Here is a 114569-nt window from a genome sequence, read left to right as displayed (position 1 = left end):
CGCAGGCGGCGACCGAAGCCATCGACAAGCTCTACGGCAACGGCACCTTCACCGAGCCCGCGTCCACCGGCCCCAAGGCGCAATCCGGCTACAAGGTCGCGCTGGTGAGCTCTGGTCTTCAGTCGCCGACCGGAACTGCCATGGCCAACGGCGCCAAGGCCGCCGCAAAAGTCCTCGGCTGGGACTTCACCGTATACGACGGCAAGTACGAGCCCTCCGAGTATCAAGAGGGCATCCGGCAGGCCATCTCCCAGAACGCGGACGCCATCTGGCTTTACTCAATCGATTGCCCGCTCGTCAAGACCGCCCTCGAAGAGGCCAAGAAGGCGGGCATCCCGGTCTTCGCCGAGGAGGCCGCCGACTGCAGCGACGTCGACCCCAGCCAGCCCTCCTACTACGAGCGGACCCTGGAGTTTGTCGAAGGTGACTTCATTACGTGGGGCGAGGGACTCGGCGCTGCGGAGGCCACGTGGCTCCTTTCCAAGCTCGGATCCGAGGCGAACATCATTGAGGTCAGCAACACCGAGCTCGTCATCACCAAGGCTGTGCACGATGGCTTCCAGAAGGCGATGAAGGAGCAGTGCCCCGAGTGCAAGGTCACGACACTCAACATCCGGCTTGCCGATTTCGGGCCCGCCCTCGAGGAAAAGATCTCGACTGCGCTTCTTCGCAACCCGGAAGCCAACGGCATGGCCCTGTCCTATGACGACCTCGTTACGTCCGGGGGAGCGGCGGCGGTGATGGCGTCTGGACGCAACGACTCGATCGAGGTGGTCTCCGGCAGCGGATATGCCGCGAACATCGAACTCGTCCGCCAGAACAAGGGTCAGGACGCGGGATGGACCTACGACGGAAGCTATGAGGCGTGGTCGGCCGCGGACATGATCAACCGGTACTTTGCCGGCGAGGAGAGCGTCCCGTCGGGCGTGGGCATCTCGATGTTCGACCACGACCACGACCTCCCGCCCGAGGGCGAGGCCTGGTCGACCAGCATTGACTACGAACCGATCTTCAAGAAGGTGTGGGGCGTCTCCTGATCCACCAACCGGAAGGGGGAGGGCGAGGGCTCGCGCCAGCGTCCTCCCCCGCCCCGACCGGCGAGGGTCGAGGATCAGAACGCCGCTCAGAGGTGTGCGCCGGCGCCCTACAATCCACGTATGTCGATCGAGCACGACCTGCGGGCGGTCGCGGATGAACTCATTCTGAAGATTCCCGCGATCAGCGAAGAAGTCAGGGAGCGCTGCCGCTCCGGTGCTCCCAATTACTACCGCCGCAACGACCCCATGTTGCTCGAAACCGAACTCCCCAGCATCACGGGGGCGCTCACGAGCATCATCCACGGGCTCCGCAACGCCCGGCAGCTCCCTGAGGGTGCCTCCGAGGGGGCCTTGGAGGAGGCCAGGGTTGCGGCACAGGCCGGCGTCGAACTGACCGACCTGCTCCTTACTCGCCGGATCGGTCAAGTGGTCCTGTGGAACTGGATTCTTGAAACGGTTGTACGCATCGTCCCTGCAGGCCCGCGCCAGATCGCCGTCCTGAAGCAGGCCGCAGAGTTTCACTTCGCTTGGAACGACCGCATCACGCACGACGTAGTAGCGACCTACGAGCAGGAGAAGTCGGCCTACTTCTTCCACAGCAGGGACCGGCAGCGTCGCGCGGTCGTCACGGACCTGCTGAACGGAGTTCCGACAGACACCGAGCAACTGGGTTACAACCTGAAGGTTGATCACCTGGCCGCAGTGGTGTGGGGAAGTGCGCCAAGGGCTGCCCTGAAGTCTCTCGCGGCACTGTTCGAGGCGTCCCTCCTCGTGGTCGAAGGCACGGGCGGGACGTCGCTGGCTTGGTTGGGCAGTAGCCGACTCTGCGAGTCCTTCGAGCAGCGTTACGAGACGTTCCAACCACCGGCGGCAACTTTCGTTGCAGTCGGCGGCCCGCTGAATGGAGTCGAAGGCTTCCGCCGCGCACATAGGCAGGCGTGGCAGGCATGCCGAGTCGGGCGCCTCCGCTCCCAACCTGTCACGCGCTACCGCGATGTCGCTCTGGAGAGTGTCGTACTTCGTGACGCGCCGGCCGCTCGCGATTTCATGATGAGTGAGTTGGGGCCAATCGGCGACGACGACGCGCGTACCCAGCTCCTGCGTGAGACGTTGAAGGCCTACTTCGACACCGGTCAGAACGCGGCCGCTACCGCGGGCCGCATCCGTGTGCACGAGAGGACGGTCGCGTACCGCCTCAAGTCGATCGAGGAACGGCTCGGATTCCCGATCAACGACCGCCGCGACGAGCTCGCGGTCGCCCTTCGCCTGGCTGATGTGTTGCACGACGCCAGCGATCGTCAGCTCTCCATTCTCGGAGAGAACAGCCAAGGCGAGACAGGGATCTGAGTGACGACCAGGAGTCCCTCGACGGACTTCCGGGCTGACGTGGACGGCCAGCACGTCAGCAATCCCACAAAGACAACCTCCATCTTGTCGGAGCATGCAGAGGCGATCGGAATGGTCGGCTTCCAGACTGACGCAGCGCAGTTGCGCACTCACGCGTTAGCAAAGGAGTTCCCCATGATCCGCCACGTCTTTTCTTGGCGTGTGGCCGAGGGCCACAGTAACGACGACGTCATCGAGTTGCTGAACACCCTTCGCGAGCCGTACCCCTACATCCAGTACTGGGAGCTCGGCGCGCACGAGGGCGACCCGGGCGACAATGGTCAGCCCTTCAGTGGCGTGCTGATCAACGACTTCGAGTCCTGGGATGATCTGCAGAAGTACTCGGTCGACGAGTTCCACCTCGAGGTCGTGGCCAAGCTCAAGCCCAAGCTGGCTGAGCGCGCCGTCGTGGACTTCGTGCGTGAGGGCGCGTGATGGATCGGGCCGGCATCAAGGTCGCCGCTAGCCCGTGGGGACCCGATGATCAGCTCGGGGCGCTCAATCACCTCAGCCGCGAAGGTTCCGCCGCCATCTTGGCGCGGGTCGACGGAACCCGGAGCTACGACCTCAGCATCGACTACTTCGTCGGTATGCCGAGCTTCCAAGCCGCTGGCGACCCCAGCTATCAGCTGTTCATGAGCCATACGCCGGCTGGAACTGTCGTTGACAACATGAACGGGGCAGGTGAGGCCGGCAACCGGCACGTCTGCTACTCCGGTGATGTCGTCTTCATGTACACCCACACCGGGACACACATCGATTCTCTGAGCCATTTCGGCGTCGACGGGCACATCTACAACGGCTTCTCGGTCGAGGACAATCTCGGTAGTCGCGGATGGACCAAGGGCGGGGCAGAGGTCATCCCGCCCATCATCACCCGCGGTGTGTTGCTCGATGTTGCCAAGAGCCACCAGGTCGATTGTCTGCCGGATTCGTACGCCATCACCGTTGAGGACTGCCAGAAGGTGCTCGGTGATGCGGGCATCACCCTGCAGCCGGGCGACGTCGCGCTGGTCCGGACTGGACGTATGGGGTTTTGGCCCGACGGGTCCAAGGTTCTCGGGAATCCTCCGGGACTCAGCCTCGAGGCCGCCAAGTGGCTCACCAGTCAAGGAATCTCGGCGATCGCTGCTGACCAGGAGTGTGTCGAGGTCGGTCCGTCCCAGCACGAGGACAACTGGCTCCCCGGGCACTGTCACTTTCTTGCAGAGGCCGGCGTTCCCATGATCGAACTGGTCAACCTCGAGGAACTGTCGCGCGACGGCGTCGACGAGTTCTGTCTGATCGCGGCACCCATCCGCCTCCGCGGCGCAAGCGGAGCACCGCTGCGACCCATCGCGTTGCCGCTGCGTGACAACTGATCGCGAGAGGGACGGACAAGGAGGTACGGGATGAGCATACCGAAGGTCGCCGTTGTCGGCGGCTCGATCGCGGGTCTGACGGCGGCGAATGTGCTCCGCGACGCCGGCTGTGAGGTGGACGTCTTCGAGCGGAGCGACACGCTGCTCTCCGGTTTCGGCACCGGGATCGTGGTCCAACCCGAGCTGGTCCGCTACCTGCTGGAGCGCACCTCGACCACTCTGGACGACATCAGCGTCCCGAGCCACGCGATGCGCTACTTCGACGCTGCCTCTGGGCGCAGCGCGGGACAGGTCGAGGCAAGGTGGCGCTTCACGGCCTACAACGCCATCTACCAGAAGTTGCTCGACGCCTTTGGGACAGAGCGCTACCACCTCGGCAAGGAGCTCGTCGGGCTGACGCCGGGAACGGACAGCTCTTCGGCTGCCTTTGCCGATGGCACTGAGGTCACCGCTGACCTCATCGTCTGCGCGGATGGCGGGGGCTCCGTAGCGCGATCCCAGTTGCTCGCCAGGAAGCCTGACTATGCGGGTTACGTCACCTGGCGGGGGATGGTGGACCAGCGTGACGTCTCGGCGGAGACCTGGGACTTCTTCCAGGACGCCTTCACGTACGGATTGCTGCCCGATGGCCACATCATCGCGTATCCCATCAGTCAGGTCTCCTCCGAAGGTGAAGTTACGGGCGACACACGACTCAACTTCCAGTGGTACTGGAACGTCGAAGCCGGCGCGGCTCTCGACCAGCTCATGACGGCGAACGACGGCAGTCGGCGGCCTGTCTCCGTACACTTCCCGGCACTGCGGGCGTCCAGCCTCGAAGAGTTCCGCGGCCGGGCGACCAGCCAGTTGGCGCCCGTCTTCCGTGACCTCATCACCGGTGCGCCGCAGCCGTTCGTCACGATCGTCGCCGACGCCGATGTCCCCCAGATGGCCTTCGACCGACTCGCCTTGATCGGGGATGCAGCATTCACACCCCGACCGCACGCCGCGGCCGGAGCTGCCAAAGCAGCTGCTGATGCCTGGGCGCTGGCCGAGAGCCTCATCGAGGCTTCCGGTGACGTCCAGGAGGCCTTGGTCGCATGGGAACCCGAGCGGCTCGCCGTGGGGCAGGCGTACCTGGCAAAGGTGCGCGCGATGGCCGCTGCCCTGCAGCACGGGGGGGAGTTCCCCCCTGGGGCGACAGAGTTCCGGTTCGGTCTACCCAAACCCGCGTGATGCGGGCTATGACCTCACCCGAGGTCGTCCCGAGTTGCGACTGACGCATTCTTGGAATACGTCGCCCAGGCGAAGAAGGAGAACCCGATGCAGTTGCTCAATGAGTTCGAAGTAGCGCTCCCGCCCGAGAACACGTGGATCCTGCTCACCGACCTCGAGAAGGTGGCGCCATGTCTTCCCGGCGCATCAATCACGTCGGTTGAAGGCGATGACTTCCATGGCCGCGCCAAGATCAAGGTCGGTCCGATCACAGCCGAGTACAAGGGTGTCGCGCAGTTCACGGAGCTTGACGAGGAGGCGCACACCGCCGTCCTCCTCGCCCGCGGCAAGGACGCACGCGGTCAGGGAGACGCAACCGCCAACGTGCGCGCGACACTCCACCCGAAGGGCGCGGGTACGCGCGTGGTGGTCGAGACGGAACTCGCCCTGACCGGCAAGGTGGCCCAGTTCGGACGGGGCGTGCTTGCGGACGTGAGTGGCGCACTCATGACCATGTTCGCTCAGCGGCTGCAAGAGATGGTCGCAACCGAAGGCGCGCCTGACGCACCCACGTCTGCTGCCGCTGCCACAGACGACCGCGACGCGCAGAACCGGAATGCCGCGGCCCCAGCGCAGCCGGCGGCCCCCGCGTCATCCAGCCGGGCAGGTGGGCGTGTCAGCGACCGCGACGACGACGTGCTCGACGTCCTTGCTCTGGCCGGCGGCATGTCGTGGGCCAAGGCTCTTCCTGCCGGCGGAACGCTCGTCAGCGTCGTAGCCGCCCTGATCAGTGTCTTCGCTGCGGGATACGCCTCCGCCTGGGCGCGCTCGGCCAATCGTTGATGTCATCAATCACCACTGATTGAGGGAGTACACCGTGAAACCACCCAAGTTTCGTTATGTCGCACCCAGGTCGCTCGACGACGCCGTCGAGCTTCTGGCGTCCGATCCGGACGCAAAGGTGTTGTCGGGTGGTCAGAGCCTGATGCCGCTCCTCGCCATGCGGTTGGCAGCTCCCTCGATCTTGGTCGACCTACAGCATGTATCTGGCCTCGATGACATCGAAGACCACGGCACATCTCTGCTGATCGGGGCGCGTGTGACGCACCGAGAGATCGAGCGTTCGACCTTGGTGGCCGAGCGTCTGCCGATCCTGTCTGCAGCGGTCGTCCACATCGCTCATCCGCAGATTCGATCGCGCGGAACCCTCGGCGGTAGCACAGCGCACGCCGACCCGTCTGGTGAGTGGCCGACCATCCTGCTGGCCCTGGGCGCAACGATGCACACGGTGAGCCCCCGCGGGCGTAGGACGATCGAGGCCGACGACTTCTTCGTCGGGCCCTTCACCTCGACCCTTGCCGAAGATGAGATCCTCACCCACGTCTCGGTATCTACCACGCGTACTGCATGGTCCTTCCAGGAAGCTGCCGTCAAGAAGGGTGACTACGGGCTCGCCCTGGTGGCTGCCACCGGCACCCCTCGCGATGGGGTGCTCTTGGACCCGAGAGTCACAGTCGGTGCTGCGGTCGGGTCCGTACGGAGGGTCGTGGAGGTCGAGCGTCTCTTGGCCGGGACGCCACTGACCGCGGCCCTGGCGAACGAGGCAGCCGTCACGGCGGCCGCTTCGATCGACCCGATCTCGGATATTCACGGCAACAGCGAGTACCGCCGGAAGCTGGTGGCCGCACTAGTACGACGTGCCGTCACCGAACTCACGAACGGAGCCTGACGTGTCCACGACCCCCGAAGAGCGTTTGGCCGTCTCGATGACGATCAATGGACGCCGCTATCGCGCTACGGTTGAGGCGCGCAGGACGCTGGCCGACTTCATCCGTGAGGATGCGCAGCTTCCCGGCACCAAGCTTGGCTGCGAACACGGTGTGTGCGGAGCATGCACCGTGCTGCTCGACGATCTGCCGGCGCGTTCATGCCTCACCCTCGCCGTGCAAGCGGAAGGCAGTCAGATCCGAACCGTGGAGAGCCTTGCCGATGGCCAGGAGCTAAACCACCTTCAACGTGCTTTCCGCGAGCAGCACGGCCTCCAGTGTGGATTCTGCACGGCTGGCTTCCTGATGACCGCCACGGCATTGCTCGAGGACAACCCGACGCCGACCCGGGAGGACATCGTGGAGACGGTGTCAGGGTCCCTGTGTCGATGCACGGGATACCAGACCATCATCTCTGCCATCGAACAAGCGGCCGCCGAGCGTCAGAGCGACACGGAGGACGAGGACCAGTGAAGAAGCTCGACAGTCACCAGCACATGAAGACGCCGGTCGTCGCTGCTCGTTCGGTCGGGACCCGAGTGCTGCGGGCTGAAGACCCGCGGTTGCTCACCGGCCGAGGTGAGTTCATCGCCGATATCGACCTCCCTCGCCAGCTCCACGTGGCTTTCGTACGAAGTCCTGTTGCACACGCGCGAATCACCAATCTCGACTTGTCCGCAATCCGGGACGCGGACGGCGTGGCACTGGCGTGGTCCGGCAAGGACGTCGCTCCCTTGTGCGAGGGCCTCGTCGGCGAGATGGCGGTTGAAGGCTGCTTTCCGACCACGATGCCGCTGCTCGCGGGAGATGAAGTCGTGTACGTCGGTGAGCCTGTCGCCGTGGTCGTGGCTGACTCGCGCTACGCAGCCGAGGACGCATGTGAACTGATTGACTGGGACTTCGACGAACTGCCTGCCGTCACCAACGCGGACTCCGCCGCCGGTGGCGGTCCAGTCGCGAACCCGCAGCTGCCCGACAACATCGGACTCAACGGTGGCGCAAGCTTCGGTGACGTTTCACGAGCCTTCGAAGGAGCACACCAGGTCGTCGAAGGCCGGTTCTACACCTGCCGTGTCTCGGCGGCTCCTATGGAGACACGCGGCGTGATCGCCGACTACGAATGGGCGTCGAAGGCCCTACGTCTGTGGTCGAACACCCAGATGCCGCACTATCTGAAGTACATGCTGACGGCGTACCTCGGTTTCCCGGAGCAAAGCGTCGAAGTCATCACTCCCGACACCGGCGGTGGGTTCGGCATGAAGGCGCACGTCTATCCCGAAGAGATGTTGCTGCCACTCCTCGCCAGGGAAGTCGGCCGACCTGTCAAGTGGATCGAGGACCGTCGAGAGAACCTCATCGCCGGCGCCCACGCGCATGAGCAGTACGTCGACATCGCGTACGCGCTTGATGCCGACGGCAAGATCACAGGAGTGCGTACACACGCGCTCGGTGACGGCGGGGCGTATCACTTGCCGCCGTGGTCGATGGCCGTGGAGCCGTGGTGTGCGGCGGTGATGACCCCCACCGGCATCTACGACGTACCGGCTGTGGAGTACACCTACAAGGCCGCGGCCACCAACAAGACGCCCGTCGGCGCCTACCGCGGGGTGGGCTACATGGCCGGGACATTCGCTCGTGAGTGCCTCGCCGACGATGCTGCGCGTGCACTGCGCATGTCGCCCTTCGACTTCCGTCGACTCAACGTGGTTCGCGAGTTCCCGTGGACCAATCCTCAGGGCATTGTTTACCAGGAGGGAAGCTGGCTGCAGACGATCGATGCGCTTGAGGAGATGGTCGACTACCCGGCCTTCCTGCGTCGGCAGGCCGAGTTGCGCGAGCAGGGGCGCTACATCGGTTTGGGCCTGAGTTGCTTCGTCGAGAGCAGCGGCGAGAGTACGGCGACCAGCCTCGAGCACGGGCTCGGGGACGTTTACCACGACACTGCCACAGTCCGGCTGAATCCCAATGGCACCGCCAACGTGACGATCGGTCTGTCGGCGCAGGGCCAAGGACTCGCCACGACGATGGCCCAGATGGCAGCCGATACCTTGGGCATCAAGGTGGAGGACGTCAGCGTTCAGACAGCGAGGTCGACCTCTCACGCCTACGGCTCGGGCACCATCGGTAGTCGCGGCGCAGTCGTTGCAGGTGGAGCCGTGGCACGAGCAGCAGACATTGTCAGGGAGAAGGTGCGGCAGGTAGCCGCCCATATGCTCGAAGCGTCAACAGATGACATCGAGCTGGTAGATGGTCTCGCTTCGGTCAAGGGCATCTCAGACACCTCGTTGTCGATCGCCGATGTTGCCACCGCGATCTACTTCGACCTCGACTCGTGGCCGGAGGACTTCGAGCCGACCCTCGAGGCTACACAGGCCTATGATCCTTCGCAGGCGATGTTCAGCAACGGCGGCCACGCGATCCTGGTGGAACTAGATGCCGAGACCGGCTTCGTGCGCTTCGAGAAGATCTTCTCGGTCGAAGACTGCGGCACGGTGATCAACCCCAACATCGTTGAAGGACAGATCCGCGGCGGCGTCCTGCAAGGCATCGGTGCATCGGTATTCGAGGAGCTGGCCTACGACGAGTCGGGCCAGATTCTCACGACCACATTCCTCGACTACGGATTGCCGACAATGGACGTGGCGCCGCCGTTTGAGATCAACCACCTCGAGACGCCCTCCTCGCACTCCGCCTCGGGCGTGAAGGGGATGGGGGAGTCGGGCCTCATCGCGGCTCCCGCTGCAGTCTTGAACGCCGTCAACGACGCGCTGTCGCCCTTCGGCGTTGTGTTGCGCGACCTGCCTCTGACGCCCGAGAAGGTGCTTGGTGCCATGTCTGGACCGAAGGTGACGACTAGTTCGGCAGCGGGGTCGTGACCAGAGGTGACGGGGCGCGCACAAATCGTCTGCGCGTTGCCCTGCTTCAGGTCTCCTATGGCGACGACGAGAGTCTGTCCGATCGGGTTCAGCGAGTGAGTCATTGGATCCGGGAGATCGGACCAGCAGACCTGGTGGTGCTCCCGGAGCTTTGGGCGCACGGCGGCTTCGCATCGACGTCGTGGCGGGCGACAGCGGAGCTCATGAATGGACCGACTGTCGCGCAGATGGCCTCAGTTGCCCGCGAGGTCGGTGTGTGGCTGCACGCGGGATCCATCATTGAGCGAGCAGAGGACGGCGCCGATCGCGGTGCCGAGGGACGCGGACTGTGGAACACTTCTGTGCTCGTCTCTCCACAAGGCACCGTTCACAAGACGTACCGGAAGATCCATCGTTTCGGCTTCGGCGAGGGTGAACCGCGCCTGCTGGAAGCCGGCACCGACCCCGCTGTCGCCGAGCTGGCGCACGGTACGAGTGCGAGTCGTGTTGGCATGGCGACCTGCTATGACCTTCGGTTTCCGGAGCTCTTCCGTCGACTCGGCGACCTCGGTGCCGACGTGATCGTCCTTCCGGCGGCATGGCCGATGCCCAGAGTGGAGCACTGGCGGCTACTCGGACGGGCCCGAGCCTTGGAGAACCAATCCTGGGTGCTCCAGTGCAACACCGCCGGCACGCACAGCGGCGTGGAGATGGGAGGCCACTCCCAGGTCGTCGCCCCTACCGGCGAAGTCGTCGCCGAGCTCGGGAGCGAGGAAGACGTCCTCCTCACTGACATCGACCTGAGCCTCGTCGCCTCTGTCAGAGCGGATTTTCCCGTCCTGGCCGACCGCAGGATCTAGACGTACATCCGAGTCAACTAAGCGGCCAGTAGCAGTAGCTCGATAGCGTGATGGCGCCGCGGCTGTCGCGAGCCGTACTGGATGGCCGATTGACGATCGTTACCCGCTCCGCTCTCGAGGCCCTCACGCACAGTGTCGCGAGCCGCCTTGCCGCGAGCGGTTTACGCCTCGGTCAAAGAGCAGATCGATTCACCTTCGGCAGCGTTCGAACTCGTGACGCTGGTGGACGCAACAACTCAGGGAAGCCACGAGTTCCGGACGAATAAGACCCGGGTCGTAGCGGTCTAGCGGAGCCAAGGTGGCAGGAGCGGTCGGTGGTACACAGTACGAATGCACCGCCTTCGGAGTGACCTAGTCATGGTGATGGGACGTGGTCCGGGCCTAATTGGGCTCCGCCCCGATCATCTTTGATGATCGGGGCGGAGAACGCGCCTCCTACGGAGACGTCAGTCGGCAAGCACCCAGACCTCGCGGAACTTGGTGTGGAAGGTCCACGTGGAGATGTGGCCGGCAGGCAGGAACGCCTGCATCCCCGCCCTGAGATCGACGCGGGAGCCGTTCTCGAGTTCAATCGTGACCTCGCCCTCCAGGACGTAGATGATCTCGTTGTATTCGAGCGTGTAGGTGGTCTTGGACGGCTCACACTCGAAGACTCCGGTCGCCCGGGCCCCGCTTTCGTAGTTCTCGAAAAGGGTGAAGCCCCGGCCCTTGGGGTCTCCTTCGTGAATGGTGACGCCATCGGGCTGCCAGGTCTCCAGCTCGACGGTCCCAGACTCGACGGCCCTGATCTCATCCATGAAGTTCCTACCGTTCCGCAGCTACTCGGCTGCCTTGAGGGGTGTGGTGTGGCCCGCGCGACGCAGCGGTCGCGAACGCCGCGCGGGGCCGGTTCAGGGGCGAAGTTGGTTCGCCAGCCAGTCCGCCATGCGAAGGCGCGGGGCGGGACCGAGGTTGTGGCAGCAGTGATCGCCCTCGGGCTCGAGATCAATCGTGATGTCCGCGTCGACCGCGTACTCCTGCAACAGATCCAGCTCGGTGATGGGAGTCTCGTCCTTGGCCCCGTGCATTACGTACGTCGGCACCTTCAGTCCGGCTAGCACGGGGCGTACGTCGATGGCTTCCTTGACCCGCTCCTGTGCAGTGGACAGATCGGGCGACTTGGTGACGTACTGCCAGCTGAGCTTGGTCATGGGGTACTCGAAATCCCAGTCGTCCATCTGGACGAAACCACCCCAAGTGACGCATGCACGGAACCGGTCGTCCATAGAGGCGGCACGCAGCGCATAATGTCCTCCCAGGCTGCGGCCCAGCACTCCGATCCGATCCTTGTCGATAGTCACTTCAAGGGTTTCGAGGTAGTCGACCACCCGCGAGGTGTACCGGTGGTAGTCGCCGGCGAGTGCGACGTCCTCGAACATCTCACCCTGGCCGGGACCGTCGAAGGTGAAGGTGGCGACGCCTCGCTCGAGTAGGAGGTTCTCGAACATGTAGCTCTCCTCCTTCGTGCTCTCGAGGCCGCCGAGCAGCACAGCGCACGGGACAGGACCGTCGGCCCCCTTGGGCCGGCGCAGGTAGCCGATGATCACGGTGTCGTCGATGGGGAGGTCTACACGCTCAGCCGGGGGGTCGAGCAGTGGAGCGGCGCGGTGATAGAGCTCGGCCTTGCGGAGCTGGCCCTTCGGGCGGCGTCCGTCGAACCATAGGAACTGCGCGTACTGCGCGGCCATGGATCCGACCCAGAACCAGTAGCCGGCCGTGAGGTCGTTTCCGTCCTTCAGGGCGGTGTCACCCATGGCCTCGTACGTGTCCGCCTTTGCCATCCAGAAGTCGAACCATGACGTATCAGCGTCCCGACGCTGGGCGGCCAGGAGGTCGGCAAACGGCAGACCGTCCATCAACAGGCGGCCCCAGTTCAGCATCTCTTCTTCGGCCGTCGGGACTTGTGGGGTCTCGGTCGTCATGTCTTCTCCATAGGTCGGGAGGCAGCATCTTCCCGACTGCGCGGCCGTTGGCCGTCTACATGTTCCGCGAATCCGAGGCATCTCTTTGCTGCCCACCTAGCAATGGGAAGGCATATGTACATGATCTGCCCATAGGGCGGATGCGCTTCTCCCGCCAGCGAGCAGCGAAGCAACGACGCCGCGACGACACTTCGTGTCTCGGAACATCGCACAGAAGTGAGGACGAGCAGTGAGTAGACCTGGCGCTTCGGGTGGCCTCGGCCCTTCAGCAAAGAGATACGTAGGGCAGCCCGTGCGTCGCCGTGAGGACGCGCGGCTCCTGCGGGGAGACGCGCGTTTCGTGGACGACGTCGATATTCACGGGCAGCTCTACATGAGCGTGGTGCGTTCATCTGAGGCCCATGCGCACATCGTCTCCGTGGATGCCTCTGCGGCACGACGAGCTCCCGGCGTCCGGCTAGTCATCACGGCCGATGACATCGATGCTGAAGTCCCACTGGAACAGATCGGGTACCACGAGGTTTACCCGCAGATCGACGACTATCTGCACCCGATCTTTGCAGGCGACCGTGTCCGATACGTCGGGCAACCCGTCGCCGCGGTTGTCGCTGACACGCCGTACCTGGCTGAAGACGCCGCCGGGCTGGTGGAGGTCACCTACGACCTCCTACCGCCGGTGCTCGATCCTCAGTACGCCTTGACCGATGAGGCTGAGCCACTATTCGAGGGGCAATCCAACGAGGCAGTGCGCATCGTGAAGGCGTACGGCGACGTAGCGGGCGCCTTTGAGGAGGCAGCGCATGTCGTGAAGGGTCGCTACGTGGTCGGTCGTCACTCCGGGGTGCCGATGGAGACAAGAGGGTGCATCGCAGAGCCCGACCGCGGTCGCAAGCAACTCTTCATGTGGGGCCCGGTCCACACCCACGACTGTCAGCGGCTCATCGCGCAGGTACTCGAACTCCCGCTCACGGATCTGCGCATGAAGCACGTCGACATCGGAGGGAACTTCGGTGTGAAGGGCGGGGTGTTTCCGGAATACATCATGGTGGGCTGGGCGGCCATGCGTTTGGGACGTCCTGTCAAATGGACCGAGGATCGCCTCGAGCACATGGTGGCAAACGCTCACGCTCGCGAGCAGGTGCACGAAATGGCCGCGGCCTTCGACGCCGACGGGGTCCTGCTGGCCTTGAAGGACGAGATCTGGCACAACCACGGAGCGTTCATCCGGCAGGCCGAGCCTCTTGTCAGTGACATCACAGTCGGGATGGTGCCAGGGCCCTACCGAGTGCCGGCGTACGACGGGCTCCTGCACGTCGTGGTGTCCAACAAGACCCCGTTGTCGGCCTACCGTGCTCCAGGAAGGTATGAAGGGACTTTCGCTCGCGAGCGACTCCTCGACCTCGCGGCCGAACAGATCGGCATTTCGCAGGTAGACATTCGGCGCCGCAATCTGCTGACCGAAGCCGACCTCCCGTTCGCGCCGGGCATGGACATCTGTTTCGAGCCCTACCACTTCGACTCGGGTGACGTCGTCGACCACTTGGACAAAGCGCTCGAGTCAGCGGGGTTCGACGAGTGGGAGCGGGAGGCGGCAGAGCTCCGAGCACAGGGCCGCTTGGTCGGCAACGGAATCGGCATGCTGATGGACAAAGCCGGTCTTGGGCTCTACGAGACGAGCGCCATCGACGTGGACGCCTCTGGACGGATCAGAGTTCGAACGGGGGCATCTTCCGTCGGACAGGGCATCGAAACAGTCCTGGCGCAGATCGTTGCCGAAGAACTCCAAGTCGATCCCGAGCTCATCGACGTCATTCACGGCGATACCGAGCTCGTGCCAGAGGGTGTCGGCTCCTGGTCGAGTCGCTCGACGGTCCTGGCCGGAGGAGCGGCGCGTCAGGCGGCCCTCGACACGCTAGCCAAGGCCAAGCGGCTCGCCAGCGAGATGCTGGAAGCGAATATGGACGATCTTATTCTCGTCGATGGCCGCATCGTGGTGTCCGGGCTCGAGGAGCAGGGGTTGAGTCTCGCCGAGATCGCTGACCGGTGGGACGGGTGGTCCGCGAGGTTGGCCAACGACGAGCCGGGCCTCGGCGCGCAGGCCGTCTACCTGGATGAGCACATGAACTATCCCTACGGCGTCACCCTCGTGCAGATCGAGATCGATCCCGCCACGGGCGGCCACACCTTGAGGCGTTTCCTTACCAGCACCGAGGCTGGACGAGCGATCAATCCCATGACCACCCGCGGCCAGGTGATCGGTGCGGCAGCGCAGGGCATCGGGGGCTCCCTCTACGAGGAGTTCCTGTACGACGAATCCGGTCAACCGTTGGCCACGTCCTTCATGGACTACCTTCTGCCGACGTCGCTGGACGTGCCAGATGTCGACTTCTTCATGACGGAGGACGCGCCCACGCCCAACAATCCGTTCGGGGCCAAGGGCTTGGGGGAGGTCGGCCTCATCGCTGTGGGAGCGGCCGTCGCCGGCGCCATCGACGATGCCTTCGGCCAAGGTGTGCGCACGATCAAGGTCCCCGTCCCACCCGAGACGCTCTGGCGGAGGTCGCAGTCGATGGCGTTCAGTGATGAACCCGAGCAGATGTGAGTCGCAACACCCGGAAGGCGTCAAAGGGTGGTCTCGCATTGTCCGGAACCGGATAGCCCGACTTGCTTCCCAAGATCCACAGTTGCGTGTCTTCTCGGCCGGAGATCGGGACACGTACCGATGACCGGACCAAGCAGCGGACCGTGTGCAGAGTAGCCACCACCAGGAGCACCGATGAACGAACAGACCACCACGGAGCATCCCCGGGCGGAGCAGGCGAGGAGGGTTGCGCTCGCCATCCAGGACGTCAGCAAGACCTACGGCGCGACCCGCGCTCTCGACCGGGTCTCGTTGGAGGTCACGACTGGCGCCATCCACGGCCTGATGGGCGGCAACGGGTCTGGCAAGTCCACGTTGATCAAGATGCTGGCAGGTGTCGTCACGCCTGACCAGGGCAAGCTGGCGCTGAACGGCGACTGGATCGACGCGCGGTCCCACACGCCTTCGCGGGCGAAGGCATCCGGACTTCACTTCGTCCACCAGCAGAACTCCACCTTCCCAGACCTCACGGTCGCCGAGAACCTGGCGCTCGGTCGCGGCTTCGAGTCGACGGCCGTGAAGTCCATCAACTGGAGTGCGCAGAAGGCACGGGCCAGGCAGGTGCTCGACCGGTTCGAGATCGACGTCGCTGCCGACGCCCATCTGGTCCGCCTGTCGCCTGCGGCGCAGATGATGGTGGCGATCGCCCGGGCTCTGCAGGATCAAGATGACACGGACGAGCGCGGCGTGCTGGTTCTGGACGAGCCGACGGCCAGTCTGCCGAAGCACGAGGTCGACGTGCTCCTGACAGCCTTGCGGAAGTACGCCGCCGACGGTCAAACGATCGTGTATGTCTCCCATCGGCTCGAAGAAGTCACCGCCATCACCAACGAGGTGACGGTGCTTCGCAACGGCAGCGTCGCCTCACGGCTCACCGGTGCAGACATCAGCCACGACACTCTCGTGGCCGGCATCACCGGCTCGGCGTCCGCGCAGCCCGCCGCACGCGCGCGGCGTGGCAACGATGTGGTGGCGAGCCGGGTTCACCTGTCTCAAGTAGCGGGTTCCCGCGAGACGGCACTGACCCTGAGCCGCCGATCTGCGGACGGTCTAGAGGACGAGATGTTGCTGGTGCGGACCGGCGAGATCGTGGGCATCGCAGGCCTACTCGGGTCGGGTCGCTCGCGCATGTTGAAGCAGATCTTCGGGGCCGCGCACCGGGATGACTTCGAAGTCACGGTTCGATCGGGCAGGGTGCCATCGTCCGACATGCGGACCGCAATGAAGCGGGGCTTGGCCTTCGTCCCCGAGAACCGTTTGCGCGAAGCGGCACTGCCGGAACTCAGCATCGCCGAGAATCTGTCAATCACGTCGCTCAGTGAACATGCGCGCGTGGGTTGGATCCGCCCCTCGCGAGAGCGGAACGCGGCCAAGCGACTGATCCAGGAGTTCGGGGTCCACGCGCCGAGCACCACTGCGCCGTTGACAGCCCTCTCAGGCGGCAATCAGCAGAAGGTCATCCTGGCGAGGTGGCTGCAACGTCGTCCAGACGTCTTGCTGTTGGACGAGCCGACGCAGGGCGTCGACATCGGGGCGCGCAACGAGATCCACGAACTGGTGCGCGCCGCAGCGTCGGCCGGTACGGCCGTGCTGGTGGTCTCCTCGGACTTCGGTGAGCTGGCAGCGCTGGCTCATCGCGCCGTGGTCACCAGCGGGGGCGAGATCGTCGACAGCGTCGCCGGACCTCTGACCGAGGACATCCTCAACGACATCGTGTACGCACAGGAGAAGGCATTATGAGTCACACGCAAGACACCACCAACGGGCCCGTCGCGTCCCCGGACGCCGAGACGCTGCCTGCTCCTGCAGACGCCGCCGAGGCGGAACAGAAGCGGAAGGCCGCGCGATCCCGCACAGGCAAGGCACGCTTCGTGAACTTCCTCGAGGCCTATGCGCTCCTGGTTCTCCTGGCCCTGATCGCCCTATTCTTCTGCTTCTGGTCGGAGACGTCGTCCACGTTTCCGACCGTGGCTAACCTACGCATCCTGCTTGCCAGCCAGGCTGTCATTGGCGTGATCTCGCTCGGACTGCTGCTCCCGCTCCTCTGCCAGGAGTTCGACCTCTCCGTTGGCAACATCGCGGGCCTCGCCGCCATCGTGGTGGCGGCATACGTTTCGTCCGAAGGCAATGTGCTGGCCGCGGTAGTCCTCGCGCTGGCCATCGGGCTTGCAGTCGGTGCGGTCAACGCTTTGATCGTCACTCGTCTGCACGTCAACGGAGTCATCGCGACCTTGGGTATGTCCACGATCCTGGGGGGCATCATCCTCCAGCGCACCGGCGGTCTCGCGCCGGCGAGCGACATCCCCCAGTCTCTGACCAACTTCGGAACGGGACTCGTAGCCGGCATTCCGATCATCTTCATCACCCTCCTCGTGATCGCGGGTATCACCTACTTCGTGCTCAACCACACTTCTCTGGGGCGCCAGATCTACGCTGTGGGCTCCAACCTGGAAGCAGCGAAGCTCGTCGGCCTCCGCACTGATGGACTCCGCGCGGTGACCTTCGCCGCCGCGGGACTCCTCTGCGGACTGGGTGGTCTCCTGTACGTCTCCCGCGCAGGTGGTGCCTCGCCCAACGTCGGGGCTACCTTCACGCTGCCGGCCTTCGCGGCGGCATTCTTGAGTGCCGCGTCGGTTCGACCGGGGCGTTTCAATGTTTGGGGCACGATCATCGCTGTCTACTTCCTCGCTGTGCTCAACAACGGGCTGAGCCTGGCCGGCGTCGATCCCTACGTGAACGACTATGTGAACGGTGGCGCTCTGATCGCCGGGGTCTCGTTGGCCACCGTGCTGTATCGGCGACGGACGACCTGATCGTGACGGCCGGGACCGACCACGCAGCCGAGTCTCCTGCAGACCCCTTCCAGGACCCGGCGCTGGTCAACACCACGGATGGCGTCATCACGGTCTGGTCGGATATCGGATGTCCCTGGGCGAGCCTTGCGCTGCACACTTTGCGTTCCCGAGTGCTGCAGCGAGACGTTGACGTTGCCATCGACCACCGTGCCTTTCCGCTTGAGCTCTTCAACAAGCGCGGCACGCCGAAGGGGATCATCGATGTTGAGGTGACTGCCATCGCCGGACTGGTGCCGGCTCTCGGTTGGCAGCCTTGGACCGCTCCCGATTGGCAATACGTGGTTTCCACCATGCCAGCCATGGCTGCCGTTCAGGCCGCGAAGGCGCTCAGCGTCGGTGGCCTGCGGGCCAGTGACGAACTAGACCATGCTCTACGTCAGGCCTTCTACATTCACGGCCGTTCGATCAGTGTGCACTCCGAGATCCTTGCGGCCGCTGCGGGCTGCCCCTCGCTGTACTTGCCCGCTCTCGAATCGGCTCTCGAGCAGGGGCGGGGTTACGCGGAGGTATTCACAAACTGGCGTACTGCGGCGGCGCTGCCGGTGCAAGGCAGTCCTCACATCTTCGTCAAGGACCGCTACGCCGAACACAACCCTGGGGTGCAGTACCACTGGACGGCACGTCCGGGTGAGGGATTTCCTCGCTTCGATCAGTACGACGAATCCTGGGCGGACGTGGTTGTCGACACTGTCGTGGCCCCGTGAGCCCGAGCGTGCCCGGAGGACATTCTCGGCGCGCTGAGACCTCGATGGCGGACGTGCCTAGGATCGATCCATGACGATCGAGTCCGACCTGCAGGTCGTGGCGAACGCAGTCCGCGCGCGGATCCCTGAACTCGTCTCGGCGATCGAAAGGACGTCCGCACAAGAGGTCCCTGAGATCCACGAAAAGGACGACCCGGTATACAACGAAGCCGAACGCTCCAGCGTCCTGTCTGCACTCACGAGTATCGTCGAGGGCTTGGCGGGCGGGCGGCGACCACCGGACCGTCCTTCCGACGCTGCACTCCAGGAAGCCCGCATAGCTGCCCAAGCTGGCATCGATCTTCATTCCTTGTTGCGAACGTATCGGGTGGGTCAGTCGATCTTGTGGGACGCAATCCTGGAGGAGACCTTGGGTATGGTCGACTCGGACGAGCGGCGCATGGCGGTCCTAAAACAGGCCTCGGACTATCAATACGCGTGGAACAACAAGGTGATGGAGTCCGTCATCGCCGCCTATCAAGCCGAACACAACGCCTACTTCTTCAGGAGCCAGGACCGGAAGCGACGTGCGGTGGTCAGCGACATCCTGCGAGGTATGCCGGCCGACGTTCAGCAACTCGGCTACAGCCTCCGTGCGGAGCATCTGGCTGTCGTCGCATGGGGCCGCTCGCCCGAAGCCAACATCCGGGCGCTAGCCGTCAGTTTGGACGCGAGGCACCTGACCGTGAGCGGCACCTCGGGGACGTACCTGGGCTGGCTGGGCTCGTCATCGTTGAAGCGAGTGTTAGTCGAGCGACCTGACGCTGCCCGGGCAATGCGCGAAACCCATCTGGCTCTGGGCGAGGTGGCGCATGGGATCGATGGCTTCCGGTTGAGTCACCGTCAGGCGTGGCAAGCGTACAGGGTAGGCAAGCTACGAGCCGCGGGCATTGTCAACTACGCCGATGTCGCGCTAGAGGCCTTGATGCTCAAAGACCGTCAAGCCGTCCAAGACTTTGTGTCGCGTGAGCTGGGTCCGCTCCATGACGAGGAAGATCCGCGTGGAGAATTGTTGAAGTCCACCTTGCGGGCGTACTTCCGGTCCGGACAGAATGCGGCCTCGACGGCACAGGCCATTCACGTCCATGAGCGTACGGTTGCCTATCGCCTGCGCTCTATCGAGTCCCGACTCGGGGTGACCATCGGCGCCCGTCGGGACGAGTTGGCCGTGGCACTACGACTCGCAGACCTCCTAGGGCAGGTCTCTAGTGCGGACCTACGCGATCTCGAGGTGCACGCGGACGCGGGATTGGGTCCGGACCCCGAGGCCGCCGGTCCTTAAGCCGCCACACGATCTCCCCTTGTCAGTTGTCGAATAAGCAGGCGTTGACCTTGCCTGACTGCGTAATGGGCACGGCGCCTCGCTGTGACCACACTGGTCGGACAGTCGAACCAAGATCAGGCGTCCTGATTGGAACGCACAACTGCGTCGGGACCAGCCGACGTTCCACGAGAGGGATGCCCGTGAAGCCACCGCCCTTTGAGTACGTGGTCGCCACATCAGTCGACCACGCGATTGAACTCGTCAGTTCCGATGAGGACGCGAAGTTCATCGCCGGCGGGCAGAGCCTCATCCCGCTGCTAAGCCTGCGGTTTGCGAGTCCCACACTGTTGGTAGATGTCTCCCGACTCACCGAGCTCCGCGACGTGCGGCGTGTGGGCGAGGTGCTGCATATCGGAGCGCTGACTCGGCACGCAGAAATCCATAAGCTGCCCAAATTCCGACAGGACGCTCCGCTCCTCTCGACGGCTGCAGGTTGGGTCGCCCACTCACAGGTGCGCAATCGAGGGACGTTCGGTGGAGCGATTGCGCACAGCGACAGCGCAGCCGAGTTCCCGGCGGTGCTCCTCGCCACTGGAGCCACCATCGTCGCCCGGTCTAGCAACGGGGAACGACGCATCCCATGCCAAGAGTTCTTCGGCGCCCACTTTCAGACTGCCCTCAACCATGGCGAACTCCTGACAGGTGTGGAGGTCCCCGCACACGATGCTTTCACCAGGTGGGGGTTCTCGGAGTTCGCGCGCCGTAGAGGTGATTACGCCATCGGCGGGGCGGCAGTCAGTGCCCGCGTGGACGAACAGGGACGCTGCACGCGGGTGCGCGCGGGTCTGATTGCGGCGGGCCCTGGACCCACCTCGGCCGAGGGCCTCGAGGAGGCCCTCGTCGACCGGGTAGTCGACGAGTCGGCCGTGTCGGACGCGGTCGCCTGCGCAGAACGGCATCTCACTCCGGAAAGCAACGTCCACGGGACGAAGGAGTATCGGCGCGCCGTCGTCGCGGAGTCACTACGTCGGGCTCTGCGCCAAGCCTTCGATCTGGACCACGCCGGAACCGAGAGGACATCCGCATGAAGACTCGTGTGATCGTTAATGGTGAGGGGTATGAGCGTGACGTCGAGCCCCGGATGCTGCTGTCGGACTTCTTGCGACACGAACTGGGGCTGACCGGCACAAACGTGGGTTGTGAGCACGGCGTGTGCGGCAGCTGCACCGTGCTTCTAGATGGCGAGCCCGTGCGGTCCTGCACCATGCTTGCGGTGCAGTGTGACAGCCGGCGACTGACTACCGTCGAAGGCCTCGCCTGCGACGAAAAGCTGCACGGGCTCCAAGATGCATTCTCCGCTTGCCACGGCCTCCAATGCGGCTTCTGCACACCTGGGATGCTGATGACCCTGCTGCCGATTTACAACGAGGCGCGTCGACTTAGCAACGACGAAATCCGCGAGGCGATCTCCGGCAATCTGTGTCGCTGCACTGGGTATCAGCAGATCGTCGAGGCAGCCCGGAAGGCGCTGGGTGACGCCGCCGACATGGCCGACTCCTGTGTCGAACCTCAAGCATGATCGGTCATCGCGACGATCGCGGACCCGTTGTGCCTGAGCCACGTTCGCGCACCAAGCACCTCAACTTCATTCCGTTTCGCACCCAGGTCGGGGCAACACCAGAGGTTGTCACCTTCGAGGAGCGAGCGCGGAGACGCTCTCAGCGTTGACCGTGGGCATCCCGGCCGCCCGAGCCGCTTGGCACCGTTGTCTCAGCGCCCGACTCGACCGTGACGGCGATGGACGCCCCTGCAGTCGGCGGCAGGTGCATGAGCGACACCCGAGCGGTTGCCAGATAGCGCTAAACCGGCTGTCGGTTTCCGACACGCGGCCCGCAGACGCTGGTCGAGATCCGCCCTACCGTCGGGACGTTAGGCCGTTTGGAAGAGTGACATGGCGCAAGGCGGAGACACATGGTGACGTACCTACTGCTAGGACTCGCAATCGCAGTGGAAGTGATGGCCACCTTGTCGCTGCGAGCATCCGAGGGTTTCAGCCGACTTCTGCCAAGTCTTATCGTCGTGAGCGGATACGGGCTGTCGTTCTTCCTGCTGTCTGTGGTGCTCCAACGCGGTTTGAACGTCGCTGTCGTGTACGCGTTGTGGTCCGCGACCGGCATCGTCGCCATCGCTGTGATCGGCGCGACCTGCTTAGGTGAACGCCTCACGAGTGCCCAGGTTCTGGGCATGGCACTCATAGTGAGCGGCGTGCTAGCCCTTGAGCTGGGTGCGGGCCGCGGTTGACCGGATGGAGTGTAGGACCGGGATCGAGAAGACGGCGGGGTCAAATCATCGGAGAGGAATCGAGAGACACTGTGATCATGAGGGTGGATGAATCGGTCGGCACCGTCGCACGGCTGTACACGACTGTGACAAAGGGATTCGCCCTCCGCGAAGTCGAGCACATCCAGGTGACAGCCTCAGGGATCGTCGGTAACCGCGAGTTCTTTCTGGTCGACGTCGACGAGCGCCTGTATTCGGTGCCCAAAGATCCGATCTTCCTCGATTGCTGGACCACCTACGACCCGATCGCCAAGATTTTCCGAGTCGGTAGGCGGACGGTCGTCGATTGCGAAGCCGAACTGCGCCCTGTGGGTCCCGTTCGCCCGTTCCAGTTCGACGAGCGCATGGTCGAAGGTAGGTGGACCCCGGGACCTTGGGATGCGTGGTTCTCCGACCTGGCCGGGCGCAACCTTCGACTGGTTCGCTGCGCCGAGCCCGGTGGAGGCGGGGACGTGCATCCTGTCACCCTCGTTTCGTCGGCCTCATTGGCATCGCTGGGATGTGAGCTCGACGGTCGACCGGTAGACGGTCGTCGGTTCCGGCTGAACATGACTCTCGACCTGGGCCCGCACCCCTATCGGGAGGACGCCTTGGCTGATCGCGCCATGGTGGTCGGAGACTGCGCGCTGCGGGTTGCCAGAGGAATCCCGCGATGCTTGGCTGTCGAGCATCGTCCGTATGACGGCGACCGGAGATTTCAGGTGCAGCGACGCATCCGGGACGTGCGCGGTTCCACGCCGGATGAGTCGGGCCCTGCCGTCCTCTTCGGTATGTACGCAAGCGTCGTGTCGCCGGGTGGTGTCCGCGTCGGCGATCGGGTAGCTCTGATGAGCTGACGGTTGTCTGGCAGGCGCTTCCTTGCGTGCTACTTGCGCCACTTGCGGAAGGGGATGGACAGTCGCGCGAACGCCGGCCGTGGAACTAACGAAAGACGCCGAGCAGTGCAGGATGTGGGCCATAGCGGACGCGCGCCGTTCGTAGGGGCAGCCCTCTGAGACGCAAGTACCTGGTCGGAGGGTCAGCACGATGCCCGGGTCACGAGAGTGACCGGGTCACTCGCAACAGCTGGCCACTCGTGCGGGACGCCGACGGTCGAGGCGACTGTCGCCGCGATCAGCGCCGCATCCTGGGTCAAGTCGAATCGGATACTGCTGAGCGGTGGGGCGGTCAGGGCGGCCAACGGGGTGTCGTCGACGCCAATAACACCTATTTGGTCGGGTACTGCCAGCCCCAAGATGTGAGCGGCGCTGAGGATGCCGGCTGCCGTCATGTCGTTCCAGGCACAGACCCCGATAGGGGAGCCGTGTGTGTCGCGCATGGAGCGCACGACGTCGACGAACTCGTCGAGCCGCCCGGCCAGGACCACGACGTCGGTGTCGGTGATGCCTTGCGCCGCTACGAGGTCTTTGAATGCGCTCACGCGCGCGTCGATGAACTGCTGATTGCGTGGGTCCTTGATGACCGCATAGATCAGGCTGTGGTAACCCCGCGACACGAGCCGATCGACTTGGAGCTGCACCACCTCTCGCTGGTCGATACGGAGGGTGTGCCCTTCCGGCCCGTCGAGCAGCCAAGCGCGGACTTCTGGGATGGTTGAGGCGGCCATCGCCTCGGCGTCTCGTGCGGACAACGGTGAGAATGTGACGACGGCGGCGGCGGTGACCTTCCCGAGGAGGGCAGCAAGGTGTCCCTGCCACTGCGGTCCCTCGTACCGCAGACACACGAATCCTGCCTCAGAAGTCAGGTTGCCTACGCTCTCCAGGAAATGGCCGAGCTCGCCGGTCGTGTCCCAGTCCGGCAGTAGGAACAACACCACGTCCCCTCGACCGACGCGCAGCGCCCTGGCGGCCGGCGAGGGTTGGTAACCGAGGCGGCGAGCGGCGCTCAGGACCTGTTCACGCGTCGCATCTGTGATGCGCACATCGCTTCGACCATTGAGCACGTAACTCACGGTCGCGCGCGATACGCCGGCCTCGCGCGCCACGTCTGTGCTGGTCGGTGCGTTCTTGGGCACGGGATGGCCTTTCTGGGGTGTACGGCTGTTGGTTCTCCGAGTTGTTGAGGGCGGCAGCCTGCTCATTCTGATCGGGACCGGGGGTGGTGGAGGATGTATCTGACTCGACTTGAGGGCGGCTTATGCGTCATCGTCCTTTGGCAGCCAGGGAGCCTGACCCGGTAGCCCGGACACCTGACCTGTAGCGATGATCGCTGCAGGAAGGAGTTCGAAGATGCCTGCACCACATCCGCCCGAGTTCCGCCGCCGGGCTGTCGATCTGGCCCGCCAGCCGGGCGCGTCGGTCGCTCAGGTCGCCAAGGACTTGGGGATCAGTGAGTCCGGCCTGCGGCGCTGGATGGCCCAGGACGACATCGACTCCGGTCGTAAGGAGGGGTTGTCGACCAGCGAGCGGGAGGAGCTGACCAAGCTGCGCCGCGACAACCGCCGACTGGAGATGGAGGTCGAGATCCTCAAGCGCGCGTCCGCGTACTTCGCGCGGGAGAACGTGCTCCCGCAACAGGGTTCCGGCTGGTCCAGGAGCCTGCCGCGGACGGCTTTTGACGTCGCGGTGGCCTGCCGGGTCTTGAAGGTCTCGAGGTCGGGCTGCACGAGTGGCGCGACCGGCCACCCTCGGCGCGGGACGTCGAGGACGCCTATCTGGCGAACACGATCGTCGACATCCACGCCATGTCCCGGTGCTCCTATGGGGCGCCGCGGTGCACGCCGAACTGCGGCTCGGGATGGGAGTCCGGGTGGGACGCAAACGGGTCGCCCGGCTGCTGCGGATCACCGGCCGGCGCGGGATCAGCCACCGCCACAAGCGGCGCCACAAGCCGGCGCGGGCGGTCCACCAGGACCTCGTGCAACGGAAGTTCGTCGCCGCGGGCCGGACCTGTTGTGGTGCACCGACATCACCGAGCGCCCGACCCGGGGCGGAAGGTCTACTGCGCCGCGGTCCTCGACGTCTTCACCCGACAAGTCGTGGGCTGGTCGATCGCGGACCACATGCGATCCGAGCTGGTCGTCGACGCCCTGCAGATGGCGATCTGGCGACGCCGCCCAGGCCCGGGACCGTGGTACACGCCGACCGAGGCGCCCAGTACACATCCTGGGTCTTCGGCACCGGCTCCGCGACGCCAGCCTGCTCGATCCATGGGCCGCGTGGCCTCATCAGTGGACAACTCGATGATCGAATCGTTCTGGTCGACCATGCAACGCGAGCCTCCTCGATCAGCGGATCTGGGAGACCCCCGAGGGGCCTCGGCGCCGCGATCTTCGAGTGGATCGAGGCCTGGTACAACCCCGGCGCCGACACCTCGATCGGGATGCTCAGCCCCGTCGAATACGAACACCACTGGCAGCAGCAACAAGCTGCCGCTGACCTTCACACCACCGCCAACGGAGCGGCATGATCACCACACCACCCGTGTCCGGAGAACCGGGTCAGGCTCCCTGCACGCCGCCTTGGTATCGGACACCAGCGCAACAGAGACGGATCGCAAGGACAACAGAGACCGCGTCGGCGTGGGCCTCAGCGCCGAGACGCTCGACGACTCGACGCGGGTGCAATCTGAGGGTCAGCCCTTCATGGGGCCGCCCGTCTCCTTGGTCCCGAGGTGGGGGACGGGCCTCATGCTGTCCTCGGATCTGCGCCCGATGCTGGGGCCTTCGAGCTTCGGCCACGACGGCGCAGCGGGTGGCTTGGCCTTCGCCGACCGTGACGCTCGGGTGGGGTTCGCCTTCCTGCCGAACGTGATGGGTCCCATGCCGGACGACCGAGCCAACAAGATTGTCTCCGCACTGCAGCGGGCGCTGGGGTAGGGCGGGAACCGGACGGCGCCGAGTCGTCAGTGGTCCCGATGTGTCGACTGGCACTGATTGGTCGGCCTCCGGTCGCTCGCATCGGTGGCAGGCGGCCGATGCAACTTCGGCGTCTGTGTTCGCACTGTGGCTGATCCGACGCACGCGCCGCCGTGTTGTCGTCCTCTTGGCGGCGATCATCTCAAGTCCGGGGATATGTGCGTAAGTCGGTCCGGTTCGTAGCTGTCGGATCCGCACCTCCTGTCCGCTGGCGGGGACGTCACGACCCGAGGATCTGCTCCATTGCGCGACTCACACGGTCGGTGTCCTCGTGATACTTCACCAACGCGCCGAGAGTTACGGCTGCTGCCTCGAAGTTCAGTTCGACTGTCTGGAGGTAATGGAGCGCTCGCGCCCAATCCAATGTCTCGGCGACGCCGGGTGGCTTGAGTAGTGCGTGTTCCTCGAGTCGAACCTCTTGGACCACTCGCACGACCTGCTCTGCTAGTTCTCTTGAAACCTCAGGGGCCCGGGATCGGACGATCTGCAGTTCGCGCTCCAGTCCGGGGTGCTCGACCCAGTGATGGAGGCAGCGACGCTTCAGCGCATCGTGGAGCTCGCGCGTCCGGTTAGAGGTCAGCACGACCACTGGAGGGACGGATGCCCGGACCGCGCCGATCTCCGGAATGCTCACCTGGTTCGTTGAGAGCACTTCAAGTAGGAATGCTTCGAATTCGTCGTCGGCGCGGTCGACTTCGTCGATGAGTAGCACGGTCGGGGCCTGCCGCAAAGCCTGAAGTACCGGGCGCGGGAGCAGGAACCGCTCGTCGTAGAGCCCCTCTTCGGCTTCTGCTGTCTCCACCGCGCCGGCTGCTTCCAGGACGCGCAAATGCAGAATTTGTCGGGGAAAGTCCCAGTCGTATAGCGCTTGAGTGGAATCGATGCCTTCGTAGCACTGAAGCCGCAGGAGGGGCAATTGGCAGGCGGTGGCCAAGGCCTCTGCGAGAGCAGTCTTGCCTGTGCCGGGTTCGCCCTCGAGTAGTAGTGGCTTGTGCATCTTCAGGGCGAGGAAGACGACCGTAGCGAGTTCGGGTGAGCAGAGGTACCCGGTCTCGCTCAACAAACGCTCCACGTCACCCGGTCGGTCAACCCGATCGGCCGGGATCAAGGCGCGACCCCAACTGCGGTGTGATGAATGGCGCCCGCGGACGCGCTGAGAGGCACCCCGGTTCCACCCCAGCGCACCGACACGATTTCGGCTGCGATGCTGATCGCGGTCTCCTCGGGAGTGCGAGCGCCCAGATCCAGACCGATCGGGCTCGACATGCGGTCCAGCTGCTCCTGCGTGACGCCAGCTTCGCGAAGCCGAGTCACTCGATCGTCGTGAGTGCGACGTGAGCCCATGACGCCGACGTATGCGGCTGGAAGCGTAAGCGCAACGGAGAGGAGGGGAACGTCGAACTTCGGGTCGTGCGTGAGGACGGCGATGACCGTGCGGTCGTCGACCCGTCCTTCGCGGTGCTCCTGCACGAGGTACCTGTGTGGCCAGTCCACAACGACCTCATCCGCCTCAGGGAAGCGAGCCGAGGTGGCAAAGACGGGTCGTGCGTCACACACGGTGACGTTGTATCCGAGGAACGATCCCACGGACGCGACCGCCGCGGCGAAGTCGATCGCGCCGAAGACGAGCATCCGGGGCGGCGGGGCGAATGCCTGAACGAACACCTTCATCCCATCGCCGAGCCGTTGGCCGTCTGGACCGTAGGTCAGCATGGCGTTGTGACCGGCAGCCAGTAATCCCAGCGCGTCGTCCGCCACTGCGTCGTCGGCCCGGCCGCTACCCAGAGTGCCTTTGCGGGAGGAATCCTCTCCTTCCGGGTAGATCACGATTCGGCGACCGCGCCACGTGGCGTCTGGATGGTCGACGACAGTAGCGACGGCGACCGGTCGACCGCTGCGGATGTCGTCGACGACTTCGGCGAAGTGCGGAAAGGTGCCACGGTCGAGCCGTTCTACAAAGACGTCCAGTTCCCCACCGCAAGTGAGCCCAACTGCGAATGCTTCGTTGTCGGAGTACCCGTAGTGCTCGAGCACCGGAACTCCGTCAGTGAGGACCTCACGCGCGATTTCGTAGACCGCGCCTTCGACGCAGCCCCCGGATACCGAGCCGTGCACCGTGCCGTCGGCCGTGACACCCATCGCGGCTCCTGGCCCGCGGGGCGCAGATCTCGAGGTGTCCACCACAGTGGCCAGTCCGATCGACACTCCGTCGTCCCACCATTCGATGAGACGATCAACGATGTCGCGCATGGTGTGTCTCCTTGCGGTCTGTCATCCAAGGAACGATGTGGGGTCGATTCGCGATATGAGGCGGGTGGGGAGGTCGACTCGGACCTCGTCATCCTGTTTGCGGTCCCGGCGGAGCATTGCCGCCTTGACGAGCTGGCCGCCCAGGTACCGGAATGGCTCCGGCGGCAGGCCGTGTCCTGAGGGTGCTCTCGTCAGAAAAGACGTCGTCATGCCGTCCGTCGATCTGGTGGCTAGGCCGGCCAGGACCTGAGCGCCGATCACAGACGGTCCGACGCCGTCACCTGAGTAGCCCGTGCCGAAGTACACGCCCGGGAAGCCGGTGATCTCGCCGAAGAAGGGCAGGGAGGACAGCGAATACTCGACGGGCGCGCGCCACGAGGACAGCAGCTCGGCGCCAGCCAAGCCAGGCACAGTTCTCGCCATCTGCGCCAGGATTTGGTCCGGACGGGGGGCCGCGGTGAATAGCGTGTTCGGACCTCGAACCCCCCAACCGATGCCGAGGCCCGCCTTGCCGAAAAGAACCTCTCCTCCGCTCATCGGGCGCCAGTAGTCCAAGAGGCGTCCGGAGTCCGAGACGTTGGTGAGCGGAGGGTTCTTCAACTCGTGTCGGGGGCGGACCACGACATTGTCCGATGCCGTCGTGACGAGGTGGGAGCGGAGTTGCGGGAACTGGTTGCACCAAGCGTTGATTGCCAAAACCACCGAACCAGCTCGGACCGATCCAGAATCAGTTGTCACCGACGTGGCAGCGTGCTCGCGTAGCAACCCCGTCACCGGGCTATGTTCGTGCACGACGACACCAAGACCCTGTGCGACTCTCATGAGACCACGGGCGAGACGGGCAGGATGGAGACCTACACAGGTCGGGTCGAGGAGCCCACCGCGTGCGGGCGCTCCGGCCAGTCGAGTCGCTTCCGCTGCGTCGACCTCGACGAAGGGGCAGTCGCGGTAGGCGGCCGCGGCCTCAAGGGTGTCAAGCCACGCCCCGTCTTGGCTGCTGTTGTTCGACGCCCACAACCAGCCGTTCGACTCGACCTGCGCGTCGATGCCGTGTTCAACGCAGAAGCGACGAATGTGGTCAATCGCCTCTACTGAGGCCCGAGCTACGTCAGCGCCTTCGTCCTTGCCGCCCGCACGCAGCAGGGAGGGCAGCTTGGGCCATAGGTTCATCAGCATGCCGGCGTTGGTCCCGCTTGCTCCCCAGCCACAGAGACCCGCTTCGAGAAGGATCACGTCGATGCTGGGCTCTCGTGTCTTCAGCTCGATGGCGGTCCACAGGCCGGTGAACCCCCCACCGACGATGCACACGTCGGCCCGGACATTCGAGGCTAGCCGCTCGGCATCGATGCGGTCTGTCTCGTCGGCCAGCGCATCAGCCATCCAGAACGAGCGGACTCCCGCGTCGGCCGTGTTCAGGTCATGGGCGCGCGGGACTCGCCACTGTGCACTCATCCGACCATTCCGTAGGTGCGTGACATCGCGTGTTGCGGGAGCGGATACGGACTAGTGGAGATGCTCGAACAGCCCATCTGGCCAATCTAGGAGCGCTCGGAATCGCACCCCTGCACAGTCGCAGGCAAAGATGCGTCGGTACTTGTATGGAAGCGGTAGGGGCTCGGCAGAGGTAAAGGCCGCTAAGGCGGGTCTGGATGATGCCGAACTCGAGTCTGCCGCTGTGCAGTTGCGACTTTCCGCACAATCGTGCCGGTGGCCTTGTGGCACCTGGCAGTGCTGTGGCGGTTCCCTTTGGGCGAACATGAGCCGTCTAGTACTGAGAGAGGCGCGCTGGATGACCTTCGTTATCACCCAGTCTTGTTGCGTGGACGCCGCCTGCGTCCCGGTTTGTCCGGTCCAGTGCATCCGACCCCGACCCGGTGATCCGGACTTCGAGAGCACGGAACAGCTCTACATCGATCCGTCGAGCTGCATCGATTGCGGCGCTTGCGCCACCGCATGTCCAGTCGACGCCATCTACCCAGGAGATGCACTTCCGCCGACTCTCGCCACGTCCGGCGTGATCAACGCCGAGTACTTCGAGGCGCGTCCGTTGACCCCGGCTGAACCACCGGTGGTCTCCCGCCATCGCCTTCCCCCGGGCCTGTCGACACTGAGGGTCGCGGTGATCGGATCGGGACCCGCTGCCCTATACGCGGCGACCGAGTTGACCGAGATCCCCGGCGTCGAAGTGACCATCATCGAGCGACTCCCGACTCCTTTCGGATTGATACGTGCAGGAGTCGCGCCCGACCACGACAACACCAAGCGCATCGCTGACAGGCTCGGACGCGTCCTGGTCCGGCCCAACGTGCGTTGTCTCTTCGACGTTGAGGTCGGACGCGACATCTCGATCGAGGAAGTGCTGCAACATCACCACGCTGTCATCGTGGCAACAGGAGCAGCGAGTGCGCGACGCTCAGGTATCCCCGGAGAAGCCCTCCCCGGCTCAGTCTCAGCCAAAGAGTTCGTTGCTTGGTACAACGGTCACCCCGACAGCGCACTCCCGGACTTCAGCATCAAGGGGCGGAGGGCGGTTGTCATCGGCAACGGCAACGTGGCTCTGGACGTCGCGCGTCTGCTCGCCCAGCCGACTGCCGCGTACGCGTCCACCTCGGTGTCCGACGCCGCACTCAGGTCGATGACCGCCAGCAGCATCGAGGAAGTTGCCGTCGTCGGACGCAGGTCCCAAGCGTTCGCCGCCTACAGCACAGCTGAGTTGTCGGCACTGACGCACCTGCCAGACGTAGATCTGGTCGCGGAAGCGAGTGAGGTTGCTGTCACGGACGATGACTGGGCCGCTGCTTCCGAGTCGGACCGAGGATGGGCCCTGCCTCGCCGATCCGAGATTGTGGCCGAGGCCGCCGCTCGCTCTTGCACACGGCCTCGACGGATCATCCTTCGTTTCGGTTTGACGCCGGTTGCACTGTTGGGCCAGCACGAGGTGACGGGCCTCGAACTGGCCCGACATGACGGGACCAAGGAGGTCATCGAGACGTCGCTGGTCATCTGGGCGGTGGGATTCACTGGACAACCGATCGAGGGACTGCCTTTCGACGGGGACAGGGGGGTACTCCCGAATCGCGCGGGTCGGGTTATCGACCTCCGCAGCGGACGCCCCGTGCCGGGCGTGTATTGCACCGGATGGGTGAAACGCGGGGCCTCAGGGGTTCTCGGGACGAATCGGGTCGACGCGGCCGAAACAGTTGCGTCACTGCTGGAGGACTTCAAGATCGGACGCCTAGCAGATCCGCCTGGCGGCGCGGAATCGTTCGCAGACCTCGCCCGATTGCGACGGCCCGGCCTGCTTGGGATCGACGGTTGGCGGCGCATCGATGATGCCGAGGTGAGTGCAGGACGCGACCAAGGCCGCACCCGGGTCAAGTTCGTGACGTGGTCCGGCCTCCGCGACGCAGGTCGTAGCGACTGATCGACGTCGGCAGGGCCTGCACTGAACTCGTCCACCGTCTGAACGCAGTGCACGCGCAAACTCCAACAGCTTTTCTTCGGACAGTGAGTAGGACGGCCGGCACTCATGTCGACAACATCGAACCCGTCCGTTCTCTCGCCCTTCCCCTCCAAGAAAGGCTCCACATGTCACCGGTCAAGGTCGCTGTCATCTACTACTCCGCCACGGGGACCATCCATTCGATGGCTGAGCGGCTGGCAACCTTCGCACGAGGCGCAGGTGCGGAGGTCCGACTCCGTCGAGTCGAGGAACTTGCCCCGCCGGAGGTCGTCTCACGCAACAAGGCGTGGGCAGAGCATGCGGGCGCCACTGCACACATCGACATTGCATCCGCCGATGACGTGGTGTGGGCAGACGGCGTCCTGTTCGGGACGCCGACCCGGTTCGGAAACGTTGCCAGTCAGCTGAAGCAGTTTCTAGACACCTTGGGACCGCAGTGGTCCCAGGGCCTGCTTGCAGACAAGGCCTACGCCGGCTTCACGGCCACGCAGACGGCGCACGGGGGTCAGGAGTCGACTCTGCTCGCTCTATACAACAGCATCTACCACTTCGGCGGTGTCCTCGTGCCGCCCGGCTACACCGATCTCCTCAAGTTCGTCGACGGCAATCCGTACGGCGTATCCCATGTGACCGGCCAGTCAAACAGCGAGCCGCTGGGAACGCCGCAGGTCGCTGCACTCGAGCACCTGGCCAACCGCGTGGTGCGGCTGTCGGGGAAGTTGCGGGACGTATCAGCGTCGACCGCCGGCGTCTCGTAGCCGCGCACGCTTCTCGCTCCGCCGAGGCGATCTCACTGCTCAGCCAGCCGGCTGAGCAGGTGGCCTTCTCCTGACCTTGAACGGAAATATGACCTTGGCGAAGCAGCAGAAGGCCGACAGACAGACGACTCGGGCAACCCCAGCGAGGACCGGATGGTCGGCGACACAGTCGAGCTCTCTGAGGTCTTGCGAGGATTGTGGCGAGGAGCTTCAGCAGTGCGCGGGATGCTCTGAGCCTCGGTGCCTGAGGTGCGAGCCTTACCGTTCCGACGACTGCCGCTGGGTCCTGTAGAAGGCAACCCGACACGCGCAAGATGTGGCATCTCCGTCACGGGTGTCGTCGGTCGCCTGTCCGATGGGAAGCCTCGCGCGCGTCGAAACGCCGGCCGCCGGCTCCGAGAGGTCGGTCGTCGCCAGGACTGTGTGGCAAAGGGACCCGGGCTCCAAGTTTCGTCAGTGCGATCTTCGCCTGCGTGCTCGCAAAGTTCTCCGCCGGTGGCTGTGTGGCTGATCGCGGAGCCTCACTCGTATGCGTGAGCGATCCACTCGGCCAATCGATTCCCGACGCTCGCGAGCGTGGTCGCAGCGACCCCGCGCGGGTCCCACGTCGCGGTGAGGTGGACGGCGAGCGCCTCCCCTCCGATGTCGATGGTCAGTGGGATCAAGTCAAATCGCGGATCGTCCGACACAACGGCAACGCCGCGCCCCGAGGCTGCGAGGGCTTGCGCGATTGTGCCGTTGGCCGCTTCCACTAAGGCGGAGAACGACCCGCCGTTACCGACTACGGCGGCGTCTAGTGCCTCGCGGGCGGTGAAGGTCGCCGGCAATGCGACCAGCGGGCGGCTGACCAGCTCGTCAATCGTCAACCGCTTGCGTGCGGCCCACGGATCGTCATTGGGCACGTATGCCCAGACAGGCAGGGTTGCCAGGTGGCGCGCGGCGTACGGGGCTGGTGGGCGCCGGGTCCCAATCGCGAGGTCCGCGCCCGCGTGGAGCATCTCGACGGGGTCGAGACCGTCGGCCCCGAGCACGTCAACTATCGGGTCGTCGGGCGACATGGTGGCGACGAACGGCGAAACGATGTCGGTGAGCGTGACGGTCGGCGCTGCGATGGTGAGGTGCTCGATTCGGCCATTTCGGTGGAACGCGGCGGCCTCATGGAGCGCGTCCGCGGCGGCCAGCACTGCGCGCGCCCCCGGGAGGAGCGCTCGACCGGTCCGGTTGAGGACCAAACGACCAGCGCCGCGTTCGAAGAGCGGCACGCCGAGATCGCGCTCCAATTGCCGCAGCTGGCGCGACACAGACGGTTGGGCGACGTGGACCTTCGCTGCGGCCTTGCTGACGCTGCCCTGCTCTGCGGTGGCGACGAGATAGCGGAGGTGACTGAGTTGCACTAGGCCTCATTGGCATGGAGATGAACGCGAATAGGTATTGGACAGCATAACCCTGCGAGCAACACCCTTGAATCATGACCGCGACGACCACCAAGCCCACCACCCTGACGACCCAGGAGGTGCCGCAGCGGCGATTGCTCGTGACCGAGATCCCCGGTCCGGAGTCCCGGCGTCTGATGGCGCGCAAGTCCACCGCCGTGGCGGCCGGGGTCGCTACGACGATGCCGGTGTTCGCCGCGCGCGCCGGCGGCGGGATCGTGGTCGACGTCGACGGCAACCAGCTCGTCGACCTCGGGTCCGGCATCGCGGTGACGACTGTCGGTGCGAGCGCACCCCGGGTCGTGGCGGCCGTGCAAGAGCAGGTCGCCGCTTTCACGCACACCTGCTTCATGGTGACGCCTTACGAGGGATACGTCGCCGTGGCGGAGGCGCTCAACCGGCTTACCCCCGGCGACCACGCCAAGCGCACCGCGCTCTTCAACTCGGGAGCCGAGGCTGTCGAGAACGCGGTCAAGGTCGCGCGCTCCCACACCGGACGGCAGGCCGTCGCCGTCTTCGATCACGCCTACCACGGGCGCACCAACCTGACGATGGCGATGACGGCGAGGAACATGCCGTACAAGCACGGCTTCGGCCCGTTCGCGAGCGAGGTGTACCGCGCCCCGCTCTCCTACCCCTTCCGCGACGGTGGCACCGACGGCGTCGTGGCCGCACTCCGCGCGATCGACGTGATCGAGAAGCAGGTCGGCGCCACCAACCTCGCCGCGGTCGTGATCGAGCCGATCCAGGGCGAGGGCGGGTTCATCGAGCCGGCCACCGGCTTCCTCCCCACAATCGCCACATGGTGCCGCGACAACGGCGTCGTGTTCATCGCCGACGAGGTGCAGACCGGCTTCGCCCGAACCGGCGACTGGTTCGCCTGCGACCGCGAGGGCGTCGTGCCTGACCTGATCGTCACCGCCAAGGGGATCGCCGGGGGCCTGCCGCTCTCGGCGGTGACCGGTCGCGCCGAGATCATGGACGCCGCCCACGCCGGCGGGCTCGGTGGGACCTACGGCGGCAACCCGCTGGCGTGCGCCGCCGCCCTCGCCGCCATCGAGACGATCGAGGCCGAGGGCCTGGTGCAGCGCGCTCGCGACATCGAGACGCTGATGCTCGACCGCCTGCGGCGGATCGAGGCGCGCGACGCGCGCGTCGGGGACGTGCGCGGTCGCGGCGCGATGATCGCGGTCGAGCTCGTGCAGGCCGGGACCGACGTGCCGAACCCGGAGCTGACGAAGGCCGTCGCCGCCGCCGCCCACCGCCAGGGCGTCATCGTGTTGACCTGCGGCACCTACGGCAACGTCCTGCGGTTCCTGCCGCCGCTGAGCATCTCCGACAAGCTGCTGCACGTCGCGCTCGACGTGCTCGACACGATCTTCGAGGCCCCCCGATGACCACTCTTCACAGCGTGCCCATCGGCTCCCCGGTTGACGCCGCGGGGTCGCGTGGCCCACTTGACGATGCGCAGGAGCAGTTGCGGCACGCGGTCGACGTGCTCGGCTATGACGAGGGGGTGCATCGCCTGCTTGCATCGCCTCGCCGAGAGGTGACCGTCAGCATCCCCCTGCGCCGCGACGACGGCTCAGTCGAGGTACTCACCGGCCATCGTGTCCAGCACAACTTTTCTCGCGGGCCGGCCAAGGGTGGGCTGCGCTATAGCCCCAAGGTGGACCTCGATGAGGTCCGAGCGCTCGCCATGTGGATGACGTGGAAGTGCGCGCTTATGGACCTCCCCTACGGGGGAGCCAAAGGGGGCGTGACCATTGACCCGAGCAAGTACTCGGCGGCGGAGCTGGAACGCGTCACCCGTCGCTACACCTCGGAGATCCTCCCCATGATCGGGCCGACCCGAGACATTCCCGCCCCGGACATCGGAACCGACGAGCACACGATGGCTTGGATGATGGACACGTACTCCGTGGCGTCCGGCCATACTGTCCTCGGCACTGTCACGGGCAAGCCGGTGAGTCTGGGCGGATCGTTGGGACGTGCGTCGGCGACGTCGCGTGGCGTGGTCCTCACCGCGCTCGCCGCACTGCGGCACCTCGGCCTCGAGGCTGGCGGCTCGACTGCCGCGGTGCAGGGATTCGGCAAGGTCGGCCGAGGCGCTGCTCGATTCCTGGCCGAGGCGGGAGTCCTGGTCATCGCTGCCAGCGACGAGCAGGGAGCGATCTGGAACCCGGACGGAATTGATCTGCAGGCCCTCGAGGCCCACGTCGAGCAGACCGGCTCCGTAGTGCACTTCGGCGCTGCAACCGGCATCGACAACGAGCTGCTGCTCACCCTCGAGGTCGATCTTCTGGTGCCGGCTGCGGTGGAGGGCGTGATCCACGCGGGCAACGCTGGATCTGTCCGGGCTCGAGTTGTGGTCGAAGGCGCCAACGGGCCGACGACGACCTCGGCAGACCGAATCCTGGCTGAGATCGGCACGCTAGTCGTTCCCGACATTCTGGCGAACGCAGGTGGGGTCGTCGTCTCCTACTTCGAGTGGGTCCAGGCGAACCAGGCGTACTGGTGGCACGAGGCCGAAGTCGAATCCAAGTTGGCCGAGCGCATGGACACCGCTTGGTGCCAGGTACTCGCGGAGGCGGACCGACTCCGACTCCCCCTCCGGCAGGCTGCCACCTGCCTCGCCGTACGTCGCGTCGCCGAGGCGCATCGACAGAGAGGTCTCTACCCGTGACCAGCAACCGCATCATCGCCGTCGAGAATCCTGCCACGCTTGAGGTGCTCGGCGAAGTTCCCGACCAGGATGTCGGTGCCGCTCGCGAGGCCGTCGACCGCGCGTCGCGCGCGTTTGCGGACTGGTCTCGAACAGCCCCGCGTCACCGTTCCGACATCTTGCGGCGAGCGTTCGAGCACATGCTCCGCGACCGGGACGAACTCGCAGTTCTCATCGCACGCGAGAACGGCAAGTCATTGGTGGACGCAGCAGCCGAGGTGGGCTACGCAGCCGAGTTCCTGCGTTGGTTCTCCGAAGAGGCGGTTCGACCCGGCGGAGAGTATGGAGAGGCACCGTTCGGCGGAACCCGTACTCTGGTGACGCACCGGCCCGTCGGAGTCGCAGCACTCGTCACTCCGTGGAACTTCCCGGCCGCCATGGCAACTCGCAAGATCGCACCGGCTCTGGCGGCCGGCTGCACCGTCGTTCTCAAACCCGCTCCGGAGACTCCGCTCACCGCTCTCGCCCTCGCCCGGCTTCTCTCCGAGGCCGGACTGCCCGACGGAGTGCTCGAGATCGTCACGACCACCGACGCGGGTCCCGTCGTCAGCACATGGCTCGAAGATGAGCGGGTCAGGAAGATTTCCTTCACCGGGTCTACCGGCGTCGGACGCACGCTGCTCCGCCAAGCCGCCGACCGGATTGTCAACGCCTCCATGGAACTCGGAGGCAACGCGCCTGTGGTGATCACAGAGGACGCTGACCTCGACGCCGCGGTGGCAGGCACGATGATCGCAAAGTTCCGCAATGGGGGACAGGCGTGCACGGCTGCGAACCGGATCTTTGTGCACAGCGCCGTGGCGTTTGACTTCCTCGCCAAGTTCGGCGCGGAGGTCGAGAAGCTTTCTGTCGGTCCCGCGGTCGGTGGCGCCGCTATCGGACCGCTCATCAACGCGCGCGCACTGCACCGGGTGACGGAAGCTGTAGACCTCGCTGTCCGTGAAGGTGCCCGTATCTCGCATCAAGCGGGACTGCCGGAGGCCCCTGGATACTTCTACCCTCCGACCGTCCTCGCCGACGTACCGGCTGATGCGACAATTCTTCGCGAGGAAATCTTTGGGCCGGTGGCCCCGATCGTGCTGTGGCGCGACGAGGATGAGCTGCTGCGCCAGGTCAACGACACGAAGTACGGACTCGCGGCGTACGTATTCGCAGGTGATCTCGGCCGTGCGGTTCGCCTGGGCGAACGCATCGAGGCGGGCATGGTCGGCATCAACCGCGGACTGGTCTCTGATCCTTCGGCGCCGTTCGGCGGGGTGAAGCAGAGTGGCTTGGGCCGAGAAGGCGCGCGCGACGGGCTCCGAGAGTTTCAGGAGACTCAGTACCTCAGCGTTGAGTGGTCAACATGACCACTCGGCCGCCGAGTGTCTACGAAGGGCTCGCGGTGCGTAGCGACGGGTGGCGTCGTCCGGACGGAATGCCACCCGTCGTTGAGTGGGGACCGCAGAAGAACCGCGACGGCGAGCCCCTCCGAACGAACGTCAACTCGGCAAGCGCCAACGCGGGAGAGTCGGACGACAACTAGAAGACACCGACGTCGGCAGCGTTTCAGGCGGACCGAGCAAGCGGCCAGGGGAACAGGCCAGCGCGCACCCATGGCCGGGAGTTGCCGTGACCGAAGACGACCAGACGGCACCTCTCGTGTGAAGCGCGGCATGGCGGAGATGCTCAAGGGAGGGGTGATCATGGACGTGGTCACGCCCGACCAGGCGAAGATCGCCGAGGACGCCGGCGCGGTCGCGGTGATGGCGCTCGAGTGCGTCCCCGCCGACATCCGCGCCTGGGCGGGGTGTCCCGGATGAGCGACCCCGACGTGGTCGCCAAGGTCTCCCGCGGGCTCGGCGAGGCGATGGTCGGCATCAACGTCGAGGATGCCGCACCGCCTGGCCGAGCGCGATTGGTAGGCATGGACGAGTGGATCCTCCTGGGCGACGTCTTTGACGCTGCGATGGAGCGGAGGGGGTGGGACGCGCGTGCATTGGCGGCGAGTCTCGGATTGGCCTTGCCAACTGTTGAGGTGCTTCGTGACTTGCGTGTTTCGCGATCGGCCGCTCGAGAGCTGTGCGCAGCTCTGGGCATCGATGTCGCAGAGGTGGCACGTCGTAACGAATGAGCGCCGAAGTAGGCGCAAAGTTCATCTGCGAAGGCAGCGCGATGATCTTGTGTCGACGCTGCCGACTTCGACGATGTTGCGCGCCTTCCGCGATGAGTCCGGCGGTGTGGACGACAGCGGTGCTTTCCATGAATCGTTCGGGGCGCGGTACTGAGTCTGGGTGACGCTCCAGATCCCTAGGATGACGACGAAGTCTCTGTCAGCCCTTGCGCTTGGTGACCTCCTCGGTCAGCGCCGGGAGCACCGTGTGCAGGTCGCCCACCACGCCGAAGTCGACGAGCTCGAAGATCGCGGCCTCCTCGTCCTTGTTGACGGCCACGATCGTCTTCGAGGTCTGCATGCCGGCGCGGTGCTGGATCGCACCGGAGATGCCGGTCGCCACGTAGAGCTGCGGCGACACGGTCTTGCCGGTCTGGCCGATCTGGAAGGTGTGCGGGATCCAGCCGGAGTCGACCGCGGCACGCGAGGCGCCCACGGCCCCTCCGATCGCGTCGGCGAGGTTCTCCACCGGCTCGAAGTTGCCGCCGGTGCCACGGCCGCCGGAGACCACGATCGCGGCCTCGGTGAGCTCGGGGCGACCGGTCGCCTGCCGCGGCTGCGAGGCCACGATCTGGGCGGTCTTCGCGGCGTCGGAGATGGTCGCGGAGAACTCCTCGACCGTGCCGGCGCCCTCGGACTCCTCCGGAGCCGCGGAGTTCGGCTTCACCGTGATGATCGGCGTGCCGTGGGTGACCTTCGCGGTGACCGTGTAGTTGCCCGCGAACACGCTCTGCGTGGTCACCGGGCCCTCCTGCACGTCCACGGCGTCGGTGATCAGGCCCGACTCCAGCTTGATGGACAGCCGGCCGGCGACCTCCTTGCCCTCCGCGGTGGACGGGATCAGGATCGCGGCGACGCCACCGTTCGACTGGGCCTTCTCGGCGAGCTGCTGCAGCGCCTCGGCCTTCGGGGCCACCAGGTAGCCCTTGATCTGGCTGTCGTCGACGACGTAGACCTTCTCAGCGCCGTACTTCTTCACCTTCTCGGCGACGTCGGAGGCCTGGTCGGCCGGTCCGATGAAGACCGCCGACGGCTCACCGAGGCGCTTGGCGATCGTGAGGAGCTCGTACGTCGGCTTGCGGACCGCACCTTCGACGTGGTCGATCAGAACGAGAACTTCAGACATCGGTACTCCTTCGCGCGCAGGCGTCTTGTGTGCCAGCACGGTGCTGGTGGACCGGACACCGTCGCTGGGTGACTGAAGTTGACATCTCGCCCGACGGAGAGGAGCGAGTGCAATTCGCAGCGACGGTGCCCGGCCGCCTTTGCGCCGGCTAGTCGGCGGGGTGGGTTGGCCTAGATGAACTTCTTCGAGGCGAGGAACTCGGCCAGCGCCGAAGCGCCCGAGCCGTCCTCGTCCTTGACGATCTCGCCGGCGGTGCGCGGCGGGCGGGCGGTGGTCTCCTCGACGGCGGTCCACGCCGCGTCCAGGCCGACCTGGCCCGCGTCGACACCGAGGTCGCCGAGCGACCAGGTCTCCAGCGGCTTCTTCTTGGCGGCCATGATGCCCTTGAACGACGGGTAGCGGGCCTCGCCCGACTGGTCGGTGACCGACAGGACCAGCGGCAGCGTGCCGCCGATGACCTCGGTCGCGGTGTCGCCGTCGCGCTTGACGCGCACCTGGTCGCCCTGGGTCTCGACCACCGACGCCAGCGTGACCTGGGGCAGGTTCAGGCGCTCGGCCAGCATCGCCGGGACCACGCTCATCGCGCCGTCCGTGGAGGACATGCCGCACATGACGAGGTCGACCTTGCTGTCCGCGCCGGCCTTCTCGACGGCCTTGGCGAGGACCAGCGAGGTGGCGGCGGCGTCCGAGCCGGCGATCGCGTCGTCGAGCACGTGGACGCCCTCGTCGGCGCCCATCTGCAGTGCCTTGCGCACCGCGTCGACGGCCTTCTCCGGGCCCACGCACAGCGCGGTCACCTTGGTGTCATCGCCGGCCTTCTCCTTCAGCTGGAGGGCCTGCTCGACGGCGTACTCGTCGAGCTCCGACAGCAGCCCGTCGACGCCGACGCGGTCCACGGTGTTGTCCGACTCGAACTGCCGGTCGGCAGTGGCGTCGGGTACGTACTTCACACAGACGACAATGTTCATGCTGCTTCGCTCCGAGTCAAGGTCACACCTCTCACGAGGCTGCTAGCGCGTCGTCGGCGATCTGGAGTCCAGCCGCGCGCTCGGCTAGCTCGACGACGTTCTTCAGGAGCATCGCGCGAGTCATCGGTCCTACTCCGCCGGTGGCTCTGGTCCACTTGCCCGCAACGGTTCCCACATCAGGATGAACGTCCCCCAAGATCCCTTCGACGGTACGCGTGATGCCCACCGACATCACGGTGGCACCCGGCTTGATCCAGTAGGGCTGGACCAGGTGAGCGACCCCAGCGGCCGCGATGACGACATCCGCCACGCGAGTGTGGGCGGCCACGTCCACTGTTGCCTCGTTGACCATCGTCACGGTGGCGTGCTCACTTGGCCGAGTCAGCATCAAACCAAGCGGTCTCCCGACCGTGGTGCCACATCCGATTACGCAGAACTGGGACCCTGTGATGGGCACGTCGTTGCTTCGGAGCAGCTCGAGAATGCCTCGTGGCGTGCATGGCAACGTGCCGGGTTGATTCAGCACGAGTCGGCCGAGGTTGACTGGGTGGAGGCCGTCAGCATCCTTGTCGGGGTCGACTGCGTTCAGCACGGCGTGCATGTCGATGTGCGCAGGCAGCGGCAACTGCACGATGAAGCCGGAGCAACGCGGGTCCTCGTTCAGCCGCTGAACGGCGTCCAGGACGCGATCCTGAGACACGTTGGCCGAGAGGTCGATCCGGATCGAGTCAATCCCGACCTCAGCGCAGTCACGGTGCTTACCCGCGACATACGAGTGCGACCCTGCGTCCTCTCCGACGAGGATCGTGCCGAGTCCAGGCCTGCGGCCGAGTCGTTCGAGCACGGCGATGCGCTCGCGCAACGACTCCTTGACGTCGCGAGCAGCGAGTGTTCCGTTGATGACGTCTGCCGTGCGGTCCGGCTCCACGTATTGCCCTCCTGATCATGTCGGGGACAACCCACTACTGCCCCGTATGTCTCGCAATGCCGATGGTTGAACCGCACAAGCGGTACAGGAAGACCGTCCCTGACTCGGGACACGAGAACCATTGATCGATCGCACAGTCCGACGCGCCACGTTCGATGTGGCGACGCATGGCAAGCGTCCGAGCGCCGAGAGATTGTGGCTGTCTGATTGAAAGGTGGCCTCATGGCGAAACAGCTCCCCACGCGAGCCCAGGTCGTGATCGTCGGTGGCGGAATCATCGGCGCGAGTACGGCGTATCACCTCGCACGGCGAGGGTGGACTGATGTCGTGCTGCTCGAGCGCAACACACTGACCTCGGGAACTACGTGGCATGCTGCCGGCCTCGTCACGCAGGCTCGTGGAACGTGGGGAACGCGAGAGATCGTTCAGCGGAGCATGGAGGTGTTCCAGGACCTGGAGAAGGACACCGGGTTCTCCACGGGCTTCGTCCGCACCGGGACCATGAACCTAGCAACCTCGCCGGATCGCCTCGTCGAGCTCCAACACCTCGCGACTGCCGTAAGCGGCAACGGCATCGAGGCCGAGCTGATTGACGTCGAACGGACCCTGGAACTCCACCCGCTGCTGAACCCTGAGGGTCTATACGGGAGCCTCTACTTCCCGAAGGATGGCCGCGGTAGTGCGACTGACACCACCATCTCGCTCGCTCGCGGTGCTACGCAGCGTGGCGCCCGCGTCGTGGAGGGTGTGACAGTCACCGGAATCACTTCATCGGGTCACCGGGTGACCGGCGTCCGTACGACAGCCGGCGACATCGAGGCCGAGTACGTCGTGAACGCGACCGGCATGTGGGGTAGGGAGTTCGGTGCCTTGGCCGGCGTCAACGTTCCGCTTCAGGCTCTGGCGCATTACTACATCGTGACTGAAGCGATCGAGGGCCTCCCGCGCAATCTCCCGACCGTGAAGAGCGGCGACGAGTACTCGTATGTCAAGGACGAGGCGGGCGCTCTCATGGTGGGATTCTTCGAGCCGGGTAGCTACGCGTGGGCGGGCGATGGAATTCCCGACTCCAAGGGCTACCTGCAGCTGTCTGAGGACTGGGACCACCTCGGTCCGTTCTACGAACGGATGATCGAGCGTGTCCCGATCCTGGCCGATGCCGGCATTCGGCTGCACTTCTGCGGTCCGGAAAGCTTCACGCCTGACGGTCAGTACCACCTCGGAGAGGCGCCGGGGCTGACCAACTACTTCGTCGCTGCTGGCTTCAACTCGGTCGGCTTCCTCTCCGGGCCTGGCGCGGGCTCGGTCCTGGCCGACTGGATTGTCGACGGACGGAGCCCCGTCGATCTTCCTGAGACTGACTTGGGACGCGTGCAGCGTCACGAGACCAATCGACGATTCCTCGCCGAGCGGGTCGTAGAGACGCTAGATCTGTCGTATGAGGTGCACTGGCCCTTCCAGCAGCGCACGAGTGCGCGGCGACTGCGACTCAGCCCGCTGTATGAGCAGACGAAGGTCGCCGGAGCAGTGTTCGGCGAGCTCGCTGGATGGGAGCGCGCGAACTGGTACGCCCCAGAGGGCGTAGAGCGTGAGTACGAATACTCGTTCGGACGGCCCAATTGGTTCGAGCATTCGGCGGCTGAGCACAAGGCGATCCGAGAAGCCGTCGGCATGATCGACACGTCGTCGTTCGGCAAGCTCCTGGTCCAGGGTCGCGACGCCGTTCGTGTCCTGAACCGACTCTCGGTCAATGACGTTGACACCGCCGTTGGTCGAATCACGTATACCCAGTGGCTCGACGTCAATGGCGGAATCGTGGCCGACGTAACAGTCACCCGGCTGGCAGAGGACGAGTTCCTTGTGCTTTCTGGTCCCGCGACCGTGAACAGGGATCTCGCACACCTTCGCCGTCAGATCGGCCTTGACGACTTCTGCACCGTCGCCGACGTCAGTGGCACGATGGCAATGCTGGCCGTCATGGGGCCCAACTCCCGTGACCTGCTGGCTTCGCTGACCGACTCAGACCTGTCCAACGAGGCCTTCCCCTTTGGGACCTCGCAGGAGATCGATCTCGGTCTCACCTTCGTACGTGCCACCCGCGTGACCTACGTCGGTGAACTGGGCTGGGAGCTGCTAATCCCCGCTGAGAGTGCAGCGCACGTCTGGGAGACGATCGTCGCCGCAGGCGAGCCTCACGAACTGCGGCCCGTCGGCTATCACGCCATGAATTCCCTGCGGCTCGAGAAGGGGTACCGCAGTTGGGGCCACGACATCTCGGCCGGAGACAACCCGCTCGAGGCCGGACTTGGCTTCGCCGTCAGGTGGGATAAGCCCGGAGGATTCGTGGGACAGGAAGCTCTGGAGAAGCGTCGTGCGGAAGGCGTCTCTCGCCGCCTAGTCCAGCTGGTCCTGACGGATCCGGAGCCGCTTCTCTTCCACGACGAGCCGGTGTTTCGCGACGGCCTGCAGGTGGGTCGCGTCGTCTCCGCGCAGTTCGGGCACACGCTCGGCGGAGCCGTGGCACTCGCGTGGGTCGAAGCGCCTGAGGTTGTTCCACGCGGTTGGTTCAACGAAGGCCAGTACGAGGTCGAGGTGGCAGGGAACCTTGTCGTGGCACGCGCGTCCCTGAGCCCAATGTACGATCCCAAGTCCGAAAGGCCGAAGCAGTGAATGACGACCTGGTTCTGACGCTCTCATGTGTCGACCGGCCCGGCATCGTGGCCACCGTGGCAGGGTTCCTCGCCGACCGTGGATTCACGATCCGGGACAGCCAGCAGTTCGGTGACGATGACACTGAGTTGTTCTTTCTCCGAATCCACGCCGCACGCGAGGGGTCCATCTCCTTTGAGACGGTTCGCCAGGAGTTCGCCGCCGTCGTCGCCGACCCTCTCGAGGCTGAGTGGGCGATCCAGGATCCGAGCCACCGCCAGCGAGCGCTGGTCATGGTCTCGAGGCAGGGGCACTGTCTCAACGACCTGCTCCATCGGTCGCGCATTGGTTCGCTACCCGCCGAGATTGTCGCGGTCGTGTCTAATCACGAGGACTTTCGCGAGTTGGTGGAGTGGCACGGGATCGAGTTTCACCATGTGCCGGTGACGGCTGAGACCAAGGTGCAGGCCGAGGACGAGCTCCGCAAGCTCATCTCCACTCACGACATCGATCTCGTCGTCCTCGCCCGCTACATGCAGATCTTGTCCGACGACCTGTGTCGTGATCTGGCGGGACGAGCGATCAACATCCATCACAGTCTGTTGCCCAGCTTCAAGGGAGCTCGGCCGTATTACCAGGCCCACGCGCGCGGCGTGAAGGTGATCGGCGCGACCGCGCACTACGTGACCGCCGAACTCGATGAGGGGCCCATCATCGAGCAGGACTTCACGCGAGTCGATCACTCCAGCTCCGCTGCCGACCTGACGGCTACCGGCCGCGATCTGGAGGCACTTGCCTTGGCTCGCGCCGTGACCGCGCACGCCGAGTACAGGGTGCTGCTGAACGGCTCTCGGACGGTCGTCTTCCGATGACCGTCGGTGGTGTCGCCGCCACGACCGTTAGGCAGCGATCAGCTTCAGCCCTCCGTGCTCGTCGAGCGCCCAAAGGCAATCCGGCAGCCGGGAGGCACATCGCTGGGTGAGACCGCGGACCTCACTGCCGCGGCGTTCGTTACCGTGTACGTACCTAGCCCGGATTCAACAGGCGCCAGGTCCTCAGGGCTAGATATAACTCGGCCTGCACCCCGAAGTCGCGAAGGTCTGCTCCGGTCAGCTCCTCGACCTTCTTGAGGCGATAGACGAGGGTCTGCTTGTGGATTCCGAGACGGCGAGCGCCAGCCTGCCATGATCGGTTGACCTCGAAGTACACCTGGAGCGACTCCATCAGATGGGCGTTGTTGGCTCGGTCGTAGTCGAGCACTGGTCCCAGGAGCCGACGAACGGCGAGTTCTCCTTCGGCGACTGTGTTTGGCATGAAGTACGACCCATGAGCACCGTAGACGGCGGTCGCGAGTCCGGCCTGGCGTGCGCTTTCGAGCGCCCAACGCGCCTCGCGGAATGCGTCCGCAAAGCGGGCCATCGCAGAGAATGGCTGGCTGGCCCCCATCGTCACGCCTAGGTCGTCGAGGTCGAGTCCGCTGTCGATTCGCGAATGCTCAAGCACGATCAGGTGCGTGTCTTCTACGAATGTGTGCAGGTGCGGCCAAGGCACGAACGCCAGTGCATCGACCAGCTTCGAGGAAGCTCCGCTTCCGGCGAACCCTTGTGGTGTCACCTCGGCCCAGGCGGTCACGATCCAAGGACCGTCGCCGAGCCCGAGCAGCCGAAGCTGAGTTCGGGCGGCGTCTGGCTCGATGCTGCCGTCGAGCATGCGACGGGCAAGATCTGCGCCGCGAGTACGCGCTCTCGAGGCCCGAGCCGCTCGTCGCTCGACCTCGAGCTCGGCGATCATAGCTGCGTGCTGAGCGAGCACCAGGTCGGGCGCGTCGTCGGGTGTCCGAGCGCGCAGGATGAGGGCGGCCGAATCCCGTGTTCCGACTGGAACGAGAAGGGCGGAGAAGTCGCCGTCTGCCAGACGATTGAATGCGGACAGCTGGCCGCCTTGCTCGGCCGCGCGTTCCAGGGCGCGTCGCCGGAGGGAAGCCGGGAGCTCGCCATGGCCGGGCAGGAGGTCACGTCCATGTGTTAGGTCGAAGACGTGTAGGTCAAGGCGAAGCTCAGCGCCGAGGAGGTCGAGCAACTGGTCGTCGGGTCCTGGCCGCTGGTTGCGTCGCAAGATGTCGTACAGCCGGAGCACTCGTGCCGCGCGCGAGTTGCCTTGGCCACTCGACGACGCCTCGGCGACGACCCGAGAGATCGTGACGAACGGAACACTGCGGGCAGTCTGCAAGATAGGGAAGCCGAGCTCGTCGGCCGCCGCTTTCGCCTCAGCAGTCAGCGGGGGAGCGACGAAGCCCTCGCCGAGAGCCAGTCCAGCAATATTTGCCGACGAGAGCTCGCGTATGAATTCGACCTGGGCAGCTGGCTCCGGAGGGAAGCTGTAGCCGTCCGTCATCAGCAGGTCGCCGCTGCCGAGCCAGTTCCATGGATCTTCGACCTCGCAGGTGTGTGCCCACGCAATCTCCCGACTCAGACCCGAGTCTCCCGCAACCAAACGTGTGCGAACGAGGGGATCCGCGACAAGAGATCCAACAGTGAAACTCACCCGTGCATGATCCCACGTCGGACATCGGCCGGCGGTCCTCGTTCCGGGCTTGGTTGTGGTCGGACTCTCGTCCGGTGTGGGTCATCCTTCTGGGCATTGTTGCGACCGTCATCACCATTTCCCGGACACCTCTGGAGCACGTTGGACTGCCGTCGTGCTCCTCGTTGTTCTCGCCGGCTACGCTATTGGAATCCTGCTCGGCGGCCACCCACACAACGTTGCCTTCGACTCGGCGAGACGTTTGAGAGCGCCCGTTGTTCTTCATGGTGATGTCGGCCGCGTTGGCATGCCAGTTCTCGTCGGCGTTCTTCGTCTCCGACTATTTCTGATACATGCCCCGAGCATCAGCCACCGCGCGATCATTCTCTACACGGCCGCCGGCGCCGGCCTGGGTGTCCTTTCGACACAGGGTCGGCGCCGTCGGCGCCTCCGGTCTGGGGCGCCCAGCGGAGACGACGCCTGTGGCCAGCGATTCAGGACGCACTGGGGCTGCTCGGCCCGCGTCGCACGCCGAAGACGGGCGAGTCCGGGCAGGCTTGTCACTGACCCACGCACAGAGGTGGCAAGCGCGCGGGCGGTTTGAGTACACAATCTCAGGCTGTGGACGGCGCTCGAAGACTGGTCGAATGCGGCAGTTGAAAAGTGAGCGGTTGTCGGGAGTCTAGGACTCGCCTTGGTCGGCGGTGGTGCGGATGCTGGGCAGGCTGTCGATGCCCCGCCCGCGGAGTCGGTAGCTGGCGCCTTTGAGGGTCAGGACGTCGGCGTGGTGGACGATTCGGTCGATCATCGCCGCGGCGACTGCTTGGTCGCCGAACACGCCGCCCCAGCTGCTGAATGGCAGGTTGCTGGTGAGGATCAGCGAGGCGTGCTCGTAGCGGGAGGACACGAGCTGGAAGAACAGGTTCGCCGCGTCTTGCTCAAAGGGCAGGTAGCCGACCTCGTCGACGACGATCAGCCCGTAGCGGCGCAGTCGTGTGAGCTCGTTGGGGAGCCGGCCGGCGCGGTGGGCCTCAGTGAGCCGGGTGACCCACTCGGTCGCGGTCGCGAACAGCACGCGGTGTCCTGTCCGTGCGGCGGCTACGCCCAGGGCGGTGGCCAGGTGGGTCTTCCCGGTGCCCGGTGGGCCGAGGAGGACGACGTTGCGGGCCTCGGCCAAGAACCCACCTGATGCGAGTGCGGCGACCTGCTGACGGACGGCCGGTTGGGCGTCGAAGTCGAAGTCCTCGAGCGTCTTCACGCCGGGGAAGCCAGCGGCACGGATCCGTAACTGGGCACCGGAAGCGTTGCGGGCGGACACCTCGCGTTCCAGGACCGCTGCGAGGTAGTCCTCATGGGTCCAGCCGGCGTCGCGGGCTTGGTCGGCCAACCGGGCGGCGGCCTCGGTGATCCGCGGTGCCTTCAACGCAGTCGCCAGATAGGTGATCTGCTTGACCGCCTCGGTCGGCTTGCCAGTTCCGGTCGCGGTGCTCTTCGTCGCCATCAGCCGATCTCCTGCTCGCCAACGGGATCGGCCAGTCGGTCTTCAAGCCCGAAGGCTCGGTCGTAGTCGGCCAGGTCCCGCACCAGCTCGTCATCGCCAGCAGCGACAGCACGAGGGTGTTGGAACTGGTGTTGGAACTGGTGACGCAACCGCGCTGCTGCCTCGACGTGCGCCGGATCGGTGACGGTGGTGCCTCTGGCCCACACGCGAGCGTGTTCGGCCACGACCCGGCCTTCGACGCGGACCCTGACGCGGTCGAGGTCGGCTGCCACGTCGACCATCCGGCCGATCACGTGCGGGTCCACGGAGTAGTCGTTGGTGTCCAGGCGCACGTAGTAGTCGCGGCCGAGCCGGATCTTGTTGCGCCAGCCCAGGTGCAGCGGGATCGGTGGCAGCGGCAGCATCGCCGCCCTGTCGGCATCGAGCCGGCTGATCGGCGTGGCCTTGATCGTCCGAACCACCCGCGCGTTCGCGCGGGTCAGCCAGTCAGCGAACTGGACGTTGAAGTCGGCAGGCGACTCGAAGTCGCGCCCGGGCATGAAGGAGGTCTCGAACCAGCCGTTGCGTCGCTCCACCACGCCCTTGGACTCCGGATCGTTCGGTGGCAGCAGCACCAACTTGGTCGCCAGGGTCCCCATGAACGCCGCGACTCCCTCGGCGCGCCGCTGACCCCGCCCGATGCCGGGCTCGTTGTCCCAGATCAGCCGCCGCGGGACCCGCCCCAGCTGCTGGATCAGCTCCCACGACCCGAGCAGCAGGTCCTCGGTCTTCCTGGTCGGGATCATCCGGGCGACCATGAAGCGCGAGTGCGCGGCGGTGATCACCAGTACCGGCAACAACTTCGTGGTGCCGTCCTCGAGCGGGATCTTGCGCGGCGGGAACCATAGGTCGCACTGCGCCGCATCACCAGGTGCCCACACGATCCGGTCGGCCGGGTCGACCGGCCGGTGCTCGGGCCGCAGCCGCTTCACGTTCTCGCTGAACCAGCGGATCGACCCGGTCCACCCCACCCGCTCGGCCAGCACCGTCGCCGGCATGTCCGGGACCTCTGCCAGCAGCGCCCGTACGTGGGGCTCGAACTCGGTGAACGACGTCGGCCCCGGCGACCGCACATACCTCGGCGGGGCATCTGAGTTCACCGCCTTGATGACTGTGGTCCGCGAGATCCCCAGCCCCTCCTGATCAGCGCCCAGTCCTCCAAAGTGATCACACTCCAATCGTTGAGTGCTCACTTTTCACCGCCGAAACTGTTCAGTTTTCGAGCGCCGCCGACATCAGCCGAGCTCATGGGGCGTTCGACGAGGGTTCCGTCGCGGGTCGGGCGGACAAGTCACCAAGTCACGCCGTCGGGCCACGACAATTGGAACTCGGCTGAAAACGGAGGTGGTCCGTACCGGTCGATGCCGGCACGGAGGCGTCAGTTCTGCTGCGTTGCGACGCTCAGGCTTGAAGCCCTCCTGCTGTGCGGGCGTCAGGTTAGACGATTGGATGTTGTCCACGAGGCACAACCGAAGGGTTGCTGAGATACGGACCTTGGCTGCCGGTATGACGCTGATCTCTTACCCACCGGTCACGACGACGATCACTCGAACGGGCCCCTAGCGTTCCTCGAGTTGCTGCGGCCTCCACGACCCGGGGGCGTCGTCAGCAAGGCGAGCCGGTCCGCTCCCTCCTCCCTCATGCGGTCGGCAAGCGGGTTCCTGGCCCGCCGGATCGGTGTTCAGAGATGGCGGGTCAGGATTCGCACGCGAGACTCTCGCGACCAGAAACAGACAGCTGCTGTAGCGGCCCCGATGTGTATCTCAAGGTGTACGACGACCGACCTCGGCGCCATTCGCGCACGGGTCTGAGGAAGGACCGACAGTGGATGCGAGACCCGTCCGGGTCGGCGGTCGTCGGGTGAGCATGCAGCATGTGGCCGCCGAGGCCGGCGTGTCCGTGTCGACGGTCTCCAAGGTGATCAACGGCCGGTACGGCGTCTCGCCGGAGACGTTCGAGAACGTCACCGCGGTCATCAACCGGCTGGGGTACGAGCCGAGCCTGGTCGCGCAAAGCTTGCGCAACACGCGTAAGCGGGTGATCGGGGTGCTGGTGGCCGACTTCGAGCCGTTCAGCACCGAGGTGCTCAAGGGTGCGGCGGACGCGATCCGCGGCACCGGCTTCGAGCTGGTGGCCTACTCCGCCGGTGGTCGGGTCGACGAGCACGTCGGGTGGGAGCGCCGCTACCTCTCCCGGGTGATGGGCACGCTCGTCGACGGCGCCGTGCTGGTGACCCCGACGGTCACCGACGTGCAGTACGACGGGCCGGTGGTCGCCGTCGACCCGCACACCGGTCGCTCCAGCCTGCCGACGGTCGCGTCGGACAACCTGCAGGGTGCGCGGCTCGCGGTCGAGCACCTGGTCGGGCTGGGCCACCGCCGGATCGGCATGGTGACCGGCCGTCCCGACCTGATCTCGGCGGAGCTGCGCGAGCAGGGCTACCGGGAGGCGCTCGCGGCCGCGGGGATCGGCGTCGACGAGTCGCTGCTGCGGCTCGGCGCGTTCGACCCCGACGTCGCGCGGGAGGCCGCCCGCGAGCTGCTCACGCTGCCGGAGCCGCCGACCGCGGTCTTCGCGGCGAACGACAGCACCGCGCTGGCGACGCTCGAGGTCGCGGCCGAGCTCGGCATCGACGTACCGGGCCGGCTGTCGGTGGTCGGGTTCGACAACATCCCGGAGTCCGCGCTCGCCGTACCCCCGCTCACGACCGTGCAGCAGCCGATGCGGCAGATGGGCCACGACGCGATCGCGATGCTGGTCGCGCTGATCGCCGGCGACGGGCTCGAGGACACGCACGTCACGCTGGAGACCACGCTGGTGCCGCGCGGCACCAGAGGGTACGTGTCCTGACTGACCCGTTAGCGCCAGCTCAACCCCAACTCGACTCGCCCTCGAGCAGTTGTGCCATAACGACGTACAGGCTCGCGATCTCGTGTTCGATATCGCGGCGGGTTTTTGCGGCCTCCGCGAGTTCCCGGTACGCCGAGGCAGCCCTTCGGCTGTCGGCGGCGGGGATCAGTTCAGCCTCGAGCAACGTCACCTGATCGGTCAGGGCACGCCTCCAACCCAGGTCGCCAACGGCGGTGGCGCACGCAACAAACCTGCGAAGGGCATCAGGGCCGAGCGCATAAAGGTATGAATGTTCGCGAGAGCTGCTCATCGGTCTTCCTCGAACAGCAGCCGAGGGTCGAGGACCCTGACGCCCGATCGCTGCACGTAGTGGCGACGGGTCACTGCGTCGTCCTTGTGGCGCAGGAGGTCGCGTGCGGCCTCGAGATCGAGCTGCGCTTCGGCCTTGGTGGCCAGGGTCTTGCGGAAGGAGTGGGGGTGAGCCCACGCGAGATCGGTGTCGCGGACGAGATCCCGTAGTGCGCGACGGAAGTTGGCCTGGGTGACCGGCTTGCCGGTCCGGGTGGCGAACACGAAGCCGTCAATGGCCCGCGCGTGCGCCTTCCGCGAGGTGAGTACCGCTTCCGCTTCCGCGTGGAGCGCGATCACGTCGACGGTGCTGCTCTTGGTCGGGCCGATGCCGCCGACGGTTCCGCGCTGCTCGAGGAGGGTGTGGCGGGCGGTGATCGTGGGCGGGTCGCCCTGCAGGTCGACGTCCGGCCAGGAGAGGGCCAGCAATTCGCCGATTCGCAGCCCGGTGTAGCGGAGCAGGACCAGGCCGTGCCAGAGCACGTCGCTGGCGCCGTGCCCGGTGCGGTGCCAATGCTCCGCCATCTCGATGAGGCGAGCGCTTTCCTCGTCGGTCAGGGCTCGGACGGCCGGAGTGCTGCGCTCTGGCGTCTCCGTGCCGTCGAGGGGGTTGATGCCGTCCGTGCGGTGGCCGCGGTCGGCTGCGAAACGGAGCACGATCCGCATCACGTTGCGAGGCTGCGCGCCGTGCAAGGGGATCCGCTGTCCGTGCTCGTCGAGCCGGTAGTCGCCGGGGACCCAGGTGCCGTCGTCGGCGCGATGACCCTGGCCGCGTGCAAAGAGGCCGTCGAGCAACACGTCCTGGACCCGGGCACGGGTGATCTCGTTGATCGACTCGCGGCCGAGGACGGGGGAGAGGGTGCCGCGCCACGTGGCCTGGTACTGGGCAACCGTCGACGGCCGGCGACGGGAGCGCAGCATCTCCCCGAAGCAGCGAGCGGCGATGTCGTCGAGCGTCAGGTCTGCGAGTACGGGTTGCCGTAGCGCAGCGCGGGCCTCGGCGATGCGCGTCTCCGCGAGTGCCTCGCACTCGCGCTTGCTCGAGGCCTCGGCGGTCGTGCTGTGGTAGTCGCCTGCGTCGTCGCGCCAGCGGGCCCGGACTCGCCACAACCGGTCCTTGACCTGTCGAGCCTTCACCTCGCCCGTGCCGCCGACGGGGATCGGTGGGCGCCCCATCAGGCGGCCCCGCCTGTCTGCTCGAGCCAGAAGGCGTCGTAGGCCGAGCGCGGGTAGTAGACGCGACCGGCGACGCGGACGAAGGCTGGTCCGGTTCGACGTGAGCGCCAGTTCGCGAGCGTCTTCGTCGTGGTGCCCAACGCATCGGCGACCTGGTCCGGGGTCAGGAGGGACGCCACGTTCGGGAGTTGGTCCGCCGCGATGCGGCTGGAACTGTGGTTCGGCTGGTTCTCATCCATGCCCTCGAACATGCGGCGACGATTTGACACATCTATATCTAAGACTTAGATTTATCAAACGACAGCAAGGAGTAGGGATGATTTCGAAGGCGTCACGTGACGGTGCTCGGGCCGTCGCCTCCACGGTGGTCGACCGCGGAACCCGGCTGGACCACCATGCGGCCTACGTCAGGGCTGCCTATCGGCTGCGCTTCGAACTCGGTCCGACGGTCGCGCCGGAGACGCTGGAGCAGGTTCGTCGCGCCAACGAGGCCGACGCGGCCCGGCTGTTGGCGGAGGGGGTGAGCCCGCGGCTACTCGGACTCGATGAGTGACGACGGGATGTCCGGGAGGAAGACGCGCTTCCCTCGGGGGCCGTCCTCGGCCTCGAGAAGACCGGACTCGATCCAGGTGTAGATCGTCTGGGTCGACTTGCCCAAGCGCTTGGCTGCCTCCCGCACCGAGTAGGTGCCCGGGCGGTCCGGCGCGCGCGGTACTGCGTCGCGAGCCTTCGCCTGGTTGCTCGCAGCGGCCGCGTTCTTGTACTCGGCGAAGGCCGCGATCTCGGACCACGACCAGCCGACGTCGTGTGCGATGCGCAGCGTCCGGTGGAGCTCTTCTGTCAGCTCCTGGCGACGCCGGTCCAGGGCCTTTCGCTCCGCGATGAGGGCACGCAGGCGGTCGCGGACACGCTCGCGGTCCGCAGCGGCTTCAGCGTGGCCCTCGCACACCTACGGATCCTCTCACGCGAGGACCGACGAAGTCTGGAGGGAGCGGTCGAGTGAGTGACGACATGCGTGCGAGCGGGACCGGGATCCTCGTCGGCGTTCATGACGAGCGCGCATGTGCCGCGCGGCCCCGACGCTGCCGGATCCCTGGGCCGCTACGGCGCCAGCCCTTCCTCGATCCCGAGTGGTCGCAGTGAGCGGGGACGTCGGTCCTAGCCAGAACGTCCCCGACGAGCTGGCGGGGCTCGCGGCTCGAGTCCCTCCTGGCTGGCGCGGCTGGTGGTTCGGCTGCGGGCCGGGATGGGTCGCGCTGCTCGTCGAGCTCGGGCACGACCTCGACGAGATCGCGCCGCGCTGGTCGCTGACGCAGGCCAAGAGCAAGTTCGCTGAGCTCAGGTTCTACGCGACCGCGGGTTCGGACGACAAGGACGTACGGCAACGGTTCGACGAGCGCATTCGTCGAGCCGAAGTGGAGTCGTCGCGGACGTGCGAGGACTGCGGCCGGCCGGGGTCGTTGTGGGTGACGCCGTCCGGGTGGCGGGTCACCTCGTGCCAGGAATGCCGGGAGGCCGCCGATGAGGAGCACTGACGAGCAGCGCAAGCTGGCCGACCTCCTCGCGCCGTACTGGTCCGCGCCTCGAACGTTGCAGGAGCTCGGGATCACGGCGGGGGAGATGCGGCAGCGTCTTGCTGATGGGTCCGTGCTCGCGGTCGCGACCTACGGGGGAACGCTGTTCTTCCCGATCTGGCAGTTCGAACGGCATCCGGATGGAGGGGTCGAGGTCAAGCCCGGCTTGATCACCATCATGCAGACGCTCCGCACGGTCATCGAGGACGGATGGATGGTCGGCACCCTGCTCCGCACGCCAGCTCCCGAGCTCGACGACCTCACCCCCGAGCAGTGGGTCGACGCCGATCGGGAGCCGGCGACGCTCGACCGGTACGCCGCAGGGCTCGTCCGCAAGGGGAGTCGGCCGTGATGCCGGATCCGGTCCCCTTCCTCGCCGATCGCATCACCGAGGATCGAGTCGTGGCCGACGCCCTCCGCCAGCTTGCCGAGACGTTGCCGCCTGCTCTGTTTCCGCGCACGCGGGAGGACCCCGATGTCGTGTTCGTCGCTGGCGTCGACATCGGCGCGGGGCAACCGGACCGGTTCCTACGACTCGGCCACCCCGAGGCCGCGCAGTACATGTCCCACTTCCATCTGCTTCGCGCCGAGCGCGAGGAGGCCGCGAAGAAGAACCTCATGGCGATCCACGGCCGGTCGGTACGTGGGGCTTGTTCGCTCTGCGTCGCGATCGCCGACGACCGCCCCGTCCCTCTTCCGTACCCGTGTCCGACTCTCGTGCTGCTGACCTGGGCCTACGCCGACCACCCTGACTTCGACGAGGCCTGGGCGACGCCGGAGGAACGATGGCGGTGACGCTCCGCGTCGCCCTCCTTGCGCGGTCGCGCGGCCCGCTGTCGGCTCCGGCGTGCGGCGGGATCCGACGCCGCGAGGGGTAGAACGCGAGCTGCAGTCCCATATGAGGAGGCCTCGCTTCGCTCGGCGGGTCGTCACGCGTCGGCTCGCTCCGTTTCGTTTCGTTTCCGCATGTCGTGCTCTGCGTGAGCGGTTCGTCTCTGCTCGATGGCCGTTGCGCTGGCTCGTCGTTCTCGATCCGATGCGTGTTGCCTTCTTGCCCTCGCAGGTGACGTCTTGGCCCACGGAGGTGTTCGCTTCGGCGGAGCCGAAGGGAGGCCGACGCCCGATCGCCGGTCGACTGGGGATTCTCGCGCCGATCTGTCCACCGGGGAGGAGTCGATCGGCGCCAGATTCGAAGCCCATTCCGCGCGCGGGGTGCCGAGCCTTCGGTGCCTACGCATGTTCTCGACGTGACCACGAAGCGATGGAACCCTATCCCCGACGAGCACCTCGACCCCGCGTGCCGGTACCACCTGAGCGACCACCTTCCCACGCGGCTGGGCGGCAACCTGCAGGCCGCAAGGTCGCTCGACCCGTTCTACGAGACCTTCGCCGGCGAGGGCCGCGACCAGGGCGCGATCTCGCTCAGCCGGGCTCGCCACATGGCCGACAAGACGCCGCTGCGGCTGCCGGCGACGTATCTTCGCGCCGAGCGGATCAGGCCGAGAGACATCCTCGCGGGCTCGCGTGCTCGGGAGGTACTCGACCTGCTCGGCGCCCTGATCGCCTTCGGCGTCGTGACCAACAACCAGGCCGCCACGATCACCGGGTCGCCGGCGTGGGCCGATCCGCGCAGCAACGTAGTCGCCAGCCTGTTCGCCTCCGACCTGATTTCGATCACCAACCCCTACGTCGGGCACAGTCTCGGCGCCGCCGGCGACGGCTCCGTCGCCTACCAGTTGGGCGACGCCGACCAGGTCCGCCGCCTGCTCAGTCAGCTCTCGTACGCCGAGTGGCTGGCGCTCACCGGCGGGCGCGACATCGGGCGCACGCAGGTGCACCTGCGCCACGACCTTCTCGGACTCGAGCTAGCCCTCCGCGCCGCAACGCACCTCGAGGTCGGCACGGTCCTGGGGCCGCAGTTCTCCACCTTCCGCGACCTGACCACCGGGTGCCGGTTTCCCTCGCGCAGCCACGGGGGAGCCGACCTCACCATCGTGCGCGACGACGGACTGCGCATCGCGATCGAGGTCACCGCATCGATCACCCAGGGGTTCACACAGAAGGTCAACCGCTGGGTCCGGATCCTCACCGAGTCGCCGCTCGAGGACACCGGTCTCGTGGTCGTGTTCCTGCTCGCACCTCCGCTGGCCAAGGCGGGCAACCGAGTACGACGGATGACCCACCACGTCATCGAAGACGCCATCAAGCACAACCCGGATGCGCACCTCGCGCTCACACCCGAACGGATCGGCGTCGCGACCTGGCGCGAGTGGTTCCCACGGCCCTCGATCGCGTCCGACCGGTTCGCCCGGCTCGTCATCGACCGGCCCACCGGCAGGACGTCGCTCTGGGAGGAGTGCTCCCTGTGGGAACCCGACGACCTCTCGCTCACGGCGCGCGAGTCGGACCGGCTCCGCTCGTCCATCGTCAACACCGCACTGCTCGCGCAGACCCCGTGGTGGCTGCGCGAGAAGCACCACCCCGCCCAGCTCGCGGCGGACCTGCTTGCCGCGCGTGTTGGCACCGTGGCTGACGTCGGACCCCAGCGCTCCCGATCTGCCACGCGGCGTACTGGTGCTGGCCAGGGCGCCGCCGGCGACGCCATGATCCCGCGCCGGCTCGCGGGGCCGACCGACACGGCCAAGGGCGCCACGTCCCAGCCCGTCGCCCGGTCAGGAGCCGCCATTGGGCCGTGGCTCCCACGCCCGCCCGAGTTCGGGCACCGCCTGCGTCCGGTGACCGCACGGAGCGTCGCGTGAAGGACATGTCCTCCCAACGGCGCGCCCTCAGCGCGGCCCGCCAGGCTCGCGCCGAGATGTTGCTCGAGATCAGCGCGGGGAGGCTGACGCCCGTCGAGTTCGTCGACATGGCGCGGGACGCGAGCTGGGTCGCGCTCCGCAGGGAGAGTCTGCGCGAGGTCATCGTCTCCGCGCCCACGCTCGGTGCTCGTCGGTGGCGTGAGATCCGAGACCGGATGCTCGGCGTTCTCGGTGTCGAGGCGTCCGACAAGGATCTCACCGTCGGGTGGCTGCTCGACCCTCGCGCCGGCGGCCGCCGCTACCTCGTCTTCATCGACGCGATGCGGACAAGGGAGCCGCCTTGGCCGGGCTTTCCGTGGGAGCCCCGGCCCGGTGCCTGCGGCGTTCAACGGACCGACGCAGCCGGGTCTGGCCCGTCCGGGGGCGTCGGGTGACGCTCTCTGCAACTTGGCCCTGCGGGTGGGTGCCCGGTCCCGCGGCTGCGACAGAGAGCGAGGGGGACCGGGCGTGCGCCGGCCCTTCTTGGGAGGGAGTGGCCGACGCGATGGTCTGCCGGCGGCCCGCGGGTCTCGGGCCCCGCGTGCCGCCGGCAGTGACGGAACGCTATTGACCACCTCAAGGTGACCGGACGGTAAGCGACGCAGGTCACAGTGAGGCATCTTCCTGGCCGGGTCCGCCGGCGGCGCTGGCGGACCCTGTGGATCAAGGGATCATCGGTGGGGGCTGCTTGCGACGAGGATGATGCCGTTCGCCGTCCCTGCGGCAGCAAACCTTTCAGAGCGGTGGCGGTCTGGACCGGAGCCCATTGGCGGGCGCTCGGTGGGTCACGGTCTGCGCGGATTCGCGGCGCGCCTACGTCTCACACCTCCGGGCGCGTGAACCACTCGCGGGTGAGGCCTCGCTTGGACGGCGGGTGATGCACGCCGTCCGTGGTGGGGCCGCCGAAGCCGTGGTCCATACCAGTTGGTGAAGACGAGGTCTCGCACCATCCTTCAGCGACGGCTGCCCTATCTCCAAAGTCTTGGTCCTTCACGTGACTGCTGCGCACGGATTCGCTCCGCCCCACGCGAGGCGCCAAAGGATCGTCGTCCTGCGGACGAGCGATGCCGGTATGACGTGGATCTCTTACTCGTGGGTCACGACGACGCCGGGGGGTGGAGGTCCCTAGCGTTCGTCGAGTTGCCGCCGGCACCACGACCCGGGCGTCGTCGGCGCAAGGAGAGCCGGCCGCCCCCTCCTTCCTCAGCGGTTGGCAAACGAGCTCTGGCCCATCCGATCGGTGTTCCGAGACGGTGGGCCAGGGTTCGGCTCGTGTGCCCGCATCGATCCAGGAGAGGAACCGTGAGCGCGATCTCTGCGGTGACTGCGCCGTTTGACGTCGACGTGGTGCCAACTGCCGCCGGGCAGGGGTGGCGAAGCCGCCCGCTTGTCGCGCTCCCCGATCTGGGGCTCGTGCCAGACCAGCTGCCGGGGAGAGGTACTGGCGCCATCGCGGCGGCGAGCGCTACGGCGTCGGGACCGTGCTGAAGATCGCGGGGCTGTTCGAGGTCTTCGAGCAGCATGGGGAGCACCACTGGGTGCTGCGTGACTGGGACGGCCAGATCATGGCGCGCAACGGTGGCTACATCACCCGCACCGCGGCGCTCCAGGAGATCGAGCGCCTTCGGGTGACGGCGCTGACGGCGAACGTCGTCGAGGCGTGAGTCACCGTGCCGGGCGAGTGACCGACGTGAAGTTGCTCGCTCAGGAGAAGCGCCAGGTCGCGACCCTCGAGGAAGTCGCCCGCCGAGCGATCCGCAACGCGACCCCGACCACGCAAGCCGTGGCCGAGCTTCACCGCATCACTTCCGACCCAGTGTTGCTCGGCGTTGCCGCCGGGCGGGCGAGCGGGCGCTGGACTGCCATCCCGCTGTTCCACTCGATCGGCCAGGAGGTCTCCGACCTCCTGGTTGCGGCGGGCGCCGATACCGACGTGTGCGCGATGACCGCCTCGTCTATCGAACGCCGACTTCGACGCCACCTGCGGCGTGGCTAACGCAGCTACGACTAGCTTGTCAAAGTCGTAATGATCTGCGGATGCTCACGGGTGTCAGAACCGAGGCAAACGCGGTGGATAGACGCACTTCCAAACGCGCGGGTCGCAGATCCGCATCTGTCGGCGTGCAAAGACAGGGACGGCGCCCGGCGGTCGTCGTTCGGAAGGCGGGGTTCCGTCCCGAGTCCTGCGGTCGCGCGGAGCTTGAAGCCAACCCGTCGCAGCAGAACGATGCGCGTCAGGTCGGGGCCGAAGGCTGAGCGCAGCACCACGTTGAGAGCCGACGCCATTGTCGGTGCCCTCTCCTAGGTTGTGTTCATGCAGATGCCGCAGCCGAACCAGCACGACGGGCCTATGGCCGGTCATGTTCACCGGCGCCGGGTCTTCACGCCGCCACTTGCGGCGACGGGAGTCCTTGTCATCGGAGACTGGTTCAAGGACGACCTCCCCGACTTGCTGTGGCCGGCCCTCGTGCTCGCCGAGCAAGGCAACGACGCCATCCGCAACTTCGTCTCATGGCAGAAGGCAGTTCAGGACGCACTGTCCGAACACGATGAAACCGTGTTCGTCGCTGAGTCGCTTGACGGTCGCCTGACCAACCTCGCGCGCCTCGCCATCAAGATTCCGAGCGCAGCAGACGTGGTGTCGCAGCAAGCACATGAACACGGTCTGCTCTCTGCTGGTGTGCGCAGTGCGCTCAGTTCGTACCCGTACATGCCGGTCCCGTGGCTCGTCGCGAACGCCGACGTGCATGTGCCCGAGCAGGCCGACATCGACCTCGTGCGCCGCGCGCTGCTCGAAGCGCTCAGCGACGGCCACCGCGAGGCGCTGATGAAGTGCCTCCGCACCTGGAGCACACTTCAGGCCGGCACGTTCTCATCAGAACGAGAGACCATCGAACTGTTGAGGAGCTACCCCGACGACGAGGAGTCCAGGACCCGAGCGGACTCGGTCGTCCGCTCGCAGTGGGGAGCTTACAAGGGAATGCTGACGGCCGAGGATCCGACCTACTTCGACGAGGCGATCAGATGGGCGCGCGTGTTCTGGGGGGCCAACTCGATGACGTCGCAATGCGTTCGCAAGAGGGAAACCGAGAGCGAAACCGCACCCACGCCAGCAGGTGAAGCCGCGTCATTGAACGGCGCTCATGTGCCAGCGGCCGAGTCCGAAACCGCTCCGGCCAGCACGCCGCCAGCGCGCGCCGAACCGGACACGGATCCCGACATCGAGCTTGACGGGAAGCCTGACCCAAACCCCGATCCGCGAGAGGACCGACCCGCGGTGGGGAATGACCTCGGCGCCGGCCCAACGCCGGTTCCCGCCGATGGTTCCCACTTACGACAGCTCACTATGGACCTGTTGTCCAGCTTCGTCGAAGCCTTGGAGACGGCGCCCGCCCGGCTGCACGACAAGGAGCGTCAGGAGGTCGTCTCAGGCCTGGTGTCGCGAGCTGGGCGGGACCTCATCGCGGTGCTCACAGCCCCCGACCTGTGGTGCATGGAGCACGGCGCCCACATCGTGCGCGTGCTGGTTGAGACGAAGATCTACCTGCAGTGGATGGCCCAGCAGGACCCCGCCATCTACCGCGAGTTCCAGGAGTACGGCGCAGGCAAGGCGAAGCTCTATGCCCGCATCGCAGATGAAGTGCCGGCCGAAGCACGCACGCCCGGATATCAAGAAGCCATGAACGAGTTCCAACGACTCAGCCACAACCACGACGTCATCGATCACCGGGTCGTCGACACCCGCGACACATTCGCACAAGGCAAGTCCATCCGAAGCATGGCCACGGAGGCAGGTCTCATCGACTTCTACAGGCAGGCCTACCAACAGGCCAGCGGCGTCGCGCACTCTGAGTGGTGGTCCATCGAGACCCACGCGATGGAACGTTGCCTCAATGTCCTACACGGCCTGCATCTCATTCCCAGCCTCTCGCTCAGCATGGGCGGCAACGTCCAGCTCGCTACTGCATGGGTCGACCAGTTCTACTCACTGATCCGCATCGCCTTCCGCATCCTCGACACGGATGAGCGGGCGGTCTCTTGGGCGTTTTCCTGGCTCGAGGGAGTCCGAGACTGAGGAGACGGCCTGATCTCACACTCGGCATCGTGACCGTGGGCAGGGCAGTTGTGCCCGCTTATCGGACCCGGCCGTTTCCTCGCGCCGACAGGCGGCGGAATGACGCGCTGCAATCTCAACCATCGCGGCTCCGGATCCGGATGTGCGGGACTGGCTAGGTGCCCACGGCGCGGGGTTCGTCAACGCGTTCAGGTCAGCGGCGGCCCTTCGCGTCGCGGGCGGGCTGCGAAGCGGCCACCACCCTTGACGCCCTTGGGAACGCGGGGCTGAGCGCCCGGCGCGACCCCCGGACGGCTGCTGGGTGTCGTGCCGCTGGTGAGGGCCTGGATCGGCTCCCGCATGGTCTCGAGGGCGCCCTCGAAGCGGTTGCACTCGCTCTCGCTGATCCCGTGCGAGGTGGCGACCTTGCGCCAGTCGGTGGTGGCGTCGTCGATCTCGCGCAGAATCTGCTTCGCGTCGCCCTGGGACAGATCGAAGGTGTCGGCGTAGGTCATCAGACCGGTCAACTCGTCGGCGCGGCTGCGCGCGCCGCCGATGCCGGTGACTCGGTCCTCGGCGAGGATGGGGTTGGGGTTGACGTCGAAGACCGGGGACAGGCGCCATCCCGCGGTACCATGACGCAGGAAGCCGTGGTTGCGGAGGTGGTCGTCGGTGTTGTGGACGGCGACCGAGAACGCGATGCGGCGCCACAACTCACGCAGGTCGGCGCTGGTCTGTGCCCCGTGCTCGGGGAGGGTCTCCGCGACCTCGGTGTAGTCCCGGACGTCGCCGTCGCCGCCTTCGACCAGAGTCATCGCGCTGATGTAGCCGACGCGCTGCGCTCCGTCTCGATCGAACCGCTCCAGGACGAGAACGGGGCGACCCTCGATCCGCACCAGTTCGTTGCCGGGCACCTCGATCCCCGCCCGGTCGGCCAAGTCGAGCGCGGTCTTCTCCCAAGCCATCACGTCCCACTGGTCGCGAGTGCTCGGAAACTTCGCGATCAGCAGCCGGTCGCCGTCGCGGACCGACGCCTTGGGCCGAGCGCCGCCCAGGGTGCCGGTCCCGGCATCCAGCAGCACCTTGATCGCCGAGGAGTCCTCACCGTCGTCGCGCGCGACCTGATCGGCGGCCCGCAGCAGCCGCGGCAACTCGACCATCTTCGGCACGTGCAGGTCCGGGTCCAGGAACGGGCCGTCGGCGCTGGCCTTGAACCGCAGCGACCCCTGCCGGGTCAGGTCGCTGACGCTGATCAGGAAGTCGACCTCGCTGAGGGAGGGGACAGCGCGCCCGGCACGAAGCGCCTCGGCCTGGATTCGCTTGGTGATCAGGTTCTTTCCCCACCGGTCCGGGGAGCAATCAGCGAAGGCGCCCGGAACGCCGGAGACCTGCTGGTTGCCGCCGAACAGCCCCAGCGCCGGGTCGATGGCGTAGGCGTCCTTGCGGGCCAGGTAGTCGGGGGCGTACTGGAACGTGGTCGACAAGGTGCCGCGGTTCCAGGTGAAGTAGGCGGTCCCGACCGGGACGGTCTGGCCATCGCGGTTGTCGAAGACCAGCAGCGGGCTCGTCATCGCCGCACCCGCTTCGGCAGCGCCTCGTCCGCCCGCGCCCGGCCCAGATCGGTCTCGTAGGGGTCGAGCGCCTCCACCACGCGGTCGAGAGCCCCAAGCACGCGCGCGACGTTGAGGAGGACGTCGAGGCCTACGCTGGTCTCACCGTTCTCCAGCCGTCGCAGGGTTCCACGCGAGAGGCCCGCACGGTCGGCCACCTGCTCGGCGGTGAGACCTTGGAGTTTGCGCCAGGCAGCCACGTGCGCCCCGATGCGCTGCGCGGCGAGACGGGTGCGAGCTGGAACGGGCCGAACCACCGTCTACCTCCTTGGGATTATGGCCGCTGCGTCGACCACTATACGCGATAATGGTTCATTCGACGGCCGTTAGATGGACAGCGGTGCTTCGGCTGCTCCTGACGGAGATGTGCCGATCGCGCTAGAAGGCTTGAGTAGTCGATGCGCTCGGGTCGTCCGGGTCAGCGCAACATCGGCCAGATCCGTCACTCGGCCGGCGCCGTCAGGCGGCGGAATGACGCCCAGGCTGACCTTCGCAGAATTCGAGTCCAGGGACGTTGCAACCTCAGCGCATAGACGGCTAGCCACTACCGAGAATCTCCAGCCTGGTCGCGCTGGTCTCGCGCACGTAGGTCTCGGTTGCGGCAAGCAGCTCGAGCTGGCTGGCGCTCGCCCGAGTCTGGCTCAATCCGGGCTGAACGAGGACGATCTGCATTTGAACCGCCAGCGACGGGAGTTCGCTCAGGAGACGCAGAAGGTCTCTGTCAGTTCCCGACTCGAAGCCGGTTCGCCGGCCCTTTGCGAGCCGGTTGCGCTCGCGCGCGAGGAGTCTGCGGATCATGCTTTCAGGATTGCGTCGCCACGCGGCGCTCTTCTGCGCCTGCCCGCACAACTCGTACAGGTCTGCCACGCGGGCACCCACTGTGCCGCCGTGAGCAAACTTGCAATGGACGAGGACGACTTCGAGTGTGGTCTCCGCACGCCTGAGCGCGACCAGGTCCGCCACTTCACCCGAGCCATCATCGTCAATCACGAAGTCCCAGGCTTGGGTTCTGAGCAGGTCAAGCGCTGCACCTTGGACGGTAGCGGGGTCTCTGCTTGGCCCCCGCGACTCCTTATTGATGGCGATCCCGTCCCACGCGAGCGCGATGATGCGGTCTCGGTCGAGCGCAGGGATGTCTCGCTGCGGCCGATACAAGATGCCCGGCGGGTAAACGACTCCGTCGCCGCCGAGCAAGATGATTGGGCAGTTCTTGGCAAGAAACTCGGCACCGGACGTTGACCCGCGAGTGGTAGTGAACATGGCTTCGTCGGCGACTGGGCAGGCCCGCATCCCGTCAACATCTAGGACGAGGTCGTACTTGGCTTCGGAGTCCTCGGCGCGCAGGATGATGCGAACTTGGCCGTCGTCAGTAAGGCCGGGCTCAACTGAGAGTTCAAGGTCCGTCAGCGGAACCTCGGTTGCGCCGATGCGGACCTGCAGCGAGGTCGGTGGCGACAGGAGAAGGCTCGGAGGCCATTCCGCTCCGAGGGGAACGGCGTCCGGCCAGCAATTGAGAATTTCGGGGCGGATGAAGTTGCGCTTGACCGCTTGGACGTCGATCGACTCGTCCAGCAGGCGCCGCCCGACGTCTCGGCACCACTCCACCCAGTCGAGGATGTTTCTGGCGACAAGATAGCTCCAGACTCGCCCCTTGAGACTGACGCCCACAGTAACGCGCTCGCCTTCGCGGAAGCCGGCAGCGAACAAGTTGGTCTGGATCTTGGTGGCTTCTTCGGCAGCCGGGAAGCCGTCGGTAACATCCGCGCCCACGTGCATGGAGAATCGCCTTGCACGGCTGTAGATGTCGAGCACTCCAACGTTTGTGGGCACGGGGCGCGCCATGTCGCCCATGGCACGGAAAATGTCCTCGCCCTTAATGATCGCGGCGGTATCTCCGACGGCGGCCTTCGCGATGTGGGTGTTGGTGCCTTCGAGAGCGGAGTGGTTGATGAACAGGAGGTCCTGGTCCTTGTCCCAGTGAAGAACGAAGAGGGAGTGAGCAACGTCTTCGATCCCGGGACCGTCGACCCAGGGCACAACCTGTCGGGTGCGCGTCACGAACCACATGACGTTCTCTTCATGGTTGATAGGCAATGGCAGGGTGATGATGTCGTCGGCGGGGATGACGTCGAGTACCCCCTCGGGCGTCCATTCTTCGCATGTCGTCTTGAAGACAACCGTGCTCATCTTGGGTGCGACGGCACGGGTCGCCACTCGTACTTCCTGGGAGCCGAACGCCTGCTCAAACTGGGACACGCGTTCCTGGTAGAGGATCGCCTCCTGGGACAGTTCGGCGATGACCAGGTTCCAGTCGGCGTCCTCGCCATAGAGCCGCGAGAGCCGCTTGTCGAACAGCCGGTCGGATCTTCCGGTGATGACCGTCGCGTCTCCGGTTCCGTCTGCGACGCGGGCGAAGCGGCCAGCGAACTGCAGGGTCGGCGCAAGGGACCGCTTGGGGTCGTGCAGTGCTGCGATCTTGAGTTGTGGAAGGTCGAAGCCCTCGCCAAGCATGTCGACGCACACGATGATTCGGGAGCGTCGCGAAATGATCTCCTTGAGGGCTGCGTCGCGCCGAGACTGTGCCATCCCGGAGTGCATGATTACGGGGCTATGAGCGGAGCCAACGCCGCCGTAGATCGCATGGACGCGTTCCGCATCGACCTGGGTCTTGCAGCGCGCCATCAGTAAGTGGTCGAGGCCCTCGGCAACGTCTGCGTCGAGGACCTCGACAGCGCGGGTTGCGATGGCCGCGTCCGGATCGTTCAGGTCGAACACCGATTCGTAGTTGATGACGCTGTACACCCCGTCGGACTGCGCTTCTCGAAGAGGAAAGATGTAGGCGAACCGTCCTTGCATGTGCTGGCCGTCCTCACGGAACGGCGTCGCCGTGAACTGGACGACCTTCTTCCCAGTGAAGGCGTCGCGAATCTGAGTCCACGTCGCGGCCCTCACGTGATGCGCCTCGTCGAAGAACAACGCGTCGCAGGACTCGAATAGAGACTCCGCAATGTCTTTTGGGCAACCAGCGAGCGCGTTCGGCGTCGAGACGATCACCTGGGACGCCTGAACGAACTCGCGCATCTCGGCGACGTCCTTCGGCCGGCCAGTGATCATGCCGACCGCTGGCAACAATGCACCGTCAGGTAGCACGCCCAGTTCGCCTAGCAGGCCGAGCGCCTCGAACTTCTTCGTCAGCTGCGAACGAAGCGCGTCGCTCGGTACGACCACGAGCAGTCGATCGATTCGGGCTTCCACCAGCAAAGCGAGCATCGTCTCGGTCTTGCCAGTCCCGGTGGGAAGAACAACTGTCGCCGGCTCGCTGCTGCCAGTTGACCAGTGGGCGAGGATTGCGTGCAGTGCGCCCAGTTGTGCTCTGCGCAGCCCACCGTCGACCTTCCCCGCGCCGGCCGCCCGGAAGCTGATGCCTGGAAGCCAGCTCGCCCGGACGGATTCGTGATCGAACAGGCCTGATTCCTCGTTGACGCCGTGACCGCAATTGCGACGGACCACGCCGAACGCGAAACGTCGCTCGGCGATGCCGTCGGTGCCCAGGCTCGGGGCATCCATGCTCATCGACCAATCGAATCAGAATCGAGTGGTGGAGGTCCTAAGTTCACCGTGTTTCGACCTCGGCGTTCAGACCGGCCGCATGCTAAGTATTTCGTCTGAACAGACTTGATGAAGCCTGTCGTCCATACGCGGCCAGCGCGCGTCATTCTGGGCGCTGTGGGCTAGTTGTCGAATGACGTGTCCCGATCCTGCCCCATCGTCAGCAGCAGGCCCACGAGTGCGGCTTCGGTGACGATCGGGACGCCGTAGGAGCGGGCCTTCGCCGCCTTGCCGCTCTGGCTGTCGGGATCTGCTGCGACGAGCAATCGTGTCTTCTTCGTCAGGCCACCTACGGACAGGCCCTGCGCAACAACCAGTGCCTCGATGTCCTCGCGCGGCCTACTCATCTGGCCTGTGAGGCAGATCTGATCGCCCGGCGCGAGCCGGAAAGACGGCGCGACCGGGCGGACCGTGCTCGCCTTCGCGGCGTCCAGAGATCTCGGCACGTCGTCGATGCTGAGGCCGAGGAGTCGAGCCACGGTCTCCAGGTCCTTCAGTTCTGCCTTGGTGACGACGCCGTCCTCGAGTGCGACGGCCGCCATCGCCATCAGGTAGTCGCGGTGGATCGTGTCGAGTTGGTCGCGACCAAGGCCGAGGTCCGTTGCGACTTCGATCAACGCCTCCTCCTCGTGCGCCGATAGGTAGCGGTCGAGGAGCGCGGACTCGAGTACCTCGAGGTAGGAGTCGACTCGCGCTTCGGGGTGCCGGGGCATCGAAGCCACGATGCGGTCGAGCCAGAAGCGTTCGCGAATAGGAGCGCTGGCGGAGCGCTGGACAAACTGGGGGATGGTGGAGTCGGTGCAGACGGGCCAGGCGTACCGATGCGCCTCGACCGCCAACGACAGCCAGGGCGGCGGCGTGTACGTCGCGTTGATGACGTACGTGAGCAGAGCGGCGACGGCTCGAGCATCGGCCAGGGCCTCGTGCTCGCCCGAGACCTCGAGCTCGGCGGCTCGGCAGCAGTCGGACAGCTTTCGAGATGACGCGCGGCGGACGTACCGGCCGGCGAGCTCCATCGTGCAGAGGGCCGGGATGTTCGTCCCTGTCCAGGAATAGCCGGCGCGGGCAAGCTCGACCCGGAGGAACCGGATGTCGAACGGCGCGTTGTGCGCGACGACGGTCCGTCCGGCGACCGATCGCAGCAGCACCGGGGTGATGTCGGCGAATGTCGGTGCCCGAAGCACCTCGCGGGCCGTGACGCCGTGGATTTGGGTCGGCCCGACATCACGACCTGGATTGACCAGCGTCGACCATTCGCCCTCGACCTGGCCTTCGTCGTCGACGAACACGACGCCGATCTCGAGGATGCGGTCGTGGCGAGTGGGGAAGAGGCCGGTGGTCTCGACGTCGATGCACGTGTAGCCAGACATGAGTGCCCTCCCTGCGTTGGCGGGCACGGTAGTCACGACCGGTCGGCGTAGGCGGCGTTTTCGTCAAGGTGCCCGCGCCGAGGTCGCCGGGAGGGAAGCGGGCTACGAGCGAGATACTGCGCGTATTGCGGTGAAGGCGCGGGGAAACGCGGGACAACCCGGGATGCCACAAGCGGCTGGCCGGCGACAAACGTGCAGGTCAGGGGCAGTGTTGGGCGTGCTGGCCGTTGCTGGTTCTTGCTCGGGTTTGCGGTCGACCGTAATGAATAGGTCGTCGGTTCGATTCCGACAGGCGGCTCCACGTCAGGCCCCGTGCCCCCCGCTTCTCGCGCGGCGGGCGCCGTGCCCCACCAGGCCCGATCGGGCCGTCGACGTCCGACCGGCCGTCGACCCCCCATTCCCATCCCGCAGCTCTCGGCCGAGCCCCGCCACCTGGCCCGCGCCGCCGAGGCTGCACGTACGTCGAGGAGAACTGTCATGAGCATGAACCAGCCCATCTACCGCGAGTCCGCCCACGCCGAGGTCGACCTCCGGCTGCGCGCCGCGGCGGCGGCCCGGCAGGGCCGCAAGGCCCGCACCCTGGCGATCTGGCACCGCAGGTCCGCCTCCCACCGGACCGGCAGCGCTCGCTGACCGGCTCGGCATGAGGGGGTCAGGTCGACGACAACAGGTCCTTGGCCTGGCTCCGACAGGTGGTTCCGATCCCAGCCCCTGACCAGCAGCAACGCCGGTCAGGGGCGTTGTCTTGCTCCATCCGGATGCGCCGAAGGCGAGACACGGGCGAGAAACTGCTCGGGTAGGCGCCCACCGCACGTCGACTCACCCGCGGTGGAGGTACTTGCGGAGTCGCCGTGCCGTGCTGTCCGCGGTCGAGGCCAGGACGTCCTTGTCGGCACCGGCCTCGATGAGCAGGGTGGCGACTTCGTGCCCCTGTGAGTGGAACGGGGAGACTTCCCAGCGTCCCAACCCTCGGTCTGCACCACCGCAAGTCCCGGCCGCGGTCCACCGGCGGCGGCACGACTTGCGGCAGCGGCGGTCGCCAGGACGCGATCGTCCCTGCGACGGAGACCTGGTTCGCAAGACCTAATGGGGATCGAGCCGGTACCCGCAGGATCGTCGTCCTCCGGACGATCGGCGCCGCTATGAGGTGGATCTCTTACCCACCGGTCACGACCGGTCGATCCCTAGTGTTCCCGCGGTGCCGGCCGCCGACCCCTCCCTCCGAGCGGCCGGCGCCGCCGTCTCGGACCAACGCACGAGTGGGGATGGTGAGGACCGCCGATGCTGAAGATCGTGGCCGTGTTCGAGGTCGACGGGAAGCTCGGCGAGCACCGGTGGCAGCTCCGGGACTGGGACGGCGAGGTGCTCGCGGAGAAGGGTGGCTACCTCACGCGAGCCGCCGCGCTGCAGGACATCGAGCGGGTCCGCGTCGCCGCCGTGACGGCCAACGTCGTCGAGGCGTGACCGCCACGGCTGCCCCAGCTGCTGGGAGCGTTGCTCGAGCACCTGCGAGCTCCTCAGGTCCGTCGGTGGAAGGTGACGTCACCGTTGGGTTGGTAGGTGGTCTGGTAGTGGGTGTCGTGGGCGCGGGCGTGGTGCCAGGGGCACAGCGAGACCCCGGCGGCGAGGTCGGTGTTGCCGCCGTCGGCCCAGCGCTTCTTGTGGTGGGCGTGCAGCCCGGTGGTGCGGTCGCAGCCCTCGGCGCGGCAGCCGCGGTCGCGCACGAACATCGCGACCCGCTGGGCCTCGCTGTAGAGGCGGCGCCTGCGGCCGACGTCGAGGGGTTGGGAGTCGCCGCCGAGGACGACGGGGATGATGCCGGCCTCGCACGCCAGGCGCCGCGCGAGGGCGGGGGAGATCTTCTCGCCGGTGTCCAGGACGCCGGCCTTCTCCAGCCGGCCGAGGAGCACGTCGAGGTCGATCAGCACCACCAGGGTCGCCGAGACTCCGCCGGTGTGGGGGAGCTGGTCGGCGGGGTAGCGCTCGATCAGGTCGCAGAACGCCTGCCCCAGGGCTTCTGGGGGAGCTGGTCGGCGGGGTAGCGCTCGATCAGGTCGCAGAACGCCTGCCCCAGGGCTTCTGGTGTGGGCGGCCGCTCGGCGACGGCGCCGGCGCCCTGCGTGGCAGCCACGTGCCGGGGTGCGGCGACGGCGCCGAGCATCTTGCGCAGCGCGGCGCCGTGGTAGGTGGGGATCGTGAACGTGCCACGGGTCCTGCCCTGCCCGTCGTCGACCATGGAGAGCCGGCAGGCCTTCGCGGCAGCCGCCTCCTCCTTCGCGAGCAGGGCGGCCTCGCGGGCGTCGGCCTCGTCGGGGGCGATCACCTCGAACAGGTGCTTCCCGATGCGGTTGAGGGCCTTCGCATCGTGGTGGCGCGCCTCGCCGATCAGGTGCGCCTCGGCCTTGGCGACCTGCTCGGTCGGGACGGTGTCGGGGAGCTGGTCGACCCACCGGACGACCACCCGGGCCTGCTCAGCGGTCAGGTCGCCGGAGGCGAGTGCCTCGCGGGTGCCGGGGTGGGCCTCGAGGTCGCGGCCGAGCCGCACGGCGGCGTACGACGCGGAGCGGGTCGACCTCGTCTGGTGCGCCAGCCAGTTCGCCGCCGAGGAGGCGCCGACCTCCTGGCCGAGGTGGACGTCGTCCGCGTGAGCGGCGACCCGTGCCTTGAGCTCGGTGAGCTTCGCCTCGGCGCGCGTCAGCTCGACCAGGGTCCGGCCCGTCTCGGTCGGGTCCATCGACCAGACCGATGCGTCGGCGACGGCGTCGAGCTCGGCGTGCAGGTGGGCGGTCGCGACACTGACCCGGTGCTGGGGGGTCGCGATCGCTGTCATGTCTCCATCCCAGCACTGACCACCGACAGTCAGGGCCGAGAATCCCCTGTGTGCACAGGGATCCGGTCACGATGAGGTCACGATCCACGAGCCGTTTCCACTGATCGGATCCGGGGCTGTGGACAGACGGGCGGAGGGTGGTTTCGAGGCTCGTCGCTGATGCTCCTCACGCCTCAACCACCGTGTCCCGGGGTGTTGGAACACGGGGCCAGGTGTCGGAGGATGGTGTCGGCGGAGTCAGCGCTGCAGGAACGCGCGCACGGTCTCGATGGTGTCGACCTCGTCGACCGGCTTGTCGTCGCGGTAGCGCAGCACCCGCGCGAACCGCAGCGCCACGCCGCCGGGGTAGCGGGTGGAGCGCTGCACCCCGTCGAAGGCGATCTCGACGACCTGCTCGGGCCGCACGTGCACGACGTGCCCGGACCGGGCCGTCTCGAGCGCGAGGAACCGCTCGGTCTGCCAGGCCAGCATCTCGTCGGTCATCCCCTTGAAGGTCTTGCCCAGCATCACGAAGCCGTCGCCCGCCGGGTCGCGCGCGCCCAGGTGGATGTTGGAGAGCCAGCCCTGGCGCCGGCCGGAGCCCCACTCGACCGCCAACACGACCAGGTCGAGGGTGTGCACCGGCTTGACCTTGACCCAGGCGGCGCCGCGCCGGCCGGCGTCGTACGGCGCCGCGAGGTTCTTGACGACGACGCCCTCGTGGCCCGAGCCGATGGTGTGCTCGAGGAAGTCCTGCGCCTCCGCGGCCGACGCGGTGACCAGCCGCGGCACCCGGTGCTCGACGGGCACCAGCCGCTCGAGCGCGGCAGCCCGCTCGCCGGCGGGCGCGTCGAGCAGGTCGGCGCCGTCGAGGTGCAGCAGGTCGAAGAAGTACGGCGTCACCGCGATCTGCCCGCCACCGGGGGCCTCGCCCGTGGCGGTGCGCGAGGCGGTCTCCTGGAACGGGCGCGGCCGGCCGGTCTCGTCGAGGGCGAGCGCCTCGCCGTCGAGCACGAAGTCGCGCGCCGGGAGGGCCAACGCCACGGCCACCACCTCCGGCAGCCGGGCGGTGATGTCCTCCAGCGACCGGGTCGCGACCACCACGTCGTCGCCGGCGCGGTGCACCTGGATGCGGATCCCGTCGAGCTTCTGGTCCACGGCCACCTCGTCCCCGCCGCCGGCCTTGGCGAGCGCCGCCGGCACGTCGGGTGCGCTCGAGGCCAGCATCGGCAGCACCGGCCGGCCGACCTCGAGCCCGACGGCCGCGAGCGCGTCGACCCCCGCGAACGCCGCGCGGGCCACGGCCACCGTCGAGCCGCCGAGCATCGCGGCCCGGCGCACGGCCGGGAGCGGGACCCCCGCCGCGACGGCGAGCGCCTCCTGCACCAGCGAGTCCAGCGCGCCCTGGCGCAGCGCGCCGGTGACGACGCCGCGCAGCCAGGCCTGCTCGGCGGCGGTCGCCCGGCCGAACAGCTCCTCCACGGCCCGGGTCCGCGCCGATTGCGAGCCGCTGCCGGACAGCGCCGCGATCGCGTCGAAGGCGGAGTGCACCTCGAGCACGGTCAGGGTCGGCTCCGCGGCCGGCTCGGGCAGCCCGGTGAGCCCGCGCCACCCGAGGCCGGTGCGGCGCTGGCGCAGCGTCCCGCCGAGGTAGGCGGTCACGGTCTCGAGCTCGTCGGGCCCCGCCCGGCCGAGCAGGTCGGCGAGCGCCAGCACCTTGGCCTTGCGGGACCGGGTGGCGGCGACGGTCTCGGAGGTGGCGACGACGTCCGCGAGCAGCACGTCCCCATTCAAGACCAGGGCACCGACGGCGCACGCCCGCTGGCTAGCGTGGGCACCGTGGGACGCAAGCAACGGCTGCTCGTCGGCGCCGAGCACGCCTGGGACGGCCTCCGGCTGCGCCGTCGCTCGCGCCGGCCGCTGCGCTTCTTCCGCATCGAGACCTACGGCGGCCACGGAGGTCCGGGCGGCGTCGTGGTCCGCGGCCGGGTGCTCGACAACCCGCCGCCGTCCGAGGCGGTGGCGGGCGAGGGCGTCGGTGCGGCGGTGCGGCGGAGCCTGGGCCAGTTCGTGACCGTCGAGCTCCCCGACGTGCCGCTGCGGGTGCGGATCGGGGACGCGACCGTCGAGACGAGCTCCGACGGTGACGGCTACTTCCGCGCCGAGCTGCACCCGACCCAGCCGCTGGACACCCCGTGGCAGCGCGGCACCGTCGAGCTGGCGTCGGCCTACCGGGGCGTGTCCGAGCCGGCGACCACCGCCTTCGCGGTGCGGGTGCCGGCGCCGGGCGCCCGGTTCGGCATCGTCTCCGACGTCGACGACACGATCATCGAGACCGGCGTCCAGCGGGTCGGGGAGATGCTGCTGCAGACCTTCGCCGGCTCGGAGCTGACCCGCACAGCGTTCCCCGGTGCGCCGGAGCTCTACCGCGACCTCGCCGGGCCGGACAACCCGGTGTTCTACGTCTCGTCGAGCCCGTGGAACCTGCACGCCTTCCTCCACGGGTTCCTGCGACACCGTGACTTCCCGCTCGGCCCGCTGCTGCTGCGCGACCTGGTCGGCACCCGCGAGGGCCGAGAGCGCAAGCACGACCGCATCGAGGAGGTCCTCCGGCTGCACCCCGACCTCGACTTCGTGCTGATCGGGGACTCGGGGGAGCGGGACCCGGAGATCTACGCCGACATCGTCCGCGAGCACCCCGGCCGGGTCCTGGCCGTCTACATCCGCGAGGTCCGTCTGGACCCCGGCGACGGGCGCGTCGAGCAGGTCACCGACGCCTGGTCCGAGGACGTCCCCTTCGTGCTCGCGGCCGACAGCGACGCCGTACGCCGGCACGCCGCCTCGATCGGCCTGCTGTGATCGGACCGCTGTGAGCCGCCCCCGCCTGCTGCTGACGGTCGACGCGCCGTCCCTGCTCCACCGCAACCACCACGCCCGGGCCGAGTCCGAGCTGCGCGACCGGGCCGGCCGCCCGGCGTGGGCGCTGCACGGGATGCTCCGCCAGATCCTGGAGGCGATCGACCAGTTCGCGCCGGACGCGGTGCTCTTCGGCCTCGACGACCGGAGGTCCTCGGTGCGCGAGCAGGCCTACCCGGCCTACAAGGCCGGCCGCGCCGCCAAGGACCCGGCGCTGGTCGACCAGCTCGAGCGGGCCGGCGCCCTCCTCGACGCGCTCGGGATGCGCACCGTGACGCCCGCCGGTCTCGAGGCCGACGACGTGAACGCGTCCGCGGCGACGTGGGCCGAGGCGGCCGGCTGGCACTGCGTGATCATCACCTCCGACCGCGACTCCTTCGCCCACATCAGCGACCGCACCCAGGTGCTCCGGCTGATCAACGGGGGCATCTCGGCGTCGCCCCTGCTCAACCCGGCCCGGCTGCGCGCGCTCTACGGGATCGCCGCCGAGCACTACCTCGAGTACGCCGCGCTGCGCGGCGACGCCAGCGACAACCTGCCGGGCGTCCCGGGCATCGGCGAGAAGCTCGCCCCGGTGCTGCTCTCGGAGATGGGCTCGATGCAGGCCGTGTGGGCGGACATCGACCACTGCGCGGGCGCCACCCTGGTGGCCACCCTCGACTCCTACTGCCAGGAGGTCGGCCGGCCGCGGATCGGGGCGTCGGTGCTGAAGCGGCTCGCCACCCCCGCCGCGCGCGAGCGGTTCGAGTTCAACATGTCGATGATGTCCGGCCGCACCGACCTCGACCTCGGCCTCACGCCCGACGTGCCGGGCAGCCCGGGCCTGCTGCCGCTGGAGCCGGACCGGGTCTCCCGCGTGGTCGGCTACCTCGGCGTGCCGTCGACGACCCAGCTGGCGCTGCGGGTGCTCACCGAGCCGCCGGCGAGCGTCGGCCGCCCGCCGGTCGGTCTCACCACCCCGGCGGAAGACCGGTGAAGTCCGGCTCGCGGCCCTCGGCGAACGCCGTCAGCGCCTCGAGGTTGGCCGGCCCGCCCATCAGCTCGGCGAACGCGGCGTTCTCCCGCTCGCGCGCGGCGTCGATGCCGGCGCGCAGCGGCGCGGTCATCGCTCGCTTGACCGCGACCAGCGACGAGATCGGCCGCGCGGCCAGCAGCTCCGCGTGCCGGCGCGCCTCGGGCAGCAGGTCGTCGGGCTCGCAGACCCGCCAGACCAGTCCCATCTCCAGCGCCTCCTGTGCGGAGACCCACTCGGCCGAGAGCAGCACCCACGCGGCCTGCTGACGGCCGACCAGCCGGGGGAGCAGGTACGACGACGCCGCCTCGGGCGCGACGCCGAGGCTCGTGAACGGGCACTTGAGCCGGGCCGCGGTCGACATGAACGCCAGGTCCGCGAACCCGAGGATCGTGGTGCCGATGCCGAGCCCCACCCCGTTGACCGCGCAGACGAGCGGCTTGGGAAAGTCCACCAGCGCGTCCACCAGCCCGACGAACCCGTGTGCGCCGGGGACGAACGCGGGGTCGGTCGCGCGGGCGTGCATCTCGAGCAGGTCGGTGCCCGCGCTGAAGCCCCGCCCGTTCCCGGTCAGCAGCACCACGGCGACCGTGGGGTCGTCGGCCGCCGCTCGCAGCGCGACCGTCGTGGCGTCGTACAGCTCCTCGTTGAAGGCGTTGAGCGCCTCGGGCCGGTCCAGGGTGAGCGTGCGGACCCGGTTCCGGTCCTCGATCTGCAGCGACATGCCGACCAGACTAGAACGTGTTCCACTGTCGGGGGCGTCCGTTACGGTCGGGGGGTGGACGGACGGGTTCGGGACTGGCAGCCCGGCTGGCCGTGCCCGGTCGGAGCGGTGCTGCGCATCCACAAGCGCGGCGGCGGCGACCCGACGTACCGCCTGGACGGCGACCGGCACTGGCGCGGCGTTCGCACCCCCGAGGGACCGGCCACGCTGCTGGTCGAGCCGCGACCGGGCGAGGCCCTCGTCCACGCCGAGGCCTGGGGTCCCGGGGCGGAGTGGGTGCTCGAGTCGCTCCCGGCGATGCTCGGCGCCGACGACGACGTCAGCGGCTTCGAGGCCGGCCACCACCCGCTCGTCGCGGAGGCCTGGCGACGTCACGGCCACTGGCGGATCGGTCGGACCGGCCTGGTGATGGAGGCCCTGGTCCCCGCGATCATCGAGCAGAAGGTGACCGGCCAGGAGGCGTTCGCGGGCTACCGGATGCTGGTGCACCGCTACGGCGAGCGCGCGCCCGGCCCGGGTCGCGACCTGCGGCTGTGGGTGCAGCCGGGCGCCGACACCATCCGGCAGGTGCCGTCCTGGGAGTGGCTGCGGATGCACGTCGACCCGGCGCGCTCCCGCACCCTGGTCACCGCCGCCCGGGTCGCCGACGCCCTCGAGCGGACCGCCGGGCTGCCCGGCGAGGAGGTCGAGCGCCGGCTCACGTCGCTGCCGGGCATCGGCGTGTGGACCGCCGCCGAGGTGCGCCAGCGCGCGCACGGCGACCCCGACGCGGTCTCCTTCGGCGACTACCACGTCGCCAAGGACGTCGGCTGGGCGCTGGCCGGCCGCGACTTCGACGACGCCGAGCTGGCCGAGGTGCTGGAGCCCTGGCGGCCGCACCGCGGCCGGGTCACGGTGCTGGTCGGGATGGCCGGCGGCCGGCGACCCCGCCACGGCGCCCGGATGGCGCCCCGCACCCACCTCCCGGCGCGGGTGACGCGGACGTGAGGGCGACCTGATGGACCTCGCCCCGCTGCGCACCGCGAGCGCCGCCGAGGCGGCCGCGTTCTTCGCCGAGGCCGACCCCGAGGACCTGGTCGCCACGGTCGCCGCCACGAGCGACGACGACCTGCTGCTGCTGATCGGGCGCGACGAGATCCGGCCGGCCGCCATCGAGGGGATCCTCGCGCGGCTGCACGAGTACGCCGTCCCGGAGCGGCTGGCCGAGATCCGCGGGACGTTCCGCATCGACCTCGAGCGCCGAGGCCGCCTGCTGGAGCGCCACGGGCTCCGGTTCGCGGACGGCTCCATCGAGCTGCTCGCCCACCTGCCCGACGACGTACCGGTCGACGTCGTGCTGCGCACCAGCATCCTGCGGTTCGTGCGGCTCGTCAGCGGGGAGTGCAACGCCGGCCTGGAGTACCTCTCGGGCAAGCTCGACATCGACGGCGACGCGGACCTCGCGCTCGCGCTGGGCGGGATCTTCCGGGTCCCCGGCACCGACGAGGTCGCGGTCGACCCGAGGGCGCTGGACCCGGTCGACGTCGCCACGGTGCTCAAGGACGCGCCCCGCGACCACCTCCGCAAGGTGATGGCCTCGGGGTTCCGGACCGTCGTGCTCAGCGAGATCTTCCGGCGGCTCCCCGACTTCGTCGACCCCGAGAAGGCCCGGGACGTCGAGCTCGCCGTCGGCTTCCGGCTGACCGGCAACCCGTCAGGGGAGGTCGAGCGCTACCTCGTCCGCGTCTCGGGCGGCGCCGCCACCGTGACCCCCGGCGAGGAGGGCGGCCGCCGCGACGCGACCGTGACCTGCGAGGCCCACGACTACGTGCGGCTCGCCACCGGCCACCTCAACCCCGTCGCCGGCGTGATCAAGGGCCAGCTCAAGGTGCGCGGCGACAAGGCGAAGGCGCTCCAGCTCGGCTCGGTGATCGACATCCCGCACTCGCGGTGACGGTCAGAGCAGCGGCCGCAGCGGTCCCAGCACCAGCTCGGTGAACTTGCGGTGCAGGTCGCGCGCCTCCCACTCGCTCTGGGTGAGCTCGAGGCAGTTCGACTCGTCGGTGCGGTAGATCTCCTCGAGGTTGGCCGCGAAGTTCTCGTCGATGACCTCGATGTTGATCTCGTAGTTGCCCTGGAGGCTGAGCCGGTCGACGTTCGCGGTGCCGACCGTCGACCAGGTGCCGTCGATCGTGGAGGTCTTCGCGTGCACCATCGCGTCGCGGTAGCGGAAGATCCGCACCCCGGCCTCGAGCAGCTGCGAGAAGTAGCCGCGCGAGATCCAGTCGGCGACGATGTGGTTCGACTTCAGCGGCACGAGCAGGCGGACGTCGACGCCGCGCATCGCGGCGTCCTTCATCGCGTCGACGAAGTCCTGGTCGGGGCAGAAGTAGGCGTGCGTCATCCAGACGTTGCGCGAGGAGCGGGTGATCGCCTCGATGTACATCGACCGGATGGGGAACATCCACAGCCGCGGCACGTTGCGGTGGAACCGGATCCGCGGCTCCCAGGTCGAGGCGGTCTCGAGCAGCAGCGGCCGCTCCGACGTACCGATCCGGCGGCGCCGGTTCAGGTTCCAGAAGTCCGCGAACGCGCGCTTGAGGTCCCACACCCCGGGCCCGGTGATGCGGACGTGGGTGTCGCGCCACTCGGTGGCGTACGCCGACCCGATGTTGTAGCCGCCGACGAACCCGACCGCGTCGTCGACGACGAGGATCTTGCGGTGGTCGCGGCCGTAGCGGGCCAGGTCGTAGAACTTCCAGCCGGCCGGGTAGACGGGGTAGCGCAGCACCTTCATGGTCGGCGGGAACCGCTTGAAGCGCGGGGAGACCACGAGGTTGGCGAACCCGTCGTAGATCACGTAGACCTCGACGCCGCGGTCGGCGGCCCGGGCGAGCGCGGCCTTGAACCGCTCGCCGACCTCGTCGCCCTTCCAGATGTAGGTCTCGAAGAGGATCTGCCGGTGCGCCTTCTCGATGGCGTCCAGCATCGCGTCGTACAGGTCCTGGCCGAAGGTGTACGTCGTCAGCGTGCCGTCCCCGACGGGGATCGCGTGCGGGCGGGTGACGGGGAACGGCTTCGGCTTCTTGCCGCGGCGCCGGTAGGAGTCGACCAGCGTCATCCCGACGGCCAGCGCGAGCTGGAGCCCGAAGAAGGTGAGGAGCACCCGGCGCAGCCAGCGCAGCAGCCGCTCGGGGACCGACCGCTGGCTGCTCACGGGGCCAATCTACCGATCGCCACAGGTGTCCCAGCCGTCACGGCGGGTTTCGGTGTCGGCGGCTCCGTCTACGCTCGACGACATGCGACCAGTGACCGATCTCGAGCGCCGGGTGGCGCCGTTCCAGGTGGTCTCCGACTACCAGCCGTCCGGCGACCAGCCGGCGGCGATCAAGGAGATCGCGAAGCGGATCGAGGCCGGCGTCCAGGACGTCGTGCTGCTCGGCGCGACCGGCACCGGCAAGACGGCGACCGTGGCGTGGGTGGCGGAGAAGCTGCAGCGGCCGATGCTCGTCATGCAGCCCAACAAGACGCTGGCGGCGCAGTTCGCCAACGAGCTGCGGCAGCTGTTCCCGGACAACGCGATCGAGTACTTCGTCTCCTACTACGACTACTACCAGCCCGAGGCCTACGTCCCGCAGACCGACACCTACATCGAGAAGGACTCCTCCATCAACGAGGAGGTCGAGCGGCTGCGGCACTCGGCCACCAACTCGCTGCTGACCCGGCGCGACGTCATCGTGGTCAGCACCGTGTCCTGCATCTACGGCCTCGGCACCCCCCAGGAGTACGTCGACCGGATGATCCGGCTCAAGGTGGGCGACGAGCACGACCGCGACTCGATCCTGCGCCGGCTCGTGGAGATCCAGTACACGCGCAACGACATGACCTTCACCCGGGGCACCTTCCGGGTCCGCGGCGACACCCTCGAGATCTTCCCGGTCTACGAGGAGCACGCCGTGCGGATCGAGTTCTTCGGCGACGAGATCGAGCGGCTGATGACGCTGCACCCGCTGACCGGCGAGGTCGTCACCGAGGACGAGGAGCTCTACGTCTTCCCCGCGACCCACTACGTCGCCGGTCCCGAGCGGATGGAGCGGGCGATCCGCGGCATCGAGCTCGAGCTGGAGGACCAGCTGGCGACCTTCGAGCGGCAGGGCAAGCTCCTCGAGGCGCAGCGGCTGCGGATGCGCACGACCTACGACATCGAGATGATGCGCCAGGTCGGGTCCTGCTCGGGCATCGAGAACTACTCGATGCACATCGACGGCCGCAGCCGCGGCTCGGCGCCGAACTGCCTGCTCGACTACTTCCCCGAGGACTTCCTCCTCGTCGTCGACGAGTCGCACGTGTCGGTGCCGCAGATCGGCGGCATGTACGAGGGCGACATGTCCCGCAAGCGCAACCTGGTCGACCACGGCTTCCGGCTGCCGAGCGCGATGGACAACCGGCCGCTGCGCTGGGAGGAGTTCCTGGACCGGATCGGCCAGACGATCTACCTCTCGGCCACGCCGGGCAACTACGAGCTCGACAAGGTCGGCGGCGACACCGTCGAGCAGATCATCCGGCCGACCGGCCTGATCGACCCCGAGGTCGTGGTCAAGCCGACCAAGGGCCAGATCGACGACCTGATCCACGAGATCAACACCCGGGTCGAGAAGAACGAGCGGGTCCTGGTCACGACGCTGACCAAGAAGATGTCCGAGGACCTCACCGACTACCTCCTCGACGCGGGGGTCCGCACCCGCTACCTGCACTCCGAGGTCGACACCCTCAAGCGGATCGAGCTGCTGCGCGACCTGCGGCTGGGTCAGTACGACGTGCTCGTCGGCATCAACCTGCTCCGCGAGGGCCTCGACCTCCCGGAGGTGTCGCTGGTCTCGATCCTCGACGCCGACAAGGAGGGCTTCCTGCGCTCGGACAAGTCGCTGATCCAGACGATCGGCCGCGCGGCGCGCAACGTGTCGGGCCAGGTGCACATGTACGCCGACAAGATCACCCCCTCGATGGAGTCGGCGATCGACGAGACCAACCGGCGCCGCGCCAAGCAGGTCGCCTACAACACCGCGCACGGTGTCGACCCGCAGCCGCTGCGCAAGAAGATCGCCGACATCACCGAGATGCTGGCCCGCGAGGAGGAGAGCACCCAGGAGCTCCTCGAGACCTGGCAGCACCAGGACCCCAAGCGCCGCAAGGCGCCGGTCCCGGGGCTCTCCCGGATCGCGGGCGGCGAGTCCGGCCAGCACGCCCAGGACCTCGCCGGGCTGCCGAGCGCCGAGCTCGCCCAGCTCATCCAGGAGCTCACCGACCAGATGAAGGGCGCCGCCGCCGAGCTGCACTTCGAGCTCGCGGCCCGGCTGCGCGACGAGATCAGCGACCTGAAGAAGGAGCTCCGCCAGATGATGCAAGCAGGTGCGAAGTAGTGGCCGAACGCCGTGAGTTCCAGGTGTCCTTCGACGCGAACGACCCCGGGGCGCTGAGCCGCTTCTGGGCCGAGGCGATCGGCTACCCCCTCCAGGCGCCCCCACCGCCCTTCGAGAGCTGGGACCAGGCGCTCGAGGCGTGGGGGGTCCCCGAGGACCACCGCAACGACGCCTCGGCCCTCACCGACCCCGACGGCACCGGGCCGCGGATCTTCTTCCAGAAGGTCCCCGAGGGCAAGACCGCCAAGAACCGCGTGCACCTCGACGTCCGGGCCGCGCCCGGCCTCGAGGGCGAGGAGCGGATGGCGGCGCTGGAGTCGGAGTGCGAGCGGCTGGTCGCCCTGGGGGCGACCCGGGTCCAGCGGTTCGAGCCGGCGCCGCCGATGGCGGCCGGCCACATCGTGATGCAGGACCCCGAGGGCAACGAGTTCTGCCTGGACTGACCCGTCCGCACCGGTTGGCGAGTTGAGTCCGCGTACTCACCCGGAGAGGCGGTCCGGCGCCCTAGCGTCAGGACCATGAGCCGCTATGCCGATCCGGACCGGTGCCCGGACTGCCGGGCACCCCTCCCGGCGCGCCCCGCCCCTCGCACCAGCTGCCCGGCGTGCGGCCTCCCGTTGCAGGGCCCTGCGGCCGCCGAGCTGTTCACCACGCTCCAGCGCGCGGACACCCTGGTCGCCACGCTGCGGGCCGGCTCCGCCACCGCCCCCGCTGCCGCCACCGCTGCCGCCACCGCTGCCGCCACCGCTGCCGCCCCCGCTGTCACCACCGCCCCGGTGACCGTGCCGCCGGTGGCCGCCCCCGACTACCGGGCGACGAGCGCCGCGCCCGCGTCGACGACCGCCCCCGTCGTACCGCCGCTGCCGGCGGCAGCCCCGGCCGGCCCGGGGCACCGCTGGACGGTGCCGGCGGTGCTGCTGAGCCTGGGCGGGCTGTGCCTGGTCGTCGGCGCCCTGGTGTTCCTCGCCGTGACCTGGTCGGTCCTCGGCGTCGGCGGCCGCACCGCGGTGCTCGTCGGGCTGACCGTGGTCGCCGCGACCGGCACCGTGCTGACGGCACGACGCGGGCTGCGCGGCGGTGCGGAGACGTTCGCGGCCGTCGCCTGTCTGTTCCTGGCCCTCGACCTGGCCGGGGCGGCCTCCGCCGGCTGGCTCGGCGACGCGGGGACCGCGACCCTGGTGCTCGCCAGCGCGCTCGTGGTCGTCATCGCCCCGACGCTCGGCAACCTGGTCCTGCGGCGGCTGCCCACCGGGCCGCTGCTCGCACCGCAGCTGGTCGCGATCGCCGCCGAGGTCGTCGCCGCCGGGGCCGCCCTGGTGCGGTTCGACCCGCACCCCACCCTGACCACCTCGGTCGCCGTGGTCGCCGTCGCCGGTCTCGGCGCGGGCGTCCGCCGGACCGGCCAGCAGGCGTTGGCGGTGGGCTCCGTGGTCCTGGCGGTCCTGCTCTGGCTGCTGCTCGTCGTCGCCGGTCTCGGCGGCTCGCTCGAGGCGTGGGCCGAGGACGGCATCGGCGCGGCGACCTGGCGCGACGTCGAGCCGTTCCTCGTCGCGGCCGGGTTCGCGGTCGCCGTGCTGGTGACCTGTCTGCTGCGCCGGACGGCGCCGGTCGTGCAGCAGCTGGCGGTCGTGGCCGCCGGCTGGCTGCTCGCGACGGCCGTCGCGGCGGTGGTCGGCGACAGCACGACCGCGGTCGTCGTGGTGGCCGTCGTCGCGTCCCTCGTCGTGGCGTCCCTCGCGCTGGTGCTCCGGTCGCTGGACGCCGCGGTCGGCGTCGCCGCCCTCGGGCTCGCCGCTGCTGCGGTCCTCGGCGCGTCGAGCGCGCTGGTCGTGCTCGCCGGCGGCCTGCTGGACGAGGTGCTCGACCAGCTGACGGCGGACCCGCACGACCTGCTCGCGCGGGCCGACCTCGCCGACGCCGGCGCGCAGGTGGCGGCACCGTGGACGCTCCCGCTCGCCGCGCTGGCCCTGGTCGCGGCGGTCGTCGTGCTCGTCCCGTCGGTCCGCACCCCGCTGCGCGGGTGGCGGCCGGCCCTCGCGATCGGCCTCCCGGTGCTGGCGGCGACCGTCCTCTGCTACGCACCGTTCCTGCTGCTGGCGGTGGTCTCCTGCGTCGTGCTGGCGGCGCTGCACCTGCTGCCGCAGGTGCGTCCGTGGCCCCGGCAGGCCGACCTGGCGCTCGCGACCGGGTGGGCCGGGCTCGCCGGGCTGCTGTCCCTCTACGACCCGGCTGCGGCGACGGTGGTCGCGCTGCTGGCGACGGCGGTCGTCACCGCCCACGTCGTGCGCACCGGCTCGCTGGCCGGCCAGCTGGCGCTGCCGCCGCTCGTCGCCGCGACGGTCGGGGCGGCCGGCTGGCTGGTGGGTGCGCCCACGGAGTGGGTCGTGGTCGCCCTGGTCGTGCTCGTCGCTGTCGCCACGCTCGTGGTCGGCTCGGACGCCGCCATGCAGCCGGTGGCGCTGGCGACCTGCCTCGTCGCGGTGGTCGTCGGTGTGGACGCGGTCGACCAGGACGGTGCGACCTGGCTGGCGGCGTACCTCACGCTGGTCGCCGCCGGCTCGGCCGCGGTCGGCATCAAGGACCGGTCCCGGGTCGCGGCGTGGGTGTCCGCGCTGCTCGAGGTCGCGGCCGTCTGGGTCCGGCTGGCCTCGACCGGGGTCGAGACCGTCGAGGCCTACACGCTGCCGCTGGCGGCCGTGCTCCTCGCCTTCGGCCTGTGGACCCTGTGGCGCCGACCCGGCGCCGGCACCACCTGGACGCTCGGGCCGGGGCTCGCGCTCGCCCTGGTGCCGTCGCTGGTCCTGGCGGCGGCGGATCCGGTCAGCCTCCGCGCGCTGCTGCTCGCCCTGGCGTGCGGCGCACTCGTCGCTGCCGGTGCCGTCGGGCGGCTGCGGGCGCCCCTCGTGGCCGGGGCGCTCGTCGGCGCCGCGCTCGTGGTCGTCGAGGTGGCGCCGTGCCACGACGCCGTCCCGCGCTGGGTGCTGCTCACCCTCGCCGGGGTCTGCCTCGTGGTGGCCGGCGTGCGCTGGGAGCACCTCGCCGCGCTCGGCCGTCGCGGCTGGGGCCGGCTTCAGGACCTCACCTGAGGGGTCGAGTCCCGATTCAACGGGAGGGGTGGGGCAGATCTAGGATCCCGGGAGTGAAGCCCGCGATCCGCAACGCCTGGACGGTGTGGGCGGTCGGGCTGCTCGTGTACCTGGTGGCGGTCTTCCACCGCTCCTCGCTGGCGGTCGCCGGCCTCGCCGCGGCCGACCGGTTCGACATCACCGCCTCGCAGCTGGCGACGTTCACGATGCTCCAGCTGGCCGTGTACGCCGCCATGCAGGTGCCGGTGGGACTCCTGGTCGACCGCTACGGCTCCCGCACGGTGCTGCTCTGCGGAACGGTGCTGCTCACCGTCGCCCAGGCCGGCTTCGCGCTGGCCGACAGCTACGCCGCCGGGTTGGTCGCCCGGATCTTCGTCGGCGTCGGCGACGCGATGACCTTCATCTGCGTGCTGCGGCTGGTCAGCAGCTGGTTCCCGGCCCGGCGGATCCCGCTGGTCACCCAGCTGACCGGCACCCTCGGCCAGCTCGGCGCCGTGGTCGCCGCCGTCCCGATGACCTGGGCGCTGGGCAACCTCGGCTGGACCCGGGCCTACCTGGTCGCGGCCTCGGTCGGCGTGTTCCTCGCCGTGGCCGTGCTCGTGCTGCTCCACGACAGCCCCACCCACCGCAACCTGCGTGGCCCGTCGCTCTCGCTCGCGGAGGTCCGCCAGAGCCTCTCGGCGTCGTGGGCCCACCCGGGGACCCGCCTCGGCTTCTGGATGCACTTCTCCACCCAGTTCAGCGCGACCGCGCTCAGCCTGCTGTGGGGCTACCCGTTCTTCGTCAAGGGCGAGCACCAGTCCTCGGCGACCGCCGGCCTGCTGCTGACCCTGATGGTGCTCGCGGTGATGGCCTCCGGCCCGGTCCTGGGCTGGCTGGTGGGCCGGCACCCGTGGCACCGCTCGACGATGGTCCTGACGATCGTCTCCGCGATCGTCGTCGTGTGGACCGCCGTCCTGAGCTGGCCGGGGCACGCACCGACCGCGCTGCTCGTCGTGCTCGTCCTCGTCGTCGGCGTCGGCGGGCCGGCGTCGATGATCGGCTTCGACGTCGGTCGCACGTCGAACCCGAAGGAGCGGTTCGCGAGCGCCAGCGGGATCATCAACCAGGGCGGCTTCATCGCCAGCCTGGTGCTGGTGATCTCCATCGGCCTGGTGCTCGACTGGCGCACCCCGGGCTCGGGCACCGGCTACACGCCCTCGGCGTTCCGCTGGGCGATGAGCACCCAGTACCTCATCTGGGCGCTCGGGCTCTCCCAGGTCTACCGCTACCGCCAGCAGGCCCGCCGGGTCATCGACCGCCGCGCGCTCGAAGAAGGCGCGCGAGCAGCGGCGTGAACGCCAAGATCACCAGCAGCCGGAACAGCTGGACCGCCATCACGTAGGTGACGTCCGAGCCGCTGTCGGCCGCGATGGCGAGGACGGCGAACAGCCCGCCCGGCGTCGTCGCCAGGTACGCCGTCAGGCCGTCGACCGGCGTCAGCCAGGCCAGCAGCGCGCCCATGAGGGCGGTCGCGGCCACCATCGCGACGATGATCAGCAGCACCACCGGGAGCATCCGCGCGATCGACGCGAGGCTGGCCCGCGTGAACCGCAGCCCGACCTGGACGCCGATGACGGCGTAGGCCAGCCACTGCAGCGCCGTCGGCACGACCGGCTCGCCCCACCAGCCGGTCGCCGAGAGCGCCACGGCGACCACCAGCGGACCGAGCAGGGTGGCCGTGCTGACGGGGACCAGACGGGCGAGCAGGAGCCCGCCGGCGAGTGCGACCGCGGTGTAGCCCAGGTCGGCCGGGAGGGACGCGCCGCCGGCGTCGAACCGCCCGAGCCCGTGGTCGGGGTGGAAGACGACCCCGGTCACCAGCGGGATGGTGACCAGCACGACGAAGACCCGCAGGTACTGCACGACCGTGACCACCCGGTCGTCCGCGCCGAGGTCCCGGGCGACGGCCACGACCCCCGAGGCGCCCCCGGCGATCATCGCGAACGCCCCGGTCACCCGGCTCACGTCGCTGCGGACGGCCAGCACCCGGCCGGCGAGCAGGCTGATCGCGATGGTGCCGACCGTGACGGCCAGGATCGGGAGCAGGGCAGGTCCCATCGCGCCGAGGTCGGACAGGCTGACCAGTGAGCCGATCGTGATCCCGATCAGGCCCTGGCCGCCGCGGAACACCCAGGCCGGCAGCGCGAGGACGCGCGGCGACGTGAGCGCGTGCGCCATCCCGCCGAGCAGCGCACCGAACAGCACCGCCGACGGCACGTGGAGGAGCGTCAGGGCCAGGGACAGCGCGACGGTGACGCCGAGGACGAGCAGCGCGGCCCGCCAGGGCCCGCGCTCGCGTCCGGTCATCGCGACCTACGCTACGGGCCATGACGAACATCGATCTCGGCAGGCCCGTCCAGGGCGATGTGGTGGACCTGATCCTCGACGACCACCGGCGGTTCGAGGCGCTGCTGCGCGACCTGCGCGACAGCAGCCAGGACCGGGACGCGGTCCGCCGGGCGTTCGCCACCCTGCATGTCGCGCACGCCGAGGCCGAGGAGCGGCACGTCTACCCCAAGCTCGAGCGCAAGAACGCGGTCGACGACCACGAGGCCGAGCACGGGATCGAGGAGCACGCCGAGGGCAACGAGGCGCTGCTCGCCGTCCTCGAGCTCAAGGGCACCGACACGCAGGCCTTCGAGGACGCGGTCGAGGAGCTGGCCCGGGTGGTCAACCACCACCTCACCGAGGAGGAGCTGACGATCCTCAACCCGGCTCGTGAGGGCGTCGGCCCGCAGGTGCGTGCCGAGCTGGGTGCGCTGTTCGCCCAGGAGCGCAACGCGCAGGTCGACGCCGACTGCGGACGGATCGAGAACGTCCGCCGGATCGTCGAGAGCGCCCGCGAGCGGGGCCTGCTCGACGACGAGGGCGACGACGAGGGCGACGACGAGGGCGACGACGAGAACTGAGGGGGACCGGACGTGGACGTCGAGCGGATGCAGGAGTACTGCCTGGCCAAGCCCGGCGCCTGGGCGGACAACCCCTGGGACCACGACCACCCGGTGGTCAAGGTCGGCGAGGGGGAGCGGGGCAAGATCTTCGCGTTCCTCGGTGCCGGCGGCGTCGGGGTCAAGAGCGGGCCGACCCGTGAGGTCGCCGACGAGTGGCTGCACCGGTTCCCGGGCGACGCGACGGTGATGCGTTACATCGGCCGGTCCGGCTGGAACGACCTGGCGTTCGGGGGAGCGATCCCCGACGAGGACCTGCTCGAGGCCGTCGACGAGTCCTACCGGCTCGTGGTCGAGAAGCTGCCGAAGAAGGTCCGTCCGCCCGGCTGGGAGGGCTGAGCGGCTGCGGGGCTCAGGCCTCCGGGCGCCGGCCCAGGACCGTGAGCCCGACCAGGCGCGCGACGACGAGCGCCACGTAGAAGACCCCGGCCACCGCCTCGACCATGAGGAAGGACCGCGCGTGCTCGCCGACCGGGACGATGTCGGAGAGTCCGACACTGGTGAGCGTGGAGAAGGACAGGAAGAGCAGCTCGAACCAGGGCCGGTCGCCGGCGCCGCCGGTGCCGACGAACGAGCCCGGCCAGATCACCTGCGTGGCGGCGTACACGTAGGCGAACCCCCAGGCGACCACCGTGAACGCGGCACCGGTCGCGAACAGCTCGTCCCGGGTGACCCGCTCGTCGTGGAAGAGGTAGCGGATCATCGCGTAGGACACGTAGAAGTAGAAGGGCGCGTGCAGCAGCGCGGAGACCAGCACGACGGTGTCCTGGTCCGGCTGGAAGGCCTCGAGGATCGTGAACAGCATCGCCGGGACGCCGAGCAGGACGGCGAACCAGGTGAGTGCCGGCGTGCGGCGCACCGCCGCCAGGGCCGCCACGACCACGCAGAGCTGGACCACGCCGAGGACCGACCGGCCCCAGACCGAGTCGCCGAGGAACGGGTAGGCGAGCACGGTGAACAGCTGGACGACCAGCAGCACCCCCGAGGGGTGGGTCCGCGCGGTCTCGACCGACCCGCGCAGGCTCACCACGGTGGCCAACCGGGGCGCCGTTGCTCCTTGTCGCGCTTGCGCTCGAGCCGGCGGACCTCGGTGTCGACGATCTCGGCGTGGGACGCCGCGGTGCGCACCAGGTTGAGGAGGGTGATCGCAATGACGAAGCCGGGCCAGAAGAAGTAGGGGTCGAACCCGTCGCCGCCCCAGCAGGTCGCGAACCAGATGGCCGTCGTGATCAGGCTGGCGCCCAGGAACGAGAAGGCCGCCTCCCGGCGCTTGAACCGGAAGTGCCGCTCGGCGATCACCTCGAGGTCGGTGCGCGAGGCGCGCCGCAGGTCCAGGTCCCCGCTCACCCGGGCCGCGACCAGGTCGGAGAGCAGCGGGTTGACGTCGCCGAGCACCCGCACCGAGCCCACCCGGGCGCTGCGGTCGTCGTACTCGTCCCGGTCGAGCCGGCCGTCGGCGTACGCCTCGCCCAGCACCTGGAGCACGATCGCGCGGTCCTGGTCGGAGGCCCGGATGCCCGTGTAGCGACGGTCCCGTGGGTCGTGCGTGAACGACGACCAGACCTCCTGCTCCACGCCGCTCATCGTAGGAGCCCCGGTCCAGCCCACGTGGCCGACCCACGTTTCGGCCGCGTCACCCCAGGGGAGGACCGTCGTTGACCTGGGCGGGAGACACGGAGCGGGCAGGCGCGTTGCCCGGAACGAGAACACGTTCTACTCTGTGCGGGCTGTCTAGACAGGTTCCGGGAGGTGTGGGGATGGCGTTCTCTGCCGCGTCGGTGATCCGGGGACCGGGCGAGATCGCCGTGATGGTCGTCGAGGTCACCAAGCGGATCTTCACGCGCCCCTTCCAGTTCCGGGAGTTCGTGGAGCAGGCCTGGTTCATCACCAGCGTCACGCTGATGCCGACCATCTTGGTCTCGATCCCGTTCGGTGCGGTCATCTCGCTGCAGGTCGGCAACCTGACCGGCCAGCTCGGCGCCCAGTCCTTCGCCGGGGCGACCGCGGTCCTCGCAGTGGTCCGGGAGGCCGCGCCGATCGCGGCGGCCCTCATCATCGCCGGCGCCGCCGGGTCGGCGATCTGCTCCGACATGGGCGCCCGCAAGATCCGCGAGGAGATCGACGCGATGGAGGTGCTCGGCGTCGACCCGCTCGAGCGGCTGATCGCCCCCCGCGTGGTCGCCACGATGTTCGTCGCGCTGATGATCAACGGCATCGTCATCGGAGCCGGCATCGGCGGCGGCTACTTCTTCACCGTCATCGTGCAGGGCGGCTCCGCGGGCGCGTTCCTCTCCTCCTTCACGGCGCTGGCCAGCCTCCCCGACCTCTACATCTCGATGGTCAAGGCGGTCGTCTTCGGGTGGCTCGCCGCGATCGTCGGCGCCTACAAGGGCCTCAACGCCGGAGGCGGCCCGAGCGGCGTCGGGCGGGCGGTCAACGAGTCGGTGATCGTCGCCTTCATGCTGCTGTTCTTCCTCAACGCGGTGATCACGGCCATCTACTTCCAGGTCGTCCCACCCCCGGGGCTGTGAGGCGGCCGATGTCCCAGCTCTCCTCGCAGTTCCTCGGTCTCGGCGGCTCCTTCGTCCGGGGCCGCCGCGACTCCCTCGAGGCGTACGGCGACCAGCTGTTCTTCTACGTGAAGGCGCTGTCCTGGACGCCCCGGGCGGTCAAGCGCTACCCGCGCGAGATCGTCAACACCCTGGCCGAGGTCACCTTCGGCGCCGGCGGGTTGAGCATGATCGCGGGCACCGTGGGCGTGATCGCGTTCCTCGCGTTCTTCGCGGGCACCGAGGTCGGCATCCAGGGCTACGCGTCCCTGAGCCAGATCGGCGTCGCCAAGTTCAGCGCCTTCATCTCCGCCTACTTCAACACCCGCGAGGTCGCGCCGCTGGTCTCCTCGATCGCGCTGGCCGCGACGGTCGGGTGCGGCTACACCGCCCGCCTGGGCGCGATGCGGATCTCCGAGGAGATCGACGCGCTCGAGGTGATGGGCATCCCGTCGCTCCCGTTCCTGGTCACCACCCGGATGGTGGCGGCGTTCATCGCGGTGATCCCGCTCTACATCGTGGCGCTGTGCGCGTCGTACCTCTCGCCGCGGCTGATCACGACGCTGATCTACGGCCAGTCGCCCGGGACCTACGACCACTACTTCCTGGCGTTCCTGCCGCCGATCGACATGCTGTGGTCGTTCTTCAAGCTGCTGTTCCTGGCGACCGCGGTCATCCTCATCCACTGCTACTACGGCTACACCGCCTCCGGCGGCCCCGCCGGCGTGGGGATGGCGGTCGGCCGGGCGATCCGCACGAGCATCGTGACGATCGTCGTCGCCGACTTCTTCCTCAGCTTCGCGATCTGGGGCTCCACGACCACGGTGCGGATCACGGGGTAGGGCGCTCGGATGCTGGTGAACATCTACCACGACAGCCCCCGGGAGCACCGGCGGCTGGTGGTCGCGGGCGTGGTCTTCCTGACCGCGATCGCGCTGCTCATCACGCTCTCGATCGCGATCTACGACAAGGCGTTCGCCCATGTCACGACCGTCACGATCCAGGCCGACCGGGCCGGCCTGCAGCTGGCGAAGTTCGGCGACGTGCGCGTCCACGGCGCCCTCGTCGGCCAGGTGCGCAGCGTCACCGAGGTCGACAACCACGCCGAGATCACCGTCGCGCTCGACCCCGACGAGGCCGAGCGGATCCCCGACAACGTGTCGGTGCAGATCCTCCCCACGACCCTCTTCGGCCAGAAGTTCGTCTCGTTCGTGCTGCCGGAGGACCCGTCCGGCACCCCGCTCGCCGACGGGGACGTGATCCCGGCCAGCCGGGTCGAGACCAACGTCGAGCTGAGCCGCATCCTCGCGCGGCTCTTCCCGCTGCTGCGCTCGGTGCGGCCGGCCGACCTGAACGCGACGCTGAACGCCCTCGCCACGGCGCTGGGCGGCCGGGGCGAGCAGCTCGGCGAGACCATGGACGAGCTCGACCACTACCTGGGCCGGATCTCCGACCACCTGCCCACGCTGCGCACCGACCTGATCAAGCTCGCCGACGTCGCCGACACCTACGACCTCGCGGCCCCCGACCTGCTCGGTGTGCTGCGCAACGTGACGACGACCGGGCGCACGATCATCGACCACCGCGAGCAGCTCGGCACCTTCTTCGCCGACCTCGGCGGCCTCGCGGACACCTCCACCCGGGTGCTCCGTGACAACGAGGCCAACCTGATCCGCGTCGGCCAGGTGACCGCGCCGGTGCTGCGGCTGCTCGCCGTCTACTCGCCCGAGCTGCCCTGCCTGATCGAGGGCGCCGCGCGCTACGCGCCCCGGCTGGCCCGCACCTTCGAGGGCAACCAGGTCAAGCAGTACATCGAGTTCGGCACCCCGCAGTACCACGCGTACGACAAGAGCGACCAGCCCGTGTACGGCGAGGTCGGGCACGGACCCTGGTGCCTGGGTCTCCCGAACCCGCAGGTGCCGTCCCCGCCGATCGCGCTCGAGCAGGGCAGCGACATCGACGAGCACCCGCCGACCTCGCCGGCCCCGACCTTCCTCCAGGGGCTCAACCGGCCGGGCACCGACTACTCCGGCACCGCGGGTGAGCAGCAGGTCGTCAACGCGCTCCTGGCGGAGCGGACCGGGCTGTCCGCCGACACCTTCGGCTCGCTCGGCTCGCTGATGTTCGGCCCGCTCCTGCGCGAGGGGGTGCCGGCCCGATGAGTAGGAACTCGACGACGATCAAGGCCGGGATCAAGCTGGCGGTCTTCACGGTCGTCTCCGTGCTGGTCACCGGCCTGCTCGCCGCGATCATGGGCAACATCGGGTTCGGCAGCGGTACGACGTACCAGGCCGTCTTCACGACCGCCTCGATGCTCGAGAAGGGTGACGACGTCCGGGTCGCCGGCGTGAGCGTGGGCGAGGTCAAGAGCGTCGAGCACTACCACCGCACCGGCGCGCTGGTGACCTTCCGCGTGAAGTCCGACGTGCCCCTGACGACGGCGTCGCAGGCGCAGATCCGGTTCCTCAACCTCGTGGGTGACCGCTACCTCGCCCTGGAGGAGGGCGCGGACCGCGACGCGGAGCCACTGGAGCCCGGGGGCACGATCCCGGTCAGCCAGACCCGGCCGGCGCTCGACCTCACGACGCTCTTCAACGGCTTCCAGCCGCTCTTCCAGGCACTCAACCCCCAGCAGGTCAACGACCTGAGCATGAACCTGGTCCAGGTGCTGCAGGGCGAGGGCGGCACCGTGCAGAGCCTGCTGGCCGAGACGGCGTCGCTGACCAACACCCTCGCCGACCGCGACGAGCTGATCGGCCGCGTCGTCGACAACCTCTCCCAGACGCTGACGACCGTCGACAGCCGGCACCAGCAGCTCAACGACCTGGTCATCGGGCTGAAGAACTGGATGGCCGACCTGGCCCGCGACCGGCACGTGCTCGGCTCCTCGCTCAGCAACATCTCCGACCTCACCGTCGTCGTCGCCGACCTGCTGCGGCAGGGCCGACCGCTGGTGAAGTCCGACGTGGCCAAGCTGCGGCAGCTCGCGGCGCTGCTCAACGAGAAGAAGAACAGCGCGAACCTCGTCGACCTCCTCGACCGGCTGCCGGAGTCGATGACCGACCAGACCCGGACCGGCACCTACGGGTCCTGGTACAGCTACTACATCTGCGGGTTCAGCGGCCGGATCACCCTGCCGGCCGGCCTCGGCGCGCTGCCCGGGGTCCGCCAGCTCATGCAGCAGCTCAACCACCTCGACTTCCACTCGACCGCGCCGCGCTGCAACGGGGCGAGTGCGCCATGACCGACTCCCGCAAGTACAGCGACGCCCGGGTCCTCCGCCTGGGTGCGATCACGATCGTCGTGATGCTGCTGGTGATGGCGGCCGCCTTCAACCTGTCCCAGTTCCCCGGCTTCAAGGGTGGCACGTTCCGCGCCGAGTTCAGCGACGCCAGCGGCCTGCACCGCGGCGACATGGTCCAGGTCGGCGGCATCCGGGTCGGCCGGGTGCAGGACGTCGGTCTCGAGGCCGACGGTGGTGGCGACGACAAGGTCGTGGTCACCTTCGAGGTCGACAACGGCGTCGAGTTCGGCACCCAGAGCCGCGCCTCGATCGAGGTGCTCAACCTGCTCGGCGAGAAGTACCTCAACCTCCAGCCCGCGGGGGACGGGCAGCTCGGCGAGGACGACGTGATCCCGCTGGACCGCACCGAGTCGGCGTACGACATCGTCGGTGTGTTCAGCGACCTGACGCAGACCACCGAGCGGATCGACACCGACCAGCTGAGCAAGGCCCTCGACGTCGTCGCCGACACCACCAACCAGGCGGCCCCCGAGATCGAGGCGAGCTTCCGCGGCATCGCGCGGCTCTCGCAGTCGGTGGCCTCCCGTGACCAGCAGATCCAGGCGCTGCTGAAGAGCGCCCAGGGCGTCAGCACCGTGCTGGCCCAGCGCGGGGAGGACCTCGTCGACCTGATGAAGCACAGCGACCTCGTGCTCCAGGAGGTCGCGCGCCGCAAGGAGGCGATCCACCTGCTGCTGGTGAACGCCCGCGACCTCGCCGACCAGCTGCGTGGCGTCGCCGAGGACAACCAGGCCCAGATGGCGCCGGCACTGGCGGAGGTGCACGACCTGCTCGCCCTGCTCAACAGCAAGGACAAGGAGCTCAAGGCCACCCTCCACGCGCTCGGACCCTACGTCTCCATCCTCGGCAACATCATCGGCACCGGGCCCTGGTTCGACGCCTACGCCTCCAACCTGCTGGCGATCCCGACCGGAGAGTTCCAGCCGGGCTTCACGGACGGGGGCCAGTGATGGCGCCGGTCACGAGGGGAGCGATGGACGCCCTCACCCGCGTCAGCGGGCGCGTGGTCGCCGCCGTGCTCGCCGTGGTGCTGGCGGTGACGGCGTACGTCGTCCTGCTCCGCGACGACACCGAGACGAAGACCCTCACCGCGCACTTCCCGCGCGCGGTGAGCGTCTACCAGGGCAGCGACGTCCGGATCCTCGGGGTGAACGTCGGCCGGGTCACCGCTGTGACGCCCGAGGGCAACTCGGTGCGCGTCGACATGGAGTACGACGCGCAGTACCGCGTGCCCGACGGCGCGAAGGCCGTCATCGTGACGCCGACGCTCGTCGCCGACCGCTACGTCCAGCTCACCCCGGCGTACCACTCCGGGGACGAGCTGATGGCCGACGGCGCGGACATCCCGCTGCCCGACACCGGCGTCCCCGTCGAGCTGGACCGGATCTACGCCAGCCTGCGCGACCTCTCCGAGGCGCTCGGTCCCAACGGGGTCAACAAGGACGGCACGCTCGACCACGTGCTCGCCGCCGGCGCCCACGCCCTCGACGGCAAGGGCGCGCTCGGCAACCAGATGCTCACCCGGCTCGCGCAGGCGGCGCAGACGTTCGGCGACGGCTCCGGCCCGCTGTTCGACACCGTCAGCCAGCTCGCCCGGTTCACGACCACGCTGGCCGAGAACGACCGGTTCGTCCGCGCCTTCCTGCGCGACCTCGCGGGCGTCTCGGGCCAGCTCGCCGACGAGCGCACCGAGATCCGCGCCGCGCTGGCCTCGGTGGCGCAGGCGGTCGGGACCGTCAAGACCTTCGTCCACGACAACCGGCAGGCCCTGGTCGACGACGTCGAGCAGCTCACGCGGGTGGTGAAGACGATCGGCTCCGAGAAGGACAGCATCGACACCGCGCTCCGGGTCGCGCCGACGGCGATCGGCAACCTCGCGCTGGCGTTCAACAACCGCACGGGCACGATCGGCTCCCGGATCGGCATCAGCGGCAACGTCTGGGACGCCGACGGCTTCCTCTGCGCCGTGGTGCAGCAGGCCGGCCTGCCCCAGGCCAGCGCCGACCTCGCCTGCAAGCTGTTCAAGCAGCTGCTCGAGCCGGTCGCGGGACAGGTGCCGACGATCCCGCCGGGTGCCTCCGGCCGGCCGGGCACCTCCGGCACCACGGGCACGCCCGGCCTCAATCGGGTCCAGCAGTACGCCGCCTCGGGGGCCGGGTCGCTCGGCGCGCTGATGGGAGGGACGCCGTGAGACGCCGCCTCCTCGCCGCCGTGGTCCTGCTGACCGGGCTCGCCGTCACCTCGTCCGGGTGCCAGTTCGACGGCGCCTACGACCTGCCGCTGCCCGGGTCGCCGGTCGACGCCGACCACTCCTACGACGTCACCGCGGAGTTCGCCGACATCCTCAACGTGGTGCCGCGGTCGCCGGTGATGGTCGACGACGTCACCGTCGGCGAGGTGACCGAGGTCGAGCGGGTCGGCTGGCACGCCCAGGTCACCCTGCGGATCCGCGACGACGTCGACCTGCCCGACAACGCCGTCGCCGAGATCCGGCAGGCCAGCCTGCTCGGCGAGAAGTACGTCGCGCTGGAGCCGCCCTCCTCCGGCGCGCACGGCACGCTCTCGGACGGCGACGAGATCCCGCTGGCCGACACCGGCCGCAACCCGGAGGTCGAGGAGGTGCTCGGCGCGCTGTCGTTCCTGCTCAGCGGCGGGGGCGTCGGCCAGCTCGGCACGATCACCCACGAGCTCAACGCCGTGATGGACGGCCGGACCGACCGGCTTCGACACCTGCTCGGCTCGCTGCAGGACGTGGTCGGCACCATCGACGCGCAGAAGGAGGACATCGTGCACGCGATGGACTCCATCGACCACCTCACCTCGACGCTGAACGCCGAGAAGAAGACGATCACCGACGCCCTCGACGTGACCGGCCCCGCGGTGGAGGTGCTGGCCGCCCAGCACGACCAGCTGATCGCGATGCTGCGGTCGCTGGACCGGCTGGGCGTGGTCGGCACCCGGGTCATCGGGCAGAGCAAGGACGACATCCTCGCCTCGCTCGACCACCTCCAGCCGCTGCTGGCCCGGCTGCACCAGGCCGGCGACAAGCTCGCGCCCGGGCTCAACCTCCTGGTGAGCTTCCCGTTCCCCAAGGAGGCCTCGGAGATCGTCAAGGGCGACTACGCGAACACCTCGATCCGCGCCGACATCAACCTCGAGAACATCATCCCCGGCCAGCCGGGCGGCGGCATCCCGCCGGTGGTCGACCCCGGGCACGTCCTGACCCTGGTCGAGAAGTGCCTGCGCAGCGGCGACCTGCAGAGCAAGGCGTGCCAGAAGGTGCTCGCCTCCGCCGACCTGGTCAAGCAGCTGAAGAAGCAGTGCCGCAAGAAGAAGTACGACGGCAACCCGGTGTGCACCATCGTCGAGGCGCTCCCGGGCAGCGGCGGCGGTGGTCTCGGCGGCCTCGGCGGGATCCTGGGCGGTCTGGGCGGCGGCCTCGGTGACGCCCTGGGCGGCGGCGGACTCGGCCGCGCCCTGACCGACGGCGCCCCCACACCCGCGCCGAGCGCGGCGGCCCTGTTCGGGGGCTCGTCGTGAGCCGCGGGGTGAAGGTCCGCATCATGGCGTTCGTCGTGCTGAGCGCCGTCGGCATCGTCTACATCGCCGGCAGCTACCTCGGGCTGGTCGACCGGGTGCTCGGCCGTGGCATCACCGTCCACGCCACGCTCCCGCAGTCCGGCGGCCTCTTCGAGGGCAGCGAGGTCACCTACCGCGGGGTCAAGGTCGGTCAGGTCAAGGCGATGACCGCGACCCGCGAGGGCGTGACGCTCGACCTGGCCCTCGAGGACGGCACCGAGCTGCCGCTGGACTCGCCGATGTACGTGCACAACCTCTCGGCGGTCGGTGAGCAGTACCTCGACTTCGAGCCGCCCGACGACCAGGGCCCCTACGCCGAGGCCGGCGACACATTCCACGGCTCGGCCGACTCGCTGCCGGTCGACGAGGGCGACCTGCTCGTCGAGCTCGACAAGTTCGTCGGCTCGGTCGACAAGGACAACCTGCAGACCGTGGTGCGTGAGCTCGGCACGATGTTCGACGACACCGGACGCCCCCTCCAGCACCTGCTCGACAGCGGCAGCACGTTCGTCCGCACCGCCTCGGCCCACACCGACGACACGATCCGGCTCCTCGACCGCGGCGAGCGGGTGCTGTCGACCCAGCAGGGGGAGGGCGACAACATCCGCACCCTCGCCCGCGAGCTGCACCGCCTCACCGACGCGCTCGCCGCCGGCGACGACGACCTCGCGCAGGTCCTCGACGACACGCCCGGGGCGGCCCGCGAGGTCGACGCCCTGCTGAAGGACCTCGAGCCGACCCTGCCGGTGCTGCTCGGCAACGCCGTGAGCGTGAACCAGGTGGTCGTCTCCAACCTCGCCGGGGTCGAGCAGCTGCTGGTGACCTACCCCCGCGTGATCGCCTCCGGCTTCACCGGCACCCCGGGCGACGGCTACGGCCACGTCAACCTCCAGACCGACTCGACGCCGCCGTGCACCGCGGGCTACAAGCCGCCCGACCGGTGGCGGCCCCCGAGCGACCTGACCGACGCCCCGATCTACCCGGCGCAGTGCGAGAGCGGTCCGCCGTACGTGATGCGTGGGCCGAAGCACTCGCCGCAGGACACCCGGAACGGCTCGCCGGGGGCGGTCTACCGGTCGTCGTACGACCCGGTGACGGGAATCGTGTCGGGAGCCGCCGACGGACGCGGCCACACCGTACGATTCGTCGATCAGGGGGACCTGTCGATCCTGGGAGGGGACGCGTGGAAGTGGCTGCTGGTGGGACCGGTGACCAGCCGGTGACCCCCGGCTCCCGCAAGCGTCTCGACATCGGGCTCTACGCGCTGGCGCTGGTGCTCGCCTGCGCCTGCGTCTTCGGTGGCGTGCTGGTGTGGCAGCAGCACAGCGACGACCAGCAGGCCCAGGCCGAGCAGGAGCGCTACGGCGACGTGCTCGCAGCCGCGCGTGCCGAGGTCGAGGCTTTCATCAACATCGACTACCGCGACGCGCAGGCCAGCATCGACGCCGTCGCCGGTGGGGCCACCGGTGACTTCCAGAAGCAGTACGACAGCTCCACCGCGGGCGTCGTGAAGCTGCTCGAGCGCGAGAAGTCCGTCATGGACGGCAAGGTCCTCTGGGCCGGCGTCGTCGACATCGACGGCGACAGCGCGACCGTGCTGGCCGCGACGACCGGCACGGTCTCCAACGTCTCGACGAAGAACGAGAAGGTCGCCCGCTACTTCCGGCTCAAGCTCGACCTCACCAAGGTCGGCGACGAGTGGAAGACCAACAACCTGGAGTTCGTGGGCTGATGGCCGAGAGCTCCCGCCCCCGCCGCGTCGTCGGGTCCCGCAACCCGACCGGCCGGCCGCGCAAGGTCGCCGGTCAGAGCCGGTCGGCCGACGACACCGTCGCGACCACCCCGGAGGAGCCGGCCCAGCCGGACATGCCGTCGGACCCGCCGGAAGAGCCCGGTCCGCAGGAGCCGGTCGCGGAGGAGCCCACTGGGGCTGGGCCGGTCGCCGAGGAGCCCGCCGCGGACGAGCCGGTCCCCGGCCGGCTACCCCGCCGCCGTACGACGGTGGCGCTGGTGGTCGCCGTGGTCGTGCTGGCCCTGGTCGGCCTGGCCGAGCTCTGGTACCTCAACCGCGACGACAGCCCCACGCCGTCCGCGGCCCGGCCCGTGGTCGTCGGCGACGCGACCCGCGGCGAGGCCGTCGAGACCGCGGCGCGCTCCACCGAGGCGATCCTGTCCACGAGCTACGAGGACTACGACGACCAGGTGGCGCAGGCGACCGACAAGATGACCGCGACCTTCGCGAAGGAGTACCAGCAGACCGCCGACAGCATCCGCGACCAGTTCGTGGCCCAGAAGACCAAGCTCCAGGTCAAGGCGGTCGGGCAGAGCGTCGTCCAGGCCTCGCCGGAGCAGGTGCAGGCGCTGCTCTTCCTCAACCAGTACGTCGAGAAAGTGGTCGACGGGCGGCCGAAGACCGACTACGCGCAGTACCGGGCCCTGGTCACCGTGGTCCACACCGACCAGGGCTGGCTCGTGTCGGACATCGACACGAAGTGAGCAGTGTGCGAAACTAGAACACGTTCCAGTCGCGGTCGTTGAGACCGGCCGGCAGAAGGAGAAGGATCGCGGCGTGGCCGACCACCAGACCCACGAGACCGATCTCCTCGTCATCGGCGCCGGGCCCACCGGACTCTTCGCCACCTACTACGCGGGCTTCCGCGGGCTGCGGGTCGCGATCGTCGACTCGCTGCCCGAGCTCGGCGGCCAGATCACCGCGATGTACCCGGAGAAGATGATCCTCGACGTCGCCGGGTTCCCGAGCGTCAAGGGCCGCGACCTCGTCGAGGGGCTGGTCGCGCAGGCGGCCACCGCCGACCCGGCGTACTTCCTCGACCGCACCGCGATGACGCTGCAGGAGGACGACGACGGCGTCACCGTGGGCCTCGACGACGGCACCGACATCCGCACGAAGGCGGTGCTGGTCACGGCCGGCATCGGCAAGTTCAGCCCGCGCCCGCTGCCCGCGGGCGAGGGCTGGCTGGGCCGCGGCCTGGAGTTCTTCGTGCCCAGCTTCGCGCCGTACGCCGGCAAGGACGTCGTCATCGTCGGCGGCGGCGACTCCGCGTTCGACTGGGCGCTGCACCTGGAGCCGGTGGCGAAGTCGGTCACGCTGGTGCACCGCCGCGACGCCTTCCGCGCCCACGAGCGCACCGTCCAGGCGGTCAAGGCGACCTCGGTCGACATCGTCACCCGCGCCCAGGTGTCCGCGATCCACGGCAACGGCACCGTCGAGTCGGTCGACATCACCGTCGACGGCGAGGTCACCACCCGGCCCGCGCAGGCGGTCGTCGCCGCGCTCGGCTTCGTCGCCGACCTCGGCCCGCTGCAGAAGTGGGGGATCGAGGTCGAGAAGCGGCACATCGTCGTGGACTCCTCGATGCGCACGAACCTGCCGCGGGTCTTCGCGGCAGGCGACGTGACCGAGTACCCCGGCAAGGTCCGGCTCATCGCCGTCGGCTTCGGCGAGGCCGCCACCGCCGTCAACAACGCTGCCGTGGTGGTCGACCCGACCGCCCACGTGTTCCCCGGTCACTCCAGCGAAGGCAGCTGAGCAGGGCACGACCGAGAAGCCCCACCAGGAAGTTGAGGTAGCCCCCATGAAGATCAAGGTCGACTTCGACCTGTGCGAGTCCAACGCGCTGTGCGAGGCCATCGCGCCCGACGTGTTCGAGCTCGACGACGACGACTTCCTCCAGCTCAAGACGGAGGAGACGACGCCGGAGAACATCGACGCGGTCAAGCGGGCCGTCGCCGCCTGCCCCCGGACCGCGCTGTCCCTGGAGGACTGACCGTGGGTGAGGTCTCCCTGGACGGCAAGGTCGCCGTCGTCACCGGCGCCGGCGCCGGGCTCGGCCGGGCCGAGGCGCTGGCGCTCGCCGGCGCCGGGGCGCGGGTGGTGCTCAACGACCTGCCCGGCGGCGCCGACGCCACCGCCGAGGAGATCCGCGCGCGGGGCGGCCAGGCCGTCGTCGTACCCGGGGACGTGGGGGAGCGGGCCACCGCCGACGCCCTCGTCGCGGCCGCGGTCGACGACCTCGGCGGGCTCGACGTCGTCGTCAACAACGCGGGCGTGACGCGCGACCGGATGCTCTTCAACATGTCCGACGAGGAGTGGGACCAGGTCGTGCGCATCCACCTGCGCGGGCACTTCCTGCTCTCGCGCAACGCGGCCGCCCACTGGCGGGCGAAGGCGAAGGAGTCCGGGCCGGTCGGCGCCGCGGTGGTCAACACCGCCTCCGAGGCCTTCCTCTCCGGCCCGCCCGGACAGGCCAACTACGCCGCCGCCAAGGCCGGCATCGCCGCGCTCACCGTCTCGACCGCCCGGGCCCTCGCCTCCAGCGGCGTCCGCGCGAACGCGATCTGCCCGCGCGCGCGGACCGCGATGACCGCCCAGGTCTTCGGCGAGGACGCGTCGGGGCTCGAGGTCGACCCCTACTCGCCCGACCACGTGGCACCGGTCGTCGCCTACCTCGCCTCGCCGGCCGCCGCCGCGATCACCGGCCAGGTCTTCGTCGTGTACGGCGGCATGGTGGCCCTCGTCGCGGCGCCCACGCTCGAGCAGCGCTTCGACAAATCCGGGACCCTCTGGACCCCCGACGACCTCGACAAGCAGCTCGGCGGCTACTTCGAGGACCGCGACCCCTCCGTCGGCTTCGCCGCCGACTCGATCATGAAGCTGACGGTGTGAGCATGAGACTGCAGGGGAAGGTCGCCATCGTCACCGGCGGCGCGATGGGCCAGGGTGCGGCGATCGTCCGCGCGTTCGTCGCCGAGGGTGCCCGGGTGGTGGTCGCGGACGTCGCGAAGGAGCAGGGCCAGGCGCTCGCCGACGAGCTGGGCGAGTCGGCGCACTTCGCGGCGCACGACGTCTCCGACGCGGCGTCGTGGGAGGCGCTCGTCGAGGACACCAACGCGCGGTTCGGCCCGGTCGACGTGCTCGCCAACAACGCCGGCATCCTGCGGTTCGGCGACATCGAGCGGATGCCGCAGGAGGAGGTCGAGCTGCTGTTCCGGGTCAACCAGCTCGGGTGTTTCCTCGGCATGCAGGCGGTGGCCCGCACGATGCGCAAGAACGGCGGCGGGTCGATCATCAACGCCTCGTCGGTCGAGGGCCTGGCGGGCATGCCCGGCTGCGCGGCGTACGCCGCCACGAAGTGGGCGATCCGCGGGATGACCAAGTGCGGGGCGATGGAGCTCGGGCCCAAGGGCATCCGGGTCAACTCGATCCACCCCGGGATGATCGACACCCCGATGACCCGGGTGCACGGCGGCGACGCCGCGATGGAGTACGGCGCCTCGAAGGTGCCGCTGCGCCGGGTCGGCCACCCCGAGGACATCGCGCCGCTCTACGTCTACCTCGCCAGCGACGAGTCGGCGTACGTCAACGGCGCCGAGATCTCGATCGACGGCGGCGTCACCGCGACGCACGCCTTCGGCGGCTGAGCGGGGCGGGGGAGTCGTGGCCAACCAGCGCGCGCAGATCGTCATGAGCGACGAGGAGGTCGCCGAGTTCCTCGAGCAGCAGCGCTCCTCGACGCTCGCGACCTACGGGCCGCAGGGCCAGATCCACCTGGTCGGCATGTGGTACGCCGTGCTCGACGGCGCGATCTGGTTCGAGACGAAGAAGAAGGCGCAGAAGACCCAGAACCTGCGGCGCGACCCGCGCGCCAGCTTCCTCGTCGAGGCCGGCCACACCTACGACCAGCTGCGCGGCGTCGCGATCGAGGGGACCGCCGAGGTCGTCGAGGACGAGGCGGTCGTCTGGGACGTCTGCGTCAACATCTTCGAGCGCTACAACGGCCCCTACTCGGAGGAGATGAAGCCGTTCGTCGAGTTCATGGCCCACAACCGCGCCGCCCTCCGGCTCGACCCGGTCCGCACCCGGTCGTGGGACCACCGCAAGCTCGGGCTGCCCGTCATGGAGCTCGGCGGCTCCACCGCCCCGTTCGTCTGATCCGGGCCCGCGCCCGCCGGTCCGTGCCGGAGCAGCGATCATGGGCACGTGCACCGGGTCGCGAAGCTCCACGCCGTCGGTGACCTGCGCGTCGAGGACGCAGCCGGCCCGGCGCGCCCGCTCCCGGGCTGGTCGACGGTCGCGGTGACGTCGGTCGGGCTCTGCGGGTCCGACCTGCACTGGTACGCCGAGGGCGGGACCGGCGAGGTGACGCTGGGCGAGCCGGTGGTGCCGGGTCACGAGCTCGCCGGCGTCGCGCTGGACGGGCCGCACGCCGGCCGCCGGGTCGCCGTCGACCCCGCGATCAGCTGCGGGCGCTGCGAGCCCTGCCGCTCCGGCGACCGGAACCTCTGCCCGCAGGTGCGCTTCGCCGGCCACGACGGCGTCGACGGCGGGCTCCAGGAGCGCCTGCTCTGGCCCGACGAGCTGCTGGTGCCGCTGCCCGACGAGCTCAGCGACGACGCCGGTGCGCTCCTCGAGCCGCTCGGCGTCGCCCTGCACGCCGTCCGGCTCGCGCACGTCCGGCCCGGTCACGACGTGCTCGTCGTGGGTGCCGGCCCGATCGGGGTGCTCGCCGGTGCGGTCGCGCGCCGGGCCGGTGCCGCCCGGGTCTTCGTCAGCGAGCCGCTCGAGCACCGTCGGCGTACCGCGCTGCGCCTCGCCGCCGACGCTGCCTGGTCGCCGGAGGAGGCCGTCGAGGGGCTGGTGGCGGCCACCGCGGGTCGGGGCGTCGACGCCGTCGTCGAGATGGCGGGCGCCGACGAGGGCCTCGGGACGGCGGTCGCCTGCGCCCGCCCCGGTGCCCGGGTGGCGCTCGGCGGGATCCCGTCGACACCGATGAGCGCGTTCCCCGCCGCACCCGCCCGCCGCAAGGGGCTCACCTTCGCGATGGTCCGGCGGATGGGCGACACCTACCCCGAGGCGATCCGACTCGCCACCGGCGGCCTCGACCTGGACGCCCTGGTGAGCGACCGGTTCCCGCTGGAACGGGCCGCGGCCGCGTTCGAGCACGCCGTCGGCCGCACCGGGGACAAGACCGTCGTCACCGTCTCCTCGTCCTGACCGTCGCCTGCGGTGCGCCGGCCGCCGCTACGCCTAGGGTGGTGAGCACGCATCCGGACTTCGAGGGGAGTGCACGTGATCACGACGATCGAGAACCTGCCTGCCGGCGTCATCGGGTTGAGGGCCAGCGGCGAGGTCACGGCGGACGACTACCGGGACGTGATGGTCCCGCTGCTGGACGAGGCCCTGAAGCAGGGGGGCGTGCGGCTGCTGTACGTCCTGGACGAGCACACCGAGTTCAGCCCGGGCGCCCTCTTCGCCGACGCGAAGTTCGGTGTCAGCCACCTCAAGGGGTGGGAGCGGCTGGCCGTCGTCTCCGACGCCGACTGGCTGGAGAACAGCATCAAGGCGTTCGGCTGGATGATGCCCGGGGAGATCAGGGTTTTCGACGACGACGACATCGACGAGGCCACGGCGTGGCTCGCCGAACCGTCGCGCGAGACGCCACGCTGAGGGCAGCCCACCGACCGGCCGTGCGTCACCGCTCCTCGCGCGGCGACAACCGCAGGATGCGCGGTTTCGTCCAGTCGTGGTCGTCGACGACGACGTCGGCACGCGGGACCGGGGTGCTCACCCGGTGGTCAGGTCACTCAGGTCGCCCCAGCCCGTGCGGTTGGCGTAGGGGACCAGCACGAGCGCGAGCACGATGAACGGGAGCGCCAGGTTCAGCTCGCTGATCGCCGACGACTGCCACGTCTCGCCGTCGACGAGGCCGCCGACCCGGGCGACGTCGTTCGAGAGGCCGTGCATCACGATCGCCAGCAGCGTCGCCTGTCCGGCGCGGGCCCAGAAGAACGTCATGACCACGGAGATGGCGACGATCTTGACGGTGAAGGCCCCGAGGTAGGCCAGTGCGCCCCAGAGCCCGTAGTCGATGAAGGCGTCGAACTTCACGGGGAAGTGCCACGAGGCCCAGGCCAGGCCCACGATGAGGGACGCGGCCAGCGGCCCGTGCCTGCGGAGCAGGACCGGGAGCGCGAAACCGCGCCAGCCGTTCTCCTCCAGCAGGGCCCCGGCATCGAGGAACATCGCCACCGGCAGGAGCGCGAGCATGCTCCACGAGAAGTGCCAGACGAAGTCCTGGGGCACGAGCGCCCGGTGCAGCAGCCCGCTGGCCAGGTTGCAGGCCGAGAAGACGACGACCACGAGCAACCAGATCCGCAGACCCCGGCGGGCTCCGACCTCCGGCGACCACGGACGGAACCTCCTGCCGACCGCACGCAGCAGGCCGCGACCGCCACGGATCAGTGCCACGACCAGCACGGCGAGGTCCGGTGCCGCGACCTGGGCCAGCGCCAGGCCGACCCCCAGGATCGCGGCCGGGTAGACCACGACCACGCGGAGCGCCGTCACCAGGTCGGAGCCGAAGTCGATGCCTGCCTTCGACAGCCCCGCGTCGATCGACGACTCCGCGCCGCTCACCAGGAACGCGACGCCCAGCACGACCTCGAGCCCCACGGCGATGAGCCAGAAGGTCAGGACCGGACGGCGAGGGAGGACGACCTCGTCGTCGCCGGTCGAGCTGCCACGCTCCGACGAGATGCCCACGTCGCCAGGGTCGCAGCACCGACCTGGTCAGCTCATCCGGCATCACCCTGAGGACCCCCTGGTCTTCGTCCGACCAGGCGTCGGTCTAGTCGATGCACTGGCTCCAGGCGCCCGCTCCCCACCCGCCGTCCCCGGTCCGCCAGACGTCGACCTGGGAGACCCGGTGACCCTCGTGGTCGAGCAGGTCCACGACCCGGACCACCTCCTGGTCACGGCCTCCGACCAGGTCGTCACCCTGCTCCTGGATCCGCACCGCGGCCACGGGACCTCCCTCGCCGCGCACCATCTCCTGGCGCAGGTCGGCCCAGGTCGGAGCGAGCAGCACGTCGGTGTACCGGCTCACGCAGTCGCTGTCGCCCGCCGTCGAGCCGGTGCTGGCGCACGCGCTCACCACGAGCGCCGCGCCCAGGGCAGTCGCGCCCAGGGTGAGGGGCAGTCGGGTCGGCACCGTCATACCCGTGTGACGTGCGCCGTCCTGAGCCGGTTCCGACGGTCGCTCCTCGGCGCGACGCGTGCGGGGTGGGCGGATCGTCGACCGTGCTGAGCCCGGTCGGCTGGAAACCGAGGTGCCGACCTCGGCCGAGCCTCCTAGGTTGAGGCGATGACCTCACGGCTGCTGGCAGTGGCGTTCGGTGCGCTCGACCCGGACCAGACGGCTCGGTTCTGGGCGGCCCTGCTCGACCGCGACGTCGTCGCCGACGCCGACGGCGTGCTGCTGCCCGGCGACGACACCCAGGTCGGACTGCGCTTCTGCCCGACCCGTGCGGAGAAGCGGGAGCCGAACCGGCTCCACCTCCACCTGACGAGCGACGCCTCTGACCAGGGGACGGTCGTGGCGCGGGCGTTGGACCTGGGCGCCCGGCACGTCGACGTCGGTCAGCGGCCCGAGGAGGAACACGTCGTGCTCGGCGACCCCGAGGGCAACGAGCTCTGCGTGATCCCGCCGGAAAGCAGCTTCCTCGCCGGCTGCGGACTGCTCGGTGAGGTCGCGTGCGACGGCACCCGGGAGGTCGGCCTGTTCTGGCGGGACGTGCTCAGCTGGCCCCTGGTGTGGGACGAGGGCGGGGAGACCGCGGTCCAGTCGCCGCACGGGGGCACCAAGATCGCGTGGGGCGGCCCACCGGTGGCGCCGGTGACCGTGCCGGCTCGCCAGTGGTTCGAGCTGCTCGCCGACGGCGACCGTGCCGGTGAGGTCGACCGGCTCCTCTCGCTCGGTGCCGCGCTGGTCAGCGAGCGCGACCTCGGTGTCGTCGTCCTGGCCGACCCCGACGGCAACGAGCTCCGGCTGCGGACCGGGCGGCCGGACGCCTGACCTCGACACCCGCACCTCGGCAGACTCGGTCGTGCCCGAGCGGCCCCGTGGCGGGCGGACGACCGACGCGGGTGACGCCGAGAGCCGTGGGGGAGTGCCTGGCGGTCAGGCCAGGGACGCCGTCATCCGGATCGAGACGAGCAGTCCGGGTATCTCGGCCCCCAGCTTGGCCGCGTAGCGGGCCGGTGGATCGTTCGGGAACCAGCGGGCGTACTCCTCGTTCATGCCGGCGAAGTCGGCCGGGTCGGTGAGCAGCACGCCCACCTCGACGACGTCGTCGAGCGTCGCGCCGGCCTCCCGCAGGATGGCCTCGCAGTTCGCCAACGCCTGACGGGTCTGGGCCTGGATGCTGTCACCGGCCATGCGATCGGTGCCCGGGTCGATGCCGGTGGTTCCCGAGACGAACACCTGGGAGCCGGCTCGGACTCCTTGGCTGAAGAGCGGCGAGCTCGGCGCGTTCGGCGTGCTGATGATCTGGCGGGGCATCTGGGACCTCCTGGTCGATCGTCCCATCGTCGGAAGTGCTGGGGAAGGTCCGCTCCCGCGCCCGGCCCCGTACGCAGGTCAGCGACCGGGCTCGACGCGCCGACCAAGGCCTGATCGCGACCAGTGCCGGATACGGCGGGTGCCCCGGAGGTGACGTCAGCCCGCGCGATGGCGCGAGACCGCGGCCAGGAGGGCGTCGTGGGCCTCGGGGTCGCCGGCGGCCACGATGCCGGGCCCGGTGTGGACGGGGTTGCCGTCGAAGTCGGTGATGACGCAGCCTGCTGCGACACACAGCGCGATCCCGGCGGCGAAGTGGACGCTGTCGCGGTGGAGGCCGTCGGTGACGTACCCGAGCCGCTGGCCGGTGCTGACCCAGGCCAGGGCCAAGGTCGTCGACTCGACCCGGGGGCTGAACCGGGCACGGAGCTCGGGGTCGGCCGCGAGCTGGGCGCCGACGAAACGTCGGTCCAGGGGGCCGTCGGCGTTGACGTCGACGAGACGGGTGGCCGGTCGCTCCGCGGTGGGTCGGCCGAGGGTGCCGAAACGGGTGCCGGCCGCCCAGTACAGCTCGCCGCTCGGCGGATGGGCCACGACGGCGACGGTCGTGGTCCCTGCCTCCCGAAGCGCGACGTTGACCGAGAACGTCGCCGTCCTCGCGGCGAAGTTGAGGGTGCCGCACAGCGGGTCGACCAGCCAGGTGCGGTGCGCGGTCCCGCCCTGGTCGAGGTGGACCTCGCCGAGCTCCTCGCCCACGAACCCGTCCGTCGGCCGAGCGGTCCGGATCACGTCGAGGATGGCGCGCTCGGCGGCCACGTCGGCCGAGGTGGCGAAGTCGATCGCCGTCTTGTGCTCGCGGGACAGCTCCGTCCCGTACATGCGGGAGAGCACGGCAGCGCCCGCGCGGGCCGCGGCCAGCCCCACCTCGAGGTCCTCCGCGACCCGGGATCCTGACTCCACACCCCGATCACACCACGTCCCGGCGAGCGAGGCGTCAGCTCGTGCGGCGTAGTCCTCGGCGCGGATGCGGCCCCGCCCGTCCGCCGCAGCGGTGGACGGCGGGCGGGGTCATGCCTCTGCAGGGGCGGGTGCCCCCGGAGCCTCTCCGGCCGGGCGGCTGATCGGCGTCGAGAGGTCCTGGCCCTCGACGTGGAGCTCGGGGAGGAGGCGGTCCAGCCAGGCGGGGAGCCACCAGTTGCGGTCTCCGAGGAGCTCCATGGTGGCTGGGACCAGCACCATCCGCACGACGGTCGCGTCGATGAGGACGGCGGCGGCGAGGCCGATGCCGAACATCTTCCCGAAGACGTCCTGACCGAGGACGAAGGAGAGGAAGACGGTGACCATGACCGCCGCGCCGGCGGTGATGACCTTGGCGGACTTGGCGAGGCCGTCGGCGACCGCGGTGGCGTTGTCGCGGGTCTTGTCGTACTCCTCCTTGATCCGGGAGATCAGGAACACCTCGTAGTCCATCGAGAGGCCGAACAGGATGGCGAAGATGCCGACCGGGATCAGGATCGGGACGGGGGTCTGCTCGGGGATCCCCACGAGCGTGCCGATCGGGCCGCCGTCGACCGCGAGGGTCAGGACGCCGAACGCGGCGGCGCTGGCGAGGAGGTTCATAATCACGGCCTTGAGGGGGACCAGCACTGACCGGAAGACCAGCATCAGGAGCAGGAACGAGACCAGCAGCACTCCCAGGAAGAAGACCGGCAGGCGGTCCGCGACACCTCGGGTGATGTCGAGGTCCACTGCGGACGCCCCGCCCACGTGGGCGGTGAGGCCGGTGTCGGCGGTGGCGGCGGGGATGGTCGTGTCGCGGAGCGTGTCGATGAGCTGCTCGGTGTCCTGGTCCTGGGGCGAGGTGGTGGCGACCACGGTGATCACTCCGGTGTCGCCGGTCTCGTTGACCAGTACGGGGGAGACCTCGGCCACCCCGTCGACCTCGGCCAGTCGCCGTCCCAGGTCGTCGGCAGCGGTGACGAGCTCAGCGCCTGAGCCTCCCTGGACGGTGACGACCAGAGGTGCGGAGAACCCCGGGCCGAAGCCGTCGGCGAGGAGCTCGTAGGCCCGGTGGGTCGTGTAGCTGGGCGGGTCGTTCTGCGCGTCGGGGAACCCGAACCGGATGCCGAGGAACGGGGCCGCCAGCGCGAGCAGTGCCACGAGGCTCCCGGTTGCGGCGATCAACGGGCGTCGCTGGACCCAACGGCTCCACCGGTACCAGCGGGAGTCGCCGGGCGAACCCGAGGCCCGGCGCAGGCGCGGGACGTGCAGTCGCTCGATGTTGCGTCCGGCGAACCCCAGCAGGGCCGGCAGCAGGGTGAGGGAGGCGGTCATCGTCATGAGCACGGCCAGGGAGACGGTGAAGGCGAACCCGTTCAGGGACTGCTGGCCGACGAGCAGGATGCCGAGCATCGAGACGATCACCACCGTGCCGGCGAACACGACCGACCGACCGGCCGTGGCGATCGCGTTGCGGTTGGCGTGCCGCGGCTCCTGGCCCTCGGCGAGCCCGGAGCGGAAGCGGGTCACGATCAGCAGCGCGTAGTCGATGCCCACCCCGAGACCGACCATGGCCGCCGTCGGCGGCGCCCAGTCGGGCACGTCGACCACGCGCATCAGGAGCTCACCCAGCAGGAGCGCCGTGCCGAGGCCGAAGAGGGCGGTGATGAGGGGAAGACCCATGGCCACCGCCGAGCCGAAGACCAGCAGCAGGATGACGGCCGCTGCGAGCAGGCCGATGCCCTCGCTGCCCACCGGGGCGCTCTGGGAGAGCTTGGCGACGTCGCCGCCGACCTCGACCTGCATGGTCTCGTCGCCTGCGGCCAGCAGGGGGAGGACCAGGTCCTTCGCCTGCTGCGCCGAGAAGTCGGAGTGTGACCGATCGAGGGTGACCACGGCGTAGGCGGTCGTGCCGTCGGCCGAGACCTGGCCAGCTCCCTCGGGCGAGAACGGACTCACCACACCGACCACGTGAGCCTCGTCGGCGACGTCGGCGAAGACCTGCTCGGCGCGCGCCTTCACGGCGGGGGACGAGACGCCGGCGGGCGAGTGGACGACGACCTGGATGTTGTCGCCCGACCGCTGGGGGAAGCTGGTCGCGAGGGTGTCGGCAGCGGTCTTCGACTCCGACCCCGGCTGCAGGTAGTCCTGTTTCAGGTCAGCGCCGAAGGTGCTGGCGAGTGCGAAGGCGCCCAGGAGGGCGATGATCCAGGCGGCCACCACCACACGGCGGCGGCGGTAGCAGAGGTCGGCGAGTCGAACGAGCATGAGCACTCCCAAGAGCGGGCGGGCGCGATGAGCATGAGCCCGCGCGCAGCGGGCAGGTCAACGCCGTGGCGCCGCCCCGACGAAGCGGGGACTTCCCGAGAGAGGGACGCTGAGTTCGCGACCGCTGTGCTCGACTCTCCTCGTCATCCCCGTGCCGCGCCAGCCCTGTTGCCATTCCTGGGAACGACGCGCACGAGGGCCCCGGCGACGCGGGCTCGGCCGGGGTTCGCTCCCACCGTCGGGGTCCCGGCGGAGGTACGACGGATCCTCAGATGGACAGGCCGGCAATCAGCCCGTCGACCACCGTGAACTGTTGGGCCAGGTCGACGACCCCGCCGGGGAAGTCGCCCTCCAGGTGGGTGGAGACGACGTACTCACCATCAGCGACCTGCTCGACCTCGGTGATCTCGGTCGTGTAGGTGAACCGGGAGGCCGTGCCCTCCCTCCACCGGCGGATCTCCGCGACACCGTGGTAGTCCCGCTGCTCGTCGTGGACGTGTGCGTCGGTCGTGAAGCAGGCGACCACGGTGTCGGTGTCGCCGACCGCTGCCGCCTCGTAGTAGCGGTCGATGACGTCAGGGATCGTTGTCATGCGGAGGAACCTAGCCACGCACACCGACATCAGTCGTGGGCGTCCGGACGACCGGACCCGGATGGGACGATGGCTCAGCGACCGACGTCGAGGTGCACGAGTCGCGCACGGCGAGGCGGTCGGTCCGGTGCTCGACCCTCGGCATGATCGGACGCCCCGGTCGCGGCAGATGAGTGCGGCTGCTCGACCTCCGGGCAGGACGCCATACGGACGGAGTCGACGGGCGCTCCGTCCCGTATGACGTCTCTGCGCCCGTCTCTCTCACCGGCCGCACAGTGCCGCTGGTCAGCAGGTGCCGCTAGTGGCTGATCCATCTGGCGGAGAAGGCGACATCTCCCAAACTGCTCGTGCTGATGCTCCAGTGACCGTTGACATGGGTGTCCGTCGTCCAGTGCCCGCGCGTGCAGTGGTTGTTGTGGCAAGTGCGATGCCACATGGCGCCCTGAACCTCGGCGGGCGGGAAGTTGGTGTGCTCGACCCGGAAGTTGACGACCCGGCCGTGGGAGCCGTAGTAGAACTTGATGTGCCGGTGATGGGTGTCGCGGCCCTCGTAGTGACCGATCTTCGGAAGCACGTCGATCCGAGCGCTAGGCGTCGAACGGGTCGCGTCCGCCGCCACGGGGGCGAGCGAGATCGCGACCGCAGCCAGGACCACCAGGAAGGCGGCGAAGCGGGTGCGGATGCTCATGATCGGCACCCTAGGAACCTCAGTTGGGCCGGGCCCATGACCCGAGAAGGTCAAATCCGCTCTGGGGGTGCAGACCCCCAACGGGCCCGACCGTTCAACATCGGCATGATCGGACGCTGGGTCGCGGCAGATGCGGTAGGTCGGCTCGGCGCGTGGCGGGAGTTTCGGTCTGCGAGTCAGGCGATGCGCACGCCTCGAAGACGGGACCGGCCGACGATCACCGCCGACACCGCGGACAAGGCGGCTGCGCCAAGCAGAGCCGATCGCTCGTCGGACACGGTCAGAACTGTCCCGCCGAGGACGGCACCGAGTGCGCCGGCCGAGCGGTTCACCGAGCGTCTCGTTGCGTTCGCCCGCCCGAGCAACCTGTCGGGGGTGACGGTCTGCCAGTATCCGGTGTCGTTGGCGTTCTCAACGCCCATGGCGAGGCCCTGGAGCACCATGGCCCCGCCGAGTAGCACCACGCCAGCGGGAACAGCCGGGGCCGCAGCGACCAGGATCCAGCCGAACGGGTAGACTGATCGTGTCGCGATCGCAGGTCCGGTGCCGAGTCGGCGTCCGACGGTCGGCGCGATCGTGGCGCCGACGAGACTGGCGACGCCACTAGTGGCTACCAGCATCCCGAACACCAGCGCCGACAGACCCATCACCCGCAGCACGAGGACCGTCAGTGCCGTGAACCCTGCCGCGTTGGCGACGAACCAGACATGGGTCGACACCGCCAGTGGAGCCAGAGTGGGGTGACGGTAGGTCCAGCTCAACCCCTCCCGAATCTCCCGTCCCAGGTGCCGCTGCACGGGACGTGGGGCAGATGACTCATCGACCTGGAGTCCGGCATTGAGCACGGCGTCGAGGAGATAGCTCACCGCATCGACCGCAATCGGGACGGGCGCACCCAGGAGACCGACCAGACCGCCACCCAGTGCCGGACCGAGGGTCTGCGCGGCAGCGTCGCTCTGGTCGAGCCGGGCGTTTGCCGGGACCAGCTGGTCCCGAGGAACCAAGCGCGGCAGCAGTGACTGCGTGGCGGCGAAGGCGAACACCGAGAACGCGCCGAACGCCAGCAGCAGCACCACCAGCGTCCATACCTCCAACTCGTTGAAAGCCCACAGCACCGGCAGCGCCCCGAGCGTTGCCGCTCGTCCCAGGCTGCTCCACACCAAGATGCGCTGCCGCCGCCAGCGATCGGCGTACACCCCAGCGACGAGCCCGAGAACCGCATAGGGGACGAACTGCGCGGCGTTGACGACTCCGACAGAGAACGACGATGCGTCCAGTTCGTGGATGACGAGCACCGGCATTGCCACCGTCGTGACCGCAGTGCCGAACGAGCTGATCGTCGCCGCCGCCCAGTAGCGGCCGAACGGGGCGTCCGCCACTACATCTCCTGTCACCGGTGATCGGCTGCCATCCCATCACAGTCAGTCATGACGGCGAATCTCCCATGCACCACCACCGCCCGGACGCCCGCAGACTCACGGCACGAGATCGCCTTCCGCGGGGCACGGGGGAGCCACCCAGCCAGATCCGGTGGATCGAGGCCCGCGCATACGGGCGGCGGGCAAGCTCACCGCACAGATCTCCGGGGCCGGAGCGTGGAGGCCAGCCACGGCCGGACCTGGTCGAGCTACGTCCGTGGGTGGTAGCCGGGCTTCGTGGGCTGGTGCCGGTGGTGGAGGTGGTGGTGGCGGGGGCAGAGGAGTCGTCCGTTGGCGAGGTCGGTGGGGCCGCCGTTGGACCATTCGAGGTCGTGGTGGGCGTGGCAGCGCCACGGTGGTGCGTCGCAGCCGGGTTCGGTGCAGCCACCGTCGCGGAGCGCGAGGGCGAGGTGCTGGGCGGCGGTGAACAGGCGGGTCTGGTGGCCGAGGTCGAGGACCTCGGAGCGGGTGCCGAGCACGGCGGGGATGATCGCGGCCTGACAGGCCAGCCGGCGGGCCTCGCCGGCGGAGATCCGGTGGCCGGTGTCGAGGATGACCCCGGCGGTCTCGAGCTGCCCGACCAGCGTCTCGTAGGAGAGGGTGACCACGACGGTCGCGTTGGTGCCGCCCGTCTTCGGCAGGCTCGTGGCGGGCAGGTGTTCGAGGAGCTCGCAGAACGCCCTGCCGAGCCGCTCCGGCGTGGGCCGGCCGGCGGTCTGCTTGGCGACCTCGGCTCCGTCGGTGGCGGCGCGGTGGTTCGGGGCGGCGAACGCGGTGACGGCCTTGAGGAACATCGCGCCGTGCAGGTGTGGCAGCACGAACGACCCGACCAGGCGGCCGTGGTCGTCGAACCGGGCCCGGAGCCGGCACGCCGCCAACGCGTCGGCCTCCTCGCGTTCGAGCAGCGCGGCTTCGTGGGCGTCGACCAGGTCCGGGGCGATCACCTCGAGCAGCCGGCGGCCCAGGATCCGCAGAGCGCCGGCGTGGTGGTCGGCGGCGAGCCCCACCAGGTGGTCCTCCGCCTCGAGGGTGAGCTCGGGTCCGATGGAGTCGGGGAGCTCGTCGACGGCGTGCACGACCACCCGCGCCTGCTCCAGGTTCAGGTCCCCGGCCGCCAGAGCATCGGCGGTGTGGGGGTGCGCCTCCAGCGCCTGGGCGAGCTTCACCTGGCTCTTGGCGGTCCGGGGGGTCTGCCGGGTCGCGTGGGCCCAGGCGGCGGTGGCGTCCCGGGTGTCCACCTGGACCGCGTGTCCGGCGACGCGGAGCTTCAGTGCGGCGACCTGGGCCTCGAGGCGGGTCAGCTCGACCAGCGTCGTGTGCGCCTCCTCGGCGTCCAGGGACCACACCGACGCATCCGCCACCGAGTCCGCCACCGACCGCATCTGGACGGTCGCGGCGGTGACCCGGTGCCTCGGTGTGGCCATCGCTGTCATAGATCAATGACAGCACTGACCACCGACAGTCAGGGCCGAGAATCCCCTGTGTGCACAGGGGATCCGGTCACGATCGGGTCACGATCGACGGGTGTTCTCCACCGCCCGGACCGGGCCTGTGGAGAGGATGGCCGCTGGCTCGGCCCACGTGGCGTGCGTTCAGGCCTGGAGCTCACCGACCGGGACGGCCGTGTCCACGGTGTTGCCGGGCGGGGCGAGGGGGCAGGCCCAGGCCGGGTCGTAGGCGCACGACGGTGCGTAGGCGAAGTTGAGGTCGACCACCAGCCGGCCGTCGGCGCCGCCGAGGTCGGCACCCTTCACCGTGTCGAGCAGGTAGCGGCCGCCGCCGTAGCCGCCGCCGGGCCGACCGCTACCGCCGTCGCGGAGCGGGACGAACACCCCGCCGCCGTACGACCGCAGCC

107 protein-coding genes and 2 pseudogenes (2 of these 109 cut by a window edge) are annotated in these 114569 nt (G+C 68.4%); 70 read left to right on the top strand and 39 right to left on the bottom strand.

The features are described from left to right. From ACILQ5_RS03430 to ACILQ5_RS03385, 10 genes are all read left to right on the top strand, one after another. Positions 1–1037: the 3' portion of a sugar ABC transporter substrate-binding protein gene (locus ACILQ5_RS03430; RefSeq protein ID WP_395656570.1), read on the top strand. It extends 283 nt beyond the left edge of the window; only the last 1037 of its 1320 coding nucleotides appear in the window; the start codon falls outside the window, past its left edge; it ends in the stop codon at positions 1035–1037. Between the two features lie 120 nt (positions 1038–1157). Next, a complete protein-coding gene (locus ACILQ5_RS03425) occupies positions 1158–2384 on the top strand; it encodes a PucR family transcriptional regulator (RefSeq protein ID WP_395656569.1) in 1227 nt (408 codons plus the stop codon). A 174-nt stretch (positions 2385–2558) separates the two neighbouring features. Continuing rightward, positions 2559–2858: a Dabb family protein gene (locus ACILQ5_RS03420; RefSeq protein WP_395656568.1), complete on the top strand. Its 300-nt coding sequence runs from the start codon at positions 2559–2561 to the stop codon at positions 2856–2858. After that, positions 2858–3784, top strand: coding sequence for a cyclase family protein (locus ACILQ5_RS03415; protein WP_395656567.1), 927 nt, complete (start codon positions 2858–2860; stop codon positions 3782–3784). Before ACILQ5_RS03420 ends, ACILQ5_RS03415 begins: the two co-directional genes overlap by 1 nt. A 30-nt stretch (positions 3785–3814) precedes the next feature. After that, the gene (locus ACILQ5_RS03410; protein ID WP_395656566.1) at positions 3815–4999 is read left to right on the top strand and encodes an FAD binding domain-containing protein; all 1185 of its coding nucleotides are present in this window, start codon (positions 3815–3817) and stop codon (positions 4997–4999) included. Positions 5000–5050: 51 nt separating this feature from the next. After that, positions 5051–5821, top strand: coding sequence for an SRPBCC family protein (locus ACILQ5_RS03405; protein ID WP_395656565.1), 771 nt, complete (start codon positions 5051–5053; stop codon positions 5819–5821). Between the two features lie 34 nt (positions 5822–5855). Further along, a complete protein-coding gene (locus ACILQ5_RS03400) occupies positions 5856–6707 on the top strand; it encodes an FAD binding domain-containing protein (protein WP_395656564.1) in 852 nt (283 codons plus the stop codon). 1 nt (position 6708) lies between these two features. Further along, positions 6709–7218 (top strand): (2Fe-2S)-binding protein, encoded by a 510-nt coding sequence (locus ACILQ5_RS03395; RefSeq protein WP_395656563.1) that lies wholly within the window; start codon positions 6709–6711, stop codon positions 7216–7218. Then, positions 7215–9620, top strand: a complete 2406-nt coding sequence (locus tag ACILQ5_RS03390; protein WP_395656562.1) for a xanthine dehydrogenase family protein molybdopterin-binding subunit — start codon at positions 7215–7217, stop codon at positions 9618–9620. Before ACILQ5_RS03395 ends, ACILQ5_RS03390 begins: the two co-directional genes overlap by 4 nt. Further along, complete coding sequence (locus ACILQ5_RS03385; RefSeq protein WP_395656561.1) at positions 9617–10459, top strand: carbon-nitrogen family hydrolase; 843 nt, start codon at positions 9617–9619, stop codon at positions 10457–10459. Before ACILQ5_RS03390 ends, ACILQ5_RS03385 begins: the two co-directional genes overlap by 4 nt. A 446-nt stretch (positions 10460–10905) precedes the next feature. On the opposite strand, the gene ACILQ5_RS03380 is transcribed toward ACILQ5_RS03385, so the two are convergent. Both ACILQ5_RS03380 and ACILQ5_RS03375 read right to left on the bottom strand, forming a co-directional pair. After that, positions 10906–11256 carry a cupin domain-containing protein gene (locus ACILQ5_RS03380; protein ID WP_395656560.1) on the bottom strand — a complete coding sequence of 117 codons (351 nt, stop codon included), beginning with the start codon at positions 11254–11256 and terminating at the stop codon, positions 10906–10908. A gap of 93 nt (positions 11257–11349) precedes the next feature. Then, positions 11350–12420, bottom strand: a complete 1071-nt coding sequence (locus tag ACILQ5_RS03375) for an alpha/beta hydrolase family protein (RefSeq protein WP_395656559.1) — start codon at positions 12418–12420, stop codon at positions 11350–11352. Between the two features lie 229 nt (positions 12421–12649). Here ACILQ5_RS03375 and ACILQ5_RS03370 point away from each other — a divergent pair, with 229 nt between their 5' ends. From ACILQ5_RS03370 to ACILQ5_RS03330, 9 genes are all read left to right on the top strand, one after another. Beyond that, positions 12650–15022 (top strand): xanthine dehydrogenase family protein molybdopterin-binding subunit, encoded by a 2373-nt coding sequence (locus tag ACILQ5_RS03370; RefSeq protein ID WP_395656558.1) that lies wholly within the window; start codon positions 12650–12652, stop codon positions 15020–15022. A 174-nt stretch (positions 15023–15196) separates the two neighbouring features. After that, on the top strand, positions 15197–16801 hold the full coding sequence (locus tag ACILQ5_RS03365; RefSeq protein WP_395656557.1) for a sugar ABC transporter ATP-binding protein: 1605 nt from the start codon (positions 15197–15199) through the stop codon (positions 16799–16801). Beyond that, on the top strand, positions 16798–17874 hold the full coding sequence (locus ACILQ5_RS03360) for an ABC transporter permease (protein ID WP_395656556.1): 1077 nt from the start codon (positions 16798–16800) through the stop codon (positions 17872–17874). The genes ACILQ5_RS03365 and ACILQ5_RS03360 overlap by 4 nt, the downstream gene beginning before the upstream one ends. Positions 17875–17876: 2 nt before the next feature. Then, positions 17877–18620, top strand: a complete 744-nt coding sequence (locus tag ACILQ5_RS03355) for a DsbA family protein (protein ID WP_395656555.1) — start codon at positions 17877–17879, stop codon at positions 18618–18620. 70 nt (positions 18621–18690) lie between these two features. Beyond that, a complete protein-coding gene (locus tag ACILQ5_RS03350; RefSeq protein ID WP_395656554.1) occupies positions 18691–19941 on the top strand; it encodes a PucR family transcriptional regulator in 1251 nt (416 codons plus the stop codon). Positions 19942–20123: 182 nt separating this feature from the next. Then, positions 20124–21011 carry an FAD binding domain-containing protein gene (locus tag ACILQ5_RS03345; RefSeq protein ID WP_395656553.1) on the top strand — a complete coding sequence of 296 codons (888 nt, stop codon included), beginning with the start codon at positions 20124–20126 and terminating at the stop codon, positions 21009–21011. Further along, positions 21008–21502, top strand: a complete 495-nt coding sequence (locus ACILQ5_RS03340) for a (2Fe-2S)-binding protein (RefSeq protein WP_395656552.1) — start codon at positions 21008–21010, stop codon at positions 21500–21502. The genes ACILQ5_RS03345 and ACILQ5_RS03340 overlap by 4 nt, the downstream gene beginning before the upstream one ends. Before the next feature lie 392 nt (positions 21503–21894). Next, entirely contained in the window at positions 21895–22224 is a 330-nt protein-coding gene (locus ACILQ5_RS03335; protein WP_395656551.1) for a DMT family transporter, read from the top strand. Positions 22225–22301: 77 nt separating this feature from the next. Next, positions 22302–23099 (top strand): MOSC domain-containing protein, encoded by a 798-nt coding sequence (locus tag ACILQ5_RS03330; protein ID WP_395656550.1) that lies wholly within the window; start codon positions 22302–22304, stop codon positions 23097–23099. Between the two features lie 182 nt (positions 23100–23281). Here ACILQ5_RS03330 and ACILQ5_RS03325 read toward each other — a convergent pair whose 3' ends face one another. After that, positions 23282–24277 carry a LacI family DNA-binding transcriptional regulator gene (locus tag ACILQ5_RS03325; RefSeq protein ID WP_395656549.1) on the bottom strand — a complete coding sequence of 332 codons (996 nt, stop codon included), beginning with the start codon at positions 24275–24277 and terminating at the stop codon, positions 23282–23284. Positions 24278–24464: 187 nt separating this feature from the next. Between ACILQ5_RS03325 and ACILQ5_RS03320 the strand changes: the two are divergent. Further along, positions 24465–24710, top strand: a pseudogene (locus ACILQ5_RS03320) (transposase); the annotation flags it as partial. Between the two features lie 236 nt (positions 24711–24946). Further along, positions 24947–26080, top strand: coding sequence for a DDE-type integrase/transposase/recombinase (locus ACILQ5_RS03315; RefSeq protein WP_395656548.1), 1134 nt, complete (start codon positions 24947–24949; stop codon positions 26078–26080). Between the two features lie 259 nt (positions 26081–26339). Here ACILQ5_RS03315 and ACILQ5_RS03310 read toward each other — a convergent pair whose 3' ends face one another. Genes ACILQ5_RS03310 through ACILQ5_RS03300 form a run of 3 tightly spaced genes read right to left on the bottom strand, consistent with a single transcriptional unit; the run spans position 26340 to position 29821 of the window. Further along, positions 26340–27179, bottom strand: a complete 840-nt coding sequence (locus tag ACILQ5_RS03310) for an AAA family ATPase (RefSeq protein ID WP_395656547.1) — start codon at positions 27177–27179, stop codon at positions 26340–26342. A gap of 44 nt (positions 27180–27223) precedes the next feature. Continuing rightward, positions 27224–28369, bottom strand: a complete 1146-nt coding sequence (locus ACILQ5_RS03305; RefSeq protein ID WP_395656546.1) for an XdhC family protein — start codon at positions 28367–28369, stop codon at positions 27224–27226. A gap of 21 nt (positions 28370–28390) precedes the next feature. Next, entirely contained in the window at positions 28391–29821 is a 1431-nt protein-coding gene (locus ACILQ5_RS03300) for an NAD(P)/FAD-dependent oxidoreductase (protein WP_395656545.1), read from the bottom strand. Between the two features lie 337 nt (positions 29822–30158). Here ACILQ5_RS03300 and ACILQ5_RS03295 point away from each other — a divergent pair, with 337 nt between their 5' ends. Together ACILQ5_RS03295 and wrbA are read left to right on the top strand one after the other, a co-directional pair. Continuing rightward, a complete protein-coding gene (locus ACILQ5_RS03295; RefSeq protein ID WP_395656544.1) occupies positions 30159–31793 on the top strand; it encodes an FAD-dependent oxidoreductase in 1635 nt (544 codons plus the stop codon). Between the two features lie 164 nt (positions 31794–31957). Beyond that, positions 31958–32590 (top strand): NAD(P)H:quinone oxidoreductase, encoded by a 633-nt coding sequence (gene wrbA / locus ACILQ5_RS03290; RefSeq protein ID WP_395656543.1) that lies wholly within the window; start codon positions 31958–31960, stop codon positions 32588–32590. A gap of 521 nt (positions 32591–33111) precedes the next feature. On the opposite strand, the gene ACILQ5_RS03285 is transcribed toward wrbA, so the two are convergent. After that, positions 33112–33984: a LysR family transcriptional regulator gene (locus tag ACILQ5_RS03285; RefSeq protein WP_395656542.1), complete on the bottom strand. Its 873-nt coding sequence runs from the start codon at positions 33982–33984 to the stop codon at positions 33112–33114. A 74-nt stretch (positions 33985–34058) separates the two neighbouring features. Between ACILQ5_RS03285 and gabT the strand changes: the two genes are divergently transcribed. From gabT to ACILQ5_RS03260, 5 genes and pseudogenes are all read left to right on the top strand, one after another. Beyond that, complete coding sequence (gabT, locus tag ACILQ5_RS03280) at positions 34059–35420, top strand: 4-aminobutyrate--2-oxoglutarate transaminase (RefSeq protein WP_395656541.1); 1362 nt, start codon at positions 34059–34061, stop codon at positions 35418–35420. Positions 35421–35434: 14 nt separating this feature from the next. After that, positions 35435–36709, top strand: coding sequence for a Glu/Leu/Phe/Val dehydrogenase (locus ACILQ5_RS03275; RefSeq protein WP_395656540.1), 1275 nt, complete (start codon positions 35435–35437; stop codon positions 36707–36709). Next, positions 36706–38097: an NAD-dependent succinate-semialdehyde dehydrogenase gene (locus ACILQ5_RS03270; protein ID WP_395656539.1), complete on the top strand. Its 1392-nt coding sequence runs from the start codon at positions 36706–36708 to the stop codon at positions 38095–38097. The genes ACILQ5_RS03275 and ACILQ5_RS03270 overlap by 4 nt, the downstream gene beginning before the upstream one ends. 246 nt (positions 38098–38343) lie before the next feature. Further along, positions 38344–38567: pseudogene (locus ACILQ5_RS03265) on the top strand (hypothetical protein); the annotation flags it as partial. Further along, entirely contained in the window at positions 38547–38861 is a 315-nt protein-coding gene (locus tag ACILQ5_RS03260) for a hypothetical protein (RefSeq protein WP_395656692.1), read from the top strand. The pseudogene ACILQ5_RS03265 and the gene ACILQ5_RS03260, both read left to right, overlap by 21 nt. A gap of 199 nt (positions 38862–39060) precedes the next feature. Here the strand turns inward: ACILQ5_RS03260 and ACILQ5_RS03255 are convergent, their stop codons facing one another. The 3 genes from ACILQ5_RS03255 to ACILQ5_RS03245 all read right to left on the bottom strand — a co-directional run bounded on the left by ACILQ5_RS03255 (position 39061) and on the right by ACILQ5_RS03245 (position 41922). Continuing rightward, positions 39061–40026 (bottom strand): electron transfer flavoprotein subunit alpha/FixB family protein, encoded by a 966-nt coding sequence (locus tag ACILQ5_RS03255; protein WP_395656538.1) that lies wholly within the window; start codon positions 40024–40026, stop codon positions 39061–39063. A gap of 170 nt (positions 40027–40196) precedes the next feature. Next, a complete protein-coding gene (locus ACILQ5_RS03250) occupies positions 40197–40994 on the bottom strand; it encodes an electron transfer flavoprotein subunit beta/FixA family protein (protein ID WP_395656537.1) in 798 nt (265 codons plus the stop codon). Positions 40995–41025: 31 nt separating this feature from the next. Further along, entirely contained in the window at positions 41026–41922 is an 897-nt protein-coding gene (locus tag ACILQ5_RS03245) for a tetrahydrofolate dehydrogenase/cyclohydrolase catalytic domain-containing protein (protein WP_395656536.1), read from the bottom strand. Positions 41923–42144: 222 nt separating this feature from the next. On the opposite strand from ACILQ5_RS03245, the gene ACILQ5_RS03240 reads away from it, so the two are divergent. Together ACILQ5_RS03240 and purU are read left to right on the top strand one after the other, a co-directional pair. Then, entirely contained in the window at positions 42145–44592 is a 2448-nt protein-coding gene (locus ACILQ5_RS03240) for an FAD-dependent oxidoreductase (RefSeq protein WP_395656535.1), read from the top strand. Further along, complete coding sequence (purU, locus tag ACILQ5_RS03235; protein WP_395656534.1) at positions 44589–45443, top strand: formyltetrahydrofolate deformylase; 855 nt, start codon at positions 44589–44591, stop codon at positions 45441–45443. Before ACILQ5_RS03240 ends, purU begins: the two co-directional genes overlap by 4 nt. Positions 45444–45597: 154 nt before the next feature. Here purU and ACILQ5_RS03230 read toward each other — a convergent pair whose 3' ends face one another. From ACILQ5_RS03230 to istA, 3 genes are all read right to left on the bottom strand, one after another. After that, complete coding sequence (locus ACILQ5_RS03230) at positions 45598–47115, bottom strand: PucR family transcriptional regulator (protein ID WP_395656533.1); 1518 nt, start codon at positions 47113–47115, stop codon at positions 45598–45600. A 661-nt stretch (positions 47116–47776) separates the two neighbouring features. Next, positions 47777–48595, bottom strand: coding sequence for an IS21-like element helper ATPase IstB (gene istB / locus ACILQ5_RS03225; protein ID WP_395656532.1), 819 nt, complete (start codon positions 48593–48595; stop codon positions 47777–47779). Next, positions 48595–49827 carry an IS21 family transposase gene (gene istA / locus ACILQ5_RS03220; RefSeq protein WP_395656531.1) on the bottom strand — a complete coding sequence of 411 codons (1233 nt, stop codon included), beginning with the start codon at positions 49825–49827 and terminating at the stop codon, positions 48595–48597. Before istA ends, istB begins: the two co-directional genes overlap by 1 nt. Before the next feature lie 673 nt (positions 49828–50500). Between istA and ACILQ5_RS03215 the strand changes: the two genes are divergently transcribed. Continuing rightward, positions 50501–51484, top strand: coding sequence for a LacI family DNA-binding transcriptional regulator (locus tag ACILQ5_RS03215; protein ID WP_395656685.1), 984 nt, complete (start codon positions 50501–50503; stop codon positions 51482–51484). A 19-nt stretch (positions 51485–51503) separates the two neighbouring features. On the opposite strand, the gene ACILQ5_RS03210 is transcribed toward ACILQ5_RS03215, so the two are convergent. From ACILQ5_RS03210 to ACILQ5_RS03200, 3 genes are read right to left on the bottom strand one after another with little or no spacing between them, the layout of a single operon-like run. Next, complete coding sequence (locus tag ACILQ5_RS03210; RefSeq protein WP_395656530.1) at positions 51504–51794, bottom strand: hypothetical protein; 291 nt, start codon at positions 51792–51794, stop codon at positions 51504–51506. After that, positions 51791–53008, bottom strand: a complete 1218-nt coding sequence (locus ACILQ5_RS03205) for a tyrosine-type recombinase/integrase (RefSeq protein WP_395656529.1) — start codon at positions 53006–53008, stop codon at positions 51791–51793. Before ACILQ5_RS03205 ends, ACILQ5_RS03210 begins: the two co-directional genes overlap by 4 nt. Continuing rightward, the gene (locus ACILQ5_RS03200; protein ID WP_395656528.1) at positions 53008–53259 is read right to left on the bottom strand and encodes a helix-turn-helix transcriptional regulator; all 252 of its coding nucleotides are present in this window, start codon (positions 53257–53259) and stop codon (positions 53008–53010) included. Before ACILQ5_RS03200 ends, ACILQ5_RS03205 begins: the two co-directional genes overlap by 1 nt. Before the next feature lie 65 nt (positions 53260–53324). Here ACILQ5_RS03200 and ACILQ5_RS03195 point away from each other — a divergent pair, with 65 nt between their 5' ends. Beyond that, positions 53325–53561, top strand: coding sequence for a hypothetical protein (locus ACILQ5_RS03195; RefSeq protein ID WP_395656527.1), 237 nt, complete (start codon positions 53325–53327; stop codon positions 53559–53561). Here ACILQ5_RS03195 and ACILQ5_RS03190 read toward each other — a convergent pair. Then, the gene (locus ACILQ5_RS03190; RefSeq protein WP_395656526.1) at positions 53541–53957 is read right to left on the bottom strand and encodes a helix-turn-helix domain-containing protein; all 417 of its coding nucleotides are present in this window, start codon (positions 53955–53957) and stop codon (positions 53541–53543) included. The genes ACILQ5_RS03195 and ACILQ5_RS03190 overlap by 21 nt on opposite strands. A gap of 190 nt (positions 53958–54147) precedes the next feature. Here ACILQ5_RS03190 and ACILQ5_RS03185 point away from each other — a divergent pair, with 190 nt between their 5' ends. The 8 genes from ACILQ5_RS03185 to ACILQ5_RS03150 all read left to right on the top strand — a co-directional run bounded on the left by ACILQ5_RS03185 (position 54148) and on the right by ACILQ5_RS03150 (position 61455). Next, positions 54148–54543 (top strand): hypothetical protein, encoded by a 396-nt coding sequence (locus ACILQ5_RS03185; protein ID WP_395656525.1) that lies wholly within the window; start codon positions 54148–54150, stop codon positions 54541–54543. Further along, positions 54530–54934 carry a hypothetical protein gene (locus ACILQ5_RS03180; protein WP_395656524.1) on the top strand — a complete coding sequence of 135 codons (405 nt, stop codon included), beginning with the start codon at positions 54530–54532 and terminating at the stop codon, positions 54932–54934. Before ACILQ5_RS03185 ends, ACILQ5_RS03180 begins: the two co-directional genes overlap by 14 nt. Continuing rightward, positions 54934–55377, top strand: coding sequence for a DUF6221 family protein (locus tag ACILQ5_RS03175; protein WP_395656523.1), 444 nt, complete (start codon positions 54934–54936; stop codon positions 55375–55377). The genes ACILQ5_RS03180 and ACILQ5_RS03175 overlap by 1 nt, the downstream gene beginning before the upstream one ends. Before the next feature lie 452 nt (positions 55378–55829). Continuing rightward, on the top strand, positions 55830–57341 hold the full coding sequence (locus ACILQ5_RS03170; protein WP_395656522.1) for a hypothetical protein: 1512 nt from the start codon (positions 55830–55832) through the stop codon (positions 57339–57341). Beyond that, the gene (locus ACILQ5_RS03165) at positions 57338–57775 is read left to right on the top strand and encodes a hypothetical protein (protein ID WP_395656521.1); all 438 of its coding nucleotides are present in this window, start codon (positions 57338–57340) and stop codon (positions 57773–57775) included. Before ACILQ5_RS03170 ends, ACILQ5_RS03165 begins: the two co-directional genes overlap by 4 nt. A 1086-nt stretch (positions 57776–58861) precedes the next feature. Beyond that, positions 58862–59044 (top strand): YegP family protein, encoded by a 183-nt coding sequence (locus ACILQ5_RS03160; protein WP_395656520.1) that lies wholly within the window; start codon positions 58862–58864, stop codon positions 59042–59044. A gap of 17 nt (positions 59045–59061) precedes the next feature. Further along, on the top strand, positions 59062–59376 hold the full coding sequence (locus ACILQ5_RS03155) for a hypothetical protein (protein ID WP_395656519.1): 315 nt from the start codon (positions 59062–59064) through the stop codon (positions 59374–59376). Between the two features lie 318 nt (positions 59377–59694). Further along, positions 59695–61455 (top strand): DUF5677 domain-containing protein, encoded by a 1761-nt coding sequence (locus ACILQ5_RS03150; RefSeq protein WP_395656518.1) that lies wholly within the window; start codon positions 59695–59697, stop codon positions 61453–61455. Positions 61456–61643: 188 nt separating this feature from the next. Here ACILQ5_RS03150 and ACILQ5_RS03145 read toward each other — a convergent pair whose 3' ends face one another. The 4 genes from ACILQ5_RS03145 to ACILQ5_RS03130 all read right to left on the bottom strand — a co-directional run bounded on the left by ACILQ5_RS03145 (position 61644) and on the right by ACILQ5_RS03130 (position 68023). Beyond that, complete coding sequence (locus tag ACILQ5_RS03145; protein WP_395656517.1) at positions 61644–63005, bottom strand: type II toxin-antitoxin system HipA family toxin; 1362 nt, start codon at positions 63003–63005, stop codon at positions 61644–61646. Next, positions 63002–63244, bottom strand: coding sequence for a helix-turn-helix domain-containing protein (locus ACILQ5_RS03140; protein WP_395656516.1), 243 nt, complete (start codon positions 63242–63244; stop codon positions 63002–63004). The genes ACILQ5_RS03145 and ACILQ5_RS03140 overlap by 4 nt, the downstream gene beginning before the upstream one ends. A 337-nt stretch (positions 63245–63581) precedes the next feature. Then, positions 63582–66617 carry a DEAD/DEAH box helicase gene (locus ACILQ5_RS03135; RefSeq protein WP_395656515.1) on the bottom strand — a complete coding sequence of 1012 codons (3036 nt, stop codon included), beginning with the start codon at positions 66615–66617 and terminating at the stop codon, positions 63582–63584. Positions 66618–66775: 158 nt separating this feature from the next. After that, positions 66776–68023, bottom strand: coding sequence for an exonuclease domain-containing protein (locus ACILQ5_RS03130; RefSeq protein WP_395656514.1), 1248 nt, complete (start codon positions 68021–68023; stop codon positions 66776–66778). Positions 68024–68500: 477 nt separating this feature from the next. Between ACILQ5_RS03130 and ACILQ5_RS03125 the strand changes: the two genes are divergently transcribed. Continuing rightward, complete coding sequence (locus ACILQ5_RS03125) at positions 68501–68656, top strand: hypothetical protein (RefSeq protein WP_395656513.1); 156 nt, start codon at positions 68501–68503, stop codon at positions 68654–68656. 648 nt (positions 68657–69304) lie between these two features. Beyond that, positions 69305–69487: a YegP family protein gene (locus ACILQ5_RS03120; protein WP_395656512.1), complete on the top strand. Its 183-nt coding sequence runs from the start codon at positions 69305–69307 to the stop codon at positions 69485–69487. Between the two features lie 53 nt (positions 69488–69540). On the opposite strand, the gene ACILQ5_RS03115 is transcribed toward ACILQ5_RS03120, so the two are convergent. The 3 genes from ACILQ5_RS03115 to ACILQ5_RS03105 form a co-directional block, all read right to left on the bottom strand. Beyond that, positions 69541–69954: an HNH endonuclease signature motif containing protein gene (locus ACILQ5_RS03115; protein WP_395656511.1), complete on the bottom strand. Its 414-nt coding sequence runs from the start codon at positions 69952–69954 to the stop codon at positions 69541–69543. A 56-nt stretch (positions 69955–70010) separates the two neighbouring features. Continuing rightward, positions 70011–70853 carry a DUF222 domain-containing protein gene (locus ACILQ5_RS03110; protein ID WP_395656510.1) on the bottom strand — a complete coding sequence of 281 codons (843 nt, stop codon included), beginning with the start codon at positions 70851–70853 and terminating at the stop codon, positions 70011–70013. A gap of 237 nt (positions 70854–71090) precedes the next feature. Then, positions 71091–72614, bottom strand: a complete 1524-nt coding sequence (locus ACILQ5_RS03105) for an ATP-dependent DNA ligase (protein WP_395656509.1) — start codon at positions 72612–72614, stop codon at positions 71091–71093. A gap of 57 nt (positions 72615–72671) precedes the next feature. On the opposite strand from ACILQ5_RS03105, the gene ACILQ5_RS03100 reads away from it, so the two are divergent. Then, on the top strand, positions 72672–73691 hold the full coding sequence (locus tag ACILQ5_RS03100) for an App1 family protein (RefSeq protein ID WP_395656508.1): 1020 nt from the start codon (positions 72672–72674) through the stop codon (positions 73689–73691). 10 nt (positions 73692–73701) lie between these two features. Further along, the gene (locus ACILQ5_RS03095; protein ID WP_395656507.1) at positions 73702–74724 is read left to right on the top strand and encodes a 5'-3' exonuclease H3TH domain-containing protein; all 1023 of its coding nucleotides are present in this window, start codon (positions 73702–73704) and stop codon (positions 74722–74724) included. Here ACILQ5_RS03095 and ACILQ5_RS03090 read toward each other — a convergent pair. Next, the gene (locus tag ACILQ5_RS03090; protein ID WP_395656506.1) at positions 74699–75484 is read right to left on the bottom strand and encodes an enoyl-CoA hydratase/isomerase family protein; all 786 of its coding nucleotides are present in this window, start codon (positions 75482–75484) and stop codon (positions 74699–74701) included. The genes ACILQ5_RS03095 and ACILQ5_RS03090 overlap by 26 nt on opposite strands. 54 nt (positions 75485–75538) lie before the next feature. Here ACILQ5_RS03090 and ACILQ5_RS03085 point away from each other — a divergent pair, with 54 nt between their 5' ends. Continuing rightward, the gene (locus ACILQ5_RS03085) at positions 75539–76471 is read left to right on the top strand and encodes a DNA-3-methyladenine glycosylase family protein (RefSeq protein ID WP_395656505.1); all 933 of its coding nucleotides are present in this window, start codon (positions 75539–75541) and stop codon (positions 76469–76471) included. A 10-nt stretch (positions 76472–76481) separates the two neighbouring features. Further along, on the top strand, positions 76482–77417 hold the full coding sequence (locus tag ACILQ5_RS03080; RefSeq protein WP_395656504.1) for an SCP2 sterol-binding domain-containing protein: 936 nt from the start codon (positions 76482–76484) through the stop codon (positions 77415–77417). 3 nt (positions 77418–77420) lie between these two features. Here the strand turns inward: ACILQ5_RS03080 and ACILQ5_RS03075 are convergent, their stop codons facing one another. Beyond that, positions 77421–78680 carry a phosphatidylserine/phosphatidylglycerophosphate/cardiolipin synthase family protein gene (locus tag ACILQ5_RS03075; protein ID WP_395656503.1) on the bottom strand — a complete coding sequence of 420 codons (1260 nt, stop codon included), beginning with the start codon at positions 78678–78680 and terminating at the stop codon, positions 77421–77423. An 82-nt stretch (positions 78681–78762) separates the two neighbouring features. On the opposite strand from ACILQ5_RS03075, the gene uvrB reads away from it, so the two are divergent. The 4 genes from uvrB to ACILQ5_RS03055 all read left to right on the top strand — a co-directional run bounded on the left by uvrB (position 78763) and on the right by ACILQ5_RS03055 (position 85306). Beyond that, positions 78763–80883: an excinuclease ABC subunit UvrB gene (gene uvrB, locus ACILQ5_RS03070; protein ID WP_395656502.1), complete on the top strand. Its 2121-nt coding sequence runs from the start codon at positions 78763–78765 to the stop codon at positions 80881–80883. Further along, a complete protein-coding gene (locus tag ACILQ5_RS03065) occupies positions 80883–81326 on the top strand; it encodes a VOC family protein (protein WP_395656501.1) in 444 nt (147 codons plus the stop codon). Before uvrB ends, ACILQ5_RS03065 begins: the two co-directional genes overlap by 1 nt. A 75-nt stretch (positions 81327–81401) precedes the next feature. Continuing rightward, complete coding sequence (locus ACILQ5_RS03060; RefSeq protein ID WP_395656500.1) at positions 81402–83969, top strand: SCO7613 C-terminal domain-containing membrane protein; 2568 nt, start codon at positions 81402–81404, stop codon at positions 83967–83969. Positions 83970–84022: 53 nt separating this feature from the next. Continuing rightward, positions 84023–85306 carry a nitrate/nitrite transporter gene (locus ACILQ5_RS03055; RefSeq protein WP_395656499.1) on the top strand — a complete coding sequence of 428 codons (1284 nt, stop codon included), beginning with the start codon at positions 84023–84025 and terminating at the stop codon, positions 85304–85306. Here the strand turns inward: ACILQ5_RS03055 and ACILQ5_RS03050 are convergent. Next, a complete protein-coding gene (locus tag ACILQ5_RS03050) occupies positions 85260–86318 on the bottom strand; it encodes an AbrB family transcriptional regulator (RefSeq protein ID WP_395656498.1) in 1059 nt (352 codons plus the stop codon). The genes ACILQ5_RS03055 and ACILQ5_RS03050 overlap by 47 nt on opposite strands. A gap of 20 nt (positions 86319–86338) precedes the next feature. On the opposite strand from ACILQ5_RS03050, the gene ACILQ5_RS03045 reads away from it, so the two are divergent. Both ACILQ5_RS03045 and ACILQ5_RS03040 read left to right on the top strand, forming a co-directional pair. After that, complete coding sequence (locus tag ACILQ5_RS03045; protein WP_395656497.1) at positions 86339–86920, top strand: hemerythrin domain-containing protein; 582 nt, start codon at positions 86339–86341, stop codon at positions 86918–86920. Between the two features lie 12 nt (positions 86921–86932). After that, entirely contained in the window at positions 86933–87298 is a 366-nt protein-coding gene (locus ACILQ5_RS03040; protein ID WP_395656496.1) for an MmcQ/YjbR family DNA-binding protein, read from the top strand. A gap of 13 nt (positions 87299–87311) precedes the next feature. Here the strand turns inward: ACILQ5_RS03040 and ACILQ5_RS03035 are convergent, their stop codons facing one another. Beyond that, positions 87312–87989 carry an ion channel gene (locus tag ACILQ5_RS03035; protein WP_395656684.1) on the bottom strand — a complete coding sequence of 226 codons (678 nt, stop codon included), beginning with the start codon at positions 87987–87989 and terminating at the stop codon, positions 87312–87314. After that, complete coding sequence (locus tag ACILQ5_RS03030; protein WP_395656495.1) at positions 87983–88534, bottom strand: DUF1707 domain-containing protein; 552 nt, start codon at positions 88532–88534, stop codon at positions 87983–87985. Before ACILQ5_RS03030 ends, ACILQ5_RS03035 begins: the two co-directional genes overlap by 7 nt. A 182-nt stretch (positions 88535–88716) precedes the next feature. On the opposite strand from ACILQ5_RS03030, the gene ACILQ5_RS03025 reads away from it, so the two are divergent. The 17 genes from ACILQ5_RS03025 (at position 88717) to ACILQ5_RS02945 (ending at position 103859) form a co-directional block, all read left to right on the top strand. Then, positions 88717–89490 carry an MlaE family ABC transporter permease gene (locus ACILQ5_RS03025; RefSeq protein WP_395656494.1) on the top strand — a complete coding sequence of 258 codons (774 nt, stop codon included), beginning with the start codon at positions 88717–88719 and terminating at the stop codon, positions 89488–89490. 8 nt (positions 89491–89498) lie between these two features. Beyond that, positions 89499–90350 (top strand): MlaE family ABC transporter permease, encoded by an 852-nt coding sequence (locus ACILQ5_RS03020; protein ID WP_395656493.1) that lies wholly within the window; start codon positions 89499–89501, stop codon positions 90348–90350. A gap of 9 nt (positions 90351–90359) precedes the next feature. Then, a complete protein-coding gene (locus tag ACILQ5_RS03015; RefSeq protein WP_395656492.1) occupies positions 90360–91670 on the top strand; it encodes an MCE family protein in 1311 nt (436 codons plus the stop codon). Continuing rightward, a complete protein-coding gene (locus ACILQ5_RS03010) occupies positions 91667–92752 on the top strand; it encodes an MCE family protein (RefSeq protein ID WP_395656491.1) in 1086 nt (361 codons plus the stop codon). Before ACILQ5_RS03015 ends, ACILQ5_RS03010 begins: the two co-directional genes overlap by 4 nt. Next, entirely contained in the window at positions 92749–93762 is a 1014-nt protein-coding gene (locus ACILQ5_RS03005) for an MCE family protein (RefSeq protein WP_395656490.1), read from the top strand. The genes ACILQ5_RS03010 and ACILQ5_RS03005 overlap by 4 nt, the downstream gene beginning before the upstream one ends. A 23-nt stretch (positions 93763–93785) precedes the next feature. After that, positions 93786–95003: an MCE family protein gene (locus ACILQ5_RS03000; RefSeq protein ID WP_395656489.1), complete on the top strand. Its 1218-nt coding sequence runs from the start codon at positions 93786–93788 to the stop codon at positions 95001–95003. Continuing rightward, positions 95000–96352: an MCE family protein gene (locus tag ACILQ5_RS02995; protein WP_395656488.1), complete on the top strand. Its 1353-nt coding sequence runs from the start codon at positions 95000–95002 to the stop codon at positions 96350–96352. The genes ACILQ5_RS03000 and ACILQ5_RS02995 overlap by 4 nt, the downstream gene beginning before the upstream one ends. After that, positions 96349–97614 carry an MCE family protein gene (locus ACILQ5_RS02990; RefSeq protein ID WP_395656487.1) on the top strand — a complete coding sequence of 422 codons (1266 nt, stop codon included), beginning with the start codon at positions 96349–96351 and terminating at the stop codon, positions 97612–97614. The genes ACILQ5_RS02995 and ACILQ5_RS02990 overlap by 4 nt, the downstream gene beginning before the upstream one ends. Continuing rightward, on the top strand, positions 97575–98123 hold the full coding sequence (locus ACILQ5_RS02985) for a hypothetical protein (RefSeq protein WP_395656486.1): 549 nt from the start codon (positions 97575–97577) through the stop codon (positions 98121–98123). Before ACILQ5_RS02990 ends, ACILQ5_RS02985 begins: the two co-directional genes overlap by 40 nt. Then, positions 98123–98887 (top strand): hypothetical protein, encoded by a 765-nt coding sequence (locus ACILQ5_RS02980; protein WP_395656485.1) that lies wholly within the window; start codon positions 98123–98125, stop codon positions 98885–98887. Before ACILQ5_RS02985 ends, ACILQ5_RS02980 begins: the two co-directional genes overlap by 1 nt. A 73-nt stretch (positions 98888–98960) precedes the next feature. After that, complete coding sequence (locus ACILQ5_RS02975; protein ID WP_395656484.1) at positions 98961–99941, top strand: NAD(P)/FAD-dependent oxidoreductase; 981 nt, start codon at positions 98961–98963, stop codon at positions 99939–99941. Positions 99942–99987: 46 nt separating this feature from the next. Next, positions 99988–100179 carry a ferredoxin gene (locus ACILQ5_RS02970; RefSeq protein ID WP_395656483.1) on the top strand — a complete coding sequence of 64 codons (192 nt, stop codon included), beginning with the start codon at positions 99988–99990 and terminating at the stop codon, positions 100177–100179. Between the two features lie 2 nt (positions 100180–100181). After that, on the top strand, positions 100182–101078 hold the full coding sequence (locus ACILQ5_RS02965; protein ID WP_395656482.1) for a 3-oxoacyl-ACP reductase: 897 nt from the start codon (positions 100182–100184) through the stop codon (positions 101076–101078). 2 nt (positions 101079–101080) lie between these two features. Beyond that, positions 101081–101833 (top strand): glucose 1-dehydrogenase, encoded by a 753-nt coding sequence (locus ACILQ5_RS02960; protein WP_395656481.1) that lies wholly within the window; start codon positions 101081–101083, stop codon positions 101831–101833. A 16-nt stretch (positions 101834–101849) separates the two neighbouring features. Continuing rightward, on the top strand, positions 101850–102344 hold the full coding sequence (locus ACILQ5_RS02955) for a pyridoxamine 5'-phosphate oxidase family protein (RefSeq protein WP_395656480.1): 495 nt from the start codon (positions 101850–101852) through the stop codon (positions 102342–102344). A gap of 48 nt (positions 102345–102392) precedes the next feature. Beyond that, complete coding sequence (locus ACILQ5_RS02950) at positions 102393–103406, top strand: zinc-binding dehydrogenase (RefSeq protein WP_395656479.1); 1014 nt, start codon at positions 102393–102395, stop codon at positions 103404–103406. Positions 103407–103481: 75 nt separating this feature from the next. Further along, complete coding sequence (locus ACILQ5_RS02945; RefSeq protein WP_395656478.1) at positions 103482–103859, top strand: STAS/SEC14 domain-containing protein; 378 nt, start codon at positions 103482–103484, stop codon at positions 103857–103859. 117 nt (positions 103860–103976) lie between these two features. Here the strand turns inward: ACILQ5_RS02945 and ACILQ5_RS02940 are convergent, their stop codons facing one another. Both ACILQ5_RS02940 and ACILQ5_RS02935 read right to left on the bottom strand, forming a co-directional pair. Then, positions 103977–104954, bottom strand: coding sequence for a type II CAAX prenyl endopeptidase Rce1 family protein (locus tag ACILQ5_RS02940; protein ID WP_395656477.1), 978 nt, complete (start codon positions 104952–104954; stop codon positions 103977–103979). A gap of 85 nt (positions 104955–105039) precedes the next feature. After that, complete coding sequence (locus ACILQ5_RS02935) at positions 105040–105402, bottom strand: hypothetical protein (RefSeq protein WP_395656476.1); 363 nt, start codon at positions 105400–105402, stop codon at positions 105040–105042. A 153-nt stretch (positions 105403–105555) separates the two neighbouring features. Here ACILQ5_RS02935 and ACILQ5_RS02930 point away from each other — a divergent pair, with 153 nt between their 5' ends. Then, entirely contained in the window at positions 105556–106266 is a 711-nt protein-coding gene (locus ACILQ5_RS02930) for a VOC family protein (RefSeq protein ID WP_395656475.1), read from the top strand. A 105-nt stretch (positions 106267–106371) separates the two neighbouring features. Here ACILQ5_RS02930 and ACILQ5_RS02925 read toward each other — a convergent pair whose 3' ends face one another. From ACILQ5_RS02925 to ACILQ5_RS02890, 8 genes are all read right to left on the bottom strand, one after another. After that, positions 106372–106752 (bottom strand): RidA family protein, encoded by a 381-nt coding sequence (locus ACILQ5_RS02925; RefSeq protein WP_395656474.1) that lies wholly within the window; start codon positions 106750–106752, stop codon positions 106372–106374. Between the two features lie 156 nt (positions 106753–106908). Continuing rightward, a complete protein-coding gene (locus ACILQ5_RS02920) occupies positions 106909–107709 on the bottom strand; it encodes an inositol monophosphatase family protein (protein WP_395656473.1) in 801 nt (266 codons plus the stop codon). A gap of 108 nt (positions 107710–107817) precedes the next feature. Beyond that, the gene (locus tag ACILQ5_RS02915) at positions 107818–110016 is read right to left on the bottom strand and encodes an MMPL family transporter (protein WP_395656472.1); all 2199 of its coding nucleotides are present in this window, start codon (positions 110014–110016) and stop codon (positions 107818–107820) included. A 268-nt stretch (positions 110017–110284) separates the two neighbouring features. Continuing rightward, the gene (locus tag ACILQ5_RS02910) at positions 110285–110608 is read right to left on the bottom strand and encodes a nuclear transport factor 2 family protein (protein ID WP_395656471.1); all 324 of its coding nucleotides are present in this window, start codon (positions 110606–110608) and stop codon (positions 110285–110287) included. A gap of 298 nt (positions 110609–110906) precedes the next feature. Then, positions 110907–111296 (bottom strand): hypothetical protein, encoded by a 390-nt coding sequence (locus ACILQ5_RS02905; RefSeq protein ID WP_395656470.1) that lies wholly within the window; start codon positions 111294–111296, stop codon positions 110907–110909. A gap of 176 nt (positions 111297–111472) precedes the next feature. Continuing rightward, positions 111473–112675 carry an MFS transporter gene (locus ACILQ5_RS02900; RefSeq protein WP_395656469.1) on the bottom strand — a complete coding sequence of 401 codons (1203 nt, stop codon included), beginning with the start codon at positions 112673–112675 and terminating at the stop codon, positions 111473–111475. A gap of 248 nt (positions 112676–112923) precedes the next feature. Continuing rightward, positions 112924–114138: a DUF222 domain-containing protein gene (locus ACILQ5_RS02895; RefSeq protein ID WP_395656468.1), complete on the bottom strand. Its 1215-nt coding sequence runs from the start codon at positions 114136–114138 to the stop codon at positions 112924–112926. 168 nt (positions 114139–114306) lie between these two features. Beyond that, positions 114307–114569 carry the end of a DUF1684 domain-containing protein gene (locus ACILQ5_RS02890; protein WP_395656467.1) on the bottom strand. The gene runs 337 nt beyond the window's last position, so the window shows 263 of its 600 coding nt (coding positions 338–600); its start codon lies off the right edge, out of view — the gene reads right to left on this strand; it ends in the stop codon at positions 114307–114309.

The organism is Nocardioides sp. (genome assembly GCF_044226305.1).
In the GTDB taxonomy this organism is placed as follows: domain Bacteria; phylum Actinomycetota; class Actinomycetes; order Propionibacteriales; family Nocardioidaceae; genus Nocardioides.
The sequence above is the reverse complement of the archived record's forward strand: the minus strand, read 5'-3'. Positions and strand labels throughout refer to the sequence as shown.

Excerpts from the sequence above, each read along its gene's own strand:
- ACILQ5_RS03425 (WP_395656569.1), top strand. The coding sequence starts at position 1,158 with ATGTCGATCGAGCACGACCTGCGGGCGGTCGCGGATGAACTCATTCTG.
- ACILQ5_RS03420 (WP_395656568.1), top strand. The coding sequence starts at position 2,559 with ATGATCCGCCACGTCTTTTCTTGGCGTGTGGCCGAGGGCCACAGTAAC.
- ACILQ5_RS03415 (WP_395656567.1), top strand. The coding sequence starts at position 2,858 with ATGGATCGGGCCGGCATCAAGGTCGCCGCTAGCCCGTGGGGACCCGAT.
- ACILQ5_RS03410 (WP_395656566.1), top strand. The coding sequence starts at position 3,815 with ATGAGCATACCGAAGGTCGCCGTTGTCGGCGGCTCGATCGCGGGTCTG.
- ACILQ5_RS03380 (WP_395656560.1), bottom strand. The coding sequence starts at position 11,256 with ATGGATGAGATCAGGGCCGTCGAGTCTGGGACCGTCGAGCTGGAGACC.
- ACILQ5_RS03375 (WP_395656559.1), bottom strand. The coding sequence starts at position 12,420 with ATGACGACCGAGACCCCACAAGTCCCGACGGCCGAAGAAGAGATGCTG.
- ACILQ5_RS03365 (WP_395656557.1), top strand. The coding sequence starts at position 15,197 with ATGAACGAACAGACCACCACGGAGCATCCCCGGGCGGAGCAGGCGAGG.
- ACILQ5_RS03360 (WP_395656556.1), top strand. The coding sequence starts at position 16,798 with ATGAGTCACACGCAAGACACCACCAACGGGCCCGTCGCGTCCCCGGAC.
- ACILQ5_RS03350 (WP_395656554.1), top strand. The coding sequence starts at position 18,691 with ATGACGATCGAGTCCGACCTGCAGGTCGTGGCGAACGCAGTCCGCGCG.
- ACILQ5_RS03340 (WP_395656552.1), top strand. The coding sequence starts at position 21,008 with ATGAAGACTCGTGTGATCGTTAATGGTGAGGGGTATGAGCGTGACGTC.
- ACILQ5_RS03335 (WP_395656551.1), top strand. The coding sequence starts at position 21,895 with ATGGTGACGTACCTACTGCTAGGACTCGCAATCGCAGTGGAAGTGATG.
- ACILQ5_RS03330 (WP_395656550.1), top strand. The coding sequence starts at position 22,302 with ATGAGGGTGGATGAATCGGTCGGCACCGTCGCACGGCTGTACACGACT.
- ACILQ5_RS03315 (WP_395656548.1), top strand. The coding sequence starts at position 24,947 with ATGTCCCGGTGCTCCTATGGGGCGCCGCGGTGCACGCCGAACTGCGGC.
- ACILQ5_RS03305 (WP_395656546.1), bottom strand. The coding sequence starts at position 28,369 with ATGCGCGACATCGTTGATCGTCTCATCGAATGGTGGGACGACGGAGTG.
- ACILQ5_RS03300 (WP_395656545.1), bottom strand. The coding sequence starts at position 29,821 with ATGAGTGCACAGTGGCGAGTCCCGCGCGCCCATGACCTGAACACGGCC.
- ACILQ5_RS03295 (WP_395656544.1), top strand. The coding sequence starts at position 30,159 with ATGACCTTCGTTATCACCCAGTCTTGTTGCGTGGACGCCGCCTGCGTC.
- wrbA (WP_395656543.1), top strand. The coding sequence starts at position 31,958 with ATGTCACCGGTCAAGGTCGCTGTCATCTACTACTCCGCCACGGGGACC.
- gabT (WP_395656541.1), top strand. The coding sequence starts at position 34,059 with ATGACCGCGACGACCACCAAGCCCACCACCCTGACGACCCAGGAGGTG.
- ACILQ5_RS03260 (WP_395656692.1), top strand. The coding sequence starts at position 38,547 with ATGAGCGACCCCGACGTGGTCGCCAAGGTCTCCCGCGGGCTCGGCGAG.
- ACILQ5_RS03255 (WP_395656538.1), bottom strand. The coding sequence starts at position 40,026 with ATGTCTGAAGTTCTCGTTCTGATCGACCACGTCGAAGGTGCGGTCCGC.
- ACILQ5_RS03250 (WP_395656537.1), bottom strand. The coding sequence starts at position 40,994 with ATGAACATTGTCGTCTGTGTGAAGTACGTACCCGACGCCACTGCCGAC.
- ACILQ5_RS03240 (WP_395656535.1), top strand. The coding sequence starts at position 42,145 with ATGGCGAAACAGCTCCCCACGCGAGCCCAGGTCGTGATCGTCGGTGGC.
- istB (WP_395656532.1), bottom strand. The coding sequence starts at position 48,595 with ATGGCGACGAAGAGCACCGCGACCGGAACTGGCAAGCCGACCGAGGCG.
- ACILQ5_RS03215 (WP_395656685.1), top strand. The coding sequence starts at position 50,501 with ATGCAGCATGTGGCCGCCGAGGCCGGCGTGTCCGTGTCGACGGTCTCC.
- ACILQ5_RS03210 (WP_395656530.1), bottom strand. The coding sequence starts at position 51,794 with ATGAGCAGCTCTCGCGAACATTCATACCTTTATGCGCTCGGCCCTGAT.
- ACILQ5_RS03205 (WP_395656529.1), bottom strand. The coding sequence starts at position 53,008 with ATGGGGCGCCCACCGATCCCCGTCGGCGGCACGGGCGAGGTGAAGGCT.
- ACILQ5_RS03200 (WP_395656528.1), bottom strand. The coding sequence starts at position 53,259 with ATGTTCGAGGGCATGGATGAGAACCAGCCGAACCACAGTTCCAGCCGC.
- ACILQ5_RS03195 (WP_395656527.1), top strand. The coding sequence starts at position 53,325 with ATGATTTCGAAGGCGTCACGTGACGGTGCTCGGGCCGTCGCCTCCACG.
- ACILQ5_RS03180 (WP_395656524.1), top strand. The coding sequence starts at position 54,530 with ATGAGGAGCACTGACGAGCAGCGCAAGCTGGCCGACCTCCTCGCGCCG.
- ACILQ5_RS03175 (WP_395656523.1), top strand. The coding sequence starts at position 54,934 with ATGCCGGATCCGGTCCCCTTCCTCGCCGATCGCATCACCGAGGATCGA.
- ACILQ5_RS03150 (WP_395656518.1), top strand. The coding sequence starts at position 59,695 with ATGCAGATGCCGCAGCCGAACCAGCACGACGGGCCTATGGCCGGTCAT.
- ACILQ5_RS03145 (WP_395656517.1), bottom strand. The coding sequence starts at position 63,005 with ATGACGAGCCCGCTGCTGGTCTTCGACAACCGCGATGGCCAGACCGTC.
- ACILQ5_RS03135 (WP_395656515.1), bottom strand. The coding sequence starts at position 66,617 with ATGAGCATGGATGCCCCGAGCCTGGGCACCGACGGCATCGCCGAGCGA.
- ACILQ5_RS03130 (WP_395656514.1), bottom strand. The coding sequence starts at position 68,023 with ATGTCTGGCTACACGTGCATCGACGTCGAGACCACCGGCCTCTTCCCC.
- ACILQ5_RS03125 (WP_395656513.1), top strand. The coding sequence starts at position 68,501 with ATGAGCATGAACCAGCCCATCTACCGCGAGTCCGCCCACGCCGAGGTC.
- ACILQ5_RS03120 (WP_395656512.1), top strand. The coding sequence starts at position 69,305 with ATGCTGAAGATCGTGGCCGTGTTCGAGGTCGACGGGAAGCTCGGCGAG.
- ACILQ5_RS03110 (WP_395656510.1), bottom strand. The coding sequence starts at position 70,853 with ATGACAGCGATCGCGACCCCCCAGCACCGGGTCAGTGTCGCGACCGCC.
- ACILQ5_RS03090 (WP_395656506.1), bottom strand. The coding sequence starts at position 75,484 with ATGTCGCTGCAGATCGAGGACCGGAACCGGGTCCGCACGCTCACCCTG.
- ACILQ5_RS03080 (WP_395656504.1), top strand. The coding sequence starts at position 76,482 with ATGGACCTCGCCCCGCTGCGCACCGCGAGCGCCGCCGAGGCGGCCGCG.
- uvrB (WP_395656502.1), top strand. The coding sequence starts at position 78,763 with ATGCGACCAGTGACCGATCTCGAGCGCCGGGTGGCGCCGTTCCAGGTG.
- ACILQ5_RS03060 (WP_395656500.1), top strand. The coding sequence starts at position 81,402 with ATGAGCCGCTATGCCGATCCGGACCGGTGCCCGGACTGCCGGGCACCC.
- ACILQ5_RS03050 (WP_395656498.1), bottom strand. The coding sequence starts at position 86,318 with ATGACCGGACGCGAGCGCGGGCCCTGGCGGGCCGCGCTGCTCGTCCTC.
- ACILQ5_RS03045 (WP_395656497.1), top strand. The coding sequence starts at position 86,339 with ATGACGAACATCGATCTCGGCAGGCCCGTCCAGGGCGATGTGGTGGAC.
- ACILQ5_RS03025 (WP_395656494.1), top strand. The coding sequence starts at position 88,717 with ATGGCGTTCTCTGCCGCGTCGGTGATCCGGGGACCGGGCGAGATCGCC.
- ACILQ5_RS03020 (WP_395656493.1), top strand. The coding sequence starts at position 89,499 with ATGTCCCAGCTCTCCTCGCAGTTCCTCGGTCTCGGCGGCTCCTTCGTC.
- ACILQ5_RS03015 (WP_395656492.1), top strand. The coding sequence starts at position 90,360 with ATGCTGGTGAACATCTACCACGACAGCCCCCGGGAGCACCGGCGGCTG.
- ACILQ5_RS03010 (WP_395656491.1), top strand. The coding sequence starts at position 91,667 with ATGAGTAGGAACTCGACGACGATCAAGGCCGGGATCAAGCTGGCGGTC.
- ACILQ5_RS03005 (WP_395656490.1), top strand. The coding sequence starts at position 92,749 with ATGACCGACTCCCGCAAGTACAGCGACGCCCGGGTCCTCCGCCTGGGT.
- ACILQ5_RS03000 (WP_395656489.1), top strand. The coding sequence starts at position 93,786 with ATGGACGCCCTCACCCGCGTCAGCGGGCGCGTGGTCGCCGCCGTGCTC.
- ACILQ5_RS02980 (WP_395656485.1), top strand. The coding sequence starts at position 98,123 with ATGGCCGAGAGCTCCCGCCCCCGCCGCGTCGTCGGGTCCCGCAACCCG.
- ACILQ5_RS02970 (WP_395656483.1), top strand. The coding sequence starts at position 99,988 with ATGAAGATCAAGGTCGACTTCGACCTGTGCGAGTCCAACGCGCTGTGC.
- ACILQ5_RS02960 (WP_395656481.1), top strand. The coding sequence starts at position 101,081 with ATGAGACTGCAGGGGAAGGTCGCCATCGTCACCGGCGGCGCGATGGGC.
- ACILQ5_RS02930 (WP_395656475.1), top strand. The coding sequence starts at position 105,556 with ATGACCTCACGGCTGCTGGCAGTGGCGTTCGGTGCGCTCGACCCGGAC.
- ACILQ5_RS02925 (WP_395656474.1), bottom strand. The coding sequence starts at position 106,752 with ATGCCCCGCCAGATCATCAGCACGCCGAACGCGCCGAGCTCGCCGCTC.
- ACILQ5_RS02915 (WP_395656472.1), bottom strand. The coding sequence starts at position 110,016 with ATGCTCGTTCGACTCGCCGACCTCTGCTACCGCCGCCGCCGTGTGGTG.
- ACILQ5_RS02910 (WP_395656471.1), bottom strand. The coding sequence starts at position 110,608 with ATGACAACGATCCCTGACGTCATCGACCGCTACTACGAGGCGGCAGCG.
- ACILQ5_RS02905 (WP_395656470.1), bottom strand. The coding sequence starts at position 111,296 with ATGAGCATCCGCACCCGCTTCGCCGCCTTCCTGGTGGTCCTGGCTGCG.
- ACILQ5_RS02895 (WP_395656468.1), bottom strand. The coding sequence starts at position 114,138 with ATGGCCACACCGAGGCACCGGGTCACCGCCGCGACCGTCCAGATGCGG.